Consider the following 112,623-nt stretch of genomic DNA (forward strand, 5'->3'; position numbering starts at 1 on the left):
GATGTTCGCCACGACCGGCTGGCTCCAGCCGCACACGCGCTACCAGTACCGTGCGTTGCTCTACGTCGCGACCTCCTCGATGGTCGATCTGGCGATCGAGAAGGGCGCCACCTTCAACCGCTTCGGCGACTACACCATCGTCGTCGACGACATCGTCGACCGGGGGCTGACACTGCGGGGCGTGTTCATCCACAAGGTGACGCCGCAGGGCGGCATCGAGATCATGACGGCGCGCAGCGGCACCGCGGCGCGCGTGCCCGAGGATTTCAGCATTCTGCTGAAGCTGCGCGACGGCCGCCGGCTCGACACGCCCGCCGATGGCGGACGGCTGAGCGTGCTGTCCTTCGACGCCCTGGACCTGCCGCTGGAGCTTACCGGCGCCGCCGCCTTCCGCCCGCGCAACGCCGAACGCGAGCTCACCCTGCCCGAGCTCCTCGGGCAGGCGCGCAAGCGCACGCTCGATGTCAAGCCATGGCGTATCGAGACCGAGATTCACACCCGGCTGGTGCGAACGATCTCGACCTTCTTCATGCCGTTCCTCGGCCTGGCGCTGGGGCTGGCCGCGCCGCGCGGCCAGCGCGTCGCCGGCGTGGCCTTCGGCTTCGCGCTGATCGCGATCTTTCACTATGGGCTGAACTTCGGCGAGAAGGCCGCCGATCTCGGCAAGGTATCGCCCCTCGTCTCGCTCTGGCTTCCGTTTCTGGTGCTCGCGGCGCTGGCCATATGGGCCTTCCGTGTCGTCGCCGAAAGCCCGCGTGACAACGCCATCTCCATCATGCTGGCGGCCATCGACCGGCGCCGCCGCAACCTGATGGCAGCGCTGCGGGCGCTCGTGCGCCGGGAGGGCAGGGCGTGACGGTGGCGACGGCGCCATCTCTTACCTTCCTCCGCTGGCGGGGGAGGTGGCGCGTAGCGCCGGATGGGGGTGGCTCGTGCGACCATTAGGTGGTCCCTCTCTGGCCGCGATGCCGCCACCCCCATCCGCCCTTCGGGCACCTTCGCCCGCGGAGCGGGGGAAGGTAGTGCGGCGGAGCCCGGCATGAACGGCGTTGCCCTGCGCTATCTCTGCCGCCGTTTCCTCGTTCGCTTCGCTCTGGTGCTGGGTGGCGCGGCGCTGCTGATCGTGTTGTTCGACGCGCTCAACTCCGTCGACACCATCGAGCAGCGCTACGGCTACGATTTCACCTCTGTCGCGCGCTATATGATCGGCCGCCTGCCGGAGCACGCCGACACCATCCTGCCGCTGTCGGTGCTGGTTGCGGCGCTGATCACCCTGCTTGGCCTGGCCCAAGCCAACGAGATCCTGGCCTTCAAGAGCGCCGGCCTGTCCTTCGTGCGCATCGTCGTGCTGCTGCTGCCCGCCGCGGCGGTGGTCGCCGCGACTCACTTCCTCATCGGCGACCAGCTGGTGCCGTGGGGGCGCGCGATGCTGGCGGCGCACGAGCTCGAGCGGCCGGGCGCGGCGAGCCCCTCGGGCGGCCGAGGCCTGTGGCTGCGCGATCCGCCCTGGCTGGTGCGTGTCGAGGAGGTGCACCGTGAGGGCCACTTCCTTACCGGTGTGTCGCTGATGCGTCGCGACGCCCAGGGTAATCTGATCGAGCGCGTCTTCGCCCGTGGGGCGCGCCATGAGACCGGCGGTTGGCGGCTGATCGACGTCGTCGTACAGACCATCGATCCTGCCGCGCCCAGAAGCGAGCGGCTGGCCGAGCGCTTCTGGTCGTCGGCTCTCTCGCCCGGCGATTTCCACAACCTGTCAGCCAACCCGGCGCAGTTTACCGCTTCGCAGCTGATCGCGCTGCGCGACGGCCAGGCGATCGGTGCACGCCAGCCGCACGTCTACGACACCTGGCTGCAGCGCCGGCTGGCGATCCCCGCCGTCGTCGTGGTGATGCTGCTTCTGGCCGCGCCGGTCGCGCAGGCGCGCATGCGCGGCGCCAGCGTCGGCGGCCGGCTGGTGATCGGCGTGGCGCTGGGCTTCCTCTATTTCATCGTCGATGGCCTGGCGGTGGCGTTGGGCGAAGGCGGCGCTGTCTTGCCGCTGGTCGCCGCCTGGACACCGGTGCTGGCCTTCGCCAGCATCGGCGGCAGCGTGCTGCTGCGCGTCGAGCGGGTGTGACGCAAAGACACTACACCGCGCTGGTGCTGGCCGGCCGGCGTGGCGGCGAGGATGACCCTGTCGCCGTCGCCGCGGGCGTCTCGCACAAGGCCCTGGCAGTCGCCGGCGGCATGACGCTGATCGGGCGCGTCACGGCGGCGCTGCGCGCGGCGCCCAGCATCTCCGACATCGTGGTCGCGACCAACGACGCCGATGTCGCCGCCGCGGCGGGCGGTGCGACCATTGTGCCGACCGGGCCCTCGCCGTCGGCCACGGTCGCGCAGCTGCTGGAGCGCCTGCGGCCGTTGCTGGTTACGACGGCCGACCATGGCCTGCTGTCGTCGACGCTGGTCGAGTCGTTCTGCGCCGGCATTCCGGCGACGGGCGATGTCGCTGTCGGCGTGGTGCCGCGCCGGGCCTTCGCCGAGCGGCCGAAGCGGCGGACCTTCTTCGCGCTCAAGGACGATGCCTATTGCGGCGCCAATCTCTACGCTTTCACCGGCCCACGCAGCCGGGCGGCAGCGCGCTACTGGATGCACCTTGAGGCCCAGCGCAAGCATCCGGTGCGTCTATTGCGGCGGATGGGGCCCGGCATCTACTTTCGCTACGCCACTGGCATGCTCGACCTGGCCACCGCTTTCAGGCTGCTGTCGCGCCGCGCCGATGCGATCATTGCGCCCGTCGTGCTCGAGGATTCCGACGCGGCCGTCGACGTCGACACGACAGGGGACCTGGAGGCGGTGCGCACACGCCTCAGCGCTGGGCGACATTCCGGCCGATCGCCATGAAGGCGCCGGCGATGGCACCCAGCGCAACGGCGCCCAGGCATTTGCCGACGGCCTCGGCCACGATCTCGCGCGAACCCGACGCCAGCTCGGCGCCGAACAGCGACACGCCGACGGCCAGCCCGCCGAGAGCGCCGAACAGCGCGAAGAGCCGCACGCTCCAGCCCGTCGGACCTGACGCGACGGCGACTGGTTGGCTGTCGCGGCCCGGCACGGGATTGCCTAGCGCCTTGGCGCGCCGACGCTCCTTGCGGTTCATCGCCACGGCATGACCTCGGCGGCGGCGAGATTCTCCGCCGTGTCTATCTCAACCCAGCGCCGACCCTCGATCGATCGGACGCTTACATGGCCGCGCGCGGCCAGCGCGTCGAGCGCCTCGGGGTAGAGCGCGCGTTCGCCATCGGGCGCCGCCAGGCGGCCCTCGACCTGGCGCAGGAACAGGGCGCGGCCCTCGCCGCGCAGCAGCGTGATGCCGATCGCCTCGCCGTCGCATCGCACGAGGTGCTTGCCGATGCGATGAAGTCTTGAGCCGCCGGTGGTGATCTTCATGTCATCGGCATCGTAGAGCGGCTTGCGGTCGATCGCGATCAGGATCGGCACCGGCTCGGCTGTCAGCAGCTGGGCCAGCACGCCGTCCTCGAATAGCGTGTCGCCGTTCAGCAACAGCGTCGCATCACCGACGAAATGCTCGCGCGCGGCATGGCAACTCGCCAGATTGTCCGTGGTCGAGTGACGCGGGTTTCTCACGGCGTGGACACCCGGCCGGCCGGCGATGTGGGCCGCGACGGCGTCGGCGGCGTGGCCGGTCACCACCGTGATACGCCCGGTGCCGGCGCGTGCCAGCACGTCGATCTGCCGGTCGAGGATCGCGCGCCCGGCGACCGGCAACAGGCACTTCGGCGTGCGGTCGGTCAGCGGGGCGAGCCGCGCGCCGCGCCCGGCGGCGAGGATCACGGCGCTCAGGTCCATGACTCAGAGCGGCCATGCGTCGGCCAACCATGACAGTGCGCGAGATGGTGTCTAGATTGCCGGCTCTCCGCGATGCCGCCCGATTCCTCCGCCGAGTCTCGACCCGGCATGGCCACCACCGATTCCGGCCCGATCTCCGCCGCGCCGCCTGACGAGCGACTGACGTACTGGTCGCCACTGAAGCTGCCGGCGTTCCGCCGCCTGTGGTTCGGCAACGTGCTTTCCAATATCGGCGGCTGGATGCAGACCGCCGGCGCCGGTTGGGTGATGACCGACCTGGCGCCGCGCGACCACCGCGAAATGTTCGTGGCGCTGCTGGCGGTGGCCGGCACCTGCCCGGTGTTCCTGTTCGGCTTCCTCGCCGGCGTGCTGGCCGATCGCTTCGATCGCCGCAGGTACCTGCTGGCGACGCAGCTCTGGCTGATGTCCTCGGCCGCGACCCTGGCGGTGCTGGCATACACCGGGCTGCTCAGCGCCTGGAGCCTGATTGCGGTGATGTTCTGCATGGGCATCGGCAACGCCATGAACGGGCCTGTCTGGCACGCTGTCGTGCCTGAAATGGTCGGACGACGCTACCTGCCCGGCGCGGTGGCGCTCAACAGCGCCGGCTTCAATTTCGGCCGCACCATCGGCCCGGTGATCGGCCAGGTGCTGCAAGGCCTGGCCGGGACCTTCGCGCTCTTCGCCATCAACGCCATGACCTTCGCCGGCGTGATCTTCGCCGTTTTCACCTGGAAGCGCCCGCCCGAGGCCAGCGCGGCGCAACGTCGCGAGGGCTTCATCGCCGCCTTCGGCAGCGGCATCCGCTTCATCCGCGCCACGCCGGCGCTGTGGGCGATCTGGGCGCGCGCGGTGTGCTTCTTCATTCCCTCCTGCGCCTTCGCCACATTGCTGCCGCTTACCGGCCGCGATCGCCTCCATCTCGACGCCGCCGAGTACGGCGTGCTGTTCGCCAGCTTCGGCGTCGGTGCGGTGGTGGGCACCATGCTGATTCCACACATCAACCGCTGGCTCGGCCCCGACCGCGCCAACCTCGCGGCGATGCTGGCAGTGGCCTTCGGCATGGGTGTCTCGGCGATGATCGCCAACGCCATTGTCGTCGGCCTGTCGTTGGCGCTGGCTGGAGGCTGCTGGATGATCGTCAACGCCAACAACAACGTCGCCACCCAGCACCACCTGCCGTCCTGGGTCCGCGCGCGCGGCATGGCGGTGCACCAGCTCGTCTTCTTCGGCAGCCTCGCCGTCGGCCAGACTGCCTGGGGCGTCGTCGCCTCGCAGGTCGGCACCGCCTGGGCGCTGGCCTGCGCCGCCTTCCTGCTCGTGGTGCTCACCGGGCTCGCCGCGGCGATCCGCCTGCCTCCTGCGAGCGCGCCGGCGAGCGGCGACTGAGGCCGCGGGTGTGGCGTTCGCGCCACGTTGGGTTCAAAAAATCGCCCGGGTGAGTCGATTCTCACTTGCGTCACGGCGGAATGAGCGTATCTACCGTCCCTAGACGCCCACGCACGTGCCTATGGCCCATTAGTGGTTATGCAACGACGGAAAGCGTCCTTCTTGGAAATGCCGGCAACAGACCGGCGCCGAAAGGGACCTTTGTCATGCATACGATCCGTGCGGGGCGGAAGCACCCGCCCATTGTCGGACTGATCTTCGCGCTCGAGCCTTCGGGCTACGGCGTGCTGTTCGGCCGGAAGAACCCTCTCTCGAGTATGTGCCGCTCCCGGTAGCGCATCCGTACGGATGACCCGGGAGTGTTGGTCTGTCGTGCTCCGGCGCCTGGCGCCGCGACGCGGTCCTCTGCACTCCATTTGAGGCTGGTTCTTTCGAAATGACCGACCGTATCCGACGTTTTCTCGCCGACAAGCAGCCCGAGACCCCGTGCCTGGTGGTCGATCTCGACGTCGTCGAGTTCAACTACCGCCGCATGCGCGAGTTGCTGCCGCAGGCGAAGATCTTCTACGCCATGAAGGCCAACCCGGCGAACGAGGTGCTCGCGCGCCTTGGCAAGCTGGGCTCGCACTTCGACACCGCCTCGCGCGGCGAGATCGAGCTGTGCTTCGCGCAGGGCGTCGGCGCCGAGCGCATCTCCTTCGGCAACACGATCAAGAAGGAGAAGGACATCGCCTGGGCGCACCAGAACGGTGTGAGCCTGTACGCCTTCGACAGCGAGGCGGAGCTGCAGAAGCTCGCCCGCTCGGCCCCGGGCGCGCGCGTGTTTTGCCGTGTGCTGGTCGATTGCGGCGGCGCCGAGTGGCCGCTGTCGAAGAAGTTCGGCTGCGCGCCGGAGATGGCGCGCGACTTGCTGATGCGGGCCAACGAAATGGGCCTGGAGGCCTACGGCGTCTCCTTCCATGTCGGCTCGCAGCAGACCGATCTCGACCAGTGGGACCGCGCGCTCGCCCAAGTCTCGCAGATGTTCTACGCCCTCGCCGAAACCGGCGTCGACCTGAAGATGGTCAATCTCGGTGGCGGGTTCCCGGCGCGCTACCGCAAGGACGTGGCGCCCGTTGAAGCGTACTGCGAGGCGGTGCAGCGCGCGCTGGTGCGTCACTTCGGCAACCGCATGCCCGAGGTGATCATCGAGCCGGGCCGCTCCATGGTGGGCGACGCCGGCGTGCTGCAGAGCGAGGTGGTGCTGATCTCGCGCAAGTCGGCCAACGACCGCAAGCGCTGGGTCTACCTCGACGTCGGCAAGTTCGGCGGCCTGGCCGAGACGATGGACGAGAGCATCAAGTACCGGATCACCACGCCGTACCCCGCGGGTGGCCGTTCGGGCCCGGTCGTGCTCGCGGGCCCAACCTGCGACAGCGCCGATATCCTGTACGAGAAGACCGAGTACAAGATGCCGCTGGCGCTGAAAGTGGGCGACAAGGTCGAGATCCTCTCGACCGGCGCCTACACGACGACCTACGCGTCCGTGGCGTTCAACGGCTTCCAGCCGCTGAAGACGTACTGCATCTAGAGTTCGAGCCCAGACGGTCTATGACGACGGGGCCTTGCAAGAGGCCCCGTCGGCGTTTCGTCCTTCCACATCCCCACCATCCGCCAGCCGAGGATCGACACAGATGGCCACCCGAAAGAAAACCGCCGCGCGTAAGGCCGCGCCCCGGCGCACCGCCAAGGCCGCCGCCTCCAGGCGCGCGCCGAAGAAGCACGTCGCCTTCTCGGGCCGCATGGTGATGATCGGCTTCGGCTCGATCGGCCAGGGTGTGCTGCCGCTGGTCCTGCGTCACATCGACATCAAGCCCTCGCAGATCACCATCATCTCGGCGGAGGATCGCGGCGGCCTGCCCGAGGCCAAGCGCTATGGCATCCAGTTTATCCGCAAGCGCCTGACCCAGGCCAACTACCGCGCCACGCTGTCGAAGCTGGTCGGCTTCGGTGACTTCATCGTCAACCTCTCGGTCGAGGTGGCGTCGACGGCGCTGATCGAGTTCGCGCACCAGCAGGGCGCGCTCTACATCGACACCTGCATCGAGCCGTGGCCCGGTGGCTACACCGACCCCGATCTGTCGGTGTCGCAGCGCTCCAACTATGCGCTGCGCGAGAACGCGCTGAAGCTGCGCGCGTCGCTCGCCACCGGGCCGACCGCCGTCATTGCCCATGGCGCAAACCCCGGCCTCGTGTCGCACTTCGTCAAGCGCGCGCTGCTCAACATCGCGCGCGACACCGGCCGGGCGGTCGCCAAGCCCGACTCGCGCGCCGAGTGGGCGGCGCTGGCGCGTTCGCTTGGCGTCAAGGTGATCCATATCGCCGAACGCGACACCCAAGTCTCGGCCAAGCCCAAGGAACTCGGCGAGTTCGTCAACACCTGGTCGATCGACGGCTTCGTATCGGAGGGGTGTCAGCCCGCTGAGATGGGCTGGGGAACGCACGAGAAGGCGCTGCCTCCGGATGCCGCGCGGCACGAGTTCGGCTGTGATGCGGCGATCTACCTGAACCGGCCCGGCCTGCTCACCCGCGTACGCACCTGGACGCCCAAGGAAGGGCCGTTCCACGGCTTCATCATCACGCACAACGAGTCGATCTCGATCGCCGACTACTTCACCGTCCGTGACGGCGCCACGGCGGCATACCGGCCGACAGTGCACTACGCCTATCACCCGTGCGACCAGGCGATCATGTCGATGCACGAAATCGCCGGGAAGAACCTGGTCCAGCAAAAGCGCCAGCGGCTGATCGTCGACGAGATCACCTCGGGCATCGACGAACTGGGCGTGCTGCTGATGGGGCATGAGCGCGGCGCCTATTGGTACGGTTCGCAGCTGTCGATCGGCGAGGCGCGCGAACTGGCACCGTACAACAATGCGACCTCGCTGCAGGTTTGCGCGCCGGTGCTGTCGGGCATCGTCTGGGCGATCGAGAATCCCGACCGCGGCATCGTCGAGGCCGACGACATGGATTTCGACCGCCATCTCGAGATCTGCACGCCCTATCTCGGCCCGGTGGTCGGCCGTTACAGCGACTGGAGCCCGTTGCACGATCGCGAGAAGCTGTTCCCGGAGGACGTCGACCGCGACGATCCCTGGCAATTCAGGAACTTCCGCGTGACATAGCGCTTCGCCGCGAGGCGGCACGTCGAAAAAACCGGCGGAATTCGATTGCGTGAGGTTCCGTCCACGCCGACACTGACGCGACGTTTTGCCGCCTCGAGCGGTGAACGAACGGGAGGCGACCATGCGCTTGCGACGCCTCGCATTCATTCTCGCGCTGTCGTGTGTCGCGGCACTCGCGCTGCGGTCCCTCGCGCAGACCGGGCCGGGACAGGAGGTGCCGATCCGCGCCGAGCCAGCCCCGGTAATCGTGCTGGATATCCGGGGTGCGATCGGCGTCGGTACTGGCCACATGCTGGAGGAGGGCTTCGCCCGCGCCCGCGCCGAGCGCGCCGGACTGATCGTGCTGCGTCTCGATACACCCGGCGGGCTGGTTTCGGCGACCCGCGACATCATCCAGGCGATTCTCGCCTCGCCGATCCCCGTGGCGGTGTTCGTGGCCCCCGCCGGGTCGCGGGCGGCCAGCGCCGGCACCTACATTGCCTACGCCGCCCACGTCGCCGCCATGGCGCCGGGCACGCATCTCGGCGCCGCCACGCCGGTCCAGATGGGCGCGCCCGGCGCGCCGGCGCCACAGCGTCGCGACAACGACAAGCCTGCGGAAGGCGGCCGCGGCGACGCGATGGAACGCAAGGTGGTGAACGACGCGGTGGCCTATCTGCGCAGCCTGGCGCAGCTGCGCGGCCGCAATGGCGAGTGGGCCGAGAAGGCGGTGCGCGAGGCCGCGACGCTGACGGCTGAGGAGGCGGCCAAGGAGAAAGTCGTCGACCTGCTGGCCGGCAGCGTCGACGATCTGCTCGATCGCATCGACGGGCGCACGGTGCGCACCGCCGATGGTGAGCGCAGACTGGCGACGCGTCACGCCCGGGTGATCGTCTTCGAGCCGAGCTGGAAGACGCGGCTGCTCGCCGTCGTGACCGACCCCAACATCGCCTTCATCCTGCTGATGATCGGCATCTACGGCATCATCTTCGAGTTCTGGAGCCCGGGATTGGCGGGCCCGGGTATCGTCGGCGCGATCTGCCTGGTCGTCGGCCTGATGGCTCTGTCGCTGATGCCGCTCAACTTCGCCGGTGTCGCGCTCCTCGTGGGCGGCCTGGTGATGCTGGGAATCGAGGCCTTCACGCCGGGCTTCGGCGTGCTCGGCCTGGGCGGCATCGCCGCCTTCATCGTCGGCGGCCTGTTCCTGTTCGATCCGGCCGGCGCCGACATCGATTTCGCCGTCGGCTGGCCGGTGCTGCTGGCCGCGGCGGTCACCAACGCGCTGCTCATCGTCGGCATCGCCGGCATGGCGTTGCGCACGCGCCGCCGGCCGGTCGTCACCGGCGCCGAGGAGATGATCGGCCTCGAGGGCGAGGTGGTGGAATGGCGCGACGGCCGCGGCCGGGTGCGCGTGCACGGCGAGATCTGGTCGGCGCGGGCGGAGCGGCCGGCGGAACCCGGAACGCGCGTGCGCGTCGATCGCCGCGAAGGCCTCACGCTTCACGTCGGACCGCTGGGGAAGGAGTCCTGACATGCCGAATCTCGAGCTGGTGGCCTATCTGCTGCCGATCCTGGTGATCGCCACGATCCTCGCCATGTCGATCCGCATCCTGCGCGAGTACGAGCGCGGGGTGGTGTTCACGCTGGGACGCCTCCAGGGCGTCAAGGGGCCCGGCCTGATCCTCGTCATCCCGGTGGTCCAGACCATGGAACGGGTCGACCTGCGCACCCGTGTGCTCGATGTTCCGCCGCAGGACGTGATCTCGCGCGACAACGTCTCGGTGCGCGTCAACGCCGTGGTGTATTTTCGCGTGCTGGAGCCCGAGAAGGCCATCATTCAGGTCGCGGCCTACAACCAGGCGACCAGCGAACTGGCTCAGACCACGCTGCGCTCCGTGGTCGGCCAGCACGAGCTTGACCAGATGCTGGCCGAGCGCGACCAGCTCAACTCCGATGTCCAGCGCATCCTCGACGAGCAGACCGACGCCTGGGGAATCAAGGTCTCGAACGTCGAGCTCAAGCACATCGACCTCGACGAGAAGATGGTGCGTGCCATCGCCCGGCAGGCCGAGGCCGAGCGCCTGCGTCGCGCCAAGATCATCGACGCCGAGGGCGAGCTGCAGGCGGCCGAGAAGCTGGTGCAGGCCGGCGAGGCCATGTCGCGCAGCCCCGAGGCGATGCAGCTGCGTTATCTCGGCACGCTGGCCAACATCGCCGGCGAGAAGAGTTCCACGATTGTCTTTCCCCTGCCCATCGACCTGCTCGGTGCCCCGCGCGCCAAGGCCTGATTGGCGCTGCCGACTCCGGCCGGGCGAAGGCGAGCACGATCCGATGCCTATTCGAGCGGCCATCGTCGCTCGAGCGCGGCGGTCGGCCCTGGCGTGAGCCGCACGGCTCCCCCGGGGAATTTCCGCGCCGCGGCGGTGTTGAACCAGTAACGGGCTCGGCTCGCGCGGCAATTCGCTGGACGTGCCGGCCGCCGGTCGGGTTGTATGGGATTCGTGGACGCCCTGCCGGATCTGTTGCCGCAACACGTACCTGCGCTGCGCCGCTACGCGCGCGCGCTGGTGGGCGACGTGCAGGTGGCCGACGATCTGGTACAGGACTGCCTGGAGCGGGCACTGTCGCGTGCGCATCTCTGGCGGCGCCCCGGGAACCTGCGCGCCTGGTTGTTCACCATCATGCACAACCTGCATGCCAACGACCGGCGCCGCACCGCGTCGCGGCCGCGTGCGGCGTCGATCGACGATGTGATGGAGCCGGGCCGGCCGGCGTCGCAGATCGAGAGCCTGGCGGCGCGCGAGATGTTGGCGGCGCTGCGCCATCTCTCGCTGGAGCACCGTCAGGTGCTCTTGCTGGTGGCGCTGGAGGGTATGTCCTACGCCGAGATCGCGGACGTGCTGGGCGTGCCGATCGGGACGGTGATGTCGCGCCTGTCGCGGGCGCGCGAACGATTGAGGATGGCGGGCGGCGAGCGAGGTGCCGTGCCGAGGAGTGGCGTATGAGCTCGCACGAGCGGACAGGACACGGCCCGATCGAAGAGGCCGACCTGCACGCCTATGTCGACGAACGGCTAGGCGTGGAGCGCAAGCGCGCGGTCGAGGCGCATCTCACCACCAACGCCGAGGCGCGCGCCAGAGTCGCAGCCTGGCGCGAGCAGAGCCGCCTGCTGGGCGCGCTCTACGACCCGGCGCTCGACGAGCCGGTGCCGCCGCGGCTGACCGAGGCGATCGCCGAGGCGCGCGGCCGCTGGGCGCGGCCGGCGCGGTGGTGGCAGGCGATCGCGGCCGTGGCGCTGCTGGCGCTGGGCGCGACGGGCGGCTGGTTCGGCGCGCACTGGTTCGAGCCGCCACCGACCCGGCGCGAGGTGGCGCTGACGCGCGAGGCGGTGCTGGCGCATCGCGTTTTCGTGGTCGAGAAGCGCCATCCGGTCGAGGTCGCGGCCAGCGAGCGAGACCACTTGGTGACCTGGCTGTCGCGCCGCATGGGCGCCAAGGTGTCGGCGCCGGATCTGTCGTCGATCGGCTGGAACCTTGTGGGCGGCCGTCTGCTGTCGGCGATCGACGGGCCGGCCTGCCAGCTGATGTACGAGGACCGGACCGGCCGGCGCGTCACCGTCTACATGACGCGCAACCCGGCCAACCGCGAGACGGCGTTCCTGTTCCGCACCGACGGCCCGGTGAGTTCGTTTTACTGGCTCGACGGGCCGCTGGGCTACGCGATCAGCGGTGAGATCGAGCGCGCCGAGCTGATGCCGATCGCCAAGGCGATACACGACAATCTGCGCTGAAGGCGATGCCTGTCGTCCCGAGCGCCTCGCTGAGCTCGGGATGACAATGAGTCAGCGGAAGAATACCAGCGTCACCAGCACGAAGAGCGGCAACAGCACGACGCTGGACCACGCCATGTAGCCGAAGAAGCTCGGCATGCGGATGCCGGCATCCTCGACGACGGCCTTGACCATGAAGTTTGGCGCGTTGCCGATATAGGTGTTGGCGCCCATGAACACGGCGCCGCAGGAGATCGCCGCCAGCGTCGAGGCCAGCGGCCCCATCAGGTTCACCGCGTCGCCACCGGCGAGATTGAAGAACACGAGATAGGTCGGTGCATTGTCCAGGAAGCTCGACAGGATGCCGGTCAGCCAGAAGTACCAGACGTCCATCGGCGTGCCGTCGGCTCGCGAGACCAGCGCCACCAGCGGTGCCAGCGCTCCGTCGCGGCCGGCCTTGAGGATGGCGATGGCGGGGATGATGGTGAGGAAGATGCCGGCGAAGAGCTTCGCGACCTCGAGGATCGGCCCCCAGGTGAAGCCGTTGCCGTCGCGCGTCACCTTCGACGTCAGCTTCATCGAGGCGAAGGTTATGGCCAGGAGCGCCGCATCGCGCATCACGTTCTGCAGCTCGACGTCCACGTGGTAGATCGTCCAGGTCACGCCCGGCTTCCAGGTGCCGCTCATCAGCACGACGCCGACGATGGCCGTGAGCAGCACGATGTTCGCGCCGCCCTGGAGGCGGATCGGTGAGTCGGGGGTGGGGTCTATCGGGAGATGCCCTTCCTTGCGGTACCAATAGCTGTCGATCGCATAGAAGGCGACCAAGAGCACGATGCAGCACAGCAGCATCTCGGTGAAAAGGTGCGACGTCGGCCAGAAGAACGACACTCCCTTGAGAAAGCCGAGGAACAGCGGCGGATCGCCCAGGGGGGTCAGCGCGCCGCCGATATTCGACACCAGGAAGATGAAGAAGACGAAGACGTGGATCTTGTGCCGGCGATCGTCGTTCGCGCGGATCAGCGGGCGGATCAGCAGCATCGAGGCGCCGGTCGTGCCCATCCAGCCGGCGAGCACGGTGCCGATCGCCAGCAGGGTGGTGTTCATCGACGGCGATCCGTGCAGGTTCCCGACGATGCGGATGCCGCCCGTGACGGTGAACAGTGCCAGCAGCAGGATGATGAAGGGGATGTACTCGAGCAGCAGGGTGTGCGCGACCTCGTACAATCCGGTCGGCAAGCCGTGGATGGCGGCGAAGGGCACGACGAAGGCCAGCGCCCAGGCGGCCGATACCTTGCCGTAGTGGTGGTGCCAGAACCCCGCGGCGAACAGCGGCATCAACGCGATCGACAGCAGAATGCCGGCGAACGGAAGCACCCAGATCAGGCTGAGCCTCGCGCCATCGACATGCGGTGCGTCGCCTGCCGCCAGTGACGGCGTCGCGACCACCGCGACAGCGAGGCCAACCACCAACGACCCGATTCTCATATGTGCTTCTCCCGCGCCAACCACTGCGCGCGGGACACGTTGAACCGCAGCAGCACCTTGCCATCGCTCTCATAGCGCAACTTCAGCGTCCAGCCCATCTTCGCCAGGGCGCGCTGCGCGTCGGGATTGCTCTCGCGCGTCACCGCCCAGACCTGGTCGATGCCGAGTGTCTCGAAGGCAAAACGCAGCACCGCCATGCCGGCCTCGGGCGCATAGCCCTCGCCCTTGGCCCAGCGAGCGATGGCGACGCGGCTGGCGATCCCGATGCCGTCGTGGTGGTCCCACAGCCCGGAGATGCCGACGAAGCGGCCATCGCCGCGCCGGCGCAGCGAGAACATGCCGTAGCCCTTGTCGCGCCAGATCGCCAGGTAGCCGTCGAGCATCCGGCGCGCGGCGTCGGCGTCGAGCACGCCGTGCTGCAACAGGCCGCCGACCGCCGGATCGGCCATCAGCGCGGCGAGTTCTGTGAAGTCGGCCTCGTCGACCGGCCGCAACGACAGCCGCGCGGTCTCGATGTTTCGGGAATCGCTCATCACAGCATGTCGTAGGTGGCGGAGATGCCGCCGTCGACGACCAGGGTATGACCGTTGATGTAGCTGCCGGCCGGCGATGCCAGCAGCAGGGCGGCGCCGGCGATCTCTCTGGGTTCGGCCCAGCGACTGAGCGGCACGCGGCGCGCGCGCTGCGCGCCGGATTCGCCCTGGGTCATGGCCGTGTTGGTCTCGGTGGCGAAGAAACCGGGCGCGATCGCGTTGCAGGTGATGCCATGGCGTCCGAGCTCGGCGGCCAACGCGCGTGTGAGCGCAGCGAGGCCGCCCTTGGCGGCGGTGTAGGACGGTGAGCCGTTGGCCGCCAGCTGATCGACGATCGAGGTGACGCAGATAACGCGGCCGTGACGGCGCTCGATCATGCCCGGCATCACGCGCTTGATCAGGCGATAGACGGCACCCAGATCGACGGCGATCAGACGGTCGAAATCCTCCGGCTCGATGCGCTGCACGGAACGCCTGTCGCGCTCGCCGACATTGTTGAGCAGGATGTCGACCCGGCCATGGCGCGCCAGCAGCGCGTCCATCGTGCGCTCTACGGCGGGGACGTCGGCCATGTCGAAGCCGATCGTGTCGGCGGCGAGACCGCGGCGCGCGAGTTCCGTGGCGCGCGGCTCCACCGCCTCCGCGGTGCGGCCGTGCAGCACGGTCAGCGCGCCCGCCTCGGCGAAGGCCTGCGCCATCTCCCAGCCCAGGCCGCGCGCGGCGCCCGTCACCAGGGCCACCTGGTCGTCGAGGCGGAAGGCGTCGAGCACCGCCATCAGCGCTTCGCGGCCGAGGTCTCGAGCAGCGCCAGAAGGCCCTGCAGCAGCTGGATCGGCGTCGGCGGGCAGCCCGGTATGCGGAGATCGACCCGCACGACGCCGTCGAGCGCGCCGGCGCAGGCATAGGAGCCGGCGAAGACGCCGCCGCTGCAGGCGCAGTCGCCCGCGGCCACCACCCAGCGCGGCTCGGGCGTGGCGTCGACGGTGCGCAGCAGCGCCTCCTTCATGTTGAGGCTGACCGGTCCGGTGACCAGCAGCACGTCGGCGTGGCGCGGCGAGGCGACGAAGCGGATGCCGAAGCGCTCGAGGTCGTAGAGCGGATTGTTGAGGGCGTGGATCTCCAGTTCGCAGCCGTTGCACGAGCCGGCGTCGATCTCGCGGATCGCCAGGCTCCTTCCCAGACGCTTCTTCGCCATGCCGTCGACGACCTGTGCCAGCTCGGCCAGCGCGGCGTCGCCGGCCGGCGGACCGTCGATGGTCAACGGCCTGGCGAAGAGCGTGCGGGCGAGGTCCTTGAACATCAGAGGTCGTGACCGGAGTAGGAGCAATTGAACGATTTGTTGCACAACGGGAAGTCGGCGACGATGTTGTCGTGGACCGCCGTCTCGAGCAGCGGCCATTGCAGCCACGAGGCGTCGCGCGCGTGGTAGCGCGCCACGCTGCCGTCGTCGGCCAGCCGCACCCAGGCGAAGATCTCGCCGCGGAACGCCTCGACCAGCGCGGCACCCTCACCGCCGGTCGCGGGCAGCGGGCTGAGCACCGCGCCGTCGGGCATGCGCACCAGCATGCGCTCGATCAGGGTCAGGCTCTGGCGCACCTCCTCCATGCGGATGCGCACCCGAGCCTCGACGTCGCCGTCGGCCATGACCGGCATGACGAAGGTGAGTTCGGGATAGGGCGCGTAGCCCGGGCTCTTGCGCGCGTCGCGGCCGGCGCCGGCGGCGCGGCCGACATAGCCGCCGGGCCAGTAGCGCTCGATCTCGGCGCGCCGCGTGATGCCTGTGGTTGCCGTACGGTCGAGCAACGAGCCCTTGGAGTCGTAGACTGCGCAGATCTCGGCAAAGGCCGGCGCGATGTCGTGCGCCAGCCCGGCGAAAGACGCGGCGTGCTCCGGCGCGAGGTCGACGCAGACGCCGCCGGGCACGACCTTGTCCATCATCAGCCGATGGCCGAAGGCGGCGGCGCAGGCCTGCAGCACCTTTTCACGCAGCATCGTGCACTTGGCCTGGAGATAGGGGAACGAGGCGTCGTTGCAGATCGCGCCGATATCGCCCAGGTGGTTGGCGATGCGCTCCCACTCCGCCATCACGCCGCGGATCCAGTGGGCGCGCGCCGGGATGTCGAGCCCGGTGGCCGCCTCGACGGCGCGGGCGAATGTGATCGAATGCGCCACGGTGGAGTCGCCGGAGATGCGTGCCGCCAGCTTCGCCGCCTCGACCGGCGCGCGGCCCACCATCAGCGCCTCGGTACCCTTGTGGACGTAGCCCAGGCGCGCCTCCAGCCGCACGACGGTTTCGCCGTTAGCGTGGAAGCGGAAATGGCCGGGCTCGATGATGCCGGCGTGCACCGGGCCGACCGGGATCTGGTGCGGCCCGTCGCCCTCGACCGGCAGGAAGCGGTACTCGGTGGCCGGGCGCGCCGTCGACCTGCCGGTCCACTGGCCGTGATCGAGCCATGGACGGACATCGGGCGAGCCCTGCGCGTCGAGGCCGGCGAGGTCACGAATCGCCCGCTCGAAGCGGATTGCCGCCGGCCGCCGGACCGCCAGCGAGGCATAGCGTCTGTCGACGCAGGCATGCGAGGCGATGGCGAAAGCACCCGGTGCGTGATCCTCCAGCGCCACATGCACGCTCTCGCCGTCGGCCCACATCGCCAGTAGCGGCCAGTGCCGGCGGCCAAGCGTTTCGATCAGGCTCGCCCAGCCGGCGCCATCAAGGGCGAAGCGCGGCCAAGCGGCGCGCGCGACGACCCGCTCTCCCAGCGTGGCGAGCACATCGTGCATTGGCTGGCGCTGGTCGCTCATCGCCTTACCCGAGCAGCCGCGCCACGGCGCGGAACCAGGCGACCAGTGGCTCGGGCAGCCAGACGCCGGCGGTCAGCGCCAGGCCGAGATGCAGCCATACCGGCAGGATCGAGGGATGTGCGCTCGACGGCGCGTTGGGCGTGGCCGGGCCGAAACAGAATTCCTGCAATCGCAGGATCAGCGCGCCGAAGCCGATCAGCAGGCCGGCGGCAAAGGGCAGGGCGAGCAGCGGCTCGCGCGCGAAGGCGGAGGTGACGATCAGAAACTCCGAAGTGAAGACGCCGAAGGGCGGCAGGCCGGCAATCGCCAGGACGCCGGCGGCCAGCGACCAGCCAATCACTGGATGGCTGCGCGTCAACCCGCCGATCTCGCTGATGCGCTGCGTGCCCTTGACCTGCGAGACATGGCCGACGGTGAAGAAGATCGCCGACTTCACCAGGCTGTGCATCGTCATGTGCAGGAGGCCGGCAAAGTTGGCGAGCGGTCCGCCGATGCCGAAGGCGAAGGCGCAGATGCCCATGTGCTCAATCGAGGAATAGGCAAAGAGCCGCTTGATGTCGCGCCGGCGGTAGAGCATCAGGCTGGCCAGCATCAGCGAGCCCAGTCCCATGGCGATCATCAGCGGGCCGGGTGCCAGCGCGCCCGGATTGGCCGCCAGCAGCATCTTGCAGCGCAGCACGGCGTAGAGCGCGACATTGAGCAACAGGCCCGACAGCACGGCGGAGATCGGCGTGGGCCCCTCGGCATGCGCGTCGGGCAGCCAGGCGTGGAACGGCGCCAGCCCGACCTTGGTGCCGTAGCCGGCGAGCAGGAAGACGAAAGCGACGTTGAGCAGGGCGGCGTCGAACTCGGCGGCGCGCGCCAGCAATTGGGTGAACGTGATCGCCGGCATGCCGCCGCCCATCACCGGCTGGGCCGCGAGGTAGGTCAGCATGGTGCCGAACAGCGCCAGCGCCACGCCCACGCCGCAGAGGATGAAATACTTCCACGCCGCCTCGATCGCCGCCGGCGTGCGGTAGAGGCTGACCATCAGCGCGGTGCTGAGCGTGGCGCCCTCGACCGCGACCCACATCAGGCCGAGATTGTCGGCCGCCAGCGCCATCAGCATCGACCAGACGAAGGCCTGGTACATCGCATGATAGAAGCGCAGCAGGGTGGGCGTGAGCCGGCCGGTGTCGACCTCGTGGGCGATGTACGTGGCGCTGAACAGCGCCGTGGTCAGCGCCACGAAGGCGGTGAGCGCGATCAGGTAGATGTTGAAATCGTCGACCAGCAGGAAGCCGCCGGAGGGTGGACGGTCGACGACGAACAGCGCACAGGCGGCGACGAATGTGCCGAGGCTGGCCAGCACGTTGAGCCAACGCGCAATTCGCCAGTCGCTGATCAGCGCCAGGATGGCGGCGGCAGCGGCGGGCACGGCGAGGACGGCGATCAGCGCGTTCACGGGTGGCGGTCCCCGCGCTGCTGCTCGATGGTGTCGACGTCGAAGGAATCGAAGCGCTCGCGGATGTGGAAGAAGAAGACGCCGAACACCAGCGTCGCCACCATGACCGAGAAGGCGACGCTGGCTTCGACCACCAGCGGCATGCCGTTGACGCCGACTGCGGCCAGGATCAGACCGTTCTCCATCGACATGAAGCCGATGACCTGCACAACGGCGTTGCGCCGGGCGATCATCAGCAGCGGGCCGATCAGCGCCACGGCAAGCGCGAAGGCGAGATCCTCGCGCGCCAACGCCGCCTCGCCCACGGTCACCGGCAGCACCAGCAGGATCGACAGCGCGGCGACGATCACGCCCAGCGCCATGGTCCAGGTGATGCCCAGCGCCGGCTGCACCTGGCGGTGCAGGTCGAGCTTGCGCACCAGCCAGTGCAGCATCAGCGGCACGCCGATCGCCTTGAACAGCAGCGCGATCGCTGCCGTGGCGTAGAGATGACCGGCGTCGCGCGCGGCGGCCTGCCAGGCGGCGGCGGCCGCGAGCGTCGCGGCCTGCAGCGCCACGGCGTTGATCGCGCCGGTGACGCGGCGCTGATAGAGCAGGGCGAAGCTCAAGGTCAGCACCAGCGCGCCGAGCAGGTGGGCGATGTCGTAGGCGATCGGACTCATCGCAGCGTCCGCGAGAGGAAGAGGTAGATGATGGCGAGCAGGCCCAGCAACAGCGCCGCGCCGAGGAATTCGGGGTAGCGGAAGACCCGCAGCTTGGCGATGGAGGTCTCGAACACCGCCAGCGCCACGCCGGCCAGCGCCAGCTTGCCCATCCATGCCGCGACGCCCAGCAGCAGTGCCAGCGGCGCGGCGTCGTTGGCCAGGCCCCAGGGCGCGAAGATGCAGGCGATCAGCGAGAGGTAGAGCGCCAGCTTCACCATGGCGCCCAGCTCGATCAGCGCCAGATGGCGGCCGGAGTACTCCAGCACCATCGCCTCGTGCACCATGGTGAGTTCGAGATGCGTCGCCGGATTGTCGATCGGGATGCGGCCGGTCTCGGCGATCGCCACCATCAGCAGCGCCGCCAGCGCCAGCGCCAGCGAGACGCGCAGGCCGACGCCGGCGCGCATGGTGTCGGCGATATGGGGCAGCATGGTGCTGTGCGTCACCAGGGCGACCGCGAGGATCGCGGCCAGGGTCGCCGGCTCGGCCAGTGCCGCGATCGCCATCTCGCGGCTCGAGCCGATGCCGCCGAAGCTGGTGCCGACATCCATGCCCGCCAGCGCGATCAGCACGCGCGACAGCGCCAGCAAGCCGACGACGGCGATGAGGTCGAGACCGAAGCCCAGCGAGGCACCCATCGCGAAGGTCGGCGTCGCCGCCGCCGCCGCCCATATCGCCGCCAGCGCCCCGTAGGGCGCGCCGCGGAACAGCCAGGAGGCGTTGGTCGCGATCACCGGCTCCTTGCGCATAAGGCGGGCGAGGTCGCGGTAGGGCTGCAGCAGCGGCGGGCCGCGCCGGCCCAGCAGACGCGCCTTGACCTTTCGCACGACGCCGGTGAGCAGCGGCGCCAGGGCCACCGGCAGGACGAGCTGCAGCAGGAGCAGCACCGCGCTCATCGGCTCACCGCGACGATCGACAGCAGCGTGAGCAGGGTCGCGAACATGAAGGCGAGGTACATGCGGATCGGCAGGAACTGCGTGCGGTTGAGCCGGTCGGCGATGGCGCGCACCGCGCCGATCAGCGGATCGGCGGCCCAACGCCAGGCCGGGTCGACCAGCCTCGGCGTAAAGGTCGCGGGCGACGTGGCACCCGCCGGCGGCATCGTCACGCCGTCGCGGGCCGCCAGGATGTGCGTGCCGAAGATGCGGCGCAGCGGCTGGGCGAAGCTCGAGGGCGTGTACTGTGTCGCCGGCGTCGGATCGGGGAAGCCGCAATCCCACGCCGGCCCGCGCCGCGACGGCCTCGGCGAGAGAGCGCCGACCAGGCCGACGATGACGCCGGCCAGCGCGACAAGCGCGAGCAGGGCGACGATACCGCTATAGATCGCCAGCGGCTCCTCGAGCGTGCGCAGTGCCAGGGTCGGGAAGGGCCCGACTCCGCCGGCGCTGCGTTCGACCTGGCCTGGAGCGCCCGACAGCCAGGCGGCGACTTGGGCCAAGGGTTCGACGACGACGCTGGGCACGGCCCCGATCGCGACGCAGAGCGCGGCAAGCGCCGCCAGCGGCGCCAGCATGGCGAACCCCGGGTCATGCGCCCTGCCGGCGGCAGGGTCCCGGCTGCGGCCCAGGAACACCGTGCCGAAAAAGCGGACGTAGCCGGCCGCCGCCAGCGCCGCGGCCAGCGCCAGCAGGGTGGCGACGACGGGCACCAGGAACTTCAGCTCCCAGCGCGGCAGCTCCAGGGCCTCGATCGTCGCCTGGAAGATCAGCCACTCCGAGGCGAAGCCGTTGAGCGGCGGCAGCGCGGAGGCGGCAAGGCAACCAACCAGGGTGATGGGCGCGGTCAGTCGCATCAGGTGGACCAGCCCGCCCAGCCTCGCCATGTCGCGGCTGCCGGTGGCGTGCAGGACCGCGCCCGCCGCCATGAACAGCAGCGACTTGAACAGCATGTGGTTGACGGCATGGAACATCGCCGCCATCAGCGCCATCGTCGCCTGCACGCCAAGCCCGGCGGCGCGGAAGGCGACGGCGAGCCCCAGAGCGGCCGAGATCACGCCGATGTTCTCGATCGTCGAATAGGCCAGCGTCACCTTGGTGTCGTCGCGCGTCAGCGCCTGCAGCGCGCCCAGCGCCGCCGTTACCGCGCCGAGCAGGGCGAGCAATCCGCCCCACCACCACAACGGCGTGCCCAGCACGTCGAACAGCAGGCGTACCAGGGCGTAGATCGCGACCTTGGTCATCGCGCCGCTCATCAGAGCGGAGACATGGCTGGGTGCCGCCGGATGGGCGAGCGGCAGCCACAGGTGCAGCGGCGCCAGGCCGGCCTTGGAGCCGGCGCCGACGAGCAGCGCGAGAAACGCCAGGCTGGCGAGCGCCGGCGACAGATTGGCGCCGCGCATGGCGTCGAAGGTGTAGCCGCCGCCCGAGCCGGCGAGCACGCCGAAGCACATCAGCAGCGACAGCCCGCCGAGCGAGGCCATCAGCAGGTAGACCAGGCCGGCGCGGCGCGCCTCGCCATCCTCGTCGCTCGCCAGCACCAGCAGCCACGACGACAGCGACATGAACTCCCAGCCGACCAGGAAGACATAGGCGTCGTCGGCCAGCATCGCGAGGTTCATGCCGAGCAGGAAGGCCGGGAATGGCGCCAGGATGCGCGGCGGATCGGCGTGATCGCGGTCATAGCCGGCGCCGAAGCAGCAGGCGAACAGCGCCGCGACATCGACGATGACGATGAACGCTGCCGACAGGCCGTCGAGCCGCAGATTGGCACGCAGCTCGGGCAGGCCCACCGGCAGGGAGGTGCGCAGAACCGCGGTCTCGGGCGTCGTCGCCAGCAACACCGGCACCGCCGTCGCCAGCATCAGCAGGCAGGCGATCGCCGCGCCGGCGTAGCACAGGGGAATCAGCGCGCGAACCCGCCCGGTGGCGCAGCCGGCGAGCGCCAGCACGAGGAACAGCGCCTGCGCCGCCGCGATCATTTCCCATGGGCCGACGGCCATGACGCTGCGCTACCCCCTCTTGCCGTCGATGTCGTTGCCGCATTTAACGGCAGCGCCATGTTGAAGGTAAAGCGCAAAGGCCGATGTGGACGGCAGCCACTTCGATGCCTAGTGTCGCGGCGCCATGCCTTTGCCGTCACTTGAGCTGCCCCGGGTCATCGGCCATCGCGGCGCCGCCACCTACGCCCCGGAGAACACGCTGGCCTCGCTGCGCGAGGCACGCCGGCGCGGCGCGACCTGGGTCGAGTTCGACGTCAAGCTGTCGGCCGACGGCGTGGCCATGCTGATGCACGACGAATCGCTGAAGCGCACTGCCGGCCTCGATCGGCTGGCGTCGGCCACATCGTGGACGCAGATCAGCGGCCTCGATGCCGGCAGCTGGATGGCGCCGCGCTACGCCGGACAGCGCGTGCCGAGCTTCGTCGAGGCGATCGGCTGCCTGGGCGATGAGGGCCTCGGGGCCAATGTCGAGATCAAGCCCTGCCCGGGCCGCGAGGCGCAGACGGCGCAGGCGGCGGTCGAGATCCTGCGCGCGCGCTGGCCGGCGCATCTGCCGACGCCGCTGCTGTCGAGCTTCAAGGACGCGGCGCTGGCCGCGGCGCTCGAGGCCGCGCCGGAATACCCGCGCGCCATCCTGATCGACGAGCTGCGCGACGACTGGCGTCTCCGCGCCGAGGCCGTCGGCGCCATCGGGGTCAACACCAATGGCAAGAAGCTGACCGCGGGCCGCGCCGCCGAGATTAAGGCAGCAGGCTATCTGCTGAGTGTTTACACCATCAACGATTCCTCCAAGGCGCGCGAACTGGTGTCCATGGGCGTCGACTGCGTCATCACCGACTCGCCCGACGTGATTCTGGCGGCACTGACGGGCTGATCCACAGCGGCGAATCGCCGATGTGACAGATTCATGACAAAACCCTCTTCCGATCCGCGCGCGATCCCTCTACCTTCTCTGCAAGGCCGGCATGACACGGCACGGTAACAGGGACGGATTACGGGTAACGTTCCGACCCGGACGGAGGGAAGACATCATGCGAATGAAACATCTGACGATGGCGACGGCTGTCGCCGCGATCCTGGCGGTATCCCCCGCCTGGGCGCAGAAGGAAGTGCAGTGGTGGCACGCCATGGGCGGCAACCTCGGCGAGACGGTCAACGCCCTGGCCGAGGGATTCAACAAGTCGCAGAGCGAGTACAAGGTCGTGCCGGTCTACAAGGGCTCCTACACCGAGACCCTGACGGCCGCGATCGCCGCCTTCCGTGCCAGGCAGAACGCGCATCCGCACATCGTGCAGGTCTTCGAGGTCGGTACCGCCACGATGATGGCCGCCAAGGGCGCCATCTATCCGGTGCACCAGCTGATGGCCGACTCCAAGGAGCCGTTCGATCCCAAGACCTATATCGGTCCGGTCTACGGCTATTACTCGACCACCGACGGCAAGCTGCTGTCACTGCCGTTCAACTCCTCGACGCCGGTGTTCTACTGGAACAAGGAGCTCTTCCAGAAGGCCGGCCTCGACCCCGAGAAGCCGCCCAAGACCTGGGACGAAGTCGGGGAAATGGGCAAGAAGCTGGTCGCCGCCGGCGCCAAGTGCGGGTTCACGCCGCAGTGGCAGACCTGGACGATGATCGAGAATTTCGGTGCCTGGCACGATCTGCCTTTCGCCACCAAAGCCAACGGCTTCGGCGGCCTGGACATCGAGTTGAAGATCAACGATCCGGCACGCATCGCGCACATCCAGCGGCTGGCCGACTGGGGCAAGGACAAAGTCTTCGTTTATGGCGGCCGTGAGGGCAAGTCGACGGCGATGTTCAATGCCGGCGACTGCGCCATGCATATCGCGTCGTCGGCTTCGGCCGCGGCGATCGGCAGGGCGCTGGGCAAGGACAAGTTCGGCATGGCCATGATGCCGCACGATCCGAAGGTCCGGGCGCAGCCGCAGAACTCGATTATCGGTGGCGCCACGCTGTGGGTGCTGCAGGGCAAGCCGAAAGAGGAGTATGCCGGCGTCGCCAAGTTCTTCACCTACCTCTCGCGCGGCGACGTGCAGGCGAAGTGGCACCAGGAGACCGGCTACGTGCCGATCACCGCGTCGGCGGCCGATATCACGGAGAAGGCCGGTTTCTACAAGACCAACCCCGGGCGTGACATCGCGGTGAAGCAGCTGCAGCTCAATCCGGCGACCGAAAACTCCAAGGGCCTGCGCATCGGCAGCTTCGTGCAGATCCGCGACATCGTCGATGAGGAGCTCGAGTCGGTGTGGTCTGGCAAGAAGACCGCCAAGCAGGCGCTCGATGACGCCACGGCCCGCGGCAACCGTTTGCTGCGCGACTTCGAAGCCGCCAACAAGTAGGCATCGCGACCCCTCTCCGCCGCGCGGCGGGGAGGGGTCCTTCCTTTTCCGATCTTACCCCATGCACAAGCGCGTCACGTTCGACGATAAGCTGCTGCCGTACATGCTGCTGGCGCCGCAGCTTTTCGTCACGGTCGCCTTCTTCATCTGGCCCTCGGGCCAGGCGATCTGGCAGTCGCTGATCATCGAAGATGCCTTCGGCGGCAACACGCGCTTCGTCTGGCTCGCCAATTTCGAGCGGCTCCTCACCGATTCTGCCTATTGGCATTCGGCGCGCATCACAATCTTCTTCAGCCTGATGGTGACCCTGATCGGCCTGGCGCTGGCGCTGCTGCTGGCGGTGATGGCTGACCGCACCTTGCGCGGCGCCACCGCCTACAAGACCTTCCTGGTGTGGCCCTATGCCGTGGCACCGGCGGTCGCCGGCGTGCTGTTCGGCTTTCTGTTCAATCCGCGCGTCGGCATCCTCGCCTACTGGCTCGACCGTATCGGCGTCGATTGGAACCACCAGCTCGACGGCAACCAGGCGATGTGGCTGGTGATCTTCGCCGCCTGCTGGAACCAGATCAGTTACAACTTCATCTTCTTCCTCGCCGGCCTGCAGTCGATTCCCAAGTCGCTGATCGAGGCGGCGGCGATCGACGGCGCCGGGCCGGGACGCCGTTTCTGGACCATCATGTTCCCGCTGCTGTCGCCGACCGGCTTCTTCCTGCTGGTGGTCAACGTCATCTATGCCTTTTTTGGCACCTTCGGCGTGATCGACGCGCTGACCAAGGGCGGCCCCGGCGCTGATACCAACATCCTGGTCTTCAAGGTCGTCAACGACGGGTTCCGCGGCAGCGATTTCGGCGGTTCGGCGGCGCAGTCCGTGATCCTGATGATCATCGTCATGACCCTTACCGTCGTGCAGTTCCGCTTCATCGAGCGGCGTGTCCACTACTGAGGCGCCTGCGATGATCGAGAACCGTCCCTGGCTCACCTTCTTCGCCCATGTGGTGCTGATCCTGGGCGTCATCGTGATCGCGTTCCCGGTATGGATGACGTTCGTAGCCTCGACGCACGACGCCGACACCATGCTGCGCTCGCCGGTCCCGCTGCTGCCCGGCGGGCAAATCATCGACAACTACCGTGTGGTGCTGACCGAGGGGTTCGCCCAAGCGTCGCGCACGCCCTTGTGGAAAGTGCTGTTCAACAGCCTCGTGATGGCGCTGGGCATCTGCATCGGCAAGATCGCGATTTCCATTATTGCCGCCTATGCCATCGTCTACTTTCGCTTTCCGTTCCGCATGACGGCATTCTGGCTGATCTTCATGACCCTGATGCTGCCGGTCGAGGTGCGCGTCGTGCCGACCTACAAGGTCGTGGCCGACTTCAACATGCTCAACAGCTACAGCGGCCTGATCGTGCCGCTGATCGCCTCGGCCACCGCGACCTTCCTGTTCCGCCAGTTCTTCCTCAGCGTGCCCGAGGAACTCACCGAGGCGGCGCGCGTCGACGGCGCCGGGCCCGTGCGCTTCTTCCGCGACATCCTGCTGCCGATGAGCCGCACCAGCATCGCCGCGCTCTTCGTCATCCAGTTCATCTACGGCTGGAACCAGTATCTGTGGCCGCTGCTGATCACCACGAAGGAGGAATTCTACACGGTGGTGATGACGGTCTCGCGCCAGGCCAATGTCAGCGATGGCGTGCCGCAGTGGAACCTGATCATGACGGTGGGCATGCTCGCCATGCTGCCGCCGGTGCTGGTGGTGATCTTCATGCAGCGCCAGTTCGTGCGCGGCCTGGTCGATACGGAGAAGTGAGATGGCCGGCGTGAGCCTGCGCGGCGTCAAGAAAACCTACGATGCCAAGGTCGACGTCATCCACGGCATCGACATGGACATCAGGGACGGCGAGTTCATCGTCATCGTCGGCCCCTCGGGCTGCGGCAAGTCGACCCTGTTGCGCATGATCGCCGGGCTGGAGCGCATCACCGGCGGCGAGATCGCCATCGGCGAGCGCGTGGTCAACAACCTGGAGCCCAAGGACCGCGACATCGCCATGGTGTTCCAGAACTACGCGCTCTATCCGCACATGAGCGTGTACGACAACATGGCCTACGGCCTGCGCATCGCCGGCAAGAGCAAGGCCGAGATCGAGACCCGCGTGCAGAAGGCGGCAAAGATCCTCGAGCTCGGCCAGCTGCTGCAGCGCCGGCCGCGCCAGCTCTCGGGCGGCCAGCGCCAGCGCGTCGCCATGGGCCGCGCCATCGTGCGCGAGCCGGCGGTGTTCCTGTTCGACGAGCCGCTTTCCAACCTCGACGCCAAGCTGCGCGTGCAAATGCGGCTTGAGATCAAGCACCTGCAGCGCGACCTCGGCACCACCAGCGTCTACGTCACGCACGACCAGGTCGAGGCCATGACCCTCGCCGACCGGCTGATCGTGATGAACGCCGGGCGCGCCGAGCAGATCGGCACCCCGATGCAGGTCTACGAGAAGCCGGCCACGGTGTACGTCGCGGGCTTCATCGGCTCGCCGGCGATGAACTTCCTCAAGGGCAGGGTCGGTGCCGACCGCCGATCGGTGGAGGCCGCCGGTGGATTGTCCCTGAAGCTCGCTGGCCAGGCTGCGGCAGTGGAGGGCGCACCCGTCATGATCGGCCTGCGGCCCGAGCACATGCTGCCGACATCGGACGAGAAGGGCACCCTGCCGATCGAGGTCGACATGGTCGAGCCGCTGGGCGCCGACACGCTGCTGCATGGTCGCTACGGCAGCGAACGGGCGCTCCTGACGGCGCGCCTGCCGGGCAACGTCACAGCCGCCGGGGGCTCGCTCCGCCACTTCAGCATCGATCCGGCCAATCTGCACGTCTTCGACGACAGCGACGGCACGCGCGTCGAGGTCGCATAGAACCGAGTTGCCGTTCCGAATAGAAATCCCCTCGGTCATCCCGAGCGCAGCGAGGGATCTTGATTCAACAAAGAATCCCTCGCTGCGCTCGGGATGACAGAATCCGCGCGATCCACACTGGTTATGCTGTTCGCCACCTACAACATCCATTTCGCTCTGGGCACCGACAACCGCTACGACGTCGCGCGCATCGCCGATGTCGTCGCCGAGGCCGATGTCGTGTGCCTGCAGGAAGTCGTGCAGGGCTGGGCGCTCAATGCCCACGCCGACCAGGCGCAGGAGATCGCCGGGCGGCTCAACCGCTACGTCTGGTTCCACGGCGGCTTCGACGCCGACGCCAGCTCGGTGGGTGCCGATGGCCGCATCGTCAACCGCCGTCGCACCTTCGGCAACGCGGTCCTGTCGCGCTGGCCGATCGCCGAGGCGCGCGGCCATCTGCTGCCCAAGACGGCGATGCCCGGCCAGTTCGACCTGCAGCGCAGCTTCGTCGAGGCAGTGGTCGAGACGCCCAAGGGCCGGCTGCGCGTCTACAGCATCCACCTCTCGCACATCACCCATGCCCAGCGCCTGCCGCAGGTCGCTGCGCTGCTCGATACAGTGCTCGATGCGCCGCGCCGCGGTGGTGCGTGGGACGCCCACGCGACCGACAGCTTCGTGTTCACCGAGGCGGCGCAGCCGGTGCCTGTTTCGGCCGTGGTGATGGGCGACTTCAACTTCACCTCCAACGACGTCGAGTACGTCACCATCTGTGGCGAGATGCATGCGGAGTTCGGCCGCATCGCGACGGCGGACGGGTTGAGCGATGCCTGGACGTCCGCCGGCAATGCCGAGGACCGTGAAAGCTTCGCCGGCGAGGGCCGCATCGATCACGCCTTCGTCACCCACGACCTGCGCGGCAAGGTGAAGCGCGCCTGGATCGACGACACCTCGCCGGCCTCCGACCACTGGCCACTGTTCGTCGAGATCGATGTCTGAGCCGCTCGACCTGTTCATCGTCGGTGGCGGCATCAACGGCGCCGGCATCGCCTGCGATGCCACTGGCCGCGGCCTGAAGGTCGGGCTGTGCGAAATGAACGATTTCGCCAGCGCCACCTCCTCGGCCTCCTCAAAGCTGATCCACGGCGGCCTTCGCTATCTCGAGCACTACGAGTTCCGCCTGGTGCGCGAATCGCTGATGGAGCGCGAGGTGCTGCTGGCCAAGATGGCGCATATCGCCTGGCCGCTGCGCTTCGTGCTGCCGCACGAGCCGCACCTGCGCCCGGCCTGGATGCTGCGCCTGGGCCTGTTCATCTACGATCATCTCAATCTGAAGATGAAGCTGCCCAAGACGGAGACAGTCGACCTGGCGCGCAGCCCCTACGGCGCCGGGCTGAAGCCGGGCTTCGGCAAGGGCTTCGTCTATTCCGACGGCTGGGTCGACGATGCGCGCCTCGTGATCGGCAACTTGCGCTCCGCGCGCGATCGCGGCGCAGCGATCCACGCCCGGCACCGCTGCGTCTCGGCGCGCCGGACCGACGGGCTGTGGCAGGTCGAGCTGGAGGAGCTCGCGACCGGCGCGCGCCGGAGCCTGCGGGCGCGCGGCCTGATCAACGCCTCCGGCCCGTGGGTGAAGAGCTGGCTCGACTCGGTCGAGGGTGTCGCCACGCGCAAGCGGGTGAAGCTGGTCAAGGGCAGCCACATCGTCGTGCCCCGGCTGCACGACGGCGACCACGCCTTCATCCTGCAGAACAGCGACCAGCGCATCGTCTTCGTCATCCCCTACGAGCGCGACTTCTCGCTGATCGGCACCACCGACATCGCGCTCGACGGCGCCGAGCCGGGACAGGTGACGATCTCGCCCGCCGAGGTCACCTATCTCTGTGAGCTCGCCAATCACTATATGGCGCGCAGGATCGGGCCGGACGACGTGGTCTGGAGCTACTCGGGCGTGCGGCCGCTGTTCGACGACGGCAGCGACAATCCGTCGGCGGTGACGCGCGACTACGTGCTGGAGGTTGCCGACGATTCCGGCAGGGCGCCGCTGCTCAGCGTCTTCGGCGGCAAGATCACGACCTATCGTCGCCTCGCCGAGCACGCGCTGGAGGATCTCCGGCGCTACTACCCCGGCATGGGTGGGGCCTGGACCCACCGCGAGCCTCTGCCCGACGGCGAGATGCCCTACGCCGATTTCGAGCTGTTCATGTCGGGGCTGGAACTTGCCTATCCCGGGATGCCGGCGGTCTTCCTGCACCGACTGGCGCGGCGTCACGGCGCCGGCAGCGCCGATGTGCTGGGCGAGGCAAAGACCACCGGGGACCTCGGCCGGCATTTCGGCGGCGACCTCTACGAGCGCGAGGCAGATCACCTGATGCGGCACGAATGGGCGCAGGAACCCGAGGACGTGCTGTGGCGGCGCACCAAGGAGGGGCTGCACATGAGCCCGGCCGAGCGCGAGGCGTTCGCCGAATGGATGCGCGCGCGACGGCGGAACGCGGCATAATCGCGACCTCCAGGGAGGAATCGATGGCAGGCCGCGTTACGGACAAGGTGGTGATCGTGACCGGTGGCGGCTCGGGCATCGGCCGCGCCACGGCGACGGTGCTGGCGGGCGAGGGGGCCACGGTCGTCGTCACCGACATCAACCGCAATGGCGGACTCGAGACGGTGCAGCGCATCGGCGGCCAGGCTCGCTTCGTCGAGCACGACACGGCGAAGGAGGAGGACTGGCAGCGGCTGATCGCCGACGTGATGGACACGCACGGCAAGCTGAACGGGCTGGTCAACAACGCCGGCATCATGGGCCGCTATCCCGCGCGCTTCGAGAACGAGACGCTCGAGGAGTGGCGGCGCATGCTGTCGATCAACGTCGAGGGCGTCTTCCTGGGCTGCAAGCATGCGGTGCCGGCGATGCGCGCCGGCGGCGGCGGCTCGATCGTGAACCTGTCATCGCTGGCGGCCTTCGTCGGCACGCCCGAGCTACCGTCCTACGGCGCCTCGAAGGGCGCGGTGCGGCAGTTCACCAAGACGGTGGCGATCGACTGCGCGCGCAAGGGCTACAAGATCCGCTGCAACTCGATCCATCCCGGCGTCATCGACACGCCGATGGCGGCCGAGATGATGACCACCGAGAAGGGCCGCGCGCGGGCCACCGCCTGGGTGCCGCTGGGCGAGCTGGGCCGGCCCGAGGACATCGCCTATGGCGCGCTGTACCTGATCTCCGACGAATCGCGCTTCGTCACCGGCTCGGAGCTGGTGATCGACGGCGGCATGGCCGCGATCTGACTGATGCCCCCCTTTCCCGCGAGGGGAGCGGGGCGAAAGACGACACGGAGACGGCATGGCCGCGCGACATATCCTCGCCATCGACCAGGGCACCACCAGCACCCGCGCCATCGTCTTCGACGAGCGCGCGCGGCCGGTGGCGACCGCCCAGGAGGAACTGCGCCAGATCTATCCGGCGCCCGGGTGGGTCGAGCACGACCCGGAGGAAATCTGGCGCGCCACCGTCTCGGTCTGTCGCGAGGCGCTGGCCAGGGCGAAGCTCGACGCGGCCGGCATCGCCGGCATCGGCATCACCAACCAGCGCGAGACCGTGGTGGCGTGGGAGCGCGCCACGGGCAAGCCGATCCACAACGCCATCGTCTGGCAGGACCGGCGCACGTCGGACGTCTGCGCACGCTTGCGCGAGGCCGGGCTGGAGCCCGAGGTCAACGAGCGCACCGGCCTGCTGCTCGATCCGTATTTCTCCGCCACCAAGATCGCCTGGATTCTCGACAACGTCGCCGGCGCGCGCGACGCGGCGGAGGCGGGCAAGCTCGCCGTCGGCACGATCGAAGCGTTCCTGCTGTGGCGGCTGACCGGCGGCAAGGTCCATCGCAGCGATGCGACCAACGCCAGCCGCACCATGCTCTACAACATCCGGCACCAGCGCTGGGATCTCGACCTGCTGCGCGCCATGGGCGTGCCGTACGCCACGCTGCCGGAGGTCGTCGACAATGCCTTCGAGTTCGGCACCACGACGCCCGACCTGCTGGGCGCGCCGCTGCCCATCCTCGGCATCGCCGGCGACCAGCAGGCGGCGACGGTGGGCCAGGCCTGCCTCGAGCCGGGCATGGTCAAGATCACCTATGGCACCGGCTGCTTCGCGCTGCTCAACACCGGCGCGACGCTGCTGCGGTCGAGGAATCGGCTGCTGACGACGATCGCGTACCGCATCGACGGCAAGACGACCTACGCCCTCGAAGGCAGCATCTTCATCGCCGGCGCTGCCGTGCAGTGGTTGCGCGACGGCCTGAAGCTGATCGCCAGCTCGTCGGAGGTCGAAGGGCTCGCCGCCGGGGCGCGGCCCGACTCCGGCGTCTACATGGTGCCGGCCTTTGTCGGCCTGGGCGCGCCGTACTGGGACGCCGACGCCCGCGGCGCGCTCCTGGGCCTGACGCGCGACACCGGCCCCGCCGAGATCGCCCGCGCGACGCTCGATTCGGTCTGCTACCAGACCCGCGACCTGGTCGAGGCGATGAAGGCCGACGGCGCCGAGGTCGGCTCGATCCGCGTCGATGGCGGCATGGTAGTCAACGACGCGCTGATGCAGCGCCTGGCCGACACCGTCGGCGTGGCGGTGGAGCGGCCGAAGGTCACGGAGACCACGGCGCTGGGCGCGGCGTTCCTGGCCGGCTTCAAGGCCGGTCTCTTTCCCTCACTGGACTCCATCGGCGAAAGCTGGGCACTGGATCGTGCCTTTGCACCCGGCGAGGACCTCGCCAGCCGCGACCGGCGCTACACCGGCTGGCGCGCCGCCGTGCAACGCGTGCGCAGTTGATGGGACCGTCGGCGGTCCCGGAAGACTTCGACCGTCGCCTGGCCTAGGATCGCCGCCCACCAGCGTATGAGGGTTTCATGGCCAAGGCGAAGCGCAAGGTCGCGGTGAAGAAGAAGGGGGCCGCGCGCGGCAACGGCGCGGCGGTCGACACCAATCTCCTCAACGACCTCTTGCGCTGGGCCAAGGCCTCCGGCGCCGACGCCGCGGACGCCTACGTCGCCGAAAGCGCGCAACTCTCCGTCGGCATCCGGCTGGGCGTGCGCGAGAAGCTGGAGCGCAGCGAGAGCCGCGATCTGTCGCTGCGCGTCTTCATCGGCAAGCGCATGGCGATCGTCTCGTCGACCGATTTCGACCCGGCCAGCCTGAAGGCGCTGGCCGAACGCGCCACGGCGATGGCGCGTGTCGTGCCCGAGGACCCCTATTGCGGCCTGGCGCCCGAGGATCGCATCGCGCGCGACTGGCCCGAGCTCGATCTCGACGACGGCAAGGAGGCCAGCGTCGCCACCCTGCAGGACTGGTGCGACCGGGCCGAGGACGCTGCGCGCGCGGTCAAGGGCGTGACCAATTCCGAAGGCGCCAATGCCGGCTGGTCGGGCGGCCGCGTGGCGCTGGCCGCCAGCAACGGCTTCGCCGGCGAGTATCGCTACGGCAGCTATGGCATCGACGTCTCGGTGCTGGCCGGCGAGGGCGTCGGCATGGAGCGCGACTACGACTGGACACAGGCGGTCTACACTGACGATCTCGACAGACCCGAGACCTTGGGCCGCAACGCCGGCCGCGGCGCGGTCAAGCGGCTCAACCCGCGCAAGGTCAAGAGCGGCCGCTATCCGGTGATCTACGATCGGCGCATCTCGGGCGGGCTGCTCGGCCATCTCGCCAGCGCCATCAACGGCCGCAGCATCGCACGCAAGACCTCGTTTCTGCTCGACCGGCTGGGCAAGCAGGTCTTCAGCAAGGGCCTGCGCGTGATCGACGATCCGCACCGCAAGCGGCGTTCGGGCTCGCGTCCTTTCGACGGCGAGGGCCTGCCGACCAGGCGCATGAACCTGATCGAGGACGGCAAGCTCACGACCTGGCTGCTCGACCTGAACTCGGCGCGCCAGCTCGGCCTGGAGCCCACCGGCCACGGCGCCTGGGGCGGCGGGCCGACCACCAGCAACCTCTATCTTGAGAAGGGCAGGGAATCGGTGAAGTCGCTGATCGGCGGCATCAGGCGCGGGCTGTTCATCAGTGACCTGATCGGCTTCGGCGTGAACGGGGTCACCGGCGACTACAGCCGCGGGGCGTCAGGTTTCTGGATCGAGAAGGGCGAGCTCGCCTGGCCGGTGAGCGGCGTGACCGTGGCCGGCAACCTGAAGAGCATGTTCCGCCACATCACCCCTGCCAGCGATCTGCAGTTCAAGAGCAGCACAAACGCGCCCACCGTGCGGATCGACGGGATGACCATCGCCGGGGAGTGACGAGAAGCCGGCTGGCAATCCGCGGCAGGCTCCCCACCTAGCAGCATGGTTCCCGAGGATCGAGTTCCACGCCCGAGAGGATCTCCATGACGCCGCAGGAAAAGGACATGATCACCCAGCTGCTCGACCGCCTGAAACAGGCCGGCGGACAGCCCAAGGATCCGGAGGCAGAGGCACTGATCCGCCAAGCGGTGCAGGCCCAGCCCGACGCGCCCTATCTGCTGGTGCAGACCGCGCTGATCCAGAACATGTCGCTGGAGGGCGCCCAGGCGCGCATCGCCGAGCTCGAGCGCGAGGTGGCGGCGGCCAAGCAGGCGGCGGGGTCAAAGCCCACCAGCTTCCTCGGCGGCCTGCTGGGCGGCGGCAGCCAACCCGCGCCGCAGCCCGCCCAGCCGATGGCGCGGCCCGGCTCGGTGCCGCAGACCGGCGGCTACGGCCAGCAGCCGCCGCCAGGCTATGCGCCGCAGCAGGCCGGTCCGATAGGTGGCGGTGGTTCCAGCTTCCTGCGCACGGCGGCGGTGACCGCGGCCGGCGTCGCCGGCGGCGCGCTGCTCTATCATGGCATATCCTCGATGTTCAGCGGTGGTCACGGCGCCGGCGGCGCGAGCCAGAGCTTCATGGGCGGCGGCGCGCAACAGGCCGGTGCTTCGCCCTGGGGCAATGCACAGGGAGCCGGCAGCGACGAACCTCTCACCGCCGAGCGCGACCAGGGCTACGATTCGGGCGCGGCGAGCGATGCCGGCGGCTGGGACGACAGCGGCGACGGCTTCAGCTTGGACGAGGAATTCTGAGCCCCGGATCGGCAGAGCTGTCGATGTAGCTCTCGAAGCTGCGTCGCTCCAAGCCCTTCTGCGCCTGATAAAGCGAGCTGGGATCCAGCGCCGCAGGCAGCGGCATGCGCACCGGGACATCGGCCAGCCGCGGCACGTTGGTGGGCGTACCGCAGATCAGCCGGCCGTTGAACTCGTCCCAGTCGGCATAGTGGGCGTAGCCGCCGGCCAGCGGCCAGGCGTCGCCTGCCGCCAGCTCGTAGAGCAGGAATCGACGATCGGCGCCTGAGCGGTTGAGGTCCGAGCCGTGCACCAGCCGCACATGGTGCAGGCTGATCGAGCCGGCCGGCGCGATCGCGGGCTCGGCCGGCGAGACATCGAGCCCGGCCTTCAGCGGGTCGAAGCCGCCGACGAAGCGGCCGTCGACGTGGTGGTCGAAGACCGGCCCGCGATGCGAGCCCGGCAGCAGCAGCATCGGGCCGTTGTCGCGCGTCATGTCGTCGAGCATCACGCCGACGGCCAGCACGTCGTCGTTGCTGTAGGGGTAGTAGGCCCAGTCCTGGTGCCACTCGACCGCCGCGCCAAAGCCCGCGCTCTTGAGGTTCAGCTTGCTGTTCTGGAAGCGGATGCTCGGGCCGAGCAGCGACTTCACCGGCTCGAGGATCGCCGGCGAACGCACCAGCTCCATGAAGAAGGGATCGAGCTTGTGCGGCGTCTTCACCCGGCGCACGCGCGGCCGGTCGGGCCGGTGGCTGTCCTCGAGGTCGAAGACCGCGTCGTTGGCGCTCACGCCATGGGCGCGCTCGAGGATCGAGGCCAGCACCTGGCGCAGGCGGCTCAGCTGCTCTTGCGACAACGCGTGCGGCAGCACGAGGTAGCCGCGTTCGCGGTAGGTCGCGATCTGCTCCGCTGTCAGGCCGCCCATGGCTGTCCTCCCGCCGGGGATCATGCATGATGGTCCGTCCCGCGTGAATGGAGCATCGTCGACATGGATCCCGAGGAATTCCGCCTGCACGCGCACCGCCTCGTCGACTGGATGGCCGACTACATGGGCTCGGTCGAGAGCCTGCCGGTGAAGTCGCGTGTCGCGCCGGGCGAGATCGCCGGCCAGCTGCCGGCCGCCGCGCCGCTTCAGGGCGAGGCCTTCGACGCCATCTTCGACGATTTCCGCCGGATTGTGATGCCGGGCATCACCCACTGGCAGCATCCGAACTTCTTCGCCTATTTCCCGGCCAACTCGAGCAGGCCCTCGGTGCTGGCGGAAATGCTGGTGGCGACGTTGGGCGTCAACGGCATGCTGTGGCAGACCTCGCCGGCGGCCACCGAACTCGAGACGCGGGTCATGCAGTGGCTGGGCGACATGATCGGCCTGCCCCGGGGCTTCACCGGCACGATCCAGGATACCGCCTCGACCGCGACGCTCTGCGCCATTCTGACCGCGCGCGAGCGCGCGCTGCAGGGGCGCGGCAATCGCGCCGGGCTGAACGGCGCCGGCGCCTTCACCACCTATTGCTCGGCCGAGACGCACTCGTCGATCGAGAAGGACGTGCGCATCGCCGGCCTCGGCTCGGAGAACCTGCGCAGCATTCCCGTCGACGAGGATTTCGCCATCCGCATCGATCTGCTGGAACAGGCGATCGCCGCCGATCGCGCCGCCGGCCGCACCCCGCTGCTGGTCACCGCGACGGTGGGCGGCACCGCCAATGGCGGCTTCGATCACGTCGATGCGCTGGCCGATGTCTGCGCGCGCGAGGGCCTGTGGCTGCACGTCGACGCTGCCTGGGCGGGCAGCGCTTTCGTGCTGCCCGAATGGAGACATCTTATGAATGGCTGCGAGCGCGCCGACAGCTTCGTCTTCAATCCGCATAAATGGCTGTTCACCAACTTCGACTGCACCGCCTATTTCGTGCGCGATCCGCAGGCGCTGCTCGATACCTTCGCCATCCACCGCGTCTACTTCGATACGGCGGAGCAGGGCCGGGTGATCGACTACCGCGACTGGGGCATCCCGCTGGGCCGGCGCTTCCGCGCCCTCAAGCTTTGGTTCGTGATCCGCTCGTATGGCGTCGAGGGGCTGCAGGCGGCGATTCGCCAGCACATCGCCTCGGCCCAGGCCTTCGCCGGGTGGATCGAGGCCAGCGAGGATTTCGAGCTGATGGCGCCGGCGAAGCTGGCGCTGGTCGTGTTCCGCTACCACCCCGAGGATGTCGGCGACGCCGCCGAGCTCGACGCGCTCAACGCAAGGCTGCTGTCGGTGCTCAATGACGACGGCCGCATCTACCTCACGCCGGGCAAGACGGGCGGGCGGGCGAGCATCCGGTTCTCGGTCGGCCAGACCGATACCCGGCGCCGTCATGTCGAGGCCGCCTGGGAGCTGATCCGCGAGACCGCGCGCTCGCTGCGCTGAGGATTCCCCCGGCGCGCTTTCCCGACTACAGTGCGCGCCACCATGAGGTCCGCGCGTTCCCCCGATCCGTTTCTGACGCTGCTGCTGATGGCGGGCCTGGCCGGCTGCGCCGCGCAGGCGCAGAACCAGCAGCCCGCCCCGTCGCCGACCAACTCGCCGGCGACCGTCGTGCAGCAGATCCAGGGTGCGGACTTCCAGGCCTGCCTCGGCAACATCAAGGCCATGGCGCTGCGCGAAGGCGTGCCCGAGGCCGTCGCCGACCAGGCACTCAGCGGGCTGACACCCGACCAGCGCGTGCTCGATCTCGACAGCCGCCAGCCCGAGTTCACGCTGACGCTCGGTCGCTATCTAGCCAACGCCATCTCGGCCGATCGCGTCGCCCGGGGCCGTCAGATGCTGGCGCAGCACCGCGGCCTGCTGCAGGCGGTCGAGCGCGACTACGGCGTGCAGCCGCATTACATCGTGGCCTTCTGGGGTCTGGAGAGCGGCTACGGCTCCTTCGTCGGCGACTTCCCGGTCGTGCGTTCGGTGGCGACCTTGGCCTGTCGCACGCGCCGTGCGCAGTTCTTCGCCGGCGAGACGGTGCAGGCGCTGCGCATCCTCGCGTCACAGGGCATGCAGGCGGCGCAGATGAAGGGCTCGTGGGCGGGCGCGATGGGCAACACCCAGTTCATGCCCTCGACCTTCACGGCCCACGGTGTCGACCGCGACGGCGACGGGCGCGTCGATCTGTGGCGCAGCCTGCCCGACGTTTTCGCCTCTTCGGCGAACTTCCTGAGCAAGAGCGGCTGGAAGCGCGGCCAGGATTCGCACATCGAGGTCAGCCTGCCGCAGGGCTTTGCCTACGACCGCGTCGATCTCGGCGAGGAGCGTACGGCGCGCGAGTGGCGCGCGCTGGGCGTGATGGGGGCCGACGGCCAGCCGCTGCCGGACTTCGCCGAGCGTGCCGCGATCGCGATTCCCGCCGGCCATCGCGGTCCGGCATTCCTGATGCTGCCGAACTTCAGGACAGTGATGAACTGGAACCGCTCGGTGCTCTACGCGATCTCGGTCGGCGTGCTGGCGCGGCAGATCGCCGGTGGGTCGAGCCTGGTGCGCCAGCCGCCGGCCGACGATCAGCCGCTGTCGCGCGAGACCGCTTTCGACGTGCAGCAGCGCTTGATCAAGCTTTCGCTCTACAGCGACGAGGCCGACGGGCTGATCGGCCCGAAGACCCGAGCCGGGCTGCGCGCCTTCCAGATCCGCGCCGGCCTGGTGGCCGACGGCCATCCGTCGCCGGAGACGCTGGCCCGCCTGCGTGCGGCAGCACCTTAGCCCGGCATCAGCAGGCGCAGCTGGCGCGGCGCGACGTCGACGGTGACCGGCAGGTCGGCCGCATCATCGCCGTCGAGCTGGACCGGCTCGCGGTGTCCGTGCCCATTGACCAGCGTCACGATGCGCACCGAGGTCGCCGGCAGCACACGGTAGCCCGGCGTGCGCGGCAGGCGGCCGCGCACCAGCGCCGCGCCGTAGCGCAGCACGTTGTAGCGACCGCCGCGCTCGAACAGGCAGGTGCTGAGCCCGGGCATGCGCAGATCGGCGTCGGGCGCGATCGGGTAGGGCCCGCCATAGCGCCGGGCACGGGTGACGATCACCGAGGCCGCCTCGTGGCGCACGCCGTCGATGTCGACGGCATAAAGCGCATCGACCGGCCGCGTCATCTCGACCGCCGAGCGCCAGACATAGGCTCCCTTGCCGAGCCGCCGTTTGAGCGCGCTATCGACGCCCGCCACCACCTTGGCATCGAAGCCGGCGCCGGCCATCAGCGAGAAATGGCGCACGGCGCCGGACTCGGTGCAAAGTCGGCCGACATGCACCGGGCTCGGTGCGACGGATGTCAGTGCGCGAACAATGGCCGCGGGCCGCAGGTGCAGGCCGACTTCACCCGCCAGGACGTTGGCGGTGCCCAGTGGCAGGATGCCCAGCGGCGGCGAGATGTCATCGTTTCGTAACATCAGGCCGTTCACCACCTCGTTGATGGTGCCGTCGCCGCCCGCGGCGACGATGCGCAGCTCGGGTCCTCCTGCGATCTCGCGGGCAAGCCGCTCGGCGTCGCCGCGACCCGCAGTGTCGTGGACATCGACCTGATGGCCGGCCTCCCTCAAGGCGGCCAGCGTCCGTCGCAACAGGGAGGGATTGCGCCGTCCCGCCACCGGGTTGCGGATCAGGACGAAATGGCGCGGTTGCACGGGCGTCATCAAAGCATCACGGCCAAGGAGTATCCACAGGGCAACGCAACTAATGGCGTGTCATGGTTCAGTACTGGCGCACCATATACCTCTCCGACATCCATCTTGGCACGCGCGGATGTCAGGCCGAGCTGTTGCTCGATTTCCTCAAGCACAACGAGAGCGACCACCTCTACCTCGTCGGCGACATCGTCGATGGCTGGCGACTGAAGCGCTGGTGGTACTGGCCCCAGGCGCACAACGACGTCGTGCAGAAGGTGCTGCGCAAGGCGCGCAAGGGCACCCATGTGGTGTACGTGCCGGGCAACCACGACGAGGCGGCGCGCGACTATTGCGGGCTGACCTTCGGCGGCGTGCAGGTCATGCGCGAGGCGTTCCACGAGACCGCCGACGGCAAGCGGCTGCTGATCATCCACGGCGACGAGTTCGACGCTGTCGTGCGCTACGCGCGCTGGCTGGCGATCCTCGGCGACTGGGCCTATGCCCTGGCGCTCAGGCTCAACGTGATGATGAACACGGTGCGCCGCCTGCTGCGCCTGCCGTACTGGTCGCTGTCGGCGTGGCTGAAGTACAAGGTCAAGAACGCCGTCAGCTATATCGCCGACTTCGAGAAGGCGGTGGCCGCCGAGGCCCGGCGGCGCCACGTCGACGGCGTGGTTTGCGGTCACATCCATCACGCGCAGATCCGCACCATCGACGGTGTGACCTACTGCAACGACGGCGACTGGGTCGAGAGCTGCACGGCGCTGGTCGAGGACTACGACGGCCGCATGTCGATCCTGCGCTGGACGGCGCAATCCGCCGCCGCCATTCCGACTCGCGCCCAGGAACCGCGACTGGCCGCCGAATAAACCAAGACGGGGAACGCTTGCGCATCGCGATCGTCTCGGACGCCTGGTACCCGCAGGTCAATGGCGTGGTGCGCACCATCGACACCGTGCGCGGCGAGCTCGTGGCGATGGGCCACATCGTCGAGGTCTTCGGTCCTGACCGTTTCGCTACGATTCCCTGCCCGACCTATCCCGAGATCCGCCTGGCGCTGCTGCCGGGCCGCCGGCTCGAGCACCTGATCCGCAAGTTCGCGCCCGATGCCATCCACGTCGCCACCGAGGGGCCGCTGGGCTTCGCCGCGCGCCGCATGTGCCTGCGCCGCAAGCTGCCTTTCACCACCGCCTATCACACGCGCTTTCCCGAGTATGTGCGTGCGCGCATGTTCTTCCCGCTGTCCTGGACCTACGCCATCATGCGGCGCTTCCACGCGCCCTCGCGCGCCGTCATGGTGTCGACCGAGACGATCCGCGCCGATCTCGCCGCGCGCGGCTTCTCCAACATCGTGGCCTGGACACGCGGCGTCGATCTCGATCTCTTCACGCCGCGCGCGCCGGGACCGACCCCCGACGACACGCAGCGGCCGATCTTCCTCTATGTCGGCCGCGTCGCGGTCGAGAAGAACATCAAGGCCTTCCTCAAGCTCGACCTGCCGGGCGAGAAGTGGGTCGTGGGCGGCGGGCCGATGCTGGAAAAGCTGAAGGCGCGCTATCCCCGGGTGCGCTTCACCGGACACAAGCACGGCGAGGATCTGGCCGCGCTCTATCGCGCCGCCGACGTCTTCGTCTTTCCCAGCCGCACCGACACCTTCGGCCTTGTGCTGCTCGAAGCGCTGGCCTCGGGCCTGCCGGTCGCGGCCTATCCGGTGCCCGGCCCGCTGGATGTCGTCGGCGGCACCGCGGTGGGCGCGCTCGATGCCGACCTGCGCGCCGCCGCGCTCAACGCCATGACGCTTGACCGCGGCCAGTGCCGCGCCCACGCCATGCGCTATTCATGGCGGCGCACGGCCGAGATGTTCGAGGCCAATCTCGCGCCGATCGTCGGCCCGGCGGAGTGATTGCGCTCAGCCGTTCTCCGGCTCGCCCGCCTCGATCCACTTCTGGTACAGCGCCTTGTTCTCGTCGTTGGGCGGATAGAGGCCGGGAATCGTGTGGCCCTGCTTCACCCGCATGGCGACGAACTTCTCCAGCCGTTCCTGCTCGAAGGAATCGCGCGCCACTTCGGCCGCCATGTGGCGCGGGATCACCACCACGCCGTCGGCGTCCGAAACGATAACGTCGTTGGGATAGACCGGCACGCCGCCGCAGCCGATCGGCTGCTGCACGTCGACCGGATGCAGGGTGGTCATGCTCGGTGGCGCCGCGGCGCAGGCCGAGAATACCGGCAGCTTCATGCCGGAGACCGCCGGCACGTCGCGCATCGCGCCGTCCGAGACGATGCCGGCCAGGCCGCGAACCTGCATGCGCGCCACCAGGATGTCGCCGAAGGTGCCGGAGCGCAGCTCGCCGCCGGTCGACACCACCAGCACGCTGCCCGGCGGCGCGTTCTCGACCGCGTGCTTCTGCGCATTCTCCGGGTCGCTGGGCTTGGGCGGCAGGTCGAGGTCCTCGCGCGCCGGGATGTAGCGCAGCGTATAGGCCGGACCGACCATGCGGGTGGCCGACGGGTTCACGGCCTTGAGATTGATCGCCATGGTACGCAGCCCGCGCTTCATCAGCTGCATCGTCACCGTCGCAGTGCTGGCATACATCAGCTGCTGGATGGTCTCGGTGCCGAGCTGCTGGAACTTCACCGCGGTCATGTCGATTCCTCCGATTCCGAACGCGCCCGCAGCCTCGCGCGAAGCCGGCGCCCGATCAACCTCCCCGGCTTTCGGCCTTGACCTTTGCCGTCAGCGCTCCGCAGGATCGAGCGGTAGTGGGGGCTGCGACTTCCAGCCATCGAGAAGCAGGCACGACCGCAACGCGCGATGGGGCGCGGGGCGGCGATCCGGGAGGAACGGACATGATGGAGTTCCGCAGGCGTACGGTAGTTTCCGCATCGATGCTGGCCTTGGCAGGCGCCTTCGGCACCGGTCGCGCCGCCTTTGCCCAGGCCAAGGACCTGAGCATGGGCAACATCAACCCGCCGCGGCACGGCACGTCGCAGGCCTCGCAGCAGTTCATCGACAAGCTCGCGGAGCTGAGCGGTGGCAAGCTCAAGGTCGCGCACCATCACTCGGGTGCGTTGGGCGGCGAGCGCGAGGTGGCGCAGCAGATCCAGCTCGGCGCCGTCGATTTCGGCCCGATCACCACGGCGCCGCTGTCGACGCTGATCCCCGAAATGTCGGTATTCCAGCTTCCCTACATCTTCCGCGACTACGCCCACCTGTTCAAATCGCTCGACGGCAGCGATACGCTGACCAAGTACTACGATGCCGTGCTCGACAAGAAGGGCTTCAAGCTGGTCGGATTCATCGCGGCCGGCTACCGCGGCATCTACGGCCACCATCCGATCAACAAGCTCGACGACGTCAAGGGCAAGAAGGTTCGTGTGCAGGAGGACAAGATCCTGGTCGCCACGTTCAAGGCGCTCGGCATGATCTCGACCCCGATCGCCTTCCCCGAGGTCGCCACGGCGCTGCAGACCAAGGTCATCGATTTCGCCGAGGGCGGCGTCAACACCTTCTATCACAACAAGTTCTACGACATCGTCAAGTACGTCGCCGACGTGCGCCACACGCACCAGGCGGTGGCGCTGGTGATGTCCAAGGCCTCATGGGCCAGGCAGGACGACGCCGGCAAGAAGGCGATCGGCGACGCCTGGAACCACGCGCGCACCTTCAACCGCCAGTTCATCCTCGACGAGGACAAGAGCATCCAGGATCAGGTGCGCGCCAAGGGGGTCACCATCACCAAGCCCGATCCGGCGCCGTTCCTGAAGGCGACGGAGAGCGTCTACGCCGAGTTCTTCGCCACCGCTGCCGGCAAGGATGCGAAGAAGATGGTCGACTATATTCAGGGCGTGAAGTAGCAGCGCCTCGGCCCGCATCATGGCCTCATCGTCGGGGGAAGAGACCGAGGGCACCGCCAAGGCGCCCTCGGTCGGCGCGCGGCTGTACAACGCGCTGGGCTACATCGGCGGCGTGATCCTCGCCGTCATGACCGTGGCGGTCTTCACCCAAGTGGTGCTGCGCTATCTCGGGCTCACCGGCGTCGACGGCATCGAGGAGATCCCGCGCTACCTCTTCGTCTGGCTGGTGATGATCGGCGGTGCCGCCGCGATGTGGCGCAACGAGCACACCACGCTGGACTACTTCCAGAACCTGCTGCCGCCGACGCCGCGTGCGTTGCTGGTGGCGCTGGTCAACGCCGCCGGCGTGGTGCTGTTCGCCTACCTGATCCACCTCAGCATGACCCTGGTGCCCAACGCCGGCTACCAGACCAGCTCAGGCCTCGGCCTGACGCTCGACTACGTCTTCGCCGCCATTCCGTTCGGCGCCGCCTTCATGATCCCGCCGATGCTGCGCAACATATACTTCGCCCTGAGGACGGTATGGCGGAAACGCTTCTGATCGCCTTCCTGATCTGCATCGTGCTCGGCGTGCCGATCGGCCCGGCGCTGGGCGTGGCGGCGCTGGCGACGGCGATGATGGTACCGGCGCTCAACCCGATCATCATCCCCACCCGCTTCGTCGGTCTGCTGTCGGATTCCTACCTGCTGCTGTCGGCGCCGCTCTTCATCCTGGCCGGCAACATCGCGGCGCGCGGAGGGGTGGCGCGCGTGATCATTGACTTCGCCACGGCGCTGGTCGGCCGCTTCCGCGGCGGCCTGGCCTACGTCAACGTCGTCGACAGCATGGTGTTCGGCGGCATCTCGGGCTCGGCCGTGGCCGACGTCTCGGCGCTGGGCACCTTCCTGATCCCGCAGATGGAGCGCAAGGGCTACGACCGCGACTTCGCCACCGCGCTCACTGTCTCGACCGCCGTGGTGGCGCCGATCATCCCGCCCTCGATCATCGCCGTGATCTTCGCCTGGATGGCCGATGAATCGGTCGCGGCGATGTTCGCCGCCGGCATCGTGCCCGGCCTGCTGATCGGCCTGGGCATGGCGGTGCCGGTCTTCGTCATGGCCCGCAAGCGCAACTACCCGAAGGAGCCGCCGCCGAGCCTGCGCCAGTTCGGCGGCTCTTTCCTGCGCGCCCTGCCTGCCCTGGTCATCCCGGCGATCATCATGGGCGGCATCATGTTCGGCCTGTTCACCCCGACGGAGGCGGCCGCGGTGGCCGTGGTCTATGCGCTGGCCGTGCCACCGATCTTCTATCGCGAGCCGGCGCTGCGCGAGCTGCCGAGGATCTTCGCCGACAGCGCGCGTCTGTCGGGCGTCATCGGCATGATCATCGGCTTCGTCGGCGCCTTCGGCTGGGTGCTCAGCTACTCGAAGTTTCCCTTCATGGTCGCCACCGCGATCGCCGCGCTGCATCCGGCATGGTGGATGTTCATCCTGCTGGTGATCCTGCTCTACATGATGCTGGGAACGTTCCTGACGCCCTCGGAGATCATCCTGGTGACCGTGCCCGTGCTTCTGCCGGTGGCACAGGAGATCGGCGTGCATCCGATTCATTTCGGCATGGTCTGCGTCATCGCCTCGGCCGTCGGCCATATCACGCCGCCGGTCGGATTGTGCCTGTTCGTCGGCATGGCGGTCAGCGGCCTGCCGATGGAAAGGCTGATCAGGCCGCTGGTGCCGTTCCTGTCGGCGATCGTCGCGACCCTGCTGATCATCGCCTTCGTGCCCGACCTCATCCTGTTTCTGCCGCGCCTGCTGGGCTTCACGCAGTAGCGCGTCAGAACAGGTCGCCCTGCGCGCCGCCGCGGTGCCTTGGCGCCGCCCGCTGCGGTCTCGGCGCGGCCGGGCGCGGCTCTGCGTCGATGGTCGCGCCGACCCGGCCGTCGCCGAACTCGATGCTGACCGCGGTTCCCGGCGCCGCGGCGGTCGCGCTCAGCAGCGGCGCGCCGGACGTGTCGCGCACCAGCGCGAAGCCGCGCGCCAGCGTGCCCTTGAAAGAGTAGCTGTCGAGCAGCTTGCCGAGCGACTCCACGCGTGTTCCGTGCTGCTCCACGAGACCCGCCGTTGCACGGGCGAGCCGCTCGCTCAGCACCGCCATGCGATCGCCGGCGCGCTCGCCCTTCTGCCGCGCATCGCCGAGATAGCCACGCAGCCCGCCCAGCAGCACGCGCCATTCCTCGGCCAGCTCGCGGCCCTTGCGTTCGATCACCTCGCGCGGCGTGCGCAGGCGCGCGCCCAGACCGTCGAAGCCCGAGCGTTTGAGGGCCACGAGATTGACCGTCGCCTTGGCGAGCCGCTCGGCCGAATCGTCGACGCGCTGGGCGCGCTCCTCGATCAGCCGGCGCGGGTCGGGCAGGCCGCGCGACAGGCCGGCCAGCTCGGTCTGCGCTTCGCGCAGGCGGCGGGTGAGCGCGTTGAGCAGCCGTCCATCGTGCTCGCGCAGGTCGCCAAGCAGCTCGGCGCGCACCGGCACGGCCCTCTCGGCGGCGGCGGTCGGCGTGGGTGCGCGGTAGTCGGACGCGAAGTCGATCAGCGTGGTGTCGGTTTCGTGGCCGACCGCCGAGATCAGCGGGATCGTCGAGGCCGCTGCGGCGCGCACCACGACCTCCTCGTTGAAAGCCCACAGATCCTCCAGGCTGCCGCCGCCGCGCGCCACGATCAGCAGATCGGGCCGCGGCACCGCGCCGCCAGGCTGCAGGCGGTTGAAGCCCTCGATGGCGGCGGCGACCTCGCCGGCGGCGCGCTCGCCCTGCACCGAGACCGGCCATAACAGCACGTGGCGCGGGAAGCGGTCGGCGAGGCGATGCAGGATGTCGCGGATCACCGCGCCCGATGGTGAAGTGATCACGCCGATCACCTCGGGCAGGAAGGGCAGGGCCCGCTTGCGCTCGGCAGCGAACAGGCCCTCGGCGGCGAGCTTCTTGCGCCGCTCCTCCAGCAGCTTCAGGAGCGCGCCCTGGCCGGCCAGCTCGAGCCGGTCGACGACGATCTGGTACTTGGAGCTGCCGGGATAGGTGGTGATGCGGCCCGAGGCGATGACCTCCAGGCCGTCCTCGATCTTCATGCCCAGGCGCGGGATGCCGCCTTTCCAGCACACCGCCTCGAGCACCGCGTCGGCGTCCTTGAGGCGGAAATAGCAATGGCCGGAGCGCGGGAAGCTGGGCTGCGAGATCTCGCCGCGCACGCGCACGCGGGGAAACGCCTGCTCGACCTCGCGCTTGAGCGCGAAGGCCAGCTCCGAGACGGTGAACTCCGGCGCGTTGTGGCCGGTGGCTTCGACGGCGTCAGTCATCGCGACAGTATATGCCTTGTGTCAGCGGCGAGCGTCGAGACGCTGCAATGTCCCGCGCCACTCCAGGATCTCCTCGTCTCCGGTCACCACCGCCGAAGTCTCCGCCAAGGCGGTCGCGACGATCATGCGATCCCAGGGGTCGCGATGAAAGGCTTCCAGGCGACCGGCGGTGACAGCGATCGTTCCCGATACCGGAACCTCGACGACGCCTGTCTGGAGCAGACGCTGACGCCATTGGTCGACGTCGACCGCCGGGGCCAGCCGCTTCTTTCGAATGAGATCGACGATCTCGTAGTAGCTGACCGTCGAGACAAGCAGATCACCTGCGGCGAACGCGCTTTCGCATGCCGCCCGCGCCTTTTGGCCCAGCCTCCGCTCGTCCTGCGTCAGCCAGATGATCGCGTGCGTATCGAGCAGGAGCCTCATGCAGCTGTCCCGTTATGTTGCGGAATTCGCGGTCTTCGTCCCAGTCGGGCTCGCTGGATGAGACGATGTCGCCGACGATGGCGAACGAGCCCTTGAGCGCACCTGTGATCGCCGCCGGCCTGACGACCAGCGAGACGATCTGGGCGACCGGCTTGCCGTTCTTCGTCACCGTCACCGGCTCGCCGGTCGCGGCGACCTCGTCGAGCACGGCGAGCAACTTCGCCTTGCACTCGGATGCCTTCATGATTTTAGTCATGGCGGCACCTCCTTCGTGACTATGGTCATGACCATAGTCATGTTGGACGTGCAGGGTCGGGTTTTCAAGCCTCGCGGAGAGTCTTCATGCGGATCATGGTGGTCGGAAACGGCGGGCGGGAGCATGCGCTGTGCTGGGCCATCGCGGCCTCGCCGCTGTGCGACCGGCTGATCTGCGCGCCGGGCAATGCCGGCATCGCCGACGTCGCCGACTGTATCGCGGTCGGGCAGGAAGACATCCCCGGGCTGGTCGAGCTGGCCAAGCGCGAGTCGATGGACTTCGTCGTCGTCGGGCCGGAGATGCCGCTGGTCGCGGGCCTGGCGGATCGGCTGGCCGAGGCGGGGATCAGGGTGTTCGGCCCCTCCGCGGCGGCGGCGCGGCTGGAGGGCTCCAAGGGCTTCACCAAGGATCTTTGCCGCAAGTACGGCATTCCCACCGCGACCTATGAGCGCTTCACCGAGCTCGACGCGGCCGAAGCCTATATCCGCCGCCAAGGCAATGTCTGGAAGGGCTCGCCGATCGTGGTGAAGGCCGACGGCCTGGCGGCGGGCAAGGGCGTGATCATCGCCAGGGACGAGGCCGAGGCGATCGCCGCGAGCCGCGACATGCTGGCCGGCAACCGCTTCGGCGCCGCCGGCAGCTCTGTCGTGATCGAGGAGTTCATGGAGGGTGAGGAGGCCAGCTTCTTTGCCCTGGTCGATGGCGAGCATGTGCTGCCGCTGGTCGCTGCGCAGGACCACAAGCGCGTCGGCGACGGCGATGTCGGCCCCAATACCGGCGGCATGGGCGCCTATTCTCCGGCGCCCTGCGTGACGCCCGAGGTCGCGCGACGCGTCATGGACGAGATCATCGTGCCGACGGTGCGGGCGATGCGGGCCGAGGGCGCGCCGTTCAGGGGCGTGCTCTTCGCCGGGCTGATGCTGACCCGCAGCGGGCCGAAGCTGATCGAGTACAATTGCCGCTTCGGCGATCCCGAGTGCCAGGTGCTGATGATGCGCCTGAAGTCGGACATCGTGCCGGCGCTGCTCGCCACGGCCGATGGCGAATTGGCGCATTTCGACCTGCGCTGGCACGACGAGACCGCGCTCACGGTCGTCATGGCGGCGAGGGGCTATCCCGACAACCCGCTGAAGGGCAGCGAGATCCGCGGCCTGGACGCGGCCGGCAAGGTCGAAGGCGTCACCGTCTTCCACGCCGGCACCAGGCGCGACGGCGATCGCATCCTGGCGAATGGCGGGCGCGTGCTGAACGTCACGGCCATGGCGCCCACGGTCGAGAAGGCGCGGCGGCGCGCCTATGCGGCGGTCGATGCCATCGACTGGCCGGAGGGCTTCTGTCGCCGCGATATCGCATGGCGGGCACTCGCGCCCCGGGGGTGACAGAACGTAGCGTCACGCGTACCTTGCTGCATCGCACCATAAACGTACATTCATTCGGATTCGATCGATGCTCGACCATATCGAACACGCCCAGCGGCTTCTGGCGCAGCTGCGCTTCCCGTGCGGCGACGCCCCGCTCGCCGGGGAGCTCAAGCAGGTGGCTCCCGGCATCCACTGGCTGCGCATGCCGCTGCCCTTCCAGCTCAACCACATCAATCTCTATCTGCTGGAGGAGGCCGACGGCTGGACCATCGTCGATTGCGGCATGCAGCTCGACGAGACCAAGGCGCATTGGGAGCACATCTTCGCCACCCATCTGAAGGGCAAGCCGGTCAAGGCGGTGGTCGCCACCCACATGCATCCTGATCATGTCGGCCTGGCCGGCTGGCTGTGCGCGCGCTGGCAGGCACCGCTCTACATGTCGCTGGGCGACTACATGAGCGCGCAGGCGATCCGCAACGGGCTGGTCGACGACAACGAATCGCGTGCGGCGCACCTCAGGCGCGGCGGCGTGCCGGAGGAGAAGGTCGCGACCTTCCACCTGCATCGCGGCGGGTACTCCAGGGGCGTCGGCCCGCTGCCGGCGGCGTTCAGTCGCCTGATGCACGGCGATCGCGTCTCGCTGGGCGGCCATCGCTGGCAGGTGATCGTCGGCCGTGGCCATGCGCCCGAGCACGTCTCGCTGTGGTGCGCCGATCTCAACCTGCTGATCTCGGGCGACCAGGTGCTGCCCAAGATCAGCACCAATATCGGCGTGTGGCCCAACGAGCCGATGGCCGACGCGCTGACCTGGTTCCTCACCGGCTTCGTGCGCTTCCGCCGCCTGCCGGCCGACGCGCTGGTGCTGCCCAGCCACGGCTTCCCTTTCGTCGGCCTGCACACCCGTCTCGACCAGCTCGTGGCGCATCACGAGGCGCGGCTGGCCGAGATGCTGGCGGCGATCACCGGCTACGGCGAGAAGGGCGCCACGTGCTGGCAGATGGTGCCGGTGCTGTTTGCGCGCCACCTCGACAACAACCAGGTGGTGTTCGCCTTCGGCGAGACGCTGGCGCACCTGCATTGCCTGGAGTCGCGCGGCCTCGTGCGGCGCACGACGACCGTCGAGGGCGTCCACCACTTCGTGGCCGTGCCGCTCACCGACACCGTGGCGCCCGCCGAGGACACGGTCGAGGTGATGGACGTCGTCTAGGGTTGGAGCAGCGAGGGATCGCGCAGCGTGGTGTCCTGGCCGCGCACCGGATCGTTGATGGCGTCGGCGAAGCTGCGTGCCCCCTTCCACTCATCCGCGGGTCGCACGCGGCCGTCGCTGCCCACCTGGTCGAGGCCCCAGTAGATCTCCAGCCGATGGCCGTCGGGGTCGCGGAACTCCACCGCGATCTGCACGCCGGCGCGGCGGCGGCCCTCGAAATCGACCGTCGCGCCGGCGGCGCGGATGCGCCTGGCCGCCAGCAGCACCTCGTCGAGCGAGCCAACCTCGAAGGCGAGGTGATGCAGCTCGGTGCCAGTCGAAATGCCCTCCAGCGCCCCGACCAGCGCGATGCCGTGGTGGTCGCCGTTGAAGCGCAGGAAGACCATGCCGCCCGGCATCATGCTCTCGGGATAGACGTCGGAAATCTCCAGCCCCAGCACCTCGGTATAGAAGCGCGCCGAGCGCTCGAGGTCGGCGACGTTGAGCACCACGTGGCCGATCTTGGTGATGCGAAACGGCATGCCGCGCGGCCGGCCCATGGCCTCGATCCGCTTCGCGTCGTAGCTGCTGCCCATGCGCTCCTCCCATGCCGAGCGCGTCAAGATCAGCATGCGCGGCGGCGCGCGTCAGCCCCTATTCGCCATCGCCGCGAACTGCGCCTCGATGGCGAAGCGCCAGACGGCGCAGGCCTTCTCCCAGTCGTAACCGCAGATCCAGCGCAGATGGGCCCAGCCCTCGTGATCGGTGAGCGTGGTCACGGCGTCGATCAGCAGGCGCTGATCGTCGGGCGACAACGGGGCCAGCTCGGGCTCGTAGAGGATGCGCATGCGGATGCGCAGCGCATCGACCATATTCTCGATTCGCGCGCGGTAGGTGGGGTCGTGCCGCGCGAAGCGGACGCCGACGCGCCAAAGCGGCAGCCAGTCCTCGCAGATCCGCGCGCGCCGCTCGACGAAGCCGTGGATGCGTGCCTTCAGGGCCCCGGCCGGCGACAGATCGGGCAGGCTGGCGCTGGCCGTGGCGAGGAAGTGGTCAAAGGTGGCGCCGTAGAGCGCCGCCGAATCGGGAAAATGCTGGTAGAGCGTGCGCGGCACGACGCCGGCGCGCTGCGCGATCTGCGCCACCGTCGGCATCTCGTCGCGCTCGCGCATCAACTCGCCGGCGGCCTCGAACAGGCGCTGGCGGGTGCGGTCGCCACGCCGCCGCCGGCCATCGGGATTCTCGCCGGGCAAGGGCGGCGGTACCTGGTTCTTCCTGCGCGGCATGGTAAGCGAACCGATCGGGACCGGGAGACGCGGTCACGCCAGACACCCACGTCCCCCGCGGCGCGGACCTCTGAACAGATGTTACATGACATTTGGTATGAACTGAACAATTGCTCAGGTTTGTTCCAGAGCGCTGCAAATAGCCGAGGTAACCGCCGCCGTTCCCGCCGTGCCGCCGAGGTCGCGGGTCAACGTCTTTGCCTCCGCGGTGACGCGCTCGATCGCGCGCATCAGTCGGCCGGCTGCGTCCGCTTCTCCGAGATGTTCCAGCATCATCACCGCCGACCAGAAGGTGCCGATCGGATTGGCCAGGCCCTTGCCCATGATGTCGAAGGCCGAACCATGGATCGGCTCGAACATCGAGGGGAACTTGCGCTCGGGGTTCACATTGCCAGTGGGCGCGATGCCGATGCTGCCGGCCAGCGCCGCGGCGAGGTCGCTCAGGATGTCGGCGTGCAGGTTGGTGGCGACGATGGTGTCGAGGCTCTCGGGGCGATTGACCATGCGCACCGTGGCGGCGTCGACCAGCTCCTTGTCGACCGAGACGTCGGGGAAGTCGCGCGCCGTCTCGGCGGCGATCTCGTCCCACAGCACCATGCCGTGGCGCTGGGCGTTGGACTTGGTGATCACCGTCAACTTCCTGCGCGGCCGCGCGCGCGCCAGCTCGAAGGCGAAGCGCATGATGCGACTGACGCCGGCGCGGGTGAAGATCGAGACCTCGGTGGCGATCTCCTCGGGATGGCCGCGATGGGACCGGCCGCCCTGGCCGGCGTACTCGCCCTCGCTGTTCTCGCGCACGATCACCCAGTCGAGCTTGCCCGGCGGGCAGTCGGAAAGCGGGCTCTTCAGCCCCGGCAGCACGCGGGTGGGCCGCACATTGGCGTACTGGTCGAAGCCCTGGCAGATCTTCAGGCGCAGGCCCCAGAGCGTGACGTGATCGGGCACGTGCGGGTCGCCCACCGCGCCGAAATAGATGGCGTCGAAGGGCTTCAGCGTCTCGAGCCCGTCCTCGGGCATCAGCGCGCCGGTCGAACGATAGAAGTCGGAGCCCCACGGGAACTCGGTGAAATCGAGGCGGAAATCGTTGGTCATCCGCGACAGCCTGGTCAGCACCTCGACGCCGGCCGGGATGACTTCCTTGCCGATGCCGTCCCCGGGAATGGCGGCGATCCTGTATGCGCGCACGATGGGCTCCTTGCTGTTGACCGGAGTTTGTAGCGCCTTTGGCGCGTCTCCAGTATAAGCGCGCGCCCGCTGGCCTGTGTCGCCGGAGAGGGCAGGAGGATCGGATATGTCGAACATCTCCCGCGGGATGGCCCTGGCCGTCGCCGCCATGGTGGCGGTCGTCGCCGCCGCGAACTACGCCGTGCAGTTCCCGGTCAACGCCTGGCTCACCTGGGGCGCGTTGATCTACCCGGTGACGTTCCTCGTCACCGATCTCGCCAATCGCGCCTTCGGACCGGAGCGTGCGCGGCAGGTCGTTTATGTCGGCTTCGTCATCGGCGTGCTGCTGTCGGGCGCGCTGGCGCCGTGGCGCATCGCGCTGGCTTCGGGTATCGCCTTCCTCGTGGGCCAGCTCCTCGACATCCATGTCTTCAATCGCCTGCGCCGCGCCATCTGGTGGAAGGCGCCGTTCATCAGCTCGGCGCTGGGCTCGGTGGTCGACACGGCGCTGTTCTTCGGCATCGCCTTCATCGGCGTCATGCCTTTCATGCCGCAGGCCGTGGGCCCGTCGGTGGTGACGCTGTCGCTGGGCGACCTGGCGGTCAAGCTGGCGCTGGCGCTGGTCTTCCTTGCGCCGTTCCGGGCATTGATGAACGTCGTCGTGCCGCGAGCTGCCTGAGCCCATGCGCGTCGAGCTGTTCGATTTCGAGCTGCCGGCGGAGCGCATCGCGCAGCGCCCGGCCGAGCCGCGCGACTCGGCGCGGCTGCTCGAGGTGGGCGCCGACGCGCCGGTCGATCGCCTGGTGCGCGACCTGCCCTCGCTGGTGCGCGAAGGCGACCTGCTGGTCTTCAACGACACACGCGTGATCCCGGCCCGCCTGCGTGGCATCAGGCCGGGCGACGGCGGCGACGGTCCCGAGGCGCGTCGTGACGTCAGCTTCGAGGCGTTGCTGGTGCGCCGCCTGGCCGACGGCGCGTGGCGGGCGTTCTGCCGGCCGGGCAAGCGGCTGAAGCCGGGCGACACGTTGCGCTTCGGCGATGGCCTCACGGCCCTGGTGCGCGACAAGACCGGCGAAGGCGCGCTCGATCTGGTGTTCGACGCCGACGAGGCCAGCCTGCCACGACTGCTCGATGGGCACGGCGCCGTGCCGCTGCCGCCGTATATCCGCGGCGGCATCGGCGACGAGCGCGACCGCGCCGACTACCAGACCGTCTATGCCGCCCGCGACGGCGCGGTCGCGGCGCCGACGGCGGGATTGCACTTCACGCCCGCGCTGCTCGCCGCCCTGCGCGAGAAGGGCGTCGCGACGGCCATGGTCACCCTGCATGTCGGCGCCGGCACCTTCCAGCCGGTGCGCGTGGCCGACACCGACTCGCACGTCATGCATGCCGAATGGGGCGAGGTCGGCGCCGAAGCCGTGCGCGCGATTGCCCAGACCCGCGCGCGGGGCGGCCGCGTCGTCTCGGTAGGCACGACCGCGCTGCGCCTGCTGGAGAGCGTCGCGGCGGCGCGCGATGGCCGTGTCGAGGCGTGGTCCGGTGAGACCGCAATCTTCATCACGCCGGGCTTCCGCTTCCGCGTCGTCGACCTGCTGCTGACCAATTTCCACCTGCCGCGCTCGACCTTGTTCATGCTGGTCAGCGCCTTCGCCGGGCTCGGGCGCATGCAGGCGGCCTACGCCCACGCCGTCGCCCGCGCGTACCGCTTCTACTCCTACGGCGACGCCACCCTGCTGCACCGGAACGACCAGGCATGAGCATCGGCTACGAGGTGATCGCGCGCGATGGCTGGGCGCGGTGCGGCCGACTGACGACGGCGCATGGCAGCGTCGAGACGCCCGCCTTCATGCCCGTGGGCACGGCGGCGACGGTCAAGGCGATGCTGCCCGAGTCGGTCGCCGCCACCGGCGCCCAGATCGTGCTCGGCAACACCTATCATCTGATGCTGCGGCCCGGCGCCGAGCGCGTCGAGCGCTTGGGCGGCCTGCATCGCTTCATGAACTGGCAGGGACCGATCCTCACCGATTCGGGCGGCTTCCAGGTGATGTCGCTCAGCAAGCTGCGCGCGCTCGACGCCGAGGGCGTGACCTTCCGGTCGCATATCGACGGCTCGACGCATCGTCTGACGCCCGACATCTCGCTCGATATCCAGCGCCGGCTCGGCGCCGACCTCACCATGTCGTTCGATGAGTGCACCAGCTGGCCGGTGTCGCAGGATGAGGCGGCCAAGTCGATGCGGCTTTCCATGCGCTGGGCCGAGCGCGGCAGGCGCGTCTTCGCCGAGCGCCCCGGCCACGGCCTGTTCGGAATCGTGCAGGGCAGCGTCTATCCCGACCTGCGCCTCGAATCGGCGAAGGCGCTCACCGATATCGGCTTCGACGGCTACGCCATCGGCGGGCTGGCGGTGGGCGAAGGCCAGGCGGCGATGTTCGCCACGCTCGACGTCACCGTGCCGGCGCTGCCCGCCGAACGGCCGCGCTACCTGATGGGGGTGGGCCGGCCCGCCGACATCGTCGGCGCCGTGACGCGCGGCATCGACATGTTCGACTGCGTCATGCCGACGCGCGCCGGCCGCACGGCGCAGGCCTTCACCTGGCGCGGCGAGCTCAACCTGCGCAACGCGCGCCATCGCGACGATCCACGGCCGATCGTCGAGGGTTGTGCCTGTCCCGCCTGCGCGTCGTACAGCCGTGCCTATCTGCATCACCTGATCCGCAGCGACGAGATCCTCGGTGCCATGCTGCTGACATGGCACAATCTGCACTTCTACCAGGACGTGATGCGCGGCCTGCGTACGGCGATCGAGCGGGGCGCTCTCGCCGACTGGAACGCACGCTTCGCCGAGCAGCAGGCCCTGGGCGACATCGAGGAGTTCGCATGATCGTGGCCAACGACGAGCGGCTGCTGGCCGAGCTTACCGAGGTGCTGTCGACAGTGCCGGGCGTGCGCGCCATCGCGCTGGGCGGCTCGCGCGCCCGCGGCACGGCAACGCCGCATTCCGACTACGACATCGGCCTGTACTACGATGGCGCCGCGCCGCTCGACGTGGCGACGCTGGGCCGAATCGCGGCCGAGATCGACGATCGCGGCGCCGAGGCGACGGTGACACCGGTCGGCGGCTGGGGTCCGTGGATCGACGGCGGCGGCTGGCTGGTGATCGAGGAAATGCGCGTCGACCTGCTCTATCGCGATCTCGCGAAGGTGGCGCGGGTGATCGACGACTGCCGCGCCGGCAAGGTCGAGATCGCCTACCAGCCAGGGCATCCGCACGCCTTCGTCTCGTCGATCTACGCCGGCGAGGTGGCGCTGTGCAAGGTGCTGCACGATCCCGATGGCGCGCTGGCGGCTGAGCGGGCGCGGACCACGCCCTATCCCGAAGCGATGAAGCGCGAGCTGCGCCGTCGCTTCGAGTGGGAGGCATGCTTCTCGCTGGAGAACGCCGAGAAGTCGCGGGCGCGCGGCGACACGGTCTATATCGCGGGCTGCGCCTTCCGCTCGATCGCCTGCCTCTGCCAGAGCCTGCACGCGGCCAACGGTGTCTGGCTGCTCAACGAGAAGGGGGCCGTCGCGTCCGTCACGCGCCTGCAGCGCAAGCCCGCGTCTTTCGCCGAACAGGTGGACATGGTCCTGCGCGATGTCGTGGAAGGCTCCTACGCCTCGGGCCTCGAGCGCCTGGACGAGCTGATCGCCCAGACGCGCGCGACCGCCGCCTGACCGGCGAGTTCAGCGGCCGCGTGTCAGCGTCGCGGCGCGCGAGCAGCCGGCGCCGGATTCGGCAAGCGAGATCGAATTCGCCGTGGCACGGCCGTTCCAGGTCGAGTTCTGGCGGTCCCGCTCCTTCATGGAGCGCAGTCCCGCAAGCTTCAGCGCACCGTCGGTCTGCACGCGGCCGTGCAATTGCCACAGCGCCGGCGGCACCGGCAGTGCCTCGCCCTTCTTGCCGGTGATCGCCGCTCGCGGCCGCTCCGGCTCCGATGCCGTGCCGTCGACGGCGCCACCCTCGATGGTCAGCCGGATCTCGAGCGGCGCGCACGAACCCGATGCCGCCGCGGTACCCACCCAGGTGCCATCGAACGGCGTCGCCAAGATCCGGTCGGTGGGCGCGGGTGTGCGAGTCTGCGCCAGGACGGGGGCGCTGGCGGCCAACAACGCGGCCGCAAACAGGAGACGCTTCATTCACCGCCGTCCGAACAGCCGCTCGATGTCGGCCAGCTTGAGTTCCACATAGGTCGGTCGGCCGTGGTTGCACTGGCCGGAATGCGGCGTGGCTTCCATCTGGCGCAACAGCGCGTTCATCTCGTCGAGCGACAGGCGCCGTCCGGCGCGCACCGAGCCGTGACAGGCCATGGTGCCGCAGACCTCCTCGAGCCGTTCCTTGAGCGACAGGTGCTCGCCGAACTCCGCCAGCTCGTCGGCGAGGTCCTTCACCAGCCCGGCAATGTCGGTGTCGCCCAGCAGCGCCGGGCTTTCGCGCACCGCCACCGCACCATGGCCGAAGCCTTCGAGCACGAGGCCCAGTTCGGCGAGATCCTCGGTGCGCGCCACCAGGCGGCGCACGGCGTCCTCGTCCATCTCGACGATCTCCGGGATCAGCAGGCTCTGGCGCTTAACGCCCGACAGGGCGATCGACTCCTTCATGCGCTCGTAGACCAGGCGTTCGTGCGCGGCGTGCTGGTCGACGATCACCACGCCGTCCTCGGTCTGCGCCACGATGTAGGTGCCGTGGATTTGCGCGCGCGCGGCACCCAGCGGGTAAGTGCGCAGATCCTCGACCGGCGCCGGCTGCCCCGTTGCCGTCTGGCCGCTGGGCGCCTGCGGGGCGAAGAACGCCGCGGCGGCCTCGGCGAGACCGGGCGAGGGCCGCGCCGGCACGGCGCCGCCATACGAGCCCGACCAGCCGCCGATCGGCAGGCCGCCGACCGGCCGTGCCGCGCCCAGCGCCGCCTGCGCCACCGTCGTGCTGGCGCGATGGCCGGCGCCCAGCAGCGCGTGGCGGATCGCACCGACGATCAGGCCGCGCACCACGCCTGAGTCGCGGAAGCGCACCTCGGTCTTGGCCGGATGCACGTTGACGTCGACCATGCCTCTGGGGGCTTCGAGGAACAGCGCCACCAGCGGGTGACGGTCGCGCGCCAGGAAATCCTGGTAGGCGCCGCGCACCGCGCCGGCCAGCAGCTTGTCGCGCACCGGCCGGCCGTTGACGAAGAGATACTGATGCTGCGCCGTGCCGCGATTGAAGGTCGGCAGACCGACGTGGCCGGTGAGCACAAAGCCCTCGCGCTCGGCGCGGATCGGCAGCGCGTTCTGCGCGAAATCGCGGCCCATCACGGCGGCGAGCCGCTGCAGGCGCGCGCCATCCTCGCCGTCCTCGACCAGCGATGGTGCGATCGCGGGATACGAGAAGACCGTGCGGCTCTCATCCTCGAGGCTGAAGGCGATTCCGGGATGCGCCATCGCCAGGCGCTTGAGCGCATCGGCGACCTGGGCCGACTCGCTGCGCGGCTCCCTGAGGAACTTCAGCCGCGCCGGCACGGCGTAGAAGAGGTCGCGCACCTCGACCCGCGTGCCCGGCGGATGCGCCGCCGGCACCGGCTCGCCCTTGGCCCCGCCGTCGATGCGCAGGGTCCAGGCGCTGTCGGCGCCCCTCGGCCTGGAGGTCAGCGCGAAGCGGCTGACCGAGGCGATCGACGGCAGCGCCTCGCCGCGGAAGCCCAGGGTGCGAATGTCGAGCAGGTCGTCGCCGTCGTCGAGCTTCGATGTGCAGTGGCGTTCGACCGCCAGCGCCATCTCGCCGGCCGACATGCCTGATCCGTCGTCGACCACGGTGATCAGCGTGCGGCCGCCTTCGACCAGGCTGACGGCGATGCGCGTGGCGCCGGCGTCGAGCGCGTTCTCCACCAGCTCCTTCACCGCCGAGGCCGGCCGCTCGACCACCTCGCCGGCGGCGATGCGGTTGACCATCGTGGGTGGCAGGCGACGGATCATGGCTTCACACTCCTTCTCCCCGCGATGGCGGGGAGAAGGTGCCCGAAGGGCGGATGAGGGGCTTCGCGGACTGGCGACGCGCACCGTCGTCGCTGAGAGGCCGGAAGCCCCTCATCCGCCTCGCTGCGCTCGGCACCTTCTCCCCGCCTGCGCGGGGAGAAGGGAAGAAGTGCGCCGCCGTCATCTGCGCGCGCCGAGATACTCGCGCGCCAGGACCTTGCCCTCCTCGACGGCGGGCTGGTCGAAGGCGTCGACGTTCCACAGATCGGCGGCGACGATGGTCTCCAGCATGTAGTGCATCAGGAGCGCGCCCATGACGCGCTCGTCGAGCCTGGCAAAGCGCAGACGGCGCGTCGGCCGGCCGTTGCGCGCCAGGGTCACGGCGGTGGCCTCGGCTTCGGCCTGCAACAGATCGCCCAGCGAATGCTCGCCGAGATAGTCGAGCGAAGCGTCGCCGCCCAGCGCCGCCTTCGGCACCTTGCGGCCTTCGCCGGCGGAGTCGCGCATCAGCACGGTGAACATCTTGTCGGCCGGCCCGCCGAGATAGAGCTGCAGCTGGCTGTGCTGGTCGACCGTGCCCATGGCGCGCACCGGCGTGGTGCCGACGCCCTGCTTGCCCAGGCTCTCGGCCCACAGCTGGCGGTACCACAGGCCGAAATAGGCCAGGCGGTCGACATAGGGCATCAGCACCGTGGTGTGGATGCCGCGCTCGCGCCACAGGCCGACCGAAGCGGCCGCGCCCGCGGCGGCGGCGCTGTCCTCGGGCGCATTGGCCTTCAGCGCCTGGTCGAGCACGCTGGCGGCGCCCTCGCGGATCGCCGCGACATCGAGGCCCGCGGCCATCGCCGGCAGCAGGCCGACCAGCGACAGCACGGAATAGCGACCGCCGACCTTGGGGTCGTGCTCGAGGATCGGGCAGCCGATGCGCGTGGCGATACGGCGCAGGGCGTTGTCGGTGTTCTCGGTGATGGCGATCAGATGGTCGGCGACCTTCGCCTTGCCGAGCTTCGCCTCGAGCGCCTCGAGTGCGACGAAAAGCTGCATCAGCGGCTCGGCGGTTCCGCCCGACTTGGAGATGGCGATGAAGGTGGTCTTGGTCAGATCGAGCCGGGTCAGCAATTCGCCGAACGTGTCCGGATCGATGTTGTCCATGAACCACAGCTTGGGACCGCCGCGCGCCGGACCGAAGCCGATATCGGTCATGGCCGCGAGCGTCTGTCCGCCGAGGCTGGAGCCGCCTATGCCGAGGATCACCGCGTGCTCGAACTGGCGCAGATGCGCGGCGTGCGGCTTGAGCGCCGCCAGGTCGTCGCGCGCCGCCGGCAGGCGCAGGAGGGGCAGCGACCCGTCGGCGTGCCGTCGGCGCAGCTTTTCCAAGGCCGGCACTGCGCGCTCCAGCTCCGCGGCATAGGCCGCGCGCGTGAGGCCGCGATCGCCGACGCGGTCGGCGAACAGATCGTCGAGTTCCTGGCGGTAGTGCATCGGGGGGCTGCTTCCGTTTTGCGCAGAGTAGAGCAGGCGCCGGGCGGGAGGAAGGCCCGGCGGCCCGCTCTGTGCCTGTGGATTGCGACACAAGCGCGGCGCTTCAGGATGCCTGCAGGCTCACACCCGCGTCGCGCATGGCCTTTTGCTGCAGGGCGCGGCTGCCGTCGAGATCGATGGCGGCGCAGGCGGTCTCGACCACCGCGGTGGCGAAGCCGAGCCGCGCCGCGTCGAGCGCCGAATAGGCCACGCAAAAGTCATAGGCCAGACCGCAGAGCAGCACACGGTCCACGCCGCGGCTGCGCAGCCAGCCGTCGAGGCCGGTGGTCGTGCGCCGATCGTTCTCGAAGAAGGCGGAATAGGAATCGACGGCCGCACGCATGCCCTTGCGCACGATCAGCGCCGCCGGCGTCGCCTCGAGCGAGGCATGGAATTCGGCGCCCGGCGTGCCCTGCACGCAGTGGTCGGGCCACAGCGTCTGCGCGCCATACGCCATTTCGACGCTCTCGAACGGCTGGCGGCCGGCATGCGAGGAAGCGAAGGAGCCGTGTCCCCGGGGATGCCAATCCTGCGTCAGCACCACGAGGTCCGACATCGCAATCAGCCGGTTCACGGCGGGAATGATCGTGTCGCCCCGCGGCACGGCGAGCGCGCCGCCCGGACAGAAATCGTTCTGCACGTCGATCACGATCAGCGCCGACCCGGGCGCGGTCCATTTGCTGTCCATGCTAGAAGACACCCGAAGAGGAACGCCATGAGGATAGCACGCGGGCTGGCCGATACCTTCGCCGGCCAGATCCATTATCGCACCGCCGGCAGCGGTCCGGCGATCGTGCTCACCCACATCAACCAGCAGAGCTCGGCGGTGATGGTCGAGCTGATCGCCGCGCTGGCGCCGAGATTCCGCGTCGTCGCCATCGACTATCCCAGCCACGGCATGTCCGACCACATCGACTGGCAACCGGCGATCGAGGACTACGCCCGTGCCGCGCTCGAGGTGATGGACGGGCTCGGCATCGAGCGCTTCCACGCCATGGGCGAGGCGGTGGGCGCCGCGACCTCTCTGGCGCTGGCCGCCCATCATGCGGCGCGTATCGACAGGGTGGTCCTGGTGAACACGCCGTTCTTCACCGACGCCGCCAACGCGCGGAACGACATCGCCGACATCCAGCGCGTGCGTCCGACCGACCCGACCGGCTTTCCCGCGCCGCGCAGCATCGACTACCTGCTGGCCAATGATCCCGAGCACGCGCCGGTCGCGCCGACCCAGGACTGGATGGATCGGATCAACGTCGCGCAGTTCCAGATCGGCCGCGACCGCTGGCAGGCGATGGGCGCGCTTTCCAGGTTCGACACGCTGGGCACGGCGGCGCGGGTGAAGCAGCCTACGCTGATGCTCTACGGCGAGCGATTCATCTACGGCCGGCACCGCGCCGTGGTGAGCGCCAGGCTCGCCGACGTGCGGGTCGAGATCATCCCCAATGGCCGCTTCTGCATGACATGGGAGCGTGCGACGGATGTCGCCGCGGCGGCGACGCGCTTCCTGGAGTAGGACATGAGCGAGTTCATCGAGCCCTATGCCGGGCTGACCTACGTCGATCGCGCGATGAGGGTCGAATCCGCCGTCGAGCATCGCGCGCTCGCGACCTGTGGTATCGACCCGGCCGTCTATGGCGCGACGGTCGACCCCACGACCTTCATCTCGCGCGCCATCGCCGAGGGCGTGCGCAACGGCGTGCATGCCAACGGCACGGTCAACATGGCGCAGCGCCTGGTGCAGCGCGCGCCCCTGCGCCTCGACGAGCCGCTCACCGTCAGCGGCCGTATCCTCGACGTCAGCCCGGTGCCGCGCGGCAAGGTGGCGATCAGCGAGACGTGGTTCACGGCCGGGGACGGGACGCGCGCGGTGATGGCCGGACGCCGCTCGCTCAGACCCGACCCGGACAAGGCGGGGGTGCGCGGCGCGGGCGAGGTGGCGGCGCCGGTGGTCGACGATGTCGGCGCGCTGAAGACGTTGCGCGACGTGACGCTCACGCCCGACATGGTGAAGGGCTACGATTCCGAGGCGATCAATCCGATCCATTCGGTGCCCGAGGCGGCGATCAGGGCCGGCTTCCGCGCGCCGATCATCGGCGGCGGCATGGGCGTGCGCTATCTCATGGCCGAGATCTGGCGGCGTCTCGCGCCACGCGCGCTCGACATCGAGATCCATTTCCGCCGGCCGATCTTCTGGGACGATACCGTGACCATCCGCGTCGAGGAGAAGGCCGGCGCGTGGACCGCGATCTGCCTGGCCAAGGGCGAGAAGGTCGCGACCGAGGCGCGCATCAATTCAGTGTCTTGATTGGGAGCGCCGGCGTCCCGCCGGCATCTTCAGGAGCCGGCGGGTTGCCGGCGGTCCCGGAAGAAGGAACGCAGGAGTTGAGCGGCTTCGCGTTCGCCGATGCCGGAATAGACCTCCGGCCGGTGATGGCAGCTCGCCTGGGCGAAGATGCGCGCGCCGTTGTCGACGCCGCCGCCCTTGGGATCGGACGCGCCATAGTAGAGCCTGCGGATGCGCGCGAAGCTGATCGCCTGGGCGCACATCGGGCAGGGCTCGAGCGTGACATGCAGATCGCAGTCGACGAGACGCGGCACGCCGAGCTTGGCGGCGGCGGCGCGGATCGCCAGCAGCTCGGCATGGGCGGTGGGATCGCGCAGCTCCTCCGTGCGGTTGCCTTCGGCGGCCAGCACGGTGCCGTCCGACGCGACGATCACCGCGCCGATCGGCACCTCCTGGCGCGCGCCGGCCAGCCGCGCCTGCTCGAGCGCGAGATCCATCGGCGAGGTCTTCATGATCGTCAGCCGCGGCCGCGATAGGGCGGCACGCCCTGGTCGGGCAGCCACAGGCCGGATGGCGGGCGGCCGGTCTGCCAGAACACGTCGATCGGCATGCCGCCGCGCGGGTACCAGTAGCCGCCGATGCGCAGCCAGCGCGGTGCCATCGCCGCCTTCAGCCGCTTGCCGATCATCACCGTGCAGTCCTCGTGGAACGCGCCGTGGTTGCGGAAGGCGCCGAGGAAGAGCTTCAGCGACTTGCTCTCGACCAGCCGCGCGCGCGGCACGTAATCGATCACCAGATGGGCAAAGTCGGGCTGGCCGGTCATCGGGCAGAGCGAGGTGAATTCCGGCGCGGTGAAGCGCACGAGATAGATCTCGCGCGGATGCGGGTTGGGCACGATCTCGAGATGCGCCTCCTCGGGCGAGGCCGGCAGCGCTGTCTCGCGGCCGAGCTGCGTGAGATGCGCGTATTTGCCCTTGGCCATGGCGCCAGCCTAGCCGGCGGCGTCGATGCGCGCCACGCCACCGGCCTGCAGGCGGTAGAAGGCGTCCTGCGGCTCGTCGAGCAGGACGATGTCCTCGCCCGGCAACGCCATGTAGAGACCGCGCAGGACGCGACCCACCGCGCCGTGGCTGAACAGCGCCACCGGCCGGTCCGCCGCCTGCGCCAGCACGGCGTCGAGGAACGGCCGCACGCGCAGGGCGGCGGCCTGGTAGCTCTCGCCGCCGGGCGGTGCGTGGCCCCACTTGGCGCGCTCGCGCTCGGCCATGGCGCCGGGCGCGCGCTGGTCGATCTCGGCGCGCGTCATGCCGTCCCACTCGCCCCAGGTGATCTCGCGCAGCGTGTCGTCGAAACGGCAGCCCGCGACGTCGAGGCCGGCCGTCTCGGCCGCGAGGCTCAAGGTCTCGCGCACGCGCCCGAGCGGGCTGGCGAAGACCAGCATGTCACGGCAGGCGGCGCCGGCGATCGCCTTGAGCGCCACCCCCATCGCCCGCGCCTGCTCGCGCCCGCGCGCGGTCAGAGGCGAGTCGAGCCGCCCCTGGATGCGGCCGGTGGCGTTCCACTCGGTCTCGCCGTGGCGGAAGAGGAAGACGGGATGGGCGTTCACGCGGCCGCTCCGTAGCGGAAGAACAGCAGCTTGGCCTTGCCGTAGCGACGCTCGTCGAGCGGCGTGAAGCCCTCGGGCGCGACCGCGTCCTCGTTATACGCCACCTCGAGGCTGCAGATCGCCCCCGGCGCCAGCCAGCCGGCGCGCGCCAGCGCCGCCAGGGCTTTCGGACCGACGCCGGAATAATAGGGCGGGTCGAGGAAGGCGAGTTCGCAGGCGGCCGAGGGCGGCGCGGTCGGCGGCTGCGTGGCGTCGGCGCGCATCACCCTGACGTTTCCGGCTTCCTTCAGGGTGCGCGCGTTGTCGCCGACGGCGCGCACCGCCTCGGGAGCCCTGTCCATGAAGCTGGCATGCTCGGCGCCGCGCGACAGCGCTTCGAGCCCGAGGATGCCGGCGCCGGCGAAGGCGTCGAGCACGCGCGCCCCGGGCAGCGGCGAGGCGCCGCCATCGCCCCAGCCGGCATGCAGCAGGATATTGAACAGCGCCTCGCGGGCGCGCGACGCGGTGGGCCGCACGTCGCGGCCTTCGGGCACGCTGAGCGGCCGGCCGCGATGGCGGCCGCCGGCGATGCGTGGCGCGGTCATCGCTCGCCGGCCAGCGCGCGTCGCGGTCGCGTCGGCCCGCGCCAGCCCTCGGGCTTGCGCGGCGGCGCAGGCGGCTCGCCTTCCTTCGACGGCTTGTGCCGGCCATAGGCGTGCGGCCGGGGGGCGGGGCGGGCCCAGCCGGGCTTGCGGCCGTCGGCATCGTAGCCCTCGGCGCCCATCACCAGATCGACCTGCCGGGCGCTGGCCTCGACCACCTCGCCCTCGGGCAGGGCCTCGAGGTTGAAGGGCCCGTAGCCGATGCGGATCAGCCGGTTCACCACCAGGCCGAGATGCTCCATCACCCGGCGCACCTCGCGATTCTTGCCCTCGCGCAGGGTGACGACGATCCAGTTGTTGCTGCGCTGCTGGCGTTCGAGGCGCGCACGGATCGGGCCATAGCGCACGCCGTCGACGGAGAGGCCTTCGGCCAGGCGGTCGAGCATCGCCTGGTCGACCCGGCCGTGCGCGCGCACCCGATAGCGCCGGTCGAAGCCGGTCGCCGGCAGCTCCATGCGCCGCGCCAGCGCCCCGTCATTGGTCAGCAGCAGCAGGCCCTCGGAGGCGATGTCGAGGCGGCCGATCGAGACCACCCTGGGCATGTCGTGCGGCAGATTGTCGAACACCGTCGGCCGGCCCTCGGGATCGCGCGCCGTCACCACCAGGCCAGGCGGCTTGTGGAACAGCCAGATGCGCGGGCGCTGCGGTGCGGCCACCGCCTGGCCGTCGACCTCGATGCGGCTGGCCTCGGTCACCAGGGTCGCGGGGGTCTGCAGAGTCACCCCGTCGACCTTGACCCGGCCCTGCTCGATCAGCCGCTCGGCCTCGCGGCGCGAACAAACGCCAGCGCGCGCCAGGCGCTTGGCGATGCGTTCGCCTGAAGTCGAATGGGTTTCGGCCATGCGCGGACACATACGCTGCGCGGCCTGAGAAAGCGAGGGCGGTCAGCCGCCGCAGGCTTCGATGAAGGCGCGGAACAGGCGGCGGTCGCCCTCGGAGATGTGGAACTCCGGGTGCCACTGCACGCCCAGGCAGAAGCGGTAGGCCGGGGCCTCGATGCCTTCGATCACGCCATCGGGCGAGCGGGCGTTGACCACCACGCCTGCCGGCTCGTCGCGTGCCGCTTGGTGGTGGGCGCTGTTGACCGCCAGCGTCTCGGTGCCGACGATGGCGTGCAGCCTGGTGCCCCTGGCCACCGCGACGTCGTGGCCGGGCTCGTCGCGCGGGTTGGGCTGCTCGTGGGCGAGCGCGTCGCGGATCGAGTCGGGGATGTGCTGGATCAGCCGGCCGCCCAGCGCCACGTGCAGCAGCTGCTGGCCGCCGCAGATGCCCAGCACCGGCATGTCGCGGGCGAGCGCGCCCCGCGTCATGGCCATCTCGAAGGCGGTGCGGCGGTCCTTGGTGACCACCGTGTCGTGGCGGTCGGCGTCGCCGTAGAGCGAGGGATCGACGTCGAAGGCGCCGCCGGTCACCACCAGCCCGTCGATGGTATCGAGGTAGGCGGCCGTGTTCTCCGGCTCGTGCGGCAGGGCGATGGGCAGGCCGCCGGCTTCGATCACCGCCTCGCAGTAATTCTGACGCAGGGCGTACCAGGGGAACTTCGAGTAGCCGCCGGGCTTCTCGGCATCGAGGGTGACGCCGATGAGGGGTCGTTTCATGTCGCAGAGGATACGCTTGAGGAACGCTTCCGTCATGGGCATCTAGGGACCATGGCCGCCACCCACCCCAGGCCCGGGCTGAAGCAGCGCGCGCCCGCCGATCCGGCCCTGATCAAGGAGGAGATCCGGGCGGAGGCGCTGCGCCTGGGCTTCGCCGCCGTGGGTTTTGCCGCGGCCGAGGCCCCGGCGCTGCAGCAGGAGCGGCTGGCGACCTTCGTCGAGCTGCAGCGGCACGGCGACATGGCCTGGATGGCCGAGCACCTCGACCGTCGCGCCGACCCCGGCCAGCTATGGTCCGGCGCCCGCACCCTGATCTCGCTGGGCTTGAGCTACGCGCCGGCGGGCGATCCGCTGGAGGCGCTGGCCGACAGGTCGCGGCCGGCGATCTCGGTCTATGCCCGCGGCCGAGATTACCACCTGGTGCTGAAGAGCCGGCTGAAGGCGCTGGGCCTGTGGATGTGGAATCGCTGGGGCCGCGACCTGAAGGTCTTCGTCGATACCGCGCCGCTGATGGAGAAGCCGGCGGCGATGCGCGCCGGGCTGGGCTGGCAGGGCAAGCACACCAACCTGGTGTCGCGCCGCCACGGCTCGTGGCTGTTCCTCGGCGAGATCCTGAGCGAGATCGAGCTGCCGCCGGACGAGCCCGAGGCCGATCACTGCGGCACCTGTCGTGCCTGCCTCGATATCTGTCCCACCGACGCATTCCCCGCGCCGGGCCAGCTCGATGCACGACGCTGCATCTCCTATCTCACCATCGAGCACGCCGGGCCGATCGCGCGCGAGTTCCGCGCCGCCATGGGCAATCGCGTCTATGGCTGCGACGACTGCCTTGCCGTCTGCCCGTGGAACAAATTCGCCCAGGCTGCGCACGAGGCGGCGTTCGAGCCGCGTGCGACCGGCACGCTCGTCGAGCTCTGCGCCATCGACGACGCCACGTTCCGCGCGCGCTTCAGCGGCTCGGCGATCAAGCGCACGGGCCGCGAGCGCTTTGTGCGCAACATCGCCATCGCGCTGGGCAACAGCGAGGGCGGCGAGGCCGCTGTGGCGGCCGTGACGCGCCTGCTCGACGATCCGAGCGCCACGATCCGCGGCGCGGCGGTGTGGGCACTGGAGCGCCTGTCGCGCGGGCGCTTCGACGCCGAGCGTGCGGTGCGGTTCTCGGCCGAGAGCGACGAGTCGGTGCGCGCGGAATGGAACGCTGGGGCGACGTGCGGACGACCGGTATCACCCTGTCATCCCGAGCGCAGCGAGGGATCCAGGGCAGACCTGGATCCCTCGCTGCGCTCGGGATGACAGCTTGCGTTCGAAGGACGATGCAGCGAGCTACTCGGTCGCCGTGAGGCCGACCGGCTGGCCGACGACGACGATGGTCAGCGCGTCATCGCGCAGCAGGCGGCGCGCGACGCGGCGCACGTCGTCGGCGCTCACCCTCTCGATGAGCTCCCTGCGCCGCGTCAGGTGGTCGGGCGCCAGATTGTCGGCCTGCATCTGGTGCAGCAGGCCGGCGATCGCCGCGGTCGAATCGAGCGTCAGGGCCAGCGAACCCACGAGGTATTGCTTGGCTTCCGCCAGCTCGCGCTCGGTGACGCCGTCCCTGGCCATCAGGTCGAACTGGGCGCGGATGATGGCGATAGACTCCGCGACGCGCTCGTTCATGGTCGCCACCGAGGCGGTGAACACGCCACCCTGGGCGTAGTAGGAGAGTCGCGAGGAGGCGCCGTAGGCCAGCCCGCGGCGGTCGCGCACCTCGTTCATCAGACGCGAGTTGAAGCCGCCACCGCCCAGCACGTAGTTCATGACGGTCGCGGCGTACCAGTCGGGATCGTCGCGCTTCATGCCCGGCAAGGACATCAGCGCGATGCTCTGTGGCATCGGACGCTGCACCGTCAGCAGGCGTCCGCCCGACCTGGGCGGCGGCGGCGACCAGACCGGCGCCTCGGGCACCGAATCGCCCGGCGGCAGCGCGCCGAAGGCCTGGTCGAGCAACGGGCCGATATCCTGCGCGTTGGTGTCGCCGACCACGGCGACGATCAGCCTGTTGCGCGTGAGCTGACGCGCCGCCAATGCCTTGAGATCCTCCGGCGTGACCGCCCCGACGCTGGTGGCGGTGCCGTCGACCTGCCGGCCGTAGGGGTGCTCGCCGAAGGTTGCGCGGTAGAGCGTGCGCGAGGCGATCGAGCCGGGCGATTCCTCGTTGCGGCGCAGGCCGGAGATGGTGGCGCGGCGCTGCCGCTCGATCGCTTCGGCGTCGAGGCGCGGCTCGGCGAGCGCCAGACGCAGGAGCTCGATCGATTGCGCACGCTGATCGCGCAGCATGCGCAGCGAGCCGCCGAAGCGCTCGGCGCCGGCCCAGAATCCCAGACGCGCCGCGGCGTCGTCCTGCAGCGTCTTGAAGGTCGATGCGTCGTGCGGCCCGGCCCCCTGGTCGAGCACCCTCGACAGCAGCGAGGCGGTGCCCTCCTTGCCCACCGGATCGAGCAGCGCGCCGCCGGCCATCGAGAAGGTGATCGAGATGATCGGGACGGTGGTGTCCTCGACCAGCCAGTAGCGGATGCCTCCGGGGCTCACCAGCGGCTTGATGTCGATGGCCTGCGCCATGGGCGAGGCCAGCGCGACGATGGCGGCCAGCAGCCAGGCCAGCCGGGAAGCGAAGCCGCTCATCATGTCTCCGCCGGCAGGAGATGGGTGGTTACGGCGCGCGTCGGCACCAGCACGGCGCGGACAGCCGCTTCGATCTCGGCGGCGGTCACCGCCATGATGCGGTCCGGCCAGGCGATGACGTCTGCTGCCGTGCGGCCGGTGGTCATCGCCAGGCCGAACAGGCGAGGCCCGGTGGCCAGCGAGTCGCGCGCATAGACCGTCGCGGCGACAAGGCGGCGCTTGGCGCGGACGATCTCATCCTCGCGGGCGCCGCCCTGCAGGAAGCGGTCGATCTCCTCCGTCATCGCCGCCTCGACCGTCGCGATGTCGCCCTGCGGCGCGGGCGTGGCGCTGAAGCCGAAGCTCGACAGGCCGAGCGCGCCGGCCGAGTAGCCGGCATAGGCGCCGACGGCGATCTTCTTCTCGACCACCAGCGAGCGGTACAGCCGGCTGATCTGGCTGCCGCCGATGATCTGTGCCGCAACCTGCAGGGCGTAGGCATGGCGTGTCTCGCCCATGCGGTAGGACGGCGCGAGGAAATCGCGGCCCCATTGCGGCTGGCGCACGCGCTGGTCGCGGCGCACCAGCAGGCGCGGCAACTCGCCGGGCTGGTCGGAGCGCACGCGCGGCGCCACCTCGCGCCGCGCGATCGGCCCATAGTGCTTCTCGGCCAGCCGGCGCACGGCCTCGACCGAGGTATCGCCGGCGACGATGAGGATGGCGTTGTTGGGGGCGTAGAAGCGGCGATAGAAGGCGATCGCCTCGGCCACGCCCAGCTTGCGGATCTCGTCGGGCCAGCCGGAGACCGGGATGCCGTAGCCGCGGCGGCCGAACATCGCCTCGCGCGCGGCCTCGTCGAGCAGGGCCGCCGGCGAGTTCTCGATGCGCGAGCGACGCTCCTCGAGCACGACGTCGCGCTCGGGGATGACCTCCTTGTCCGTCAGCACGAGATTGGTCATGCGATCGGCTTCCATCTCCATGACCATCTCGAGCCGGTCGGCGGCGACGGTCTGGTGGTAGCCGGTGTAGTCGTGCGAGGTGAAGGCGTTGTCGCGGCCACCGGAGCGCGCGACGATCTTGGAGAATTCGCCGGGCGGGGTCTTCTGCGTGCCCTTGAACATCAGGTGTTCGAGGAAATGCGCGATGCCTGACTGGCCCGCCGGCTCGTCGGCGCCACCGACCTCGTACCACACCATGTGCAGCACCACGGGCGCGCGCGCCGAGGGCAGCACCACCACGCGCAGGCCGTTGGCCAGCGAGAACGTCTCGACGCCGAAGCGGCCGGGATGCGGCAGGGTTGTCGAGCCTTGTGCCGAGGCGAAACGCGGCGCCGCAAGCGCGCCCGCCGCCAGCAAGCCGCCGAGCGCGGTCCGTCGGGAGATCATGCGGTCAACTCTAGCGGCAACGACATGGCGACGTCATGGCGAAGTCGATGACAGATGCCCGGTCACGCCGAATTGTGCTCTTGCTGTTACCTTCCCCCTCCGGGGGAAGGTACTGATCCTAGAAGATGCCCTCGAAGATGCCGCGCTTGCGCCGCTCGATCTGCGGCGTGGCGCCGCCCGGATCGGTGCCCTGGGCCTGCGCCGCGCGCAGGCGGGCCTGTTCCCTGACCGGATCGAGGATCACGCCCGGAGGCGGCGTGTCCTGCCAGAAGATCAGCGCGTCGATCAGCGAGCGGTCGCTGTCGGCCAGGATACGGCTCTCGCGATTGAGCTGGGTTCGAATGTCGCTGCCGCCACTGCCGCCGCCGGCGCGTGCGAGCAGCTGCGTCTCCGCCGGGCTGCCGGTCGAGGCGACCGGCGCCGGGGCCGGCCGGGCCGCGCCGCCGCGCCCGGCCGTCGCCGTGGGCGCCGGCGCCAGCACGGCGCGCGCCTGGGCCTGCGGCGTCTGATCGCCCGGACGCGGCGCGCCGGGCCGCGGCGGGCGCAGATCGGCGTTGGGCGGCATGGTCAGGGGGGTGTGCGAGACCACCTTGAATTCGTCCGGCGAGACCTTCCTGTTGCCGCCGATGCTATCCATGATGCCGCACGCGCCGAGCGCGGCCATGGCACCAGCCAGGCCGAGCACCTTCAGGATCTGTCCAATCATTCCCGTCCTCGTTCGACCGTCATCGCTTTTCTTTCGTGACGCCCGGCATCAGGGATTCGGCGAGCAGCGCCAGCACTCCGATGACGATCGCCGCGTCGGCGACGTTGAACGCCGGCCAGTGCCAGCGCCCGATGTAAAAGTCGGCGAAATCGAACACCGCGCCCCAGCGGGCGCGATCGACAACATTGCCGATGGCCCCGCCGATGACAAGGCCGATGGCCCACGCGGTCCAGCGGCTGCGTGCCGCACGCAGCCAGAAGAAGAGCGCGATGCAGATCGCCACGGCGATCGCCGACAGCACCCAGGGAGGCAGGGCGCCGGCGCCGCCCAGCATCCCGAAGCTGATGCCGCGATTCCACACCATCACCAGGTTGAAGAACCCCGGGATCACCTCGATGACGGGCTGCTTCTGCAGCATGTCCTGCAGCAGCCATTTGCTGGCCTGGTCGGCGACGATGGTGATCGCCGCCAGGATCAGGCCCGCCCGCATCAACGTTGGAACGCCCATCGACGAAGGCGGCGGCGGCCGATCGGTCATTGCGCGGCCTGGGGCAGACCGGCGACGGTCGACTCGCAGCGCAGGCAGAGCGTCGGATGGGCTCCCGAACGGCCAACCTCGGGCAGCACCTGCCAGCAGCGGGCGCATTTCTCGCCCTCCGCCCTGCCCGGCACGACGCCGACGCCCGGCACCTCGGCCAAGGTGAAGGCTTCGGCCGGCGGCTCGCCCTCGACCAGGCTGGCATCCGAGACGATGCAGATCTCGGCGAGGTCCAGCCCGGACAGTGCGGCGACGTAGTCGCGCGAGGCGTGGACCGTGGGCGCCGCCTGCAGCGAGGAGCCGATGCGCTTGGCGTTGCGCTCGATCTCCAGCGCGCCGGTGACGACACGGCGCAGCGCGCGTACGGCGCGCCATTTCTCGCCCAGCGCCTCGTCGCGCCACTCCGCCGGGATCTTCGGATAGGTGCGCAGGTGCACCGACTCCTCCAGGCCGTCGGTCGAGGCGCTCGGCCGTGCCAGCCAGGCTTCCTCGGCGGTGAAGCAGGCGAACGGCGCCAGCCACGCCGTGATGAAGGTGAACAGGTCCTGCAGCACGGTGCGCGCCGCGCGGCGGCGCAGCGAGTCGGGCGCGTCGCAGTAGATCGCGTCCTTGCGGATGTCGAAGTACAGCGCCGAGAGGTCGACGGCGCAGAAATTGTGCAGCGACGTCGAGATCAGATGGAAATCGAAATCGTCGACGGCCTGGCGGAACTCGGCGTCGAGCTCGGCCATGCGGTGCAGCACCCAGCGCTCCAGCTCCGGCATGTCCTTCGCTGCCACGCGCTCGGCGTCGCTGAAGCCGCTGAGATTGCCCAGCAGGTAGCGCAGCGTATTGCGCAGGCGACGATAGGCGTCGGCATGGACCTTGAGGATCTCCGGCCCGATGCGCAGATCCTCGGAGTAGTCGGAGCCGACGACCCACAGGCGCAGGATATCGGCGCCGTTCTGGTCGCAGACGTCCTGCGGCGCGGTGATGTTGCCCAGCGACTTGGACATCTTGCGGCCCTGCTCGTCGAGCACGAAGCCGTGGGTCAGCACCGCGTCGTAGGGCGCGCGGCCGCGCGTGCCGCAGCTCTCCAGCAGCGAGGAATGGAACCAGCCGCGATGCTGGTCGGAGCCCTCGAGATACATCGAGGCCGGCCATTTCAGCTCCGGCCGGCCCTCCAGCGTGAAGGCGTGCGTCGAGCCCGAGTCGAACCAGACATCGAGGATGTCCATCACCGGTTCGTAGTTCGCCGGGTCGTGATCCGGCTCGAGAAAGCGATGCGGGTTCTCGAACCAGGCATCTGCACCCTGCGCGCGGAAGGCCGCGACGATGCGGTCCATCACCTTCTGGTCGCGCAGCGGCTCGCCGGTCTGCTTGCTGACGAAGACGGCGATCGGCACACCCCAGGCGCGCTGGCGGGAGACGCACCAGTCGGGCCGCTGCTCGATCATCGAGCGCAGGCGGGTCTGGCCGGCCGGCGGCACGAAACGCGTGTCGTCGATCGCCTTCAGGGCCACCTCGCGCAGCGTGCCGGGGAGCCCGTCGATCCTGCCGTCCATGGCGATGAACCATTGCGGCGTGCAGCGGAAGATCACCGGCGCCTTCGAGCGCCAGGAATGCGGGTAGGAATGCGTCAGCGAGCCCTTGGCGAGCAGCATGCCGGCCTCGGCCAGGCGCGTGATCACCGCGCCATTGGCATCACCTGGCGCGCCAAGGTCGGTGTAGACCCGCTTGCCCGCGAACAGGGCCACGCGCGGGAAGTAGCTGCCGTCGTCGGCGACATAGTCCTCGGCCGCAATGCCGTGCCTGCGGCCCAGCTCGAAGTCGTCGGCGCCATGGCTGGGCGCGATGTGCACCACGCCGGTGCCGGTATCGGTCGTCACGAAATCGCCGACGAACACCTCGGAGTCGCGGGCGTAGAACGGATCGAGCGCCGCCAGCGGATGGGCACAGGTCGTGCCGACGAGGTCGGCGCCCTTCAAGGTCGCGGCGTGCGAGACGTCGGTGATCCTGGCCGCGGCCAGCACCGCGTCCTTCAGCGCCGTGGCGAAGACCAGCTTCTCGCCGACCCTGGCGCCCGAGCCTTCGGCGCAGGACTCGACGATGCAGACCGCGTAATCGATGTCGGCGCCGACGGCGAGCGCGCGATTGGCCGGGATGGTCCAGGGGGTCGTCGTCCAGATCAGGATCGAAGCGCCCTCGAGTTCCGGCCGCGACGCCTTGCGCACGGGAAAGCGCGCATGCAGCGTGACCGATTTGTGGTCGTGGTACTCGACCTCGGCCTCGGCGAGCGCCGTTTTCTCGACCACCGACCACATGACGGGCTTGGCGCCCTTGTAGAGGCCACCGTTCATCAGGAACTTGCCGAGTTCGGCGACGATCACGGCTTCGGCCTCGAAGGCCATGGTCGAGTAGGGATTGTCCCAGTCGCCGACCACGCCCAGGCGCTTGAACTCGGTGCGCTGCACGCCGATCCAGTGCTCGGCGAAGGCGCGGCACTGCTGGCGGAACTCGTTGATCGGGACCTGGTCCTTGTCCTTGTTCTTGAGCCGGTACTCTTCCTCGATCTTCCATTCGATCGGCAGGCCGTGGCAGTCCCAGCCCGGCACGTAGTGGCTGTCCTTGCCCAGCATCTGCTGCGAGCGGGTCACCACGTCCTTGAGGATCTTGTTGAGCGCGTGGCCGATATGCAGGTTGCCGTTGGCGTAGGGCGGACCGTCATGGAGGATGAACTTCTCCCGCCCCTCGCTCTGCGCGCGCAGGCGCTCGAACAGGCCGAGCCTCGCCCAGAACGCCAGCAGCTCCGGCTCCTTCTTGGGCAGGCCGGCGCGCATGGGGAAGTCGGTCTCGGGCAGGAAGACGGTGGAACGGTAGTCGGCGGTCACGGCGGGGCTCGTCGGACGGAAATCTCGGGGAACGTCGCGGCGCGACCAGGGCGCAGGACGAGGGGAACGGCGCAATACCCGGCCGCCGGTCAGCGGACCGGGCCGATAATTCGCTCCCCGATGGCAGCGGGAGCCACCTTCACGCGACGGTATTGCATCGCGGCGAACATACGGAGGGGGGTGCAGGGGGTCAAGGCGAGCGCGGCCGGGCGCTGCTCCCCGGAAGGCGCGATTGCCCCGCGGCGGACGAGCCTTCCGCCGCGGAGCCTCCGAGCCCGAAGCCGCCTAGCGGCCGAACCAGCCGGTGCGGCGACGGTCCGGGATGCCGTCGTTGTTGCGGTCGCGGTCGCGATAGTCGGGGATGCCGTCGCGGTCGCGGTCACGCTGCTTGTAGTCGGCGATGCCGTCGCGGTTGCGGTCGCGCTGCTTCCAGTCGGGGATGCCGTCGCGATTGCGGTCGCGCGTGCGCGGCGGCGGATTGACGTAGACCGTGCGTGATGGAGCCGGCTGATTGTAGACATACGTGGTGCGCGGCGGCGGCTGATTGTACACGTAGGTGGAGCGCGGCGCGCTGTAGGTCGGCGCGTAGTAGGGCTGGTTGTAGCCATAGGCCGGCTGGCCGTAGCCGTAGCCGGGCTGGCTGTACCCGCCGTAGCCGTAGGGCTCTGCCGCATACGGGACACAAGCCGCGAGCCCGCCGAGGGCGAGTGCGGCAGCAGCGATCTGACGGATCATCGGTTTCCTCGCTTGACCGAGCCGTCCGGGCTTCCGGGCACGGACCAGGGCTGGCCTTACCCGCTATCAAGCGGGTTTCTGATGGCAGCCTATCGGATCGATTCCGGCGGAATCTGGGCACGTGGTATCCGACCGTTACAGGCAGTCTACCGTCGCCAGGACCGGCCGGTGGTCGGAGCCGATGTCCGGTCCGATGCGGCGAGCGACGACCCGGCATTCCCCCGCGGCCAGGACATGATCGAGCGGGATGCCCATCCACAACGGCACATAGGCTGTCCATGTCGGCCGCCAGAACCCTGGCGCGTGGCGCAGCGGCGATTCGCGGACCAGGCGGCGCATCGATCGATTCCAGGGCGTGGCATTGAAGTCGCCGGCGACGATCAGCGGGTACCGGGTCCGCCGGGCAAAACCCGCGATATCCTCGAACATCTCGTCGCGGGCGATCCGCCAGGCCGGACTGGCCGGCACCGATGCGTGCAGCGCCATCAGGTCGATGCGTCGCCGGCCGACCGAAAGCCGCGCCTTCGCCAGGGTGCCGTGCGCCCGGATGCCCACCTCCGCGGCCATGTCGAAGGGGTGGCGCGAGAGGACCGCGAGATCGTCCGCCGGGCCGGGGAGCCGGCGATGCGGGAAGAGTCCGTCCAGTCCGGCGAGCATCGCCGCCCAGCGCGGGGTGGTTTCCTGGGTGACGACGATATCCGGCGCCTCGCTCCGCAGCCAGTCGCGCAGGCGTTGGTGCTGGCCGTTGCTCCACAGCAGGTTGATCGTCACGACCTGCAGGCGGATGCCGCCGCGCGCTTCCTGCGGCGTCGTCGCCGCCCGCACGGCGCTGGCAATCGTCGCGCCATTGATGGCGAGACAGGCGACGACGATCGCCAGGCAAGCGCTGCGCCAGCCGCCGCGCACCGTGAGGCCGAGCGGCAGCAACGCCAGCGCGCCCGCGAGCAGATGGGGCCGGAAGCTTTCGACGAGATCGGCGATCCAGGCGTCCGAGCGGAACAAGGCAGTGGCGCTGCTCGCGCCCAGCCCCAGCACAGCCACCAACACACCGACGGTCCATGCCTTGCGCCAGAGTTTCATGTGGCCGACAGTGATGGCCGGCGGCGTCGGGGCGATGGCCGATTCCAGCAGAGTTCGTGCAGGCGCGTCGTCTTCCCTTCTCCCCGCGAAGGCGGGGAGAAGGTGCCGAGCGTCCAGCGAGGCGGATGAGGGGCTTCCTCGCGCAACAACAAAGGTCGCTGCCTTTGAAGCTCCGCGAAGCCCCTCATCCGCCCTTCGGGCACCTTCTCCCCGCCTGCGCGGGGAGAAGGAGAGTCTCAGCCCGCGCGCAGGATCTCGCGCGCGGCGTCGCGGTCGGCGGCGATCTGGGTCTTGAGCGCCTCCAAGCCGGCGAACTTCATCTCCGGGCGGACGAAATCGACCAGGGCCACGCGCATCGTGCGGCCATAGAGGTCGCCGTCGAAGTCCAGCACGTGGACCTCGAAGTTCTCCTGCAGCTTGCCGAAGGTCGGGCGGCGGCCGAGATTGGCGACGGCGTCGCGCCACAGCCACGTGCCGTTCTCCTCGATCGCCGCGCGCACGGCATAGACGCCGAAGCGTGGCCGAAGGTATTCGCCCAGCGCGACGTTGGCGGTGGGGAAGCCGATGGTGCGGCCGCGCTGGTCGCCCCGCTCGACCTTGCCCTCGATCTCCCAGGGATGGCCCAGCAGGTCGGCGGCTTCGCGCACCATGCCGGCGCGCAGCGCCTCGCGGATGCGGGTCGAGGAGTAGATCTCGCCCTCGCGCATCACGGGCGGCACGACGGTGACCGCGAAGCCGCGATCGGCGCCCATGCGCTGCAGCATGTCGACGTTGCCCGAGCGTCGCGCACCGAAGGTGAAGTCGTAGCCGCATACGACATGGCGCGCGCGCAGGCCGGCGACGAGGATGCCGTCGACGAAATCATCGGCCGCCACGGCGGCGAAGTCGGGATCGAAGCGCTGTGCCAGCACCGCCTGCACGCCATAGCGCGCCAGCAGCCGCGTCTTGGCCGCCGGCGAGGTCAGGCGAAAGGGCGCGGTGTCCTTGACGAAGAAGGTGCGCGGATGCGGCTCGAAGGTCAGCGCGACGACCGGCGCGTCCTTGGCCCGGGCGAAGTCGGCGGCCTGGCCGATCAGCACCTGGTGGCCGCGGTGCACGCCGTCGAAATTGCCCAGCGGCACCACCGCGCCGTGCCACGGCACGGTGACGTCGAGCCAGTCGTCGAAGACGGGTATGCCGCTCATCCGCGTCGCCTCAGACCGATCTCGGCCGCGTCGGCACGAGAATCACCGCCTCGCCGTCGAGCACCACCTTGTCGCCGCACAGGCACTCGGTCCTGAGCTTGATGCGCTTGCGCTCGGGCACGATCTCGACGATCTCGCAGCGCGCCGTCACCGTGTCGCCGATCTTCACCGGCGCCTTGAAGTTCAGCGACTGCGAGACGTAGATCGAGCCCGGCCCCGGCAGCTTCGTGCCGACCACGGTCGAGATGAAGCTGGCGCTCAGCATGCCGTGCGCGATGCGCTCGCCGAAGCGCGAGGCCCTGGCGAAGCCCTCGTGCAGATGGATCGGGTTGGTGTCGCCGGAGACGCCGGCGAAGGCCATGATGTCGGCCTCGGTGACGGTCTTGCCGAACACCGCCGACATGCCGACCGAGAGATCCTCGAGGTAGTAGCCGTGCATCGGCTGCAGGACATTCATTCTTCCGCTCCTGGTACTGGGACCTCGCTGTCATCCCGAGCGCAGCGAGGGATCTTTCCTTCGGCCTCAAAGACCCCTCGCTGCGCTCGGGGTGACAGTCGCGACTAGTGACGCACAACAGGATCGATGGGCAGGCGCCTGGCGATGCCCATGATGTCCTCGAACAGCTTGGCGGCCGAGATCAGGCCGGCCTCGCCGCGCGGCTTGCCGACCAGCATCAGGCCGACCGGCAGTCCGGACCTGGTGAAACCGCAGGGCATCGACACCGCCGGCAGGCCGGACATGGTGACGATCGAGGCACCGAGCACCCAGTCGATGTAGCTCGGCATCTTGCGCCCGTTGATCGCCTCGACGTAGCGCGTCTCCACCGGGAAGGGCGGCACCGGCGCAGCCGGCACGCACATGATGTCGACATCGGCCATGAAGCGGGCGAAGCGCTGCTGCACGCCGGCCTGCAGGATCAGGCCGCGGCGGAGATCTTCCGACGTCAGCGACAGGCCGTATTCCATGTTCCAGATCACCTCGGGCTTGAGCAGCTCGCGATGCGTCCGCAGCAGCCTGCCGTTGCCCGCCGCCATGTGGTGGCCGCGGAAGATCTGGAAGGAATCGCGGGCGCCCTCGGGGTCAGGCGCCTTCTCGATGACGGTGGCGCCGATCTCCCCGAAGCGCTCGGCGGCGGCGCGGCAGATCGCTTCGACCTCGGCGTCGTAGACGCAGGCGCCGCCGAAATCGCCGGCCCAGGCGACGGTCTTCGGCGCGACGGGATCCGACGCCGATTTCGCATAGGGCACCGAGGGCGCCGGATAGGACAGCGGATCCAGCGGGTGGTGCTTCGCCGTGGCGTCGAGCATCAGGGCGACGTCGGCGACCGAGCGGCCCATCGGGCCGTTCTGCGAAAAGGTGTTGAGCGGCAGCGTGCCGGGGCCCCAGGCGACGCGGCCGGGGCTGGGACGGAAGCCGACGACCGAGCAGAAGCTCGCCGGCGTGCGCAGGCTGCCGCCGAGGTCGGAGCCGGTGGCCAGCCAGACCTGTCCGGTGGCCAGCCCCACCGCCGAGCCGCCGGACGAGCCGGCGCAGGTCATGCGCGTGTCCCAGGGATTGCGCGTGATGCCGAAGACCTCGTTGAAGGTCTGCGCGCCGGCGCCGAACTCCGGCGTGTTGGTCTTGCCGACCACCAGCCCGCCCAGCGCCTCGAGATGCTGCACCGAGATGCAGGTGCGCTGCGCGACATTGTCCTTGTGCACGCGGCAGCCGAAGGTGGTGACCACGCCCTCGACGTCGTTGAGGTCCTTGACGCCGAAGGGCAGGCCGCCCAGCCAGCCCGGCGTGTCGGGATCGGGCAGCTTCAGCGCCCTGGCGCGTTGCCGCGCGCGATCGAAGGTGCGGATCACCATGGCGTTGACCGCGCCATCGGTCTCCTCGATGCGCGCCTCGGCGGCGTCGATCAGCTCGAGCGGCGAGACCTTCTTCTTCTTCAAGAGATCGACCGTCTCGACCGCGCTCAGGCGGCAGAGCGATGTGTCGGCCATACGCACAATCCCCCCGTTCTTGGAGGCGCGGGCATAGCACGTGAAGGCCTGCCCGGAAAACGGACACAGCCGCGCGGCGGAACGCCGATATGGCGTTGGCATCGGCCTCCATGCTGGTATGAATGGCCGTTCATGCCGGGCGGTCGAAACGGGGAAACGCGGATGGACGGCGCACGCGACGGCGACGCGCGCAGGGAGCTGGTTCAGGGGCTCACCAAGGCCTGTTCGCGCCACTTCGGCCGCGCGGTGCGGATCGACGGGCTGTTTCGCCACTCCGGCGGCGCCTCGCGCCAGACCTGGGGCTTCGATGCGATCTTCGATGACGGCTCGGTCGAGAAGCTCGTCCTGCGCCGCGATCCGCCGCGTGCCGCGGACGCGCCGCCGCAGAGCCTCGAGAACAGCCTCGCGATCGATCGCGCCACCGAATTCGCGGTGATGCGCGCCGCCGGGCTGCACGGCGTGCCGGCGCCCCAGATGCTGTTCATCGCCCAGCCCGGCGACGGCGTCGGCGACGGCTACGTGATGCGCAGCGTCGGCGGAACGGCGATCGCACGCGAGCTGCTGCGCGCGCCGCGCTTCGAGCAGGCGCGCGGGAAGATCACCACCCAGCTCGGCACCATCCTGGCGACGTTGCACTCGGTGCCGCTCGCGGCGCTGCCGAAGCTGCGGGTCGGCACCGCGGAATCGGTGATCGCCACCATGCGTCGCGCGCTCGATGTCACCGGCGAGCCGCATCCGGTGTTCGAGCTGGCGCTCTCCTGGCTCGAGCGCCGCATGCCGCCGGCGCCGGCGGCACCGGGCTTCGTGCACGGCGATTTCCGCACCGGCAACTACCTCGTCGATGAGAGCGGCGTCACCGCGATCCTCGACTGGGAGATCGCGCATCTGGGCGATCCGCTGGAGGATCTCGGCTGGCTCTGCGTGAAGTCCTGGCGCTTCGGCGCAATCGACAGGCCGGCCGGCGGCTTCGGCTCGCGCGAGGAGCTGTGGGACGCCTACGAGGCGGCCGGCGGTGCCAGGGTCGATCGCGACCACGCGCGCTGGTGGGAGATCCTCGGCACGGCGCGCTGGGGCGTGATCTGCATGACGCAGGCGTGGAAGCACCTGTCGGGCGCGGAGGAGTCGATGGAACTGGCCAGCATCGGACGGCGCGCCGTCGAGACCGAGTTCGACCTGCTCGAGCTGCTGGGCTGATCGTCATGGCACAGGACCGTCCCACCGCGCCCGAGCTGCTCGACGCCATTTCAGGGTTCCTGCGCAGCGAGGCGTTGCCGGCGCTGGAAGGCATCGACGCGCGGCTGGCCTTCCAGGTCAAGGTGGCGCTGAACTCGCTCGCGATCCTCGGCCGCGAATGGCAGCGCGGGCCGCGGGCCGACGCCGAGGAGCTGCAGCGGCTGAAGGCGCTGCTCGGCCGCGACGGCGACCTGCCGACGCTCAACGCCGAGCTCTGCCGCCAGCTGCGCGCCGGCGAGCGCGACGAACGCGACGCCGCGCTGATGGACCATCTGCGCGCCACCATCGCCGAGAAGATCGCCATCGCCAACCCGCGCTGGCGCTAGAGTCCTGGGGCGCGCCGGCGTCCCGCCGGCCTCCCAGAAAAGCTTCGGTGCGCACCGAAACGTCTTCGCTTCGGACCAGCTATACTCCCGGAGACAATTCGGTGGAGGCCGAAGCATGGTTACGACCAACCGCCTGTCGGAGACCGCCGCCCTGATGGGCGATCCGGCGCGCGCCTCGATGCTGCTGGCGCTGATGGACGGCAAGCCGCGCCCGGCGACCGATCTCGCCGCCCAGGCGCGGGTGACGCCGCAGACCACCAGCGGGCATCTGTCCAAGCTGGTCGCCGCGGGGCTGCTCGCGGTCGACCAGCAGGGACGTCATCGCTACTACCGGCTTGCCGACGTCTCCGTGGCCGAGGCGCTCGAGGCGGTGATGGCGGTCGCCGCGCGCACGGCGCAGACGCCGGCCAGGCCGGCGCCGGCCAGCGCGGCATGGCGGCGCGATTCGCGGCTGCGGCGCTGCCGCACCTGCTACGATCATCTCGCCGGCCAGGTCGGCATGGCGATCGCGGACTCGCTTTCGCGCAATGGTCATATCGAGGCGGCGCCGGGCAAGGACTGGCTGGTCACCGCGCGCGGCGAGCTGTTCTGCCGCAAGGTCGGCGTCGACATCGACGGCGCGCGCAGCGTGGCCGAGACCGGCCGCCGCCATTTCGCGCGCCAGTGCCTGGACTGGAGCGAGCGGCGCCCGCACATCGCCGGCGCGCTGGGCGCGGCGATCGCCGACCTGTTCTTCAGCCGCGGCTGGGCGCGACGGCGCAGCGACGGGCGCGCCGTGGATCTCACGCCGGCGGGAGAAAAGGCGCTGGCGAAGCTGTTCCGCGCCGAGGTGGCCGAGGCATAGAGCGCCGCGCGCAAGACGAGGTTCACCCTGCTCGGGACGGCAGAGGCTTGTGCGTTTCGCCGAAGGCCGGCGACGCGACAGCGTCCGCCTCCGGCGGAATACCTGTTCCTTTCCCCTTCCTTTCCCTTCCCTTCCTTTCCCAACTGTGCCGGCACAGGTCCGGCACTGTGCCGGGTTCGCCGACGCCGCTCATGGATCCCCTGGTTCAGTCCTTGCGGCGCGGGCTGAGCAGGGCGAAGACGCCCTGGCCGGTCGCCAGCGTGTGGCGGCGGCAATAGAGGCGGGCCGTGACATAGGCCACCTCGCCGTCGAAACCGGTGCAGTCGGCGGTGCCCTCGACCCAGTCGTTGAGCCTGGTGTTGTTGAGATAGTCGAGCTGCAGCCGGAGCGTCACCGCGCGCCGCCGGGTCGCCAGCCACACGGCGCTGCCCATGGTGGTGTCGAGGAAGGCGCTCAGCAGCCCGCCATGGATGATGCCGAGCGCATTGAGATGATGCGGCAGCACGCGAAAGCCGCGGATCAGCCGGCCGGCCTCGTCGTATTTCTCGTACCACGGCCCGTTATGCGTGGTGTAGCCGCCGCGGCCGGTGAGCTGGACGAAGCCTTCGGGCGGCGGGGCCGGCGTCGGCGCGGGACGCTCGCGGGCGGCATGTTCTGGCGGTACGCTCATGCCCGCCCTTTAGGCAAGCGCGGCGACGATGTCCATCTTCACCATCGGCCATTCCAACCACCCGATCGAGCGCTTCGTGGCGCTGCTGCGCGACGCCGGCGTCACGCTGCTCGCCGATGTGCGCTCGACGCCGTACTCGCGCCGCGTGCCGCACTTCAACCGCGAACGCCTGCGCGACACACTGAAGGCAGCCGGCATCGACTATCGCCATCTCGGCGGCGCGCTGGGCGGCAAGCCGCAGGGCGGCGAGCGCGACTACATCGCGATGGCGCGCACGCCGGCGTTCATCGCGGCGCTCGACGCGGTGATGGAGGAGTCGTCAAGGCAGCCGCTCGCCCTGATGTGCGCCGAGCGCGAGCCGCTGGATTGTCACCGCACGATTCTCGTCTCGCGCCATCTCGCGACGCGCGGCGCCGACATCGTGCATCTGCTGGCCGACGGCGGGCGCGCGGCGCATGCCGATATCGAAGCGCACCTCGTCGCGTGGTATGAGCGTCGTGCCGGCCCGCTGCTGGCCGAGCGCGATCCGGCACGCCGACTGGCCGCGGCCTATGACGAACGCGGCGCGGCGATGACCGGTCGATGAGGATGATCCGATGCGCGAACCACAGGCCCTGATCAGCACCGAAGCGCTCGCCGCCCGACTGGGCGAGGCCGATCTGCGCATCTTCGACTGCACGACCTATCTCGAGACGCCGCCGCCCGGCGTCGAGGAACCCTACATCGCGGTGGCGGGCCGCAAGACCTTCGAGGAGGCGCATATCCCCGGCGCCGATTTCCTCGACCTGCAGGGCGAGTTCTCGCGCAACGACACGCGGCTGCGCTTCATGCTGCCCGATGTCGCTGCGCTCGAGACCGCCTTCGGCCGGCACGGTGTCGACCCGGCCAGGCAGCTCGTGCTCTACAGCGTCGGCACCATGATGTGGGCGACGCGCTTCTGGTGGATGCTGCGCGCGCTGGGCCATCCCAAGGTCGCGGTGCTCGACGGCGGCTTCGACAAGTGGCGCGCCGAGGGCCGGCCGGTCGAGAGCGGGCCGCCCCGGGGCTATCCGCCGGCGCGCTTCAAGGCGTCGCCGCGTGCCGGCCTGTTCGTCGGTCGTGACGAGGTACGGGCGGCGATCGGCAGGCCCGGCACCGTGACCGTCAACGCGCTGGGCCCGCAATTCCATGCCGGGCTGACGGCCAGCCGATACGGCCGGCCGGGGCGTGTGCCGGGCAGCGTCAACGTCTCGGCCGTGACCCTGATCGATCCCGCGACCAAGGGCTTCACCGCGCTGGCCGACGCGCAGGCAAAGTTCGCGGCCCAGGGCGTGACGCCGGACAAGAAGGTGATCGCCTATTGCGGCGGCGGCATCTCGGCGACGCTCGATCTCTTCCTGCTCCACCAGCTGGGCTACGACGACCTGACGCTCTACGACGCCTCGATGGGCGAGTGGGCCAGGGACGAATCGCTGCCGATCGAGACGGACTGAATGCGATGGAAGCAGTCCGCTACATCGATGCGATCACGCAGCGCTACGCCAGCCTGGGCTACGCGCCCTATCGCTGGTATGTCGCCGGCGAGGCGCCGCCCTTTGCGCCGCTGAAGAAGACGCTCTCGCGGTCGCGGCTCGGCGTGCTGACCACGTCGGGCTGCTACGTCGCCGGCCAGGTGGCCTTTCACTACAAGGACGACGCCTCGATCCGCCTGATCCCGATGGACACGCCCACCGATCGGCTGCGCTTCGCCCACATCACCGAGAACTACCTGGTCGACGCGCGGCGCGATCCCGAGTGCCTCGTGCCGCTGACCGCGCTGCGCAGGCTGCGCGACGAAGGCGTCGTCGGCGAGCTGGCCGATGCGGCGATCTCGTGCATGGGCGGCATCTACTCGCAGCGCCGCGTGCGCGAGGAGCTGATCCCGCAGGTCGAGGGAGTCTTCAGGCAACAGGCGGTCGACGTCGCGCTGCTCGTGCCGATGTGACCCGTCTGTCACCAGACCGTGAGTCTGGCCGCCCGTCACCTCGAAGCGCTCGGCATGCCGACGCTCTGTCTCGGCAGCGCGCTCGATATTCTCCAGGCCGGCGCGCCGCCGCGCGCGGTCTTCGTCGACTATCCGCTGGGCCACAGCACCGGCAGGCCGTTCGATCGCGCCAATCAGGAACGCATCGTGCGCGCCGCGCTGACGGCGTTCGAGAAGATGAATGCACCAGGCGGGATCGTGCGGCTCGACGCGTCGTGGAATGACGAGGCGTGGCGCGCTGCGGCAGCGGCGACTCGCGGCGACGACACGCGCATGCCGCGCGATACCTCGCCGCAATACCAGACCGAGGATGATCGGCGCCTCGCCGAAGGCAGGACGCAGCATCGTTGAGTCCCGCCGAGCTTTCACCAAGTCGTCATCGGCGCGCTGACGATGTCGGAAAGGTGAGCGTTGACATTCCCGCCAATGTCGTCAGGTTTCTACCCGTCCGCATCACAGCGTATTCCGACTGACGGAATCGGACGTAGCGTAGTTCCGTGGAGCATTCGATCGAGTAGCAGTACGACCAGATAGCCAAACTCGGCCCATAAAACCTCAAGCAGGGAGGCTTCGTCATGACCGGCGAAAACAAGAAGGGTCCCGAACAGTCACGGCGTAACTTTCTCAAGTCGACCACGGCGCTGGCAGGCGCCGCGATGGTCGGGCTGCCGGCGCACGAGGCCGCGGCGGGCAAGAAGCACCCCAAGCGTGGCGGCACGCTGCGCTTCGGCACGCGCGATGACTCCGTGGGGCTCGATACCCATCGCAACATCATCTATTTCGTGTCCCATCCACTGACCGGCATCACCGGCGGCCTGGTCGACTTCGACGACAAGATGGAGCCCAAGCCCGCCATCGCCGAGTCGTGGGACACCTCGGCCGACCTCAAGACCTGGACCTTCAAGCTCAGGCGCGGCGTGGAGTACCACAACGGCCAGACGATCGACGCCGAGTCGGTCAAGTGGAACATCGAGCGGATCAAGGATCCCAAGATGAGCCACGCCTTCACGCGTTCGGTGGTGTCCGGCGTGGAGCGCGTCACGGTGGACGACAAGCACACGGTGCGCTTCCACCTCAAGGAGCCGGACGTCGCGCTCGACATCAACCTCATCTACTACCCGGTCAACCTGATGGCTCCGGGCGCCGCCGACAAGGCCGACACCGAACCGGTCAATTGCGGCCCGTTCAAGTTCAAGTCTTGGCGCCGCCACGACCGGTGCGAGCTGGTCCGCTTCGAGAACTTCTACGAGACGGACGCCGAGGGCAACTCGCTGCCCTACCTCGATGGGCTGATCGGTATGCCCAAGAAGGAGGACCGCGTGCGGCTGACGGCGCTACGCGCCAACGAGGTCGATCTCATCGACAACGTCGCCTACGCCGACGCGGCGGCGTTCAAGAAGGACCATGGCACGACGTACGAGACCTGGCCGGTGCCGCAAGTCGGCACGGCCATGATGTTCTTCAACCTGAAGAACGGCCTGCTGTCGGACAAGGACAATCCCGACGCCCATCTGCTCCGGCAGGCCATCGCCCACGCCATCGATCGCGAAGGCATCCATCAGGCGGTGTTCAACGACATTGGCTCGATCGCCAACGGGTTCTACAGCGAAGCCAGCCCGTGGCATCCCAAAGGCATCGAGCCGTCGTCCAAGTTCGATCTCGACAAGGCCAAGGCGCTGCGCAAGAAGGCGAAGGGCGGCGACGAGCGGCTCACCATCATCGCCAACGACACCTTCCCCTACATGCAACAGTCGGGCGAGCTTGTGCATGCCATGCTCAAGGACGCCGGGTTCAACGTCGTGCTCGAGATCCTGCCATCGCCGGTGATGCTGGAGAAGCAGAGCAAGGGCGACTACAACATCGACTCGACGGCGAATTCATATCGTCTCGACCCGGACGGCTGGTTCGGCCGCAACATCCTGTCGAGTGCGCCGGAAAACCGCCGCCGCGTCGGCTACAAGAACGAGAAGGCCGACCAGATCATCATCGCGGCGCGCCAGGAGCGCGACCGGGCCAAGCGCCGGCAGATGTATGCCGACGTCGAGGCGCTGGTTAACCGCGACCTGCCGATGCTCTACACGCACTACGTGCCGCTGCTGATGGCCGGCCACCGTGCCCGCGTCAAGGGCTATGCGCCGTCCTTCTCCGGGCCGTGGAGCTACGCCGGCGCCGGCATGCGTCGTACCTGGATCGAAGGCTGAGGCGCGACGGGCGATGCTCGCCTACATCCTGCGCCGCATCGCCCAGCTCGTCCCCGTCATCCTGGTGCTGACGGTGGTGGTGTTCTGCTTCGTCGAGGCGCTGCCGGGTTCGATCGTCGACACGCTGGTCGGTACCGAGGGTGGCGACATCGAAGAAGCGCGCGCGATTCTCAGGAAGGAGTATGGGCTCGACCGGCCGATCTACGAGCGCTACGCACTGTGGCTCGTCCGCGTCGCCGAGTTCGATTTCGGCAACTCGCTGGTGACGCGGCGGCCGATCTCGACCGAGCTGCTGAGTCGCATCCCGGCGACGGTGTACCTCGCCGCCGTCGGGATCTCGCTCTCCATGCTGATCGCCGTGCCGCTGGGCACGCTCGCCGCCGTGCGTCGCAACACGGCGGTCGACTATACCGCGCAGGTGACGTCGCTGGCCGGGATATCGATACCCGAGTTCTGGTTCGCGATCCTCTGCGTGCTGCTGTTCTCGCTCTACCTCGGCTGGTTGCCCTCATCCGGATACGTCAGCCCATTCGAGGACTTCTGGGGCAGTCTTCAGTTCCTCATCCTGCCGGCGGCGGCGATCGGCTTCCGGCAGGCAGCGTTCACGACCCGCCTCACGCGGTCGAGCATGCTCGACGAGCTGAGCAAGGAATATGTCGACACCGCGCGCGCGATGGGTCTGCGGGAGCGGCGGGTCATCTTCCGCTACACGTTGCGCAACGCCATGATCCCGACCATCACGATCAGCGGCCTGCAGCTGGCCAACTTGCTCGGCGGCACGGTGGTGCTGGAATCCATCTTCGCCTGGCCGGGCATCGGCCGCGCGATCTTCGAGGCGATCCTGCAGCGCGACTATCCGCTGATCCAGGCCGGTGTGCTCGTCCTGGGCGTAATCGTCGTTGTCATGAACTTGCTGGTTGACCTGACGTACAGACTTCTCAATCCGCGCGTCAAACTGGCGTAGGTGGCTCGACATGTCCGAACTGGAAGCCGGCAAGCTGGTTGATGTCGCCTACGAGCGGCGGGTGCCGCCGGCACCTCCGCGCCTTCAGCGTCTCATGGCTGCGCTCTCCAACGCCTGGTACGAGTTGCGCAAGAGCCGCACGGCCACGATTGGCGCGGTGATGCTCGTGCTGCTGTTCGGTGCCTGCATCGCCACACCGTGGATCGCCACCCACGATCCGATCAAGCAGAACTACCGCGCCCGCCTCGCGCCGCCTTCGGAGCAGCATTTGCTGGGAACGGACCGGCTCGGACGCGATATCTACTCAAGGCTGCTGTACGGCGGGCGGCGTCTGGTGACGATAGCCGTCGTGGCGGTCGCGCTCGGGCTGCTGCTCGGTGTGCCGTTCGGCGTGCTCGCGGGCTACTGGGGCGGGATGGCCGACACGTTGGGAATGAGAATTGTCGACGGGCTGCTCGCTTTCCCGGGATTGCTTCTCTACCTCCTCTTCGTGACGGTGGCGCAGGCCTGGAAGTTCGAAGGGGTGATGATCGACATCGTCCTTGTGGGAGCGCTCGGCCTGGCCGGCATGCCGGAGATCGCACGACTTGCCCGCGGCTCGGTGCTGGCGGAAAAGCAGAAGGAGTATGTGGAGGCGGCGCGCGCCATGGGCGATTCGTCGGTGCGGATCGCCCTGAGCCAGGTCCTGCCCAATATCGTATCGCCGCTGATTGTCACCGCCACCGTGCGGTTGGGCTTCGTGATTCTGATCGTGGCGGCGCTGTCGTTCCTGGGTCTCGGGACGCCGCCGCCGACGCCCGACTGGGGCGCCGATCTCAGCGCCGCGCGCGACTACATGGAGACGCATCCGCTCATGGCGGCCTTCCCCGGCCTCGCCATCTGCTACACCGTGCTCGCCTTCAACCTGTTCGGCGACGGCCTGCGGGATATCCTCGACCCACGGTTGGCCGAACGCTGAAGCCGGCTGGAGCGGTTCACATGTCATCCTCGGGGCCGTCCGCGGCCCCTTTAGCGCAGCGAGGGGTCCAGGGAAGCGGCCTGGGTCCCCGCTGCGCTCGGGATGACAGGGTGAATCTGATTGTGCGTGCGTCGATCTAGAGGTTGTGGCAGGCGACCTGGCGGTCGCCGCCGACATCGACCAGCGGCGGCGCGACCTGTGAACAGACGGACGTCTCTCGCGGGCAGCGGCCGCACAGCCGGCAGCCGGGGGGCGGATCGATCGGCGTCGATATCTCCCCCTTGAGCGTGAGCTTGGGCGGCGGCTTGTCGGGATCCGCCTCCGGCACGGCCGCGAGCAACGCCCTCGTGTAGGGATGCAGCGGACTCTCGAAGATCGCCGCCGCCGGCCCGGTCTCGACGATCTTGCCGACATACATCACCGCAACCCGGTCGCTGATGTGGCGGATCACGCTGAGATCGTGGGCGATGAACAGGTAGGTGAGGCCCAGCTCCTGCTGAAGATCGCGGAACAGGTTGAGGATTTGCGCCTGGATCGACACGTCGAGGGCCGAGACCGGCTCATCGCCGATCACCAGGTCGGGATCGACCGACAGCGCGCGGGCGATGGCGATGCGCTGGCGCTGGCCGCCGGAGAATTCGTGCGGGTAGCGATCGATATGCTCGATGCCCAATCCGACGCGCCGCAACAGCTCCAGCACCCGGCTGCGCTTCTCGGCCCAGTTCGATGCCAGGCCGTGTATCTCCATCGGCCGGCTGAGGATCTGCATGATGGTCTTGCGCGGGTTGAGCGAGGAGTAGGGGTCCTGGAAGACCAGCTGGATCTCCTTGCGCGCCTCCTTCATGCGGGACGAGGAGAATGCCAGCAGGTCCTCGCCGCGCAGCTTGACCTCGCCCGAGGTCGGCTCGATCAGCCGCGTCACCAGCCGCGCCGTGGTCGACTTGCCGCAGCCGCTCTCGCCCACCAGGCCCAGCGTCTCGCCGCGGCGGATGTGGAAGTCGATGCCGTCGACCGCTTTGAGCAGCTGCGCCTTCTCGCCCGCCAGCCTGGAGTAGATGTCGGCGTGCAGGGCGAAGTGCTTGGTCAGTCCCTTGACCTCGAGCAGGGTTTCGGTCGCGGCCATCACTGGCGTCCGTGCAGGTGGCAGGCGGCGAGGTGGCCCGGCGCGACCTCGCGCAGGGGTGGGATCTCGCGCTTGCAGATCTCCATGGCGTGGGCGCAACGCGGGTGGAACTTGCAGCCCTGCGGCGGGTCCATCATGTTGCAGACGGTGCCGGTGATCGGCGTCAGGTACTTCGCCTGCGTGTCGAGCCGCGGGATCGAGTTCAGCAGGCCCACCGTGTAGGGATGCTGCGGATTGCGGAAGATCTCGCGCTTGGAGCCGAGCTCGACCAGGTGCGAGGCGTACATCACGCCGATCGTGTCGCAGGCGTGGGCGACAACGCCCAGGTTGTGCGTGATGAAGATCAGCGACATGCCGAAGCGCTCGATCATGCTGGTGATCAGCTCGAGGATGGTCGCCTGGATGGTGACGTCGAGCGCCGTGGTCGGCTCGTCGGCGATCAGGAAGGTGGGGTTGCACGACAGCGCCATGGCCAGCATCACGCGCTGGCGCATGCCGCCGGAGAACTCGTGCACGTAGCTGTCGAGCCGCTTGCGCGGCGAGGGAATGCCGACCAGCGCCAGCAGCTCGACGACGCGCTCGCGCGCCTCCTGCTTGCTCAGTCCGAGATTGGTGCGCAGCGCGTCGGAGATCTGCGCGCTCACGGTGAACACCGGGTTGAGCGCGCTCATCGGCTCCTGGAAGACCATGGCGATGCGTCGCCCGCGTAGCGCGCGCATTTCCGCATCGCCCATCTCCAGCACGTCGCGGCCCTCGAAGACGATGCGGCCGCGCGGGATTTCGCCCGGCGGATCGGGGATCAATCGCATGATGGAGCGCGCCGTCACCGACTTGCCCGAGCCCGATTCGCCGACGAGCCCGAAGGTCTCGCCGCGATGGACGGTGAAGGATACGCCATCGACGGCGGTCAGCTCGCCGCGGCGCAGGCGAAAGCGCACGGTGAGGTCGTCGAGTGCCAGAACCGGCTCGGCCATGTGCGTCTCGCTCGTCGCGGTTTGGTTGGATTCACGCGCGTACGACGGGCAACTCCCTGTCGAGCGAAAAGGTACGGTGATGTCGGCGACGACGCAACCGCGCAGAGGTCACGATCCGGAAGTCGGTTCGCGGAGCGGTCTTTAGACGGTCTCGCGCGCCGGACTCCAGGCCCAGTAGCGCGCCACGGCGCCGGCGTCGACGCGCAGGTCGGTGCCGGTGATCATGTCGGAATCGTCGCCGGCGAGGAACACCGCGGCGCGGCCATAGTCGCTGGGCCGCGGAAGCCGCTGCATCGGCACGCCGCGGCGGAAGCCGTCGAAGACTGCGTCGCGCGCCGGATTGGGCCGCGGCGCCGTCCTGCCCCAGCGCTGGGCACGGGCATCCGACTCGGCGGGATCGGTGGCGGTGGGCGTGAGGCTGTTGACGCGGATGCCGTGACCCACGAGCTCCATCGCCGCCGAGCGGGTGAAGTTCAGCATGCCGCTCTTGGCGGTGCAGTAGGCGATGTTGTCAGGCTCGCCCTGGTGCCCCGCGGTGGAGATGATGTTGATGATCGCGCCCTTGACCTGGCGGTCGATCATCGACTGCGCGACGTGCTTGGTGAACAGGAAGGCGCCGGTGAGGATCACGCCGATCTGCTTCTCCCACTCGGGCAGCGGCATGCTCAGCACGCCCTTCTTGTTGAAGATCACGGCGTTGTTGACCAGCACGTCGATCCGGCCGAACTCGGCGCAGGCCTCCTCGACGGTGCGCCTGACCTGGTCCTGATCGAGCACGTCGCAGACCTTGCCCGAGGCGCGCCCGCCCGCCGCCCTGATCGCGTTGGCGCAATCCTCGGCGTTGGCCCGGGCGGCGTCGACGCAGACCAGGGCGGCGCCTTCCGCCGCCAGCGCTTCGGCGATGCCGCCGCCGATGTTCGGGCTGGTGCCGGTGACCAGCGCGACCTTGCCCTTGAGCTTCATGGCGTTCTCCCTTGCGCTGGACCTGCCTCGGCCGATGGCGAATAAATGCGCCGACCATTATGGACAGCGAGGGCCGGTCGGTGACCAGCGGAGCGATCGACATCCACACGCATATCGTGCCGGCGAGCTTTCCCGCCTATGCCGGCCGCCACGCCAACGCCCGCTGGCCGTCGATGGAGCCGGCGCATGATTGCCATCACCGCAACGTCATGATCGCCGGCAAGGTGTTCCGCACCGTCAGCGACCACAGCTGGAGCATCGAGCGGCGGCTCGAGGTGATGGAGGCCTGCCGCGTGCACCGGCAGGTGCTGTCGCCGATGCCCGAGCTGCTGTCCTACTGGCTCGAGCCCGAGGACGCGCGGGTGATGTCGCGGCACGTCAACGACGTCATCGCCGCCATGGTGCGGGACGGCAGGGGCCGCTTCGGCGGGCTGGGCATGGTGCCGCTGCAGGACCCCGACATGGCCGCGCGCGAGCTCGAGCTGCTGATGCAGGGCGGCGGCTTCCATGGCGTGGAGATCGGCACCAACGTCAACGGCGTGTCGATCGGCGATCCGCGCTTCGCGGTCTTCTTCCAGGCGGCCGAGGCGCTGGGCGCGGCGGTCTTCGTGCATGCGCTGCATCCCGCCGGCACCGAGCGGCTGATCGGGCCGCCCAACATGCCGGCGCTGGCGCTGTTCGGCTGCGAGACCTCGACGGCCATCGTCTCGCTGATGATGGCCGGTGTGATCGCGCGTCATCCGAGACTGCGCATCGCCTTCAGCCACGGCGGCGGCGTCTTCGGCCTGGTGCTGCCGCGCGTCCTGCATGGCTGGAACTCGGTGCCCGGCATGCGCGAGACGGTGAAGGAATCGCCGGCCGCGCAGGCGCGCCGGCTGTTCTACGACACGCTGGTCTACGACCGCGACACGCTCGCCTTCCTGATCGAGCGCTTCGGCGTCACCCAGCTCTGTGTCGGCACCGATCATCCCTTCACCATCGAGGAGCGCGATCCGGTGGGCGCGATCGAGGCGTTGGCGCTCGAAGCCGGCCAGCGCGACCTCCTGCTGTCGGGCAACGCACGGCGCTTCCTCGGCGCCGCCTAGTGCTGGCTGGCCGGCACCTTCAGGCGCAGGCCGTCGAGGCCGTCATTGACGGTGATCTGGCACGACAGCCGCGACGTCTCGTTCACATGCGGCGAGAACTGCAGCATGCCGTCCTCGTCGTCGGCCCTGGGCGGCAGGCGATCGGACCAGTCCGGCGCGACATAGACCATGCAGGTGGCGCAGCTGAGCGCGCCGCCGCAATCGGCGTCGATGCCCGGCACGTTGTTCTGCACCGCGCCGATCATGACCGACTGCCCGTTGGGGATGTCGATGGTCCGCTCGCGGCCGTCCGCTGTCTCGAACGTGATCTTCGCCATGTCGTCCCCGATTGACCGTCAGGCTGGAAGGGGTATACGATTTCGAACAAGTGTTAGATAGTGGATTGCGCCGCATTCGGCAAGACCTGGGAGGGACGCCCGAATGGACACCTATGTTGCACCCACGGCGAGAACCATGAGCGGCCTGGTGATCGAGGACCGCGAACGCCACCTGTTCCGCGTCGCCCGCCGCGCCTTCACCGACGACGACGTGCTCGCCGGCGAGCGCGACACCATCTTCGATCGCTGCTGGCTCTATCTCGGCCACGGCTCGGAGATCGCCGGCAACTGCGACTTCATCACCCGGGCCGTCGGCGGCCGCGAGCTGATCTTCAACCGCGACCGCGGCGGCGCGGTGCACGCCTTCCTCAACACCTGCCCGCATCGCGGCGCGATGGTAGTGCGCGAGAAGAAGGGCAATGCGCTCGCCTTCCGCTGCTTCTATCACGGCTGGTCGTTCAACGTGAACGGACGCTTCGCCTCGCGCTTCGAGGAGGGCAACTACGGCAAGGAGCACTATGGCGGCGGCTGCGCCGACCTGACGCAGGTGCCCCGGCTCGAGCAGTATCGCGACTTCTGGTTCGTCAATTTCGACCGCAACGCGGTGCCGTTGGCGGACTACCTGGCGGGCGCCAGGGAATATATCGACCTGGTCGCCGACCAGTCCGAGGCCGGCATGGAGATCGTCGGCTCCGGCCAGCAATACGTCATCAACGCCAACTGGAAGCTCCTGGCCGAGAACAGCATCGACGCCTTCCACGGCTTCCCGGTGCACAGCACCTATTTCGACTACCTCAAGAACATCGGCAGCCTGCGCATGGAGCAGGGCGGCTCCGACTTCACCGCGCGCGGCATGTCCAATCTCGGCAATGGGCATGCCGTCATCGAATACGCCTCGCCCTGGGGCCGGCCGATCGCGCGCTGGGTGCCGTCGTGGGGCGAGGAGAAGCGCGAGGTGGTCGAGCAGCTGCGCCAGGGACTGGTCCGGCGCTTCGGCGCGGAGCGCGGCACGCGCATCGCCGAGACCAGCCGCAACATGCTGATCTTCCCCAACCTGGTGATCAACGACATCATGGCGATCACCGTCCGCACCTTCATGCCCGACGCGCCCAACCGCATGACGGTGAGCGCCTGGGCGCTGGGCGCGCGCGGCGAGGACCACGACCTGCGCAAGCTCAGGCTGTTCAACTTCCTGGAGTTCCTGGGACCCGGCGGCTTCGCCACGCCCGACGACCAGGAAGCGCTGGAGAACTGCCAGCGCGGCTACAGGAACGCGCGCGAGGTCGGCTGGAACGACATCTCCAAGGGCATGCCGCGTTCGGGTCCGCCGATGAACGACGACGAGGAGCAGATGCGCTGCTTCTGGCGCCAGTGGCGCGACCGCATGGAGGGCGCGCGATGAGCCCCGATGCCGGCCTGGCGCCGGGCCTGCCCGCCGACCAGAGCGGCCTGCGCGCGCGCATCGAGGATTTCCTCTATCTCGAGGCCGACCTGCTCGACGAATGGCGCATCGAGGAGTGGTTCGCGCTGTTCGCCGAGGGCGCGACCTACGAGGTGCCGCCGACCGGCGAGGCCGACGAGACCGATCCGGCGACCTCGCTGTTCTACATCGCCGACGACTACGTGCGGCTGCGCGAGCGCGTCGTGCGCCTGTCGAAGAAGGAGGCGCATTCGGAGTTCCCCCGCTCGCGCCAGCGCCATATGATCGGCAACGTGCGCATCACCGGCATGAACAACGGCGTCGCCGACGTGACCTGCAATTTCGTCACCTACCGTGCCAAGCGCGGCGTGGTCGACACCTATTACGGCAAGCATGTCTACCGCATCGACTGCGCGGCGCAGCCGTGGAGGATCAGGGCCAAGCGCTCGATCCTCGGCATGGATATGCTCTATCCCGGCAAGCTCACGATCATCGTCTGATGCAGGCCGCGCCCTCGACCGAGACCAAGCTCACCAAGGCGGAGAAGACCCGGGCGCGCCTGATCGAGGTCGCCAAGCGGCTGTTCCAGGAGCACGGCTCGGACGAGGTGACCGTGCGCACCATCGCGGCGGCGGCCAATATCGAGGCCGGCAGCATCTACTACCACTTCGCCTCGCGCGACGAGATCATGCGCGCGGTGCTGGAAAGCGGCGTCGAGGGCGCGCGCCAGCAGGTGATGCGCGCCATCGAGGCGGCCGGCGTCGGCAGCTCGCCCCTGGTCCGCCTGCGCGCGGCTCTGGGCGCGCATTTCAAGTACACGCTGCGCGAACACTTCTCCTCGCGCCTGAAGTCGATCCGTCGTCTGCCCAAGCGGCTGCGCGAGCAGCACATGAAGCAGGAACGCGAGTACGCCGCGATCTTCGCCGGCCTGCTGCGGGAGGCCGAGCGCGGCGGCCTGCTGAAGAGCGGCTTCGACCTGTCGGTGGTGCGCATGCTGGCCATGGGCGCGCTCACCTGGGCGGCCGAGTGGTTCGACCCCGAGGGCGAGATGAGCGCCGACGAGGTGGCCGACGAACTGATGCGCGTGCTGAGCGGCGGGATCGTGCGCGGCTCAGGCGATCAGGAACGCCTTTGACGAATTGAAGATCCAGGTGTCGACGAAGCCGGTTTCGCGCGGTGGGCGCTTGAGCTCGCTGAGCGCGCCGGCCAGGCACGACCAGTTCAGGATCTCCTGCTGGCCGCTGTCCTCGACCTGGGCGCCGGTATAGTTGCGCCAGGTCGCCCAATCGGCGTCGCGCAGCGCCTCGTACATCCGCCGGTCGGCCGGCGTGTCGGGATAGAGGTATTGGTTCTTCGCCGTCAGGAAGGCGTGCGACCAGCCCGACGAAGCCAGCAGCGCGACGCGATAGGGCGAGTCGGCGAGAATCCGCGCCGTGGCGGCACCGAGGTCGAACAGCCGTCCGGGCGTCGGTGCCGGCGGGTCGAGATCCTCGTCGGCGATGACGCGGTCGAACACCGGCAGGCCGCCGCGCTGTGCCAGCACGCGCCTGCCGTAGCAATTGATGGCGAAGGGCACGATGGGATAGCCGAAGCCGCCGCGCGCGTAGTCGAGATACATGATGGCGTTGCTGAAGGCGTGGCCGATCGGATGGTGCAGCGGCTTGTAGGCGTAGGCCGTGTCGAAGCCGTCCTCGATCAGCCGGCCGGCCAGCATCTTGGCGGCCGCGCGATGGCCCGGCAGGTCGTAGACCTTGTCGGCCTCGCCCCAGACATTGCCCGGCGGCACCGCGAACCTGAAACGGTCATAGGCGGCGATGCAGTAGGGCGGAACGACGTCCTCCTTGAAGTTCTCGTACTGGTCGTCGCCCCAGATCAGCACGAAATCGGGACTGAATGCGTCGAGCGCGGCGCGCGTGCGCGTGAGCCAGTCGACGAGGACGGCGCGATGGCGCGCGGCGGCCGAGACGCCCTCGTCGTTGCCCCATTCGTCGCGCATCGCCGCCGGCCAGCCCGGCGGCGCGCGCAGCGCCTCCGGCAGGTTCGGATTCTGCAGCATGCGCTTGAGAATCCAGGCCATGCGGTCGTCCGGACCCCACAGCGGCGGGTAGTGCGAGATACCCAAAGCGAGGATTTCGGCCATGGCGATTTCCTAACAAATGGTAGAATCCCAGTTTACAAGCCGGCTGGACTGTTTTTAACTGATTGATGACCGGTCCGTCGAGAGGCCGGCGGTGGACAGGAGGAGGCGATGCGTTCAAGCACGTGGATATGGGTGGCGTTGGGGCTGGTCCTTGCGGGCGGCGCCGGGGCGCAGACGACGAAGAAGTACGATCCAGGCATCACCGACACCGAGATCCTGATCGGCCACAGCGCGCCGTTCAGCGGCCCGGCCTCGGCCTTCGGCATCTACAGCCGGGTCGAGCAGGCGTACTTCAAGGCGGTCAACGATCGCGGCGGCATCAATGGACGCAAGATCAGGTTCATCGCGCTCGACAACGGCTTCAACCCGCCCAAGGCGCTGGAAGCCTCGCGCAGGCTGGTCGAGGAGGATGGCGTGTTCTGCGAGGTCGGCACCGTGGGCACGCCGACCAACTCGGCGACCCAGCGCTACCTCAACAGCAAGAAAGTGCCGCAGCTGCTGATCTCCGCCGGCGGCAGCAAGTTCAACGATCCCAGGCAGTATCCCTGGACAGTGCCGTTCTACCCGTCCTTCGACGTCGAGGCCGGCGGTTACGCCAAGTACATCCTCAAGACCAGGCCGAACGCCAAGATCGCGATCCTCTACCAGAACGACGACTACGGTAAGGACTACCTCAACGGCTTCAAGCGCGGGCTCGGGCAGGCGAATCTGAAGATGATCGTCGCCGAGGCGAGCTACGAGCTGACCGACGCCACGGTCGACTCGCAGATCATCAACCTGGCAGGCTCCGGCGCCGACGTCTTCCTGAACTTCACCACGCCGAAATTCGCCGCCCAGGCGATGCGCAAGGCCAACGACCTGAAGTGGAAGCCGATGCAGCTCGTCGCCAGTCCCGGCAGCTCGGTGCAGGCGGTGCTCAAGGTCGTCGGCTTCGAGAACGTCGTCGGGGTCATGACCGCGCAGTTCTTCCGCGAGCCGGGCGATCCGGCGTGGGCGAAGGATCCGGCGGTGAACGCCTATCTCGACTTCATGAAGAAGTACGCGCCCGGCGACTCGCCGCTCGACGCCATCGGCGTCTCCGGCTACCACAATGCCCAGATGGTCGAGCATGTGCTGACCCGGGCAGGCCACGAGCTGACCCGCCAGAACGTGGTCAGGCAGGCGACGACGCTGAAGAACGTGACATTGCCGATGCTGCTGCCCGGCATGACGCTGAACAACACGCCGGACGACTACCGCGCCTATCACAGCTTCCGGCTGTCGCGGTTCGACGGCAAGGGCTGGGTCGAGGTCGAGACGGTGAAGTCGGACTGATGTCGCTCCACGAAGCCACGGCGGGGCGGCCGGTCAAGGCCCGCCGCCCCGCCGCGAAACCCCGGCGCACGCAGGCCGAGCGCACGCACGAGACGCGCACGCGCATCCTCGACGCCGCCGTCGACATGCTGCATCGCAAGGGCTACGCCGAGTTCCGCACCGCCGATGTGGCCAAAGCGGCCGGCGTGTCGCGCGGCGCGCAGCTGCACCACTTCGCCACCAAGGAGAAGCTGGTCTTCGCCACCATGGAGCACGTGTTCAACAGGGTGAAGGAGACCAGCGAGCGGCGCGCTAGAACGCTGCGCAAGCACGAGGATCCGCTGGAGCGTATCATCGCCGACGCGCGTGAATTCTTTTTCAGCCCGTCGTTTTTCATCGCGCTCGATATCGGCACATCGATCACCAACGCGCGCCTGCGCCGCAAGCACATGGTGATGGTGCGCGCGGCGCGGCTGTCGGCGGAGCAGGCCTGGCGCGAGGCGCTGATCGCCGCCGGGCTGTCGGAGAGGACCGCCGACGACGTGCTGTGGCTGACGCTCGCCCTGGTGCGCGGTCTGGCCGTGCGCATGCTCTGGCAGAACGAGCCGGAGCATTTCGACCGCCTGCTGGCGCTGTGGCGCAGGATCGTCGAGGGCCACGTCAAGCCGGCGCGATAGACGTCCGGCGCAATCGGAGGAAACCATGCGCGGATTGATGATGGATGCCCCGCTGCTGATCTCCTCGCTGATCGAGCACGCCGCGCGCGTGCATGGCGGCACCGAGATCGTGGCGCGCACCGCCGAGGGCGGCCTGCATCGCACGAGCTATGGCGAGACCTGCCGACGGGCCAGGCGACTGGCCGCCGCCCTGGCGCGCCTGGGCGTGAGATCGGGCGAGCGTGTGGGCTCGCTGGCCTGGAACACGCATCATCACCTCGAGCTGTTCTACGGCGTGTCGGGCAGCGGCGCGGTGCTGCACACCATCAACCCGCGTCTGTTCGACGAGCACCTCGTCTATATCGTCAACCACGCCGAGGATTCGTGGATCTGCCTCGACGCCGCGACCCTGCCGATCGCCGAGCGCATCGCGCCGCGCGCACCGGGCGTCAAGGGCTGGATCTACATGAGTGTCGATCCCGAGCCTCCGGCCAGCAGCCTCGAGCTGCTGAGCTACGAGCGCCTGCTGGCGGCGGAGGGCGACGACTACGAGTGGCCGGTCCTCGACGAGCGCCAGGCTTCGGTGATCTGCTACACGTCGGGGACGACCGGCCAGCCCAAGGGCGTGGTCAACTCGCACCGCTCGACCCTGCTCAGCGCGCTGATCATGAGCACCGCCGACATGATCGGCGGCTATCGCTCGGGCGCGCGCGAGGTGGTGATGCCGATCGCGCCGATGTTTCACGGCAATGGCTGGCAGATGGTCTACACCGCGCCGCTCAGCGGCCAGGGCATGGTGCTGCCGGGGCGCAATTTCGAGCCCGACAAGCTCTACGAGCTGATGGCCCATGAAGGCGTGACCATGGCCGCCTGCGTGCCCACGGTGTGGATGAGCCTGGTCGATCATCTCGATCGCAACGGCCTGCGGCTGCCGACGCTGCGCGCCGCCCTGATCGCCGGCACCAAGCCGCCGCGCGCCCTGGTCGAGGCGCTGGAGATGCGTCACGGCATCGAGGTCGGCCAGTGCTGGGGAATGACCGAGGCGCTGGGCGTCACCAAGTGCAGCATGCCGCCCGGCCTGGCCGACGCGCCGCTCGAGGCGCGCATCGACCAGAAGCTGCGCCAGGGACGGGTCGCCTTCGGCACGCGCCTGCGCATCGTCGACGACGAGGGCAGGGAGCTGCCGCAGGACGGCGTCGCCTACGGCCACCTGCAGGCGCGCGGTCCCTGCGTCGCCGCCGGCTACCTCAAGCAGGACGGCGGCTTCACCGACGGCTGGCTGCAGACCGGCGACGTCGCGCGTCTGTCCGCCGACGGCACGGTCGAGATCGTCGACCGCTCCAAGGATGTCATCAAGTCCGGCGGCGAGTGGATCAGCAGCGCCACGGTCGAGAACGCCGCCATGGGCCATCCTGACGTGGCGCAGGCCGCGGTCATCGGCGTGCATCATCCGCGCTGGCAGGAGCGGCCGCTGCTGGTCGTCGTGCGACGGGCGGGCAGGCAGGTGAGCCGCGATGCGCTGCTCGAGTATCTGCGGCCGCTGATGGCGTCGTGGTGGCTGCCCGACGACGTCGCATTCGTCGACGCGCTGCCGATGACGGCTACCGGCAAGGTGCACAAGGTGACGCTGCGCGAGCAGTTCAAGGATTTCACCTCGAGCGCCGCAGCCTAGATCGCAACGGAGGACGCCATGGATTTCGAGTTGCCCGGCGAGGACCATCCCGCGCGCAAGCCCGTGCGTGCCTGGTTCGAGGCCAATCCGCGTCCCGGCGGCCGGCAGCTGGCCGAGGCCGGCTTTGTGGTGCCGCATTGGCCCAGGCCGTGGGGACTGGCCGCCGACTCCGAGCTGCAGCTGATCGTCGACCAGGAGATGAAGCGCGCCGGCGTCTCGCCGCCGCGCAATCCCGTCGCCGTCAACAATTGCGCGCAGTCGCTGCTCACCCACGGCACGGATGCGCAGCGCGAACGCTTCCTGTGGCCGGCGCTCGCGGGCGAGGAGACCTGGTGCATGCTGTTCAGCGAGCCGTCGGGCGGCTCGGATCTCGGCGCACTGCGCACCGTGGCGCGCCGCGATGGCGACCACTACGTGGTGAAGGGCCACAAGATCTGGACCTCGCTCGCGCACAAGGCAAAGGTCGGCGTGCTGGTGGCCCGCACGCATCCGGACCTGCCCAAGCACAAGGGCCTGTCGCAGTTCCTGATCGACATGGACGCGCCGGGCATCCGCATCCGGCCGATCATCGACATGTCCGGCCACGAGAACGAGTACAACGAGGTTTTCCTCGAGGACGTGCGCATTCCCGCCGACCGGCTGCTGGGCAAGGAGGGCGAAGGCTGGGCGCTCAGCGTCACCCAGCTGCAGACCGAGCGCGTGGCGCTGTCGAGGCCGGGCGCGATCTGGGGGCACGGGCCTTCGGCGCGCGAGCTGGTCGAGGGGCTTTCCGAGATCGGCGCCCTCAACGACGGCGCGCTGCGCGACGAGGCAGCGCATGTCTATATCGAGGGCGAGATCCTGCGCCTGCTGGCCTACCGCTCGCTCAGCGACCGCATGAACGCAAAGGCCCCCGGACCGGAGGGCGCGATCCACAAGATGCTGGCGGCGCCGCACGGCCAGCGCGTCGTCGATCTCGCCAAGCGCGCCCAGGGACCGCGCGGCATGATCGCGGGCGAGCGGCCGTTCCCGTCGCAGCTCGCCGACGGCCACGATCCCTACGACGACTGGGACTACGCCTTCTGGTTCAGCCACGCCGTCACGCTGGGCGTCGGCACGCAGGAGATCCTCAAGAACGTCGTCGCCGAGCGCATGCTGGGGCTGCCGCGCGAGCTCGATCCGACCGCGCAGCTGCCGTGGTCCCAGACCAGGAGGACGTGAGCATGAACTTCTCCCTGGGCGAGGATCATCTGCTGCTGCGCCAGTCCGCGCGCGCCTTCCTGGAGAAGGAGATCTCGCTGGGACGGGTGCAGGTGCCGGGCGCCACGGTCGCCGATGCCGGCTACGAGGCCAACTGGCGCAAGATCGCGGCGATGGGCTGGCCGGGCGTCGTCGTCGAGGAGGAGTTCGGCGGCCTGGCTTTGGGCTGCATCGAGCTGGCGATGATCCTGGGCGAGATGGGCCGCACCTTGGCACCCAGTCCGTTCCTCGGCACCCTGCTCGGCACCTGGGCGATCCAGAAGGGCGGCTCGCCGCAGCAGAAGCGCACCATCCTGCCGGGCGTGGCCACCGGCGAGACGACCTTGGCGCTGGCGATCGCCGAGGCGGACGGCTCGGTCGACGGTCCGTGTCGCGAGGCGCTCGCGCGCCGGCAGTCCGGCAATTTCCGTCTGACCGGCGTGAAGTCGTTCGTCATCGATGCGGCAGCCGCCGCCTGGCTGGTGGTTGCCGCCCACGACGAACAGGCCGGGCGCCGCGCTTTCTTTCTCGTCGATGCGAAGCAGCCCGGTGTGCGGGTCGAGCTCCTGCCATGGCGCGATGTGACCCGGCAGGTTTGTGACGTGCGCCTTGCCGACGCGGTGGGCGAGCCGCTGGCGATGGCGGACGAGACCCTGTGGCCGTGGCTGCGTGATCGCCTGCTCTTCGCGCAGGCGGCCGAGAATGCGGCCGGCACGCACCGCGTGATGGAGATGACCTGCGACTATGCCAAGGAGCGCGTCGCCTTTGGCCGGCCGATCGGCACCTACCAGGCGATCAAGCACTCGCTGGCTGACATGCTGGGTCAGGCGGAATGCTGCAACGTCGCCGCCCTCTACGCCGCCTGGGCGCTGTCGGAATCCGACGCGCGCGCCTCGCTGGCGGCGGCGATGGCCAAGGCCTACACCAGCGAGGCCTATGTATCGGCCGCCCACCGCAGCATCCAGATCTTCGGCGCCATCGGCTTCACCTGGGAGATGGTCAACCATCTCTACTACAAGCGGGCACGGGCCAATGCCGAGCTCTTCGGCAACGCCCGGGCGCATCGCGAGCGGGTGATCGGCATGGTCACCGCCAGGGCGGCGTAGCCGCCCGGCCGATCGAAACCGGCCTCCGGGCCGTGCCCGTTCCGCAGCACGACGCCGACGTGGTTGTCGTTGCTCGCATGCAGGAATTGCGAGATTGACCCGGCACGTGCGGTCTGTCGGGATTGGGTGGCGAGAGATCCAGCCACACCACTTCCGAGGATATACCGATGAGCCAGCGCGCCGCGGCTGCCCGCCCCCACCACCGCCCCGATGTCGACGCCGAGCTCAACAATCTCGCCATGTCGAGCGTGGCGCAGCCGCTGTTCGACGCGGTCAAGAAGCACATCGCGGAGAACGTCGAGCCGATGGCTGAGGAGTTCTTCCGGCTGGGCGAGGGTCGCAAGGATCCGTGGAGCTGGGCGCCCGGCCAGCTCGAGCTGCTCGAGGTCGCCAAGAACAAGGCCAAGGCGTCGGGCCTGTGGAACTTCTTCCTGCCCGGCTCCGAGATCGGCCGCGGCTTGACCAACCTCGACTATGCCTATATCGCCGCCGAGCTGGGCAAGCAGCCGCTGGCGTCGGAGACGCTGAACTGCTCCGCGCCGGACACCGGCAACATGGAAGTGCTGGAGCGCGTCGGCACGCCGGCGCAGAAGGAGAAGTGGCTCAAGCCGCTGCTCAACGGCGAGATCCGCTCGGCCTACGCCATGACCGAGCCGAACGTCGCCTCGTCCGATGCCAAGAACATCACGACCCGCGCCGTGCTCGACGGCGACGAATGGGTGATCAACGGCGAGAAGTACTACATCTCCGGCGCCGGCGATCCGCGCTGCAAGATCATGATCACCATGGTCAAGACCAGCCCTGATGCGTCGCCGCAGTTCCAGCAGTCGCAGATCCTGGTGCCGATCGACACGCCCGGCGTGAAGATCCTCGGCCCGATGCATGTCTTCGGCCACGACCACGCGCCGCGCGGCCACATGCACATCAGGTTCGACGACGTGCGCGTGCCGCAGGAGAACATCCTGCTGGGCGAAGGGCGCGGCTTCGAGATCTCGCAGCTGCGGCTGGGGCCGGGCCGCATCCACCACTGCATGCGATCGATCGGCCAGGCGGAGCGGGCACTCGACCTGATGGTCAGGCGCGGCTCGACCCGGACGGCCTTCGGCAAGCAGCTCATCCAGCTCGGCAAGAACCTGGAGACGGTGTCGCGCGCCCGCATCGAGATCGAGGCGATGCGCCTGATGGTGCTGAAGGCGGCCAAGGCGATGGACGTGCTGGGCAACCGCGAGGCGCGCGTGTGGGTCAGCATGGTCAAGGCCATGGTGCCCGAGAAGGTCTGCCAGATCATCGACCAGGCGATCCAGATCCACGGCGCCACCGGCATCTCGCAGTGGACGCCGCTCGCCGAGATGTACCTGCACCAGCGGCATCTGCGGTTCGCCGACGGTCCGGACGAGGTGCATCACATGGTGGTGGGCCGCGCCGAGGTCAGCCGGCCGCGCGAGTAGCTCCCTGTCACCCCGAGCGGAGCGAGGGGTCTTTCGGGTTGCAGAAGGATCCCTCGCGATGCTCGGGATGACGGCGCGGCTGTATCGAGGAGGTTCGCTTGGCCATCGACTACGAGAAGCGTGACGGCGTCGCCTACATCACGCTGAACAATCCCGGCAAGGCGAACATCCTCGACAAGCCGACCTCCGACGCGATCTCCGAGGCGTGGATCGACATGTGGGAGGACCGCTCGATCCGCTGCGCGATCCTCACCGGCAAGGGCGACACGCATTTCTGCGGCGGCCACAACCTCGCGCCGCGCAAGGACATCACCGAGGAGGAGCGCGAGCTCTTGCGCACGCAGCGCATCTTCTGGCCGCTGGCGGGCACCGTGCACGGCCAGAGGACCGGCGTCGACGGACGCATGGGCGATCACTATCCGCGCGTGTGGAAGCCGGTGATTGCCGCGGTCAACGGCTGGGCGGCCGGTGCCGGCCTCTACATCCTGCTGGCCTCGACGGACATCCGCATCGCCAGCGCCGAGCACGCGCGCTTCAAGTTCGCGCTGCTGACCCAGGGCTGGCTGGGTCACGGCCCTGGTGCCAGCCTGCTCGCCAAGCAGCTGCGCTACATCGATGCGATGAAGATCCTGCTGACCGACGAGCCGTTCGGCGCCGAGGAGGCGTTGCGCATCGGCCTGATCAACGAGGTCGTGCCGCATGCGCAGCTGCTGGAGCGTGCCGAGAAGATGGCGCGCCACATCTGCACCCTGCCGCCGGTCGCGGTGCGCATGATGAAGGAGTTCGTGGTGCGCTTCGGCGACCTGCCGACCGACCAGGCGTGGCACGTGCAGAACCTGATCAACTCGCTCTTGATCCAGACCACGATCGATGGCGAGGAGGGCCGGCAGGCGTTCAACGCCAAGCGCAAGCCGAACTTCAAGGGCAAGCTGCGCAAGCGTGGCGAGGCCTGGCCGGACCTGTCGGAAGAGGACGCCAAGCGACTCGACGAGGCCTATCGCAGCGGGGAGTTCTGATCTCCCTTCGCCCTCCGGGAGGGAAGGGAACTAGCGCGACGCGCGCAATATCAGACTCACCCTGTCATCCCGAGCGCAGCGAGGGATCCAGGCGGCTTCCCTGGATCCCTCGCTGCGCTCGGGATGACAGGTGGGTCCGATTGACTGCTCGATGCTCTAGCCGAGCACACCGTTCGCGCGAAGCTCGGCGATGCGCCCGGGTGTCAGTCCGAGAACACGGCTCAGGACGTCATCGGTATCCGCGCCCAGGCCCGGCGCGGGGCCGGTCGTCCGGCCGAAGCTCGCGCGCCAGGGCAGCCCCGGCAACACGCCGCCGTCGTGCCTGTCCCAGAACGCACGGGCGGCGAGGTGCGGGCTTTTCAGCAGGTCCTCGGAGCGGGCGAGGGCGGCGGCGGGAATGCCGACGTCGAGCAGCGCTCGCGCGGCGGCGGGTGCCGACTGCCCAGCGGCCCATGCGGTCAGGGCCGCATCGATCGTGCGTTCGGCGGCGATGCGCTGGCCGGGATCGAGCCCTGCCATGCCGGACAATCCCGGCACGAGGCCACACAGTGCCTGCCACTCCGTCTGCGTGCGCACCGCGACGCTGACCCAGTCATCCTTCCCCGCACACCGCCAAGCGCCGTGCGGCGCATGTTCCGTCGACGCATTGCCCACCGGCCTCGGCGGTGCGCCGAGCTGCGTCGCCAGCAGCGGCTCGGCCAGCGTCCACAGCATCGCCTCGATCATCGAGAAGTCGATACGTGCCACGCCGCCTCCGTGCCGGCGGTGCCACAGCGCGGCGGCGGCGGCGAAAGCCAGCATCAGGCCGCACATGGGGTCTAGCCAGGCGAAGCCGATGCGCGGCGCGATATCGGGATGGCGGTTGAGGCCGGCGAACCCGGCATAGCTCTGCAGCAGCGTGCCGTAGGCGACCGCGTGGCTCTGCGGGCCGCTGCGCCCCATTCCCGAGGCGGAGATGTAGATGAGATCGGGGTTGACCGTCTTGAGGGCATCCGCACCCAGGCCGAGCCGATCCATCACGCCGGTGGCGTAGTTCTCGATCAGCATGTCGCATCTGGCGGCAAGCGCGCGCGCGATCTCGACAGCCGCGGGCTTCTTCAGGTCGAGCACGATGGCCTTCTTCGCCTGTCCGAGCACCGTATGCAGCTCGGATGCGCGCCCCGGGTCGCCGCTGCCGGGCGCCTCGACCTTGATGACCTCCGCGCCCATCGCGGCGAGGTAGCGCGTCGTCGTCGGGCCGGCGATCACCCAGCTGAAATCGAGCACGCGCACGCCGGACAAGGGCAGCGGACCGTTCGGCGGAGATTCCCGCCGGGTCGACGGCGTGATGCTCAGCCCGAATGGCGTGCCCGGGACCTGGACCGTCCTCCCGGCCAGCTCGCGGCGCTGGTAGTAGCCGCGATGGCGCATCTGCGGCGAATCGAGGTGCTCGTCAATGTCGCGCAGGGGCAGGCTCGGCACATGGGCGCTTTGCGCGATGTCGGCGATCCATTGCTTGTCGTGCTGCCGGCTCCATTGCGCCATCAGCGCGTGCAGGGCGTCCCAGTTCTTCACCCGGTCGGACTTGGTGGCGAAGCGCGGGTCGGCGCCCCAGTCGGGCGAGCCCATCGCCTTGAGCCACGACGCCCACTGCCTCTCTTCGCGCGGCGAGATCGCGACGTGGCCATCGCGCGCCGGCAGGATGCACACCGTCGCGCCATTGCCGTCGCCGGTGCGCTTGCGGTCCCAGCTCCGGCCGCCGAGGCCCACCCGCGCCAGCTCGGTCATCGCCAAGGTCGCCAGAGCCTCCTGGATCGACACGTCGATGCTCGCGCCGGGCCCGGTGCCCAGCGACGCATGCATGCCGGCGCAGGCCGCGGCCAAGCCCGCGATGAACGCCGACTGCTCGCCCACCGGACGGATCGGCGCCTCCGACAGATCGTCGATCTGACCGGTCAGCAGGCGGGCGATGCCGCTGGCGAAGAACAGGGTCAGGTCGGTGGCCGGCTCGCTGGCCTGCGGGCCGGTCTCGCCGTAGGGGGAGATGGTGACGATCGGCGCCGAGGCGTTGAACTGGCGCAGCCGGGCCAGATCGTGCCGCCCTTCGCGCACGATCAGGTGGGCCCCGATCAGGGCCTCGTGCTCCGCGACCGCCGTCCCAGGGGTGACCTTGGCGTGGTTCAGATGCGCCAGCAGCATGGTACCGCCATCCGGTCCGATGCAGCTCACGCGCGCGCCGAGGTCGGCCAGCATGCGGCCGCAGACCGCGGCGGCCAGACCGCCGCCGATCTGCGCCACGTTGAAGCCGGCCAACAGGCTCATCAGCGCGCCATGCCCGTCGCACCGTCGGGCACATCATAGAATGCCAGCGTCATCGCGACGCTGCTGTAGTGCCCCATCAAGGTGATGACGTCGGTGATGCCGACATGCCCGAGCGCCTTGAGCGCGCGCTCGTACAGGCCGCGCGGCACCCAGCGGGCATTCGACAGCACAATGGCCATCTCGTAGACGATCTGCTCGCGCTCGTCGTCGAACGCGGTTGTCATGCCGCAGAGGATCGCGTCGACCTTGGCGGCCGGCAGCCCGGCGCGCTTGGCGATGCGCTCGTGTGCCGCGGTCGGATAGGCCGAGTGCCAGCGGCTGGTGATGACGCAGACCGCGATCTCGCGCTCGCGCTCGGAGAGCGAGTAGCGGCCCGGATGGAAATGCCCGCCGAACGGGCCGACGACCTTCGCGAGCCTGGGATTGTGTATCCAGATCTTGGCCGGGCCAGGCAGGCCGCCGCGGGCCTCGAGCATGGCTCGGTAGCCTTCCTGCTGCTCCGGGGTCATCTGATCGTATGGCACTTCCGCATAGCGGCCGAAGGTCGGTGTTTCGGACATCGGCGTTCCTCCTCTTCCATGCGCTAGTATGGCGCCTGGTTCGGGGTGGTCGAAGGGGTAACGTCAATGGTCGAGGGCATCTTCAGCGGACTGAAGGTCATCGATTGCGCCAGCTGGATCGCCGGGCCGGCTGCGGCCACGATTCTCTCGGATTTCGGCGCCGACGTGATCAAGCTCGAGCCACCGGGTGCCGGCGATCCCTGGCGCGCCGCGGTGCCCGTGCCCGGCAAGGCGACCGACTACTGGTGGCAGCTGACATCGCGCAACAAGCGCAGCCTGGCGATCGACCTCAAGCACGAGGCCGGACTCGCCGTGCTCCACCGGCTGATCGCCGGAGCCGATGTCTTCGTCACCAATTTCCCGCTGCCGGTGCGCGAGCGGCTGAAGATCGCCGCCGCCGATCTGCTCGCGATCAACCCGCGCCTGGTCTACGGCTCGATCTCCGCCTACGGCGAGGCCGGCGCCGAGGCGGCGCGAACCGGCTTCGACGCCACCGCCTACTGGGCGCGGACCGGCCTGATGGACATGGTACGGGCTACCGCCGATACCGACCCGGCGCGCTCCATGCCGGGCATGGGCGATCATCCGACCGCGACCGCGCTCTACGCCGCGATCGTCACGGCGCTCTATCGCCGCGAACGCACCGGGCGCGGCGGCGTGGCGCAGACCTCGCTGCTGCAGAACGGCCTGTGGGCCAATGGCTGCTTCGTGCAGAATCGGTTGTTCGGTGAGGACGTCGCGCATCGGCCGCCGCGGGCGAGGACGCCCAGTGCGCTGGCCAATCACTATCGCTGCCGCGACGGCCGCTGGTTCCTGATGGCGCTGCACAACGAGGCGCGGCAGCTCGGCAGCCTCCTGGCGGCGATCGGCGCCAGCCACCTCGCGGATGACCCGCGCTTCGCGACGCTCGCCGCGCGGCGCGAGAATGCCGTGGCGCTGACGGCGATCCTCGACGACATCTTCGCCCGGCGCGACCTCGCGGAATGGCGCTCGATCCTGGAAGCAGCGGGCGTGACCTTCGGCGCCGTCTACTCGGTCAACGAGGCGGCGGACGACCGTCAGGCGCGCGATGCCGGCGCGCTCGTTGCCTTCGCCGACGGCGGCGGACTCACGGTCTCGAGCCCGTTCCATGTCGAGGGCGAGAGCAAGGCGGCACCGCTTCGCGCGCCGACCGTCGGGCAGCACTCGGAGGCGGTACTGCGCGACGCGGGTTACTCCGCCGACGAGATCGCGAAGCTGAAGGGACTGGGGATTCTCGGGTAGCCGACAAGGCGCCCATTCAAACTCGGGGTCCCGAGACCAGCGTTGCCGTTGAACACTGGCACCTTAGGAATGGTTAGGCACATGAACAGGCTCTTGATCGCCAATCGCGGTGAAATCGCCATACGCATCGCGCGCGCAGCCGCCGACATGGGGCTGCCGACCGTGGCGGTGTATTCCGAGGATGACGCGAACAGCCTTCATCTCAGGGTGACAGACGAGGCTCGATTGCTGGCTGGACAGGGTGCCGCAGCCTATCTCGACATCGACGCGATCATCGCGGTGGCGAAGGCAACGGGCTGCGATGCCGTCCACCCCGGCTATGGCTTCCTCGCCGAGCGCGGCGATTTCGCCGGCGCATGCGCGAATGCGTGCCTGACGTTCGTCGGACCTGAGGTGAAGCACCTCGATCTGTTCGGCGACAAGGCGCGCGCGCGCCAGGCCGCGTCCGCAGCCAGCGTGCCGATCATCCGCGGCCTCGATCGCGCAAGCACCCTGGAAGAGGCCAAGGCGTTCTTCGCGTCGCTCGGCGCCGGCGGCGCCATGATCATCAAGGCTCTGGCGGGCGGCGGTGGACGCGGCACAAGGGTGGTGCTGAGCGCCGAGGAGATCGAGCCGACCTTCGAGCGCTGCCGCTCCGAGGCGCGCGCCGCCTTCGGCCGCGACGAGCTCTATGTCGAGGAGCTGATCACGCGCGCGCGCCATGTCGAGGTGCAGATCCTCGGCGACCGCACCGGCGCCGTCGCCGCGCTGGGCGAGCGCGAGTGCAGCGTGCAGCGCCGCTTCCAGAAGATCATCGAGATCGCGCCCGCGCCCCACCTCGACGACGGCCTGCGCCGGCGGATCATCGATGCCGCCGTGCGCTTGGCGAAGAGCGTCGGCTACGTCAATCTCGGCACCTTCGAGTTCCTGGTCGACGTCTCCGGCCGCGCCGGCGCGCAGCCCTTTGCCTTCATCGAGGCCAATGCCCGGCTGCAGGTCGAGCACACCGTCACCGAGGCGGTGACCGGTGTCGATCTGGTGCAGGCGCAGCTGCGCCTGGCGCAGGGCCGGACCCTGAAGGAGCTCGGCCTCGACTGCGCCGAGGCGCTGGCGCCGCGCGGCTACGCCATCCAGGCGCGCGTCAACATGGAGAGCATCGGGCCCGACGGCACGGTGCGGCCGGGCAGCGGCACGCTCACGGCCTACGAGGCGCCCAACGGGCCGGGCGTGCGCACCGACGGCTTCGGCTATACCGGCTATCGCACCTCGAACGCCTTCGACTCGCTGCTGGCCAAGGTCATCGCCCATTCGCCCTCGCGCGATTTCACCGATGCCGTGGCCCGCAGCACGCGCGCGCTGAGCGAGTTCCGTCTGGAGGGCGTCGGCACCAACATCGCCTTCCTGCGCAACGTGCTCGATCATCCCGACTTCGCCGCCGGCAAGGTCCACACGCGCTGGCTCGACGAGCATCTCCCGACCTTGGCCGCGCCCGTCGAGCAGCGGCAGCGTTTCGTGCCCGCCGGGGCGGCATCCCAGGCGCGCGGCTCGGGCCACGCCGGCGCCGCGCTCAAGAGCAAGGACCCGCTGGCGCTCTTTGCCCACGACGCCTCGGTGAAGGCGGAGCGCACGGCGCAGGCGGCGGCCGAGGCCGAATCCGAGACCCCGGACATGATCGGGCCGGACGGGTCGGTGGGCGTGGCCTCGCCGATCCAGGGCACCATCGTGGCGATCGACGTCAGGGAAGGCGAGGCGGTGCGCGAAGGCCAGCCTGTCGCCGTCGTCGAGGCGATGAAGATGGAGCACGTCATCGCAGCACCACACGCCGGCATCGTGCGCGCCATCACCATGGCGGCGGGCGACGTCGTGCGCGAGGGCTTCCCGATCGTCTTCGTGCAGGAGGCCGAGGTCGAGGGCGGCGCCATCGCCGCCGCCGAAACGGTCGACCTCGACCACATCCGCGACGACCTGAAGGAGAATATCGCGCGGCACGCGCTGACCCTGGACGAGAACCGGCCGGAGGCGGTGGCACGGCGGCGCAAGACCGGCTACCGCATGCCGCGCGAGAACATCGCGCGGCTGGTCGATCCCGGCTCCTTCGACGAATACTGGCCGCTGATCGTCGCACGCCAGCACCAGCGCAACACCCTGGAGCAGCTGCGCCGCAACACGCCGGGCGACGGCGTGGTTGCCGGCATGTGCTCGATCAACGGCGCGCTGTTCGACGAGACGCGCGCCCGCGCCGCCCTGGTGCACTACGACTACACCGTGCTGGCCGGCACGCAGGGCAACCGCAACCACTACAAGCAGGATCGGATGTTCGAGCTGGCGCATCGCTTCCGCCTGCCGATGATCCTGTTCGGCGAGGGCGGCGGCGGCCGGCCGGGCGACGACCATGTCGGCCCGCGCGTCGCCATCGACACCAAGACCTTCACCACCTACTCGCAGCTCTCCGGCCTGGTGCCGATGATCTCGGTGGTCAACGGCCGCTGCTTCGCCGGCAATACCGCGCTGGTGGCCTGCGCCGACGTCATCATCGCCACCGAGGGCTCCACATTGGGCATGGGCGGGCCGGCAATGATCGAAGGCGGCGGCCTGGGCATCTACACGCCCGAAGAGGTCGGGCCGATGTCGTTCCAGGTGCCCAACGGCGTCGTCGACATCCTGGTCAAGGACGAGGACGAGGCGGTCGACACGGTGAAGAAGTACCTCTCGTACTTTCAGGGCGCGATCGCAGGCTACGAGGCGCACGACCAGCGCACCTTGCGCGCCGCGGTGCCGGAGAACCGGCTGCGACTCTACGACATGCGCCAGATCCTGCACACCTTGGCCGACAAGGACTCGGTGCTCGAGATCCGGCCCAAGTTCGGCATCGGCATCATCACCGCCTTCGCCCGCTTCGAGGGAAGGCCGATGGGCGTGATCGCCAACAACCCGCATCACCTCGCGGGCGCGATCGACTCCGACGGCGCCGACAAGGGCGCGCGCTTCATGCAGCTGTGCGACGCCTTCGACATCCCGGTGCTCAACCTGATCGACTGCCCGGGCATCATGGTCGGCCCCGAGGTCGAGCGCACCGCGCTGGTGCGCCACTGCACGCGGCTGTTCAACGTCGGCGCCAACATGACCGCGCCGCTGTTCACCGTGGTCGTGCGCAAGGCCTACGGCCTGGGCGCGCAGGCGATGCTGGGCGCCGGCTCGCTGGTCGGCTTCTTCTCGATCGCCTGGCCGACCGCGGAGTTCGCCGGCATGAACATCGAAGGCGCCGTCAAGCTCGGCTACCGCAAGGAGCTGATGGCGATCGCCGACCCCGCCGCCCGGCTGGCCGAGTTCCAGCGCATGACGGCGGAGGCCTACGACACGGCCAAGGCGGTCAACGCCGTCATGGGCGGCGGCATCGACGACGTGGTCGATCCCGCCGCGACGCGGCAGTGGATCGTCAACGGGCTGAAGCGGTTGCCGCCGGTGCCGTTGCGGACGACGAAGAAGTATCCGTACGTCGACACGTGGTAAACACCACGCCATCCGGGCGCAGGGTAGATTGATGATGACATCTCTCCACCAGGCATGGGCGCACCTGCTGCCCAGACTGAGGATACTGGATCCCGTGCGGTTCTCACCCGAGCACTGGTCTCTGATTGAACGCTTGCATGCGGACTTCAACAGTCGCGAAGCGCATACCCGATTGCCGATACCGATTGCCCGCTTCCGTGAGGCCGTGAGCAAGGCGATCCATGAACTCTCGACGCAGGTCAACGACGTCAGAACTGCACATGTTGATGAAAACCCGCTTTCGGAAGGGCCTGCCGACGCCACTTCCGATGCCATGGCGAACTACGCGCGCCTCTTCAATGAAGACGTCGACGAGATGATGGGTGTGCTCGTACCTTCGGCGCGCTATCGCAAGGGGCACTATGCGTATGGCAGGTTTACGGTGCCCCAGCCCCATGGCCTGCATACCGACCATAGCGCAGAGGATCCGGACTGCGCGGGAGAACCGATCTGCATCGCCAGGATCGAAACACTGGGCACACACTATGTCGCCGGCGATTACGCGGCGCATGATGCTGAGACCCGGAGCATGATCAAGGCGCTGAGATACTGGATTGCCGTTCCCGAGGGGCAGCCGGAGGCAATTTTCAATGAACTGTTGGAACGGCAGACGCTGAAGACCATCCCGGTCAATCACGTCATGCTGATGGTCGCGGGAAACGGTTCAGACAGCGCCCAGATAACCCAGCATATCGCCGCCAGACCACCGGATGGTGGGCTGCATTCGGCGTTCTTTCAGAGGCAATACAAGCTCACATCGGAGCATGCCGT

109 protein-coding genes (2 of these 109 cut by a window edge) are annotated in these 112,623 nt (G+C 69.0%); 61 read left to right on the forward strand and 48 right to left on the reverse strand.

The genetic code is table 11. The features are described from left to right. From KF889_04195 to KF889_04205, 3 genes are all read left to right on the forward strand, one after another. Positions 1–856, forward strand: partial view of an LptF/LptG family permease gene (locus KF889_04195; GenBank protein MBX3498621.1) — the 3' portion only. Its footprint begins 392 nt before the window's first position; only the last 856 of its 1,248 coding nucleotides appear in the window; the start codon falls outside the window, past its left edge; the stop codon is at positions 854–856. Between the two features lie 183 nt (positions 857–1,039). Next, positions 1,040–2,116 (forward strand): LPS export ABC transporter permease LptG, encoded by a 1,077-nt coding sequence (lptG, locus tag KF889_04200; GenBank protein ID MBX3498622.1) that lies wholly within the window; start codon positions 1,040–1,042, stop codon positions 2,114–2,116. Then, positions 2,113–2,883: a nucleotidyltransferase family protein gene (locus tag KF889_04205; GenBank protein ID MBX3498623.1), complete on the forward strand. Its 771-nt coding sequence runs from the start codon at positions 2,113–2,115 to the stop codon at positions 2,881–2,883. Before lptG ends, KF889_04205 begins: the two co-directional genes overlap by 4 nt. Here the strand turns inward: KF889_04205 and KF889_04210 are convergent. Next, entirely contained in the window at positions 2,849–3,145 is a 297-nt protein-coding gene (locus tag KF889_04210) for a hypothetical protein (protein ID MBX3498624.1), read from the reverse strand. The genes KF889_04205 and KF889_04210 overlap by 35 nt on opposite strands. Further along, on the reverse strand, positions 3,136–3,849 hold the full coding sequence (locus KF889_04215; GenBank protein MBX3498625.1) for a phosphocholine cytidylyltransferase family protein: 714 nt from the start codon (positions 3,847–3,849) through the stop codon (positions 3,136–3,138). Before KF889_04215 ends, KF889_04210 begins: the two co-directional genes overlap by 10 nt. Positions 3,850–3,957: 108 nt before the next feature. On the opposite strand from KF889_04215, the gene KF889_04220 reads away from it, so the two are divergent. The 7 genes from KF889_04220 (at position 3,958) to KF889_04250 (ending at position 12,171) form a co-directional block, all read left to right on the forward strand. Then, entirely contained in the window at positions 3,958–5,238 is a 1,281-nt protein-coding gene (locus KF889_04220) for an MFS transporter (GenBank protein MBX3498626.1), read from the forward strand. Between the two features lie 436 nt (positions 5,239–5,674). After that, positions 5,675–6,808: a type III PLP-dependent enzyme gene (locus tag KF889_04225; protein MBX3498627.1), complete on the forward strand. Its 1,134-nt coding sequence runs from the start codon at positions 5,675–5,677 to the stop codon at positions 6,806–6,808. A gap of 103 nt (positions 6,809–6,911) precedes the next feature. After that, positions 6,912–8,402 carry a homospermidine synthase gene (locus KF889_04230; protein MBX3498628.1) on the forward strand — a complete coding sequence of 497 codons (1,491 nt, stop codon included), beginning with the start codon at positions 6,912–6,914 and terminating at the stop codon, positions 8,400–8,402. A gap of 121 nt (positions 8,403–8,523) precedes the next feature. Beyond that, positions 8,524–9,912, forward strand: a complete 1,389-nt coding sequence (locus tag KF889_04235) for a nodulation protein NfeD (protein ID MBX3498629.1) — start codon at positions 8,524–8,526, stop codon at positions 9,910–9,912. 1 nt (position 9,913) lies between these two features. Continuing rightward, complete coding sequence (locus tag KF889_04240) at positions 9,914–10,669, forward strand: slipin family protein (GenBank protein MBX3498630.1); 756 nt, start codon at positions 9,914–9,916, stop codon at positions 10,667–10,669. 213 nt (positions 10,670–10,882) lie between these two features. After that, positions 10,883–11,386, forward strand: coding sequence for an RNA polymerase sigma factor (locus KF889_04245; GenBank protein MBX3498631.1), 504 nt, complete (start codon positions 10,883–10,885; stop codon positions 11,384–11,386). Continuing rightward, positions 11,383–12,171: an anti-sigma factor gene (locus tag KF889_04250; protein ID MBX3498632.1), complete on the forward strand. Its 789-nt coding sequence runs from the start codon at positions 11,383–11,385 to the stop codon at positions 12,169–12,171. The genes KF889_04245 and KF889_04250 overlap by 4 nt, the downstream gene beginning before the upstream one ends. Positions 12,172–12,222: 51 nt before the next feature. Here the strand turns inward: KF889_04250 and KF889_04255 are convergent, their stop codons facing one another. From KF889_04255 to hyfB, 9 genes are read right to left on the reverse strand one after another with little or no spacing between them, the layout of a single operon-like run. Then, positions 12,223–13,638, reverse strand: coding sequence for a sodium:proton antiporter (locus KF889_04255; GenBank protein ID MBX3498633.1), 1,416 nt, complete (start codon positions 13,636–13,638; stop codon positions 12,223–12,225). Further along, the gene (locus KF889_04260; protein ID MBX3498634.1) at positions 13,635–14,171 is read right to left on the reverse strand and encodes a GNAT family N-acetyltransferase; all 537 of its coding nucleotides are present in this window, start codon (positions 14,169–14,171) and stop codon (positions 13,635–13,637) included. Before KF889_04260 ends, KF889_04255 begins: the two co-directional genes overlap by 4 nt. Continuing rightward, positions 14,171–14,947: an SDR family oxidoreductase gene (locus KF889_04265; protein MBX3498635.1), complete on the reverse strand. Its 777-nt coding sequence runs from the start codon at positions 14,945–14,947 to the stop codon at positions 14,171–14,173. Before KF889_04265 ends, KF889_04260 begins: the two co-directional genes overlap by 1 nt. Next, positions 14,947–15,471, reverse strand: a complete 525-nt coding sequence (gene nuoB, locus KF889_04270) for an NADH-quinone oxidoreductase subunit NuoB (protein ID MBX3498636.1) — start codon at positions 15,469–15,471, stop codon at positions 14,947–14,949. Before nuoB ends, KF889_04265 begins: the two co-directional genes overlap by 1 nt. After that, positions 15,471–16,952, reverse strand: coding sequence for a nickel-dependent hydrogenase large subunit (locus KF889_04275; protein MBX3498637.1), 1,482 nt, complete (start codon positions 16,950–16,952; stop codon positions 15,471–15,473). The genes nuoB and KF889_04275 overlap by 1 nt, the downstream gene beginning before the upstream one ends. Before the next feature lie 25 nt (positions 16,953–16,977). After that, positions 16,978–18,417, reverse strand: coding sequence for a hydrogenase 4 subunit F (locus tag KF889_04280; GenBank protein MBX3498638.1), 1,440 nt, complete (start codon positions 18,415–18,417; stop codon positions 16,978–16,980). Further along, a complete protein-coding gene (locus tag KF889_04285; GenBank protein ID MBX3498639.1) occupies positions 18,414–19,079 on the reverse strand; it encodes a hydrogenase-4 component E in 666 nt (221 codons plus the stop codon). Before KF889_04285 ends, KF889_04280 begins: the two co-directional genes overlap by 4 nt. Continuing rightward, on the reverse strand, positions 19,076–20,017 hold the full coding sequence (locus KF889_04290) for an NADH-quinone oxidoreductase subunit H (GenBank protein ID MBX3498640.1): 942 nt from the start codon (positions 20,015–20,017) through the stop codon (positions 19,076–19,078). Before KF889_04290 ends, KF889_04285 begins: the two co-directional genes overlap by 4 nt. Continuing rightward, positions 20,014–22,038, reverse strand: a complete 2,025-nt coding sequence (hyfB, locus tag KF889_04295; protein ID MBX3498641.1) for a hydrogenase 4 subunit B — start codon at positions 22,036–22,038, stop codon at positions 20,014–20,016. Before hyfB ends, KF889_04290 begins: the two co-directional genes overlap by 4 nt. Positions 22,039–22,183: 145 nt before the next feature. On the opposite strand from hyfB, the gene ugpQ reads away from it, so the two are divergent. From ugpQ to KF889_04350, 11 genes are all read left to right on the forward strand, one after another. Then, a complete protein-coding gene (gene ugpQ / locus KF889_04300; GenBank protein ID MBX3498642.1) occupies positions 22,184–22,933 on the forward strand; it encodes a glycerophosphodiester phosphodiesterase in 750 nt (249 codons plus the stop codon). A gap of 157 nt (positions 22,934–23,090) precedes the next feature. Beyond that, positions 23,091–24,413 (forward strand): sn-glycerol-3-phosphate ABC transporter substrate-binding protein UgpB, encoded by a 1,323-nt coding sequence (gene ugpB, locus KF889_04305; GenBank protein ID MBX3498643.1) that lies wholly within the window; start codon positions 23,091–23,093, stop codon positions 24,411–24,413. A gap of 61 nt (positions 24,414–24,474) precedes the next feature. Further along, positions 24,475–25,356: a sn-glycerol-3-phosphate ABC transporter permease UgpA gene (gene ugpA, locus KF889_04310; protein ID MBX3498644.1), complete on the forward strand. Its 882-nt coding sequence runs from the start codon at positions 24,475–24,477 to the stop codon at positions 25,354–25,356. Between the two features lie 10 nt (positions 25,357–25,366). Continuing rightward, complete coding sequence (ugpE, locus tag KF889_04315) at positions 25,367–26,215, forward strand: sn-glycerol-3-phosphate ABC transporter permease UgpE (GenBank protein ID MBX3498645.1); 849 nt, start codon at positions 25,367–25,369, stop codon at positions 26,213–26,215. Between the two features lies 1 nt (position 26,216). After that, complete coding sequence (locus tag KF889_04320) at positions 26,217–27,302, forward strand: sn-glycerol-3-phosphate import ATP-binding protein UgpC (protein MBX3498646.1); 1,086 nt, start codon at positions 26,217–26,219, stop codon at positions 27,300–27,302. Positions 27,303–27,425: 123 nt separating this feature from the next. Next, complete coding sequence (locus tag KF889_04325; protein ID MBX3498647.1) at positions 27,426–28,277, forward strand: endonuclease/exonuclease/phosphatase family protein; 852 nt, start codon at positions 27,426–27,428, stop codon at positions 28,275–28,277. Continuing rightward, entirely contained in the window at positions 28,270–29,781 is a 1,512-nt protein-coding gene (gene glpD / locus KF889_04330) for a glycerol-3-phosphate dehydrogenase (protein ID MBX3498648.1), read from the forward strand. The genes KF889_04325 and glpD overlap by 8 nt, the downstream gene beginning before the upstream one ends. Before the next feature lie 23 nt (positions 29,782–29,804). After that, positions 29,805–30,563: a glucose 1-dehydrogenase gene (locus tag KF889_04335; protein ID MBX3498649.1), complete on the forward strand. Its 759-nt coding sequence runs from the start codon at positions 29,805–29,807 to the stop codon at positions 30,561–30,563. Between the two features lie 55 nt (positions 30,564–30,618). Next, positions 30,619–32,100, forward strand: coding sequence for a glycerol kinase GlpK (glpK, locus tag KF889_04340; protein ID MBX3498650.1), 1,482 nt, complete (start codon positions 30,619–30,621; stop codon positions 32,098–32,100). A 77-nt stretch (positions 32,101–32,177) separates the two neighbouring features. Further along, positions 32,178–33,560 carry a TldD/PmbA family protein gene (locus tag KF889_04345; protein ID MBX3498651.1) on the forward strand — a complete coding sequence of 461 codons (1,383 nt, stop codon included), beginning with the start codon at positions 32,178–32,180 and terminating at the stop codon, positions 33,558–33,560. Positions 33,561–33,646: 86 nt separating this feature from the next. Continuing rightward, on the forward strand, positions 33,647–34,351 hold the full coding sequence (locus KF889_04350) for a DUF2076 domain-containing protein (protein MBX3498652.1): 705 nt from the start codon (positions 33,647–33,649) through the stop codon (positions 34,349–34,351). Here KF889_04350 and KF889_04355 read toward each other — a convergent pair. After that, complete coding sequence (locus KF889_04355) at positions 34,329–35,255, reverse strand: phytanoyl-CoA dioxygenase family protein (GenBank protein MBX3498653.1); 927 nt, start codon at positions 35,253–35,255, stop codon at positions 34,329–34,331. The two genes, KF889_04350 and KF889_04355, sit on opposite strands and share 23 nt — an antisense overlap. A 63-nt stretch (positions 35,256–35,318) precedes the next feature. On the opposite strand from KF889_04355, the gene KF889_04360 reads away from it, so the two are divergent. Further along, positions 35,319–36,737 (forward strand): aspartate aminotransferase family protein, encoded by a 1,419-nt coding sequence (locus KF889_04360; protein MBX3498654.1) that lies wholly within the window; start codon positions 35,319–35,321, stop codon positions 36,735–36,737. A 42-nt stretch (positions 36,738–36,779) separates the two neighbouring features. Then, positions 36,780–38,051: a lytic murein transglycosylase gene (locus tag KF889_04365; protein ID MBX3498655.1), complete on the forward strand. Its 1,272-nt coding sequence runs from the start codon at positions 36,780–36,782 to the stop codon at positions 38,049–38,051. Here KF889_04365 and KF889_04370 read toward each other — a convergent pair. After that, complete coding sequence (locus tag KF889_04370; protein ID MBX3498656.1) at positions 38,048–38,974, reverse strand: diacylglycerol kinase family lipid kinase; 927 nt, start codon at positions 38,972–38,974, stop codon at positions 38,048–38,050. The two genes, KF889_04365 and KF889_04370, sit on opposite strands and share 4 nt — an antisense overlap. Positions 38,975–39,027: 53 nt before the next feature. Between KF889_04370 and KF889_04375 the strand changes: the two genes are divergently transcribed. Next, positions 39,028–39,816: a UDP-2,3-diacylglucosamine diphosphatase gene (locus tag KF889_04375; GenBank protein MBX3498657.1), complete on the forward strand. Its 789-nt coding sequence runs from the start codon at positions 39,028–39,030 to the stop codon at positions 39,814–39,816. A 17-nt stretch (positions 39,817–39,833) separates the two neighbouring features. Further along, positions 39,834–40,850 carry a glycosyltransferase family 1 protein gene (locus KF889_04380; protein MBX3498658.1) on the forward strand — a complete coding sequence of 339 codons (1,017 nt, stop codon included), beginning with the start codon at positions 39,834–39,836 and terminating at the stop codon, positions 40,848–40,850. Positions 40,851–40,856: 6 nt separating this feature from the next. Here KF889_04380 and KF889_04385 read toward each other — a convergent pair whose 3' ends face one another. Next, entirely contained in the window at positions 40,857–41,594 is a 738-nt protein-coding gene (locus KF889_04385) for a ribonuclease activity regulator RraA (protein ID MBX3498659.1), read from the reverse strand. Between the two features lie 203 nt (positions 41,595–41,797). Between KF889_04385 and KF889_04390 the strand changes: the two genes are divergently transcribed. From KF889_04390 to KF889_04400, 3 genes are read left to right on the forward strand one after another with little or no spacing between them, the layout of a single operon-like run. Continuing rightward, positions 41,798–42,805, forward strand: a complete 1,008-nt coding sequence (locus KF889_04390) for a TRAP transporter substrate-binding protein (protein MBX3498660.1) — start codon at positions 41,798–41,800, stop codon at positions 42,803–42,805. 19 nt (positions 42,806–42,824) lie between these two features. Next, the gene (locus tag KF889_04395) at positions 42,825–43,346 is read left to right on the forward strand and encodes a TRAP transporter small permease (GenBank protein ID MBX3498661.1); all 522 of its coding nucleotides are present in this window, start codon (positions 42,825–42,827) and stop codon (positions 43,344–43,346) included. Continuing rightward, positions 43,328–44,614 (forward strand): TRAP transporter large permease, encoded by a 1,287-nt coding sequence (locus KF889_04400; protein ID MBX3498662.1) that lies wholly within the window; start codon positions 43,328–43,330, stop codon positions 44,612–44,614. The genes KF889_04395 and KF889_04400 overlap by 19 nt, the downstream gene beginning before the upstream one ends. A gap of 4 nt (positions 44,615–44,618) precedes the next feature. On the opposite strand, the gene KF889_04405 is transcribed toward KF889_04400, so the two are convergent. The 3 genes from KF889_04405 to KF889_04415 are packed head-to-tail and all read right to left on the reverse strand — an operon-like array spanning position 44,619 to position 46,815. Continuing rightward, positions 44,619–46,133 carry an exodeoxyribonuclease VII large subunit gene (locus tag KF889_04405; GenBank protein ID MBX3498663.1) on the reverse strand — a complete coding sequence of 505 codons (1,515 nt, stop codon included), beginning with the start codon at positions 46,131–46,133 and terminating at the stop codon, positions 44,619–44,621. Between the two features lie 21 nt (positions 46,134–46,154). Then, positions 46,155–46,559, reverse strand: a complete 405-nt coding sequence (locus KF889_04410) for a type II toxin-antitoxin system VapC family toxin (GenBank protein ID MBX3498664.1) — start codon at positions 46,557–46,559, stop codon at positions 46,155–46,157. Next, complete coding sequence (locus KF889_04415) at positions 46,453–46,815, reverse strand: type II toxin-antitoxin system Phd/YefM family antitoxin (protein MBX3498665.1); 363 nt, start codon at positions 46,813–46,815, stop codon at positions 46,453–46,455. The genes KF889_04410 and KF889_04415 overlap by 107 nt, the downstream gene beginning before the upstream one ends. 86 nt (positions 46,816–46,901) lie before the next feature. Here KF889_04415 and purD point away from each other — a divergent pair, with 86 nt between their 5' ends. Then, complete coding sequence (gene purD / locus KF889_04420) at positions 46,902–48,194, forward strand: phosphoribosylamine--glycine ligase (GenBank protein MBX3498666.1); 1,293 nt, start codon at positions 46,902–46,904, stop codon at positions 48,192–48,194. 67 nt (positions 48,195–48,261) lie between these two features. Beyond that, positions 48,262–49,383, forward strand: coding sequence for an MBL fold metallo-hydrolase (locus KF889_04425; protein MBX3498667.1), 1,122 nt, complete (start codon positions 48,262–48,264; stop codon positions 49,381–49,383). Here KF889_04425 and KF889_04430 read toward each other — a convergent pair. From KF889_04430 to KF889_04440, 3 genes are all read right to left on the reverse strand, one after another. Next, positions 49,380–49,958: a VOC family protein gene (locus KF889_04430; protein ID MBX3498668.1), complete on the reverse strand. Its 579-nt coding sequence runs from the start codon at positions 49,956–49,958 to the stop codon at positions 49,380–49,382. The genes KF889_04425 and KF889_04430 overlap by 4 nt on opposite strands. 51 nt (positions 49,959–50,009) lie before the next feature. Beyond that, on the reverse strand, positions 50,010–50,648 hold the full coding sequence (locus KF889_04435; protein MBX3498669.1) for a helix-turn-helix transcriptional regulator: 639 nt from the start codon (positions 50,646–50,648) through the stop codon (positions 50,010–50,012). Positions 50,649–50,762: 114 nt separating this feature from the next. Beyond that, entirely contained in the window at positions 50,763–51,833 is a 1,071-nt protein-coding gene (locus KF889_04440) for a tartrate dehydrogenase (protein MBX3498670.1), read from the reverse strand. Between the two features lie 148 nt (positions 51,834–51,981). On the opposite strand from KF889_04440, the gene KF889_04445 reads away from it, so the two are divergent. From KF889_04445 to KF889_04460, 4 genes are read left to right on the forward strand one after another with little or no spacing between them, the layout of a single operon-like run. After that, positions 51,982–52,491: a queuosine precursor transporter gene (locus KF889_04445; protein ID MBX3498671.1), complete on the forward strand. Its 510-nt coding sequence runs from the start codon at positions 51,982–51,984 to the stop codon at positions 52,489–52,491. Positions 52,492–52,495: 4 nt separating this feature from the next. Further along, entirely contained in the window at positions 52,496–53,569 is a 1,074-nt protein-coding gene (gene queA, locus KF889_04450; GenBank protein ID MBX3498672.1) for a tRNA preQ1(34) S-adenosylmethionine ribosyltransferase-isomerase QueA, read from the forward strand. Next, a complete protein-coding gene (gene tgt, locus KF889_04455; GenBank protein MBX3498673.1) occupies positions 53,566–54,693 on the forward strand; it encodes a tRNA guanosine(34) transglycosylase Tgt in 1,128 nt (375 codons plus the stop codon). Before queA ends, tgt begins: the two co-directional genes overlap by 4 nt. After that, positions 54,690–55,526 (forward strand): nucleotidyltransferase domain-containing protein, encoded by an 837-nt coding sequence (locus KF889_04460; GenBank protein MBX3498674.1) that lies wholly within the window; start codon positions 54,690–54,692, stop codon positions 55,524–55,526. Before tgt ends, KF889_04460 begins: the two co-directional genes overlap by 4 nt. A 9-nt stretch (positions 55,527–55,535) precedes the next feature. On the opposite strand, the gene KF889_04465 is transcribed toward KF889_04460, so the two are convergent. The 4 genes from KF889_04465 to pncA form a co-directional block, all read right to left on the reverse strand. Then, positions 55,536–55,988, reverse strand: a complete 453-nt coding sequence (locus KF889_04465; protein ID MBX3498675.1) for a hypothetical protein — start codon at positions 55,986–55,988, stop codon at positions 55,536–55,538. After that, complete coding sequence (mutL, locus tag KF889_04470) at positions 55,989–57,797, reverse strand: DNA mismatch repair endonuclease MutL (protein ID MBX3498676.1); 1,809 nt, start codon at positions 57,795–57,797, stop codon at positions 55,989–55,991. Positions 57,798–57,977: 180 nt separating this feature from the next. After that, complete coding sequence (locus tag KF889_04475) at positions 57,978–59,279, reverse strand: glucose-6-phosphate isomerase (GenBank protein MBX3498677.1); 1,302 nt, start codon at positions 59,277–59,279, stop codon at positions 57,978–57,980. 103 nt (positions 59,280–59,382) lie between these two features. Further along, positions 59,383–60,006: a bifunctional nicotinamidase/pyrazinamidase gene (pncA, locus tag KF889_04480; protein MBX3498678.1), complete on the reverse strand. Its 624-nt coding sequence runs from the start codon at positions 60,004–60,006 to the stop codon at positions 59,383–59,385. Between the two features lie 27 nt (positions 60,007–60,033). On the opposite strand from pncA, the gene KF889_04485 reads away from it, so the two are divergent. Continuing rightward, entirely contained in the window at positions 60,034–60,831 is a 798-nt protein-coding gene (locus tag KF889_04485) for an alpha/beta fold hydrolase (GenBank protein MBX3498679.1), read from the forward strand. A gap of 3 nt (positions 60,832–60,834) precedes the next feature. Then, the gene (locus tag KF889_04490; protein ID MBX3498680.1) at positions 60,835–61,623 is read left to right on the forward strand and encodes a hypothetical protein; all 789 of its coding nucleotides are present in this window, start codon (positions 60,835–60,837) and stop codon (positions 61,621–61,623) included. 29 nt (positions 61,624–61,652) lie between these two features. Here the strand turns inward: KF889_04490 and KF889_04495 are convergent, their stop codons facing one another. From KF889_04495 to KF889_04520, 6 genes are read right to left on the reverse strand one after another with little or no spacing between them, the layout of a single operon-like run. Continuing rightward, positions 61,653–62,099 (reverse strand): nucleoside deaminase, encoded by a 447-nt coding sequence (locus tag KF889_04495; GenBank protein ID MBX3498681.1) that lies wholly within the window; start codon positions 62,097–62,099, stop codon positions 61,653–61,655. A gap of 20 nt (positions 62,100–62,119) precedes the next feature. Continuing rightward, positions 62,120–62,584: a preQ(1) synthase gene (gene queF / locus KF889_04500; protein ID MBX3498682.1), complete on the reverse strand. Its 465-nt coding sequence runs from the start codon at positions 62,582–62,584 to the stop codon at positions 62,120–62,122. A 9-nt stretch (positions 62,585–62,593) separates the two neighbouring features. Further along, entirely contained in the window at positions 62,594–63,208 is a 615-nt protein-coding gene (locus KF889_04505; protein ID MBX3498683.1) for a histidine phosphatase family protein, read from the reverse strand. After that, positions 63,205–63,792 (reverse strand): 16S rRNA (guanine(966)-N(2))-methyltransferase RsmD, encoded by a 588-nt coding sequence (rsmD, locus tag KF889_04510; protein ID MBX3498684.1) that lies wholly within the window; start codon positions 63,790–63,792, stop codon positions 63,205–63,207. Before rsmD ends, KF889_04505 begins: the two co-directional genes overlap by 4 nt. Continuing rightward, the gene (locus tag KF889_04515; protein ID MBX3498685.1) at positions 63,789–64,703 is read right to left on the reverse strand and encodes an rRNA pseudouridine synthase; all 915 of its coding nucleotides are present in this window, start codon (positions 64,701–64,703) and stop codon (positions 63,789–63,791) included. The genes rsmD and KF889_04515 overlap by 4 nt, the downstream gene beginning before the upstream one ends. Before the next feature lie 30 nt (positions 64,704–64,733). Next, entirely contained in the window at positions 64,734–65,447 is a 714-nt protein-coding gene (locus KF889_04520) for a gamma-glutamyl-gamma-aminobutyrate hydrolase family protein (protein MBX3498686.1), read from the reverse strand. Between the two features lie 51 nt (positions 65,448–65,498). Here KF889_04520 and queG point away from each other — a divergent pair, with 51 nt between their 5' ends. Continuing rightward, positions 65,499–66,740, forward strand: coding sequence for a tRNA epoxyqueuosine(34) reductase QueG (queG, locus tag KF889_04525; protein ID MBX3498687.1), 1,242 nt, complete (start codon positions 65,499–65,501; stop codon positions 66,738–66,740). Positions 66,741–66,770: 30 nt separating this feature from the next. On the opposite strand, the gene KF889_04530 is transcribed toward queG, so the two are convergent. The 10 genes from KF889_04530 to KF889_04575 form a co-directional block, all read right to left on the reverse strand. Next, positions 66,771–68,108, reverse strand: coding sequence for an insulinase family protein (locus KF889_04530; GenBank protein ID MBX3498688.1), 1,338 nt, complete (start codon positions 68,106–68,108; stop codon positions 66,771–66,773). Then, positions 68,108–69,472, reverse strand: a complete 1,365-nt coding sequence (locus KF889_04535; GenBank protein ID MBX3498689.1) for an insulinase family protein — start codon at positions 69,470–69,472, stop codon at positions 68,108–68,110. Before KF889_04535 ends, KF889_04530 begins: the two co-directional genes overlap by 1 nt. Positions 69,473–69,590: 118 nt before the next feature. Then, positions 69,591–70,178 (reverse strand): DUF3035 domain-containing protein, encoded by a 588-nt coding sequence (locus KF889_04540; protein MBX3498690.1) that lies wholly within the window; start codon positions 70,176–70,178, stop codon positions 69,591–69,593. A gap of 19 nt (positions 70,179–70,197) precedes the next feature. After that, complete coding sequence (gene lspA, locus KF889_04545; protein MBX3498691.1) at positions 70,198–70,668, reverse strand: signal peptidase II; 471 nt, start codon at positions 70,666–70,668, stop codon at positions 70,198–70,200. A gap of 44 nt (positions 70,669–70,712) precedes the next feature. Continuing rightward, a complete protein-coding gene (gene ileS, locus KF889_04550) occupies positions 70,713–73,586 on the reverse strand; it encodes an isoleucine--tRNA ligase (GenBank protein ID MBX3498692.1) in 2,874 nt (957 codons plus the stop codon). Between the two features lie 285 nt (positions 73,587–73,871). Further along, positions 73,872–74,321, reverse strand: a complete 450-nt coding sequence (locus tag KF889_04555) for a hypothetical protein (protein ID MBX3498693.1) — start codon at positions 74,319–74,321, stop codon at positions 73,872–73,874. Positions 74,322–74,456: 135 nt separating this feature from the next. After that, positions 74,457–75,401: an endonuclease/exonuclease/phosphatase family protein gene (locus KF889_04560; GenBank protein MBX3498694.1), complete on the reverse strand. Its 945-nt coding sequence runs from the start codon at positions 75,399–75,401 to the stop codon at positions 74,457–74,459. Positions 75,402–75,637: 236 nt separating this feature from the next. Then, complete coding sequence (locus KF889_04565) at positions 75,638–76,585, reverse strand: bifunctional riboflavin kinase/FAD synthetase (protein ID MBX3498695.1); 948 nt, start codon at positions 76,583–76,585, stop codon at positions 75,638–75,640. A 10-nt stretch (positions 76,586–76,595) separates the two neighbouring features. Next, positions 76,596–77,024 carry a MaoC family dehydratase gene (locus tag KF889_04570; protein MBX3498696.1) on the reverse strand — a complete coding sequence of 143 codons (429 nt, stop codon included), beginning with the start codon at positions 77,022–77,024 and terminating at the stop codon, positions 76,596–76,598. Between the two features lie 122 nt (positions 77,025–77,146). Then, positions 77,147–78,571 (reverse strand): amidase, encoded by a 1,425-nt coding sequence (locus KF889_04575; protein MBX3498697.1) that lies wholly within the window; start codon positions 78,569–78,571, stop codon positions 77,147–77,149. Positions 78,572–78,733: 162 nt separating this feature from the next. Between KF889_04575 and KF889_04580 the strand changes: the two genes are divergently transcribed. The 3 genes from KF889_04580 (at position 78,734) to KF889_04590 (ending at position 80,974) form a co-directional block, all read left to right on the forward strand. Further along, positions 78,734–79,765, forward strand: a complete 1,032-nt coding sequence (locus tag KF889_04580; protein ID MBX3498698.1) for a phosphotransferase family protein — start codon at positions 78,734–78,736, stop codon at positions 79,763–79,765. Between the two features lie 5 nt (positions 79,766–79,770). Further along, entirely contained in the window at positions 79,771–80,130 is a 360-nt protein-coding gene (locus KF889_04585; protein ID MBX3498699.1) for a hypothetical protein, read from the forward strand. A 115-nt stretch (positions 80,131–80,245) separates the two neighbouring features. Next, complete coding sequence (locus KF889_04590; GenBank protein ID MBX3498700.1) at positions 80,246–80,974, forward strand: winged helix-turn-helix transcriptional regulator; 729 nt, start codon at positions 80,246–80,248, stop codon at positions 80,972–80,974. 205 nt (positions 80,975–81,179) lie between these two features. Here KF889_04590 and KF889_04595 read toward each other — a convergent pair whose 3' ends face one another. Next, positions 81,180–81,644 (reverse strand): PaaI family thioesterase, encoded by a 465-nt coding sequence (locus tag KF889_04595; GenBank protein ID MBX3498701.1) that lies wholly within the window; start codon positions 81,642–81,644, stop codon positions 81,180–81,182. A 28-nt stretch (positions 81,645–81,672) separates the two neighbouring features. Here KF889_04595 and KF889_04600 point away from each other — a divergent pair, with 28 nt between their 5' ends. The 7 genes from KF889_04600 to KF889_04630 all read left to right on the forward strand — a co-directional run bounded on the left by KF889_04600 (position 81,673) and on the right by KF889_04630 (position 87,769). After that, a complete protein-coding gene (locus KF889_04600) occupies positions 81,673–82,230 on the forward strand; it encodes a DUF488 domain-containing protein (protein ID MBX3498702.1) in 558 nt (185 codons plus the stop codon). A 10-nt stretch (positions 82,231–82,240) separates the two neighbouring features. Then, entirely contained in the window at positions 82,241–83,116 is an 876-nt protein-coding gene (locus KF889_04605; protein ID MBX3498703.1) for a sulfurtransferase, read from the forward strand. Positions 83,117–83,121: 5 nt separating this feature from the next. Then, positions 83,122–83,607, forward strand: coding sequence for a hypothetical protein (locus KF889_04610; protein ID MBX3498704.1), 486 nt, complete (start codon positions 83,122–83,124; stop codon positions 83,605–83,607). A gap of 18 nt (positions 83,608–83,625) precedes the next feature. Next, positions 83,626–83,997 (forward strand): hypothetical protein, encoded by a 372-nt coding sequence (locus KF889_04615; GenBank protein MBX3498705.1) that lies wholly within the window; start codon positions 83,626–83,628, stop codon positions 83,995–83,997. 224 nt (positions 83,998–84,221) lie between these two features. After that, positions 84,222–85,847, forward strand: coding sequence for a twin-arginine translocation signal domain-containing protein (locus tag KF889_04620; protein ID MBX3498706.1), 1,626 nt, complete (start codon positions 84,222–84,224; stop codon positions 85,845–85,847). Between the two features lie 13 nt (positions 85,848–85,860). Next, positions 85,861–86,811 carry an ABC transporter permease gene (locus tag KF889_04625; protein ID MBX3498707.1) on the forward strand — a complete coding sequence of 317 codons (951 nt, stop codon included), beginning with the start codon at positions 85,861–85,863 and terminating at the stop codon, positions 86,809–86,811. A gap of 10 nt (positions 86,812–86,821) precedes the next feature. Then, on the forward strand, positions 86,822–87,769 hold the full coding sequence (locus KF889_04630; GenBank protein ID MBX3498708.1) for an ABC transporter permease: 948 nt from the start codon (positions 86,822–86,824) through the stop codon (positions 87,767–87,769). Between the two features lie 136 nt (positions 87,770–87,905). Here the strand turns inward: KF889_04630 and KF889_04635 are convergent, their stop codons facing one another. The 3 genes from KF889_04635 to KF889_04645 form a co-directional block, all read right to left on the reverse strand. Further along, complete coding sequence (locus KF889_04635; GenBank protein ID MBX3498709.1) at positions 87,906–88,892, reverse strand: dipeptide ABC transporter ATP-binding protein; 987 nt, start codon at positions 88,890–88,892, stop codon at positions 87,906–87,908. Next, on the reverse strand, positions 88,892–89,866 hold the full coding sequence (locus KF889_04640) for an ABC transporter ATP-binding protein (protein ID MBX3498710.1): 975 nt from the start codon (positions 89,864–89,866) through the stop codon (positions 88,892–88,894). Before KF889_04640 ends, KF889_04635 begins: the two co-directional genes overlap by 1 nt. A 141-nt stretch (positions 89,867–90,007) precedes the next feature. Further along, positions 90,008–90,829 carry an SDR family oxidoreductase gene (locus KF889_04645; GenBank protein ID MBX3498711.1) on the reverse strand — a complete coding sequence of 274 codons (822 nt, stop codon included), beginning with the start codon at positions 90,827–90,829 and terminating at the stop codon, positions 90,008–90,010. Between the two features lie 59 nt (positions 90,830–90,888). On the opposite strand from KF889_04645, the gene KF889_04650 reads away from it, so the two are divergent. Continuing rightward, positions 90,889–91,914: an amidohydrolase gene (locus KF889_04650; protein MBX3498712.1), complete on the forward strand. Its 1,026-nt coding sequence runs from the start codon at positions 90,889–90,891 to the stop codon at positions 91,912–91,914. Here the strand turns inward: KF889_04650 and KF889_04655 are convergent. After that, a complete protein-coding gene (locus KF889_04655; GenBank protein ID MBX3498713.1) occupies positions 91,911–92,231 on the reverse strand; it encodes a 2Fe-2S iron-sulfur cluster binding domain-containing protein in 321 nt (106 codons plus the stop codon). The genes KF889_04650 and KF889_04655 overlap by 4 nt on opposite strands. A gap of 136 nt (positions 92,232–92,367) precedes the next feature. On the opposite strand from KF889_04655, the gene KF889_04660 reads away from it, so the two are divergent. Genes KF889_04660 through KF889_04670 form a run of 3 tightly spaced genes read left to right on the forward strand, consistent with a single transcriptional unit; the run spans position 92,368 to position 94,786 of the window. Further along, on the forward strand, positions 92,368–93,633 hold the full coding sequence (locus KF889_04660) for a Rieske 2Fe-2S domain-containing protein (protein ID MBX3498714.1): 1,266 nt from the start codon (positions 92,368–92,370) through the stop codon (positions 93,631–93,633). Next, positions 93,630–94,151 (forward strand): aromatic-ring-hydroxylating dioxygenase subunit beta, encoded by a 522-nt coding sequence (locus KF889_04665; GenBank protein MBX3498715.1) that lies wholly within the window; start codon positions 93,630–93,632, stop codon positions 94,149–94,151. The genes KF889_04660 and KF889_04665 overlap by 4 nt, the downstream gene beginning before the upstream one ends. Continuing rightward, complete coding sequence (locus KF889_04670) at positions 94,151–94,786, forward strand: TetR family transcriptional regulator (protein MBX3498716.1); 636 nt, start codon at positions 94,151–94,153, stop codon at positions 94,784–94,786. The genes KF889_04665 and KF889_04670 overlap by 1 nt, the downstream gene beginning before the upstream one ends. Here KF889_04670 and KF889_04675 read toward each other — a convergent pair. Next, the gene (locus KF889_04675; protein MBX3498717.1) at positions 94,763–95,791 is read right to left on the reverse strand and encodes an extradiol ring-cleavage dioxygenase; all 1,029 of its coding nucleotides are present in this window, start codon (positions 95,789–95,791) and stop codon (positions 94,763–94,765) included. The genes KF889_04670 and KF889_04675 overlap by 24 nt on opposite strands. Before the next feature lie 108 nt (positions 95,792–95,899). Between KF889_04675 and KF889_04680 the strand changes: the two genes are divergently transcribed. The 7 genes from KF889_04680 (at position 95,900) to KF889_04710 (ending at position 104,200) form a co-directional block, all read left to right on the forward strand. After that, a complete protein-coding gene (locus KF889_04680; protein ID MBX3498718.1) occupies positions 95,900–97,105 on the forward strand; it encodes an ABC transporter substrate-binding protein in 1,206 nt (401 codons plus the stop codon). After that, a complete protein-coding gene (locus KF889_04685) occupies positions 97,105–97,761 on the forward strand; it encodes a TetR/AcrR family transcriptional regulator (protein ID MBX3498719.1) in 657 nt (218 codons plus the stop codon). Before KF889_04680 ends, KF889_04685 begins: the two co-directional genes overlap by 1 nt. A 25-nt stretch (positions 97,762–97,786) precedes the next feature. Then, complete coding sequence (locus KF889_04690; protein ID MBX3498720.1) at positions 97,787–99,412, forward strand: long-chain fatty acid--CoA ligase; 1,626 nt, start codon at positions 97,787–97,789, stop codon at positions 99,410–99,412. 18 nt (positions 99,413–99,430) lie between these two features. Next, positions 99,431–100,612, forward strand: coding sequence for an acyl-CoA dehydrogenase family protein (locus KF889_04695; protein ID MBX3498721.1), 1,182 nt, complete (start codon positions 99,431–99,433; stop codon positions 100,610–100,612). Between the two features lie 2 nt (positions 100,613–100,614). Further along, positions 100,615–101,736, forward strand: coding sequence for an acyl-CoA/acyl-ACP dehydrogenase (locus KF889_04700; GenBank protein ID MBX3498722.1), 1,122 nt, complete (start codon positions 100,615–100,617; stop codon positions 101,734–101,736). Positions 101,737–101,903: 167 nt separating this feature from the next. Continuing rightward, positions 101,904–103,184 carry an acyl-CoA dehydrogenase family protein gene (locus KF889_04705; protein ID MBX3498723.1) on the forward strand — a complete coding sequence of 427 codons (1,281 nt, stop codon included), beginning with the start codon at positions 101,904–101,906 and terminating at the stop codon, positions 103,182–103,184. 98 nt (positions 103,185–103,282) lie between these two features. Further along, on the forward strand, positions 103,283–104,200 hold the full coding sequence (locus KF889_04710) for an enoyl-CoA hydratase/isomerase family protein (protein MBX3498724.1): 918 nt from the start codon (positions 103,283–103,285) through the stop codon (positions 104,198–104,200). A 156-nt stretch (positions 104,201–104,356) separates the two neighbouring features. Here the strand turns inward: KF889_04710 and KF889_04715 are convergent, their stop codons facing one another. Both KF889_04715 and KF889_04720 read right to left on the reverse strand, forming a co-directional pair. Further along, on the reverse strand, positions 104,357–106,477 hold the full coding sequence (locus tag KF889_04715; protein ID MBX3498725.1) for a CoA transferase: 2,121 nt from the start codon (positions 106,475–106,477) through the stop codon (positions 104,357–104,359). A gap of 23 nt (positions 106,478–106,500) precedes the next feature. Next, positions 106,501–107,061 carry a carboxymuconolactone decarboxylase gene (locus tag KF889_04720; GenBank protein MBX3498726.1) on the reverse strand — a complete coding sequence of 187 codons (561 nt, stop codon included), beginning with the start codon at positions 107,059–107,061 and terminating at the stop codon, positions 106,501–106,503. A 66-nt stretch (positions 107,062–107,127) separates the two neighbouring features. On the opposite strand from KF889_04720, the gene KF889_04725 reads away from it, so the two are divergent. From KF889_04725 to KF889_04735, 3 genes are all read left to right on the forward strand, one after another. After that, positions 107,128–108,324, forward strand: coding sequence for a CoA transferase (locus KF889_04725; GenBank protein ID MBX3498727.1), 1,197 nt, complete (start codon positions 107,128–107,130; stop codon positions 108,322–108,324). Positions 108,325–108,405: 81 nt separating this feature from the next. Continuing rightward, positions 108,406–111,813 (forward strand): carbamoyl-phosphate synthase large subunit, encoded by a 3,408-nt coding sequence (locus KF889_04730; GenBank protein ID MBX3498728.1) that lies wholly within the window; start codon positions 108,406–108,408, stop codon positions 111,811–111,813. A gap of 31 nt (positions 111,814–111,844) precedes the next feature. Then, positions 111,845–112,623 carry the 5' portion of a hypothetical protein gene (locus KF889_04735; GenBank protein MBX3498729.1) on the forward strand. 16 nt of this gene lie beyond the right edge of the window, so the window shows 779 of its 795 coding nt (coding positions 1–779); the start codon lies at positions 111,845–111,847; its stop codon lies off the right edge, out of view.

The sequence above is a fragment of the Alphaproteobacteria bacterium genome, assembly GCA_019635875.1.
Classification (GTDB): domain Bacteria; phylum Pseudomonadota; class Alphaproteobacteria; order Reyranellales; family Reyranellaceae; genus JAFAZJ01.

Excerpts from the sequence above, each read along its gene's own strand:
- lptG (MBX3498622.1), top strand. The coding sequence starts at position 1,040 with ATGAACGGCGTTGCCCTGCGCTATCTCTGCCGCCGTTTCCTCGTTCGC.
- KF889_04215 (MBX3498625.1), bottom strand. The coding sequence starts at position 3,849 with ATGGACCTGAGCGCCGTGATCCTCGCCGCCGGGCGCGGCGCGCGGCTC.
- KF889_04220 (MBX3498626.1), top strand. The coding sequence starts at position 3,958 with ATGGCCACCACCGATTCCGGCCCGATCTCCGCCGCGCCGCCTGACGAG.
- KF889_04225 (MBX3498627.1), top strand. The coding sequence starts at position 5,675 with ATGACCGACCGTATCCGACGTTTTCTCGCCGACAAGCAGCCCGAGACC.
- KF889_04230 (MBX3498628.1), top strand. The coding sequence starts at position 6,912 with ATGGCCACCCGAAAGAAAACCGCCGCGCGTAAGGCCGCGCCCCGGCGC.
- KF889_04235 (MBX3498629.1), top strand. The coding sequence starts at position 8,524 with ATGCGCTTGCGACGCCTCGCATTCATTCTCGCGCTGTCGTGTGTCGCG.
- KF889_04240 (MBX3498630.1), top strand. The coding sequence starts at position 9,914 with ATGCCGAATCTCGAGCTGGTGGCCTATCTGCTGCCGATCCTGGTGATC.
- KF889_04250 (MBX3498632.1), top strand. The coding sequence starts at position 11,383 with ATGAGCTCGCACGAGCGGACAGGACACGGCCCGATCGAAGAGGCCGAC.
- KF889_04255 (MBX3498633.1), bottom strand. The coding sequence starts at position 13,638 with ATGAGAATCGGGTCGTTGGTGGTTGGCCTCGCTGTCGCGGTGGTCGCG.
- KF889_04260 (MBX3498634.1), bottom strand. The coding sequence starts at position 14,171 with ATGAGCGATTCCCGAAACATCGAGACCGCGCGGCTGTCGTTGCGGCCG.
- KF889_04265 (MBX3498635.1), bottom strand. The coding sequence starts at position 14,947 with ATGGCGGTGCTCGACGCCTTCCGCCTCGACGACCAGGTGGCCCTGGTG.
- nuoB (MBX3498636.1), bottom strand. The coding sequence starts at position 15,471 with ATGTTCAAGGACCTCGCCCGCACGCTCTTCGCCAGGCCGTTGACCATC.
- KF889_04275 (MBX3498637.1), bottom strand. The coding sequence starts at position 16,952 with ATGCACGATGTGCTCGCCACGCTGGGAGAGCGGGTCGTCGCGCGCGCC.
- KF889_04285 (MBX3498639.1), bottom strand. The coding sequence starts at position 19,079 with ATGAGTCCGATCGCCTACGACATCGCCCACCTGCTCGGCGCGCTGGTG.
- KF889_04290 (MBX3498640.1), bottom strand. The coding sequence starts at position 20,017 with ATGAGCGCGGTGCTGCTCCTGCTGCAGCTCGTCCTGCCGGTGGCCCTG.
- hyfB (MBX3498641.1), bottom strand. The coding sequence starts at position 22,038 with ATGATCGCGGCGGCGCAGGCGCTGTTCCTCGTGCTGGCGCTCGCCGGC.
- ugpQ (MBX3498642.1), top strand. The coding sequence starts at position 22,184 with ATGCCTTTGCCGTCACTTGAGCTGCCCCGGGTCATCGGCCATCGCGGC.
- ugpB (MBX3498643.1), top strand. The coding sequence starts at position 23,091 with ATGCGAATGAAACATCTGACGATGGCGACGGCTGTCGCCGCGATCCTG.
- ugpA (MBX3498644.1), top strand. The coding sequence starts at position 24,475 with ATGCACAAGCGCGTCACGTTCGACGATAAGCTGCTGCCGTACATGCTG.
- ugpE (MBX3498645.1), top strand. The coding sequence starts at position 25,367 with ATGATCGAGAACCGTCCCTGGCTCACCTTCTTCGCCCATGTGGTGCTG.
- KF889_04320 (MBX3498646.1), top strand. The coding sequence starts at position 26,217 with ATGGCCGGCGTGAGCCTGCGCGGCGTCAAGAAAACCTACGATGCCAAG.
- KF889_04325 (MBX3498647.1), top strand. The coding sequence starts at position 27,426 with ATGCTGTTCGCCACCTACAACATCCATTTCGCTCTGGGCACCGACAAC.
- glpD (MBX3498648.1), top strand. The coding sequence starts at position 28,270 with ATGTCTGAGCCGCTCGACCTGTTCATCGTCGGTGGCGGCATCAACGGC.
- KF889_04335 (MBX3498649.1), top strand. The coding sequence starts at position 29,805 with ATGGCAGGCCGCGTTACGGACAAGGTGGTGATCGTGACCGGTGGCGGC.
- glpK (MBX3498650.1), top strand. The coding sequence starts at position 30,619 with ATGGCCGCGCGACATATCCTCGCCATCGACCAGGGCACCACCAGCACC.
- KF889_04345 (MBX3498651.1), top strand. The coding sequence starts at position 32,178 with ATGGCCAAGGCGAAGCGCAAGGTCGCGGTGAAGAAGAAGGGGGCCGCG.
- KF889_04350 (MBX3498652.1), top strand. The coding sequence starts at position 33,647 with ATGACGCCGCAGGAAAAGGACATGATCACCCAGCTGCTCGACCGCCTG.
- KF889_04355 (MBX3498653.1), bottom strand. The coding sequence starts at position 35,255 with ATGGGCGGCCTGACAGCGGAGCAGATCGCGACCTACCGCGAACGCGGC.
- KF889_04360 (MBX3498654.1), top strand. The coding sequence starts at position 35,319 with ATGGATCCCGAGGAATTCCGCCTGCACGCGCACCGCCTCGTCGACTGG.
- KF889_04365 (MBX3498655.1), top strand. The coding sequence starts at position 36,780 with ATGAGGTCCGCGCGTTCCCCCGATCCGTTTCTGACGCTGCTGCTGATG.
- KF889_04370 (MBX3498656.1), bottom strand. The coding sequence starts at position 38,974 with ATGACGCCCGTGCAACCGCGCCATTTCGTCCTGATCCGCAACCCGGTG.
- KF889_04375 (MBX3498657.1), top strand. The coding sequence starts at position 39,028 with ATGGTTCAGTACTGGCGCACCATATACCTCTCCGACATCCATCTTGGC.
- KF889_04385 (MBX3498659.1), bottom strand. The coding sequence starts at position 41,594 with ATGACCGCGGTGAAGTTCCAGCAGCTCGGCACCGAGACCATCCAGCAG.
- KF889_04390 (MBX3498660.1), top strand. The coding sequence starts at position 41,798 with ATGATGGAGTTCCGCAGGCGTACGGTAGTTTCCGCATCGATGCTGGCC.
- KF889_04395 (MBX3498661.1), top strand. The coding sequence starts at position 42,825 with ATGGCCTCATCGTCGGGGGAAGAGACCGAGGGCACCGCCAAGGCGCCC.
- KF889_04400 (MBX3498662.1), top strand. The coding sequence starts at position 43,328 with ATGGCGGAAACGCTTCTGATCGCCTTCCTGATCTGCATCGTGCTCGGC.
- KF889_04405 (MBX3498663.1), bottom strand. The coding sequence starts at position 46,133 with ATGACTGACGCCGTCGAAGCCACCGGCCACAACGCGCCGGAGTTCACC.
- KF889_04410 (MBX3498664.1), bottom strand. The coding sequence starts at position 46,559 with ATGAGGCTCCTGCTCGATACGCACGCGATCATCTGGCTGACGCAGGAC.
- KF889_04415 (MBX3498665.1), bottom strand. The coding sequence starts at position 46,815 with ATGACTAAAATCATGAAGGCATCCGAGTGCAAGGCGAAGTTGCTCGCC.
- purD (MBX3498666.1), top strand. The coding sequence starts at position 46,902 with ATGCGGATCATGGTGGTCGGAAACGGCGGGCGGGAGCATGCGCTGTGC.
- KF889_04425 (MBX3498667.1), top strand. The coding sequence starts at position 48,262 with ATGCTCGACCATATCGAACACGCCCAGCGGCTTCTGGCGCAGCTGCGC.
- KF889_04430 (MBX3498668.1), bottom strand. The coding sequence starts at position 49,958 with ATGGGCAGCAGCTACGACGCGAAGCGGATCGAGGCCATGGGCCGGCCG.
- KF889_04435 (MBX3498669.1), bottom strand. The coding sequence starts at position 50,648 with ATGCCGCGCAGGAAGAACCAGGTACCGCCGCCCTTGCCCGGCGAGAAT.
- KF889_04445 (MBX3498671.1), top strand. The coding sequence starts at position 51,982 with ATGGTGGCGGTCGTCGCCGCCGCGAACTACGCCGTGCAGTTCCCGGTC.
- queA (MBX3498672.1), top strand. The coding sequence starts at position 52,496 with ATGCGCGTCGAGCTGTTCGATTTCGAGCTGCCGGCGGAGCGCATCGCG.
- tgt (MBX3498673.1), top strand. The coding sequence starts at position 53,566 with ATGAGCATCGGCTACGAGGTGATCGCGCGCGATGGCTGGGCGCGGTGC.
- KF889_04460 (MBX3498674.1), top strand. The coding sequence starts at position 54,690 with ATGATCGTGGCCAACGACGAGCGGCTGCTGGCCGAGCTTACCGAGGTG.
- KF889_04465 (MBX3498675.1), bottom strand. The coding sequence starts at position 55,988 with ATGAAGCGTCTCCTGTTTGCGGCCGCGTTGTTGGCCGCCAGCGCCCCC.
- mutL (MBX3498676.1), bottom strand. The coding sequence starts at position 57,797 with ATGATCCGTCGCCTGCCACCCACGATGGTCAACCGCATCGCCGCCGGC.
- KF889_04475 (MBX3498677.1), bottom strand. The coding sequence starts at position 59,279 with ATGCACTACCGCCAGGAACTCGACGATCTGTTCGCCGACCGCGTCGGC.
- pncA (MBX3498678.1), bottom strand. The coding sequence starts at position 60,006 with ATGGACAGCAAATGGACCGCGCCCGGGTCGGCGCTGATCGTGATCGAC.
- KF889_04485 (MBX3498679.1), top strand. The coding sequence starts at position 60,034 with ATGAGGATAGCACGCGGGCTGGCCGATACCTTCGCCGGCCAGATCCAT.
- KF889_04490 (MBX3498680.1), top strand. The coding sequence starts at position 60,835 with ATGAGCGAGTTCATCGAGCCCTATGCCGGGCTGACCTACGTCGATCGC.
- KF889_04495 (MBX3498681.1), bottom strand. The coding sequence starts at position 62,099 with ATGGATCTCGCGCTCGAGCAGGCGCGGCTGGCCGGCGCGCGCCAGGAG.
- queF (MBX3498682.1), bottom strand. The coding sequence starts at position 62,584 with ATGGCCAAGGGCAAATACGCGCATCTCACGCAGCTCGGCCGCGAGACA.
- rsmD (MBX3498684.1), bottom strand. The coding sequence starts at position 63,792 with ATGACCGCGCCACGCATCGCCGGCGGCCGCCATCGCGGCCGGCCGCTC.
- KF889_04515 (MBX3498685.1), bottom strand. The coding sequence starts at position 64,703 with ATGTGTCCGCGCATGGCCGAAACCCATTCGACTTCAGGCGAACGCATC.
- KF889_04520 (MBX3498686.1), bottom strand. The coding sequence starts at position 65,447 with ATGAAACGACCCCTCATCGGCGTCACCCTCGATGCCGAGAAGCCCGGC.
- queG (MBX3498687.1), top strand. The coding sequence starts at position 65,499 with ATGGCCGCCACCCACCCCAGGCCCGGGCTGAAGCAGCGCGCGCCCGCC.
- KF889_04530 (MBX3498688.1), bottom strand. The coding sequence starts at position 68,108 with ATGAGCGGCTTCGCTTCCCGGCTGGCCTGGCTGCTGGCCGCCATCGTC.
- KF889_04535 (MBX3498689.1), bottom strand. The coding sequence starts at position 69,472 with ATGATCTCCCGACGGACCGCGCTCGGCGGCTTGCTGGCGGCGGGCGCG.
- KF889_04540 (MBX3498690.1), bottom strand. The coding sequence starts at position 70,178 with ATGATTGGACAGATCCTGAAGGTGCTCGGCCTGGCTGGTGCCATGGCC.
- lspA (MBX3498691.1), bottom strand. The coding sequence starts at position 70,668 with ATGCGGGCGGGCCTGATCCTGGCGGCGATCACCATCGTCGCCGACCAG.
- KF889_04555 (MBX3498693.1), bottom strand. The coding sequence starts at position 74,321 with ATGATCCGTCAGATCGCTGCTGCCGCACTCGCCCTCGGCGGGCTCGCG.
- KF889_04560 (MBX3498694.1), bottom strand. The coding sequence starts at position 75,401 with ATGAAACTCTGGCGCAAGGCATGGACCGTCGGTGTGTTGGTGGCTGTG.
- KF889_04565 (MBX3498695.1), bottom strand. The coding sequence starts at position 76,585 with ATGAGCGGCATACCCGTCTTCGACGACTGGCTCGACGTCACCGTGCCG.
- KF889_04570 (MBX3498696.1), bottom strand. The coding sequence starts at position 77,024 with ATGCACGGCTACTACCTCGAGGATCTCTCGGTCGGCATGTCGGCGGTG.
- KF889_04575 (MBX3498697.1), bottom strand. The coding sequence starts at position 78,571 with ATGGCCGACACATCGCTCTGCCGCCTGAGCGCGGTCGAGACGGTCGAT.
- KF889_04580 (MBX3498698.1), top strand. The coding sequence starts at position 78,734 with ATGGACGGCGCACGCGACGGCGACGCGCGCAGGGAGCTGGTTCAGGGG.
- KF889_04585 (MBX3498699.1), top strand. The coding sequence starts at position 79,771 with ATGGCACAGGACCGTCCCACCGCGCCCGAGCTGCTCGACGCCATTTCA.
- KF889_04590 (MBX3498700.1), top strand. The coding sequence starts at position 80,246 with ATGGTTACGACCAACCGCCTGTCGGAGACCGCCGCCCTGATGGGCGAT.
- KF889_04595 (MBX3498701.1), bottom strand. The coding sequence starts at position 81,644 with ATGAGCGTACCGCCAGAACATGCCGCCCGCGAGCGTCCCGCGCCGACG.
- KF889_04600 (MBX3498702.1), top strand. The coding sequence starts at position 81,673 with ATGTCCATCTTCACCATCGGCCATTCCAACCACCCGATCGAGCGCTTC.
- KF889_04605 (MBX3498703.1), top strand. The coding sequence starts at position 82,241 with ATGCGCGAACCACAGGCCCTGATCAGCACCGAAGCGCTCGCCGCCCGA.
- KF889_04610 (MBX3498704.1), top strand. The coding sequence starts at position 83,122 with ATGGAAGCAGTCCGCTACATCGATGCGATCACGCAGCGCTACGCCAGC.
- KF889_04620 (MBX3498706.1), top strand. The coding sequence starts at position 84,222 with ATGACCGGCGAAAACAAGAAGGGTCCCGAACAGTCACGGCGTAACTTT.
- KF889_04625 (MBX3498707.1), top strand. The coding sequence starts at position 85,861 with ATGCTCGCCTACATCCTGCGCCGCATCGCCCAGCTCGTCCCCGTCATC.
- KF889_04630 (MBX3498708.1), top strand. The coding sequence starts at position 86,822 with ATGTCCGAACTGGAAGCCGGCAAGCTGGTTGATGTCGCCTACGAGCGG.
- KF889_04635 (MBX3498709.1), bottom strand. The coding sequence starts at position 88,892 with ATGGCCGCGACCGAAACCCTGCTCGAGGTCAAGGGACTGACCAAGCAC.
- KF889_04640 (MBX3498710.1), bottom strand. The coding sequence starts at position 89,866 with ATGGCCGAGCCGGTTCTGGCACTCGACGACCTCACCGTGCGCTTTCGC.
- KF889_04645 (MBX3498711.1), bottom strand. The coding sequence starts at position 90,829 with ATGAAGCTCAAGGGCAAGGTCGCGCTGGTCACCGGCACCAGCCCGAAC.
- KF889_04650 (MBX3498712.1), top strand. The coding sequence starts at position 90,889 with ATGGACAGCGAGGGCCGGTCGGTGACCAGCGGAGCGATCGACATCCAC.
- KF889_04655 (MBX3498713.1), bottom strand. The coding sequence starts at position 92,231 with ATGGCGAAGATCACGTTCGAGACAGCGGACGGCCGCGAGCGGACCATC.
- KF889_04660 (MBX3498714.1), top strand. The coding sequence starts at position 92,368 with ATGAGCGGCCTGGTGATCGAGGACCGCGAACGCCACCTGTTCCGCGTC.
- KF889_04665 (MBX3498715.1), top strand. The coding sequence starts at position 93,630 with ATGAGCCCCGATGCCGGCCTGGCGCCGGGCCTGCCCGCCGACCAGAGC.
- KF889_04670 (MBX3498716.1), top strand. The coding sequence starts at position 94,151 with ATGCAGGCCGCGCCCTCGACCGAGACCAAGCTCACCAAGGCGGAGAAG.
- KF889_04675 (MBX3498717.1), bottom strand. The coding sequence starts at position 95,791 with ATGGCCGAAATCCTCGCTTTGGGTATCTCGCACTACCCGCCGCTGTGG.
- KF889_04680 (MBX3498718.1), top strand. The coding sequence starts at position 95,900 with ATGCGTTCAAGCACGTGGATATGGGTGGCGTTGGGGCTGGTCCTTGCG.
- KF889_04685 (MBX3498719.1), top strand. The coding sequence starts at position 97,105 with ATGTCGCTCCACGAAGCCACGGCGGGGCGGCCGGTCAAGGCCCGCCGC.
- KF889_04690 (MBX3498720.1), top strand. The coding sequence starts at position 97,787 with ATGCGCGGATTGATGATGGATGCCCCGCTGCTGATCTCCTCGCTGATC.
- KF889_04695 (MBX3498721.1), top strand. The coding sequence starts at position 99,431 with ATGGATTTCGAGTTGCCCGGCGAGGACCATCCCGCGCGCAAGCCCGTG.
- KF889_04700 (MBX3498722.1), top strand. The coding sequence starts at position 100,615 with ATGAACTTCTCCCTGGGCGAGGATCATCTGCTGCTGCGCCAGTCCGCG.
- KF889_04705 (MBX3498723.1), top strand. The coding sequence starts at position 101,904 with ATGAGCCAGCGCGCCGCGGCTGCCCGCCCCCACCACCGCCCCGATGTC.
- KF889_04720 (MBX3498726.1), bottom strand. The coding sequence starts at position 107,061 with ATGTCCGAAACACCGACCTTCGGCCGCTATGCGGAAGTGCCATACGAT.
- KF889_04725 (MBX3498727.1), top strand. The coding sequence starts at position 107,128 with ATGGTCGAGGGCATCTTCAGCGGACTGAAGGTCATCGATTGCGCCAGC.
- KF889_04730 (MBX3498728.1), top strand. The coding sequence starts at position 108,406 with ATGAACAGGCTCTTGATCGCCAATCGCGGTGAAATCGCCATACGCATC.